Source organism: Photorhabdus asymbiotica (genome assembly GCF_003634575.1).
Lineage (GTDB): Bacteria > Pseudomonadota > Gammaproteobacteria > Enterobacterales > Enterobacteriaceae > Photorhabdus > Photorhabdus asymbiotica.
In genome coordinates, this window is sequence record NZ_RBLJ01000001.1 from 346,028 (window position 1) to 461,370 (window position 115,343).

At 40.1% G+C, this 115,343-nt stretch carries 108 protein-coding genes, 2 tRNA genes and 2 pseudogenes (2 of these 112 running past the window's edge); 40 read left to right on the forward strand and 72 right to left on the reverse strand.

Annotated elements, in window-relative coordinates:
• The 17 genes from BDD30_RS01400 to BDD30_RS01480 form a co-directional block, all read right to left on the reverse strand.
• Nucleotides 1-752, reverse strand: partial view of a cycle-inhibiting factor gene (locus BDD30_RS01400; protein ID WP_015834146.1) — the 5' portion only. 148 nt of this gene lie to the left of the window's left edge; only the first 752 of its 900 coding nucleotides appear in the window; its start codon is at nucleotides 750-752; its stop codon lies beyond the left edge, outside the window.
• A 157-nt stretch (nucleotides 753-909) separates the two neighbouring features.
• Entirely contained in the window at nucleotides 910-1,824 is a 915-nt protein-coding gene (locus BDD30_RS01405) for a Pvc16 family protein (RefSeq protein WP_015834145.1), read from the reverse strand.
• A 24-nt stretch (nucleotides 1,825-1,848) separates the two neighbouring features.
• On the reverse strand, nucleotides 1,849-3,921 hold the full coding sequence (locus BDD30_RS01410; RefSeq protein ID WP_015834144.1) for an ATP-binding protein: 2,073 nt from the start codon (nucleotides 3,919-3,921) through the stop codon (nucleotides 1,849-1,851).
• A 9-nt stretch (nucleotides 3,922-3,930) separates the two neighbouring features.
• On the reverse strand, nucleotides 3,931-5,829 hold the full coding sequence (locus BDD30_RS01415; RefSeq protein WP_015834143.1) for a contractile injection system tape measure protein: 1,899 nt from the start codon (nucleotides 5,827-5,829) through the stop codon (nucleotides 3,931-3,933).
• A 62-nt stretch (nucleotides 5,830-5,891) separates the two neighbouring features.
• Entirely contained in the window at nucleotides 5,892-6,743 is an 852-nt protein-coding gene (locus BDD30_RS01420) for a tail fiber protein (protein ID WP_049795201.1), read from the reverse strand.
• Between the two features lie 135 nt (nucleotides 6,744-6,878).
• Complete coding sequence (locus BDD30_RS01425; protein WP_015834141.1) at nucleotides 6,879-9,830, reverse strand: hypothetical protein; 2,952 nt, start codon at nucleotides 9,828-9,830, stop codon at nucleotides 6,879-6,881.
• Nucleotides 9,823-12,549 (reverse strand): baseplate J/gp47 family protein, encoded by a 2,727-nt coding sequence (locus tag BDD30_RS01430; protein WP_015834140.1) that lies wholly within the window; start codon nucleotides 12,547-12,549, stop codon nucleotides 9,823-9,825. The genes BDD30_RS01425 and BDD30_RS01430 overlap by 8 nt, the downstream gene beginning before the upstream one ends.
• A 208-nt stretch (nucleotides 12,550-12,757) precedes the next feature.
• On the reverse strand, nucleotides 12,758-13,174 hold the full coding sequence (locus BDD30_RS01435) for a hypothetical protein (RefSeq protein WP_015834139.1): 417 nt from the start codon (nucleotides 13,172-13,174) through the stop codon (nucleotides 12,758-12,760).
• On the reverse strand, nucleotides 13,171-13,614 hold the full coding sequence (locus tag BDD30_RS01440; protein WP_041381823.1) for a GPW/gp25 family protein: 444 nt from the start codon (nucleotides 13,612-13,614) through the stop codon (nucleotides 13,171-13,173). The genes BDD30_RS01435 and BDD30_RS01440 overlap by 4 nt, the downstream gene beginning before the upstream one ends.
• Nucleotides 13,615-13,626: 12 nt before the next feature.
• Entirely contained in the window at nucleotides 13,627-15,228 is a 1,602-nt protein-coding gene (locus BDD30_RS01445; RefSeq protein ID WP_015834137.1) for a phage baseplate assembly protein V, read from the reverse strand.
• A complete protein-coding gene (locus tag BDD30_RS01450; RefSeq protein ID WP_015834136.1) occupies nucleotides 15,225-15,908 on the reverse strand; it encodes a CIS tube protein in 684 nt (227 codons plus the stop codon). Before BDD30_RS01450 ends, BDD30_RS01445 begins: the two co-directional genes overlap by 4 nt.
• Nucleotides 15,895-16,074: a DUF5908 family protein gene (locus tag BDD30_RS01455; protein WP_015834135.1), complete on the reverse strand. Its 180-nt coding sequence runs from the start codon at nucleotides 16,072-16,074 to the stop codon at nucleotides 15,895-15,897. Before BDD30_RS01455 ends, BDD30_RS01450 begins: the two co-directional genes overlap by 14 nt.
• Nucleotides 16,071-16,529, reverse strand: a complete 459-nt coding sequence (locus tag BDD30_RS01460; RefSeq protein WP_015834134.1) for a phage tail protein — start codon at nucleotides 16,527-16,529, stop codon at nucleotides 16,071-16,073. The genes BDD30_RS01455 and BDD30_RS01460 overlap by 4 nt, the downstream gene beginning before the upstream one ends.
• A 13-nt stretch (nucleotides 16,530-16,542) precedes the next feature.
• On the reverse strand, nucleotides 16,543-17,742 hold the full coding sequence (locus tag BDD30_RS01465) for a phage tail sheath family protein (RefSeq protein WP_015834133.1): 1,200 nt from the start codon (nucleotides 17,740-17,742) through the stop codon (nucleotides 16,543-16,545).
• 53 nt (nucleotides 17,743-17,795) lie between these two features.
• A complete protein-coding gene (locus tag BDD30_RS01470; RefSeq protein ID WP_015834132.1) occupies nucleotides 17,796-19,277 on the reverse strand; it encodes a phage tail sheath family protein in 1,482 nt (493 codons plus the stop codon).
• A gap of 180 nt (nucleotides 19,278-19,457) precedes the next feature.
• A complete protein-coding gene (locus BDD30_RS01475; protein ID WP_041382786.1) occupies nucleotides 19,458-20,555 on the reverse strand; it encodes a phage tail sheath family protein in 1,098 nt (365 codons plus the stop codon).
• 63 nt (nucleotides 20,556-20,618) lie between these two features.
• Entirely contained in the window at nucleotides 20,619-21,068 is a 450-nt protein-coding gene (locus BDD30_RS01480; protein ID WP_015834130.1) for a phage tail protein, read from the reverse strand.
• A 772-nt stretch (nucleotides 21,069-21,840) separates the two neighbouring features.
• Between BDD30_RS01480 and BDD30_RS01485 the strand changes: the two genes are divergently transcribed.
• A complete protein-coding gene (locus tag BDD30_RS01485) occupies nucleotides 21,841-22,257 on the forward strand; it encodes a winged helix-turn-helix domain-containing protein (protein ID WP_231849210.1) in 417 nt (138 codons plus the stop codon).
• A 231-nt stretch (nucleotides 22,258-22,488) separates the two neighbouring features.
• On the opposite strand, the gene BDD30_RS01490 is transcribed toward BDD30_RS01485, so the two are convergent.
• The 6 genes from BDD30_RS01490 to BDD30_RS01515 all read right to left on the reverse strand — a co-directional run bounded on the left by BDD30_RS01490 (nucleotide 22,489) and on the right by BDD30_RS01515 (nucleotide 29,702).
• The gene (locus BDD30_RS01490; protein WP_015834128.1) at nucleotides 22,489-23,616 is read right to left on the reverse strand and encodes a hypothetical protein; all 1,128 of its coding nucleotides are present in this window, start codon (nucleotides 23,614-23,616) and stop codon (nucleotides 22,489-22,491) included.
• Nucleotides 23,617-23,779: 163 nt separating this feature from the next.
• Nucleotides 23,780-24,769, reverse strand: a complete 990-nt coding sequence (locus tag BDD30_RS01495) for a T6SS immunity protein Tli4 family protein (RefSeq protein WP_231849209.1) — start codon at nucleotides 24,767-24,769, stop codon at nucleotides 23,780-23,782.
• A gap of 204 nt (nucleotides 24,770-24,973) precedes the next feature.
• Nucleotides 24,974-25,963 carry a T6SS immunity protein Tli4 family protein gene (locus BDD30_RS01500; protein WP_231849208.1) on the reverse strand — a complete coding sequence of 330 codons (990 nt, stop codon included), beginning with the start codon at nucleotides 25,961-25,963 and terminating at the stop codon, nucleotides 24,974-24,976.
• Nucleotides 25,964-26,069: 106 nt separating this feature from the next.
• Nucleotides 26,070-27,656: an esterase/lipase family protein gene (locus BDD30_RS01505; protein ID WP_015834125.1), complete on the reverse strand. Its 1,587-nt coding sequence runs from the start codon at nucleotides 27,654-27,656 to the stop codon at nucleotides 26,070-26,072.
• A 718-nt stretch (nucleotides 27,657-28,374) separates the two neighbouring features.
• Nucleotides 28,375-28,998 carry a tail fiber assembly protein gene (locus BDD30_RS01510; protein ID WP_015834124.1) on the reverse strand — a complete coding sequence of 208 codons (624 nt, stop codon included), beginning with the start codon at nucleotides 28,996-28,998 and terminating at the stop codon, nucleotides 28,375-28,377.
• Between the two features lie 2 nt (nucleotides 28,999-29,000).
• Nucleotides 29,001-29,702 carry a phage tail protein gene (locus BDD30_RS01515; RefSeq protein ID WP_015834123.1) on the reverse strand — a complete coding sequence of 234 codons (702 nt, stop codon included), beginning with the start codon at nucleotides 29,700-29,702 and terminating at the stop codon, nucleotides 29,001-29,003.
• A 1,206-nt stretch (nucleotides 29,703-30,908) separates the two neighbouring features.
• Between BDD30_RS01515 and BDD30_RS01520 the strand changes: the two genes are divergently transcribed.
• Entirely contained in the window at nucleotides 30,909-31,865 is a 957-nt protein-coding gene (locus tag BDD30_RS01520) for a hypothetical protein (protein WP_015834122.1), read from the forward strand.
• A 546-nt stretch (nucleotides 31,866-32,411) separates the two neighbouring features.
• Here the strand turns inward: BDD30_RS01520 and BDD30_RS01525 are convergent.
• Nucleotides 32,412-33,275, reverse strand: coding sequence for a helix-turn-helix domain-containing protein (locus tag BDD30_RS01525; protein ID WP_015834121.1), 864 nt, complete (start codon nucleotides 33,273-33,275; stop codon nucleotides 32,412-32,414).
• Between the two features lie 501 nt (nucleotides 33,276-33,776).
• On the opposite strand from BDD30_RS01525, the gene xthA reads away from it, so the two are divergent.
• Nucleotides 33,777-34,583, forward strand: a complete 807-nt coding sequence (gene xthA / locus BDD30_RS01530; protein ID WP_015834120.1) for an exodeoxyribonuclease III — start codon at nucleotides 33,777-33,779, stop codon at nucleotides 34,581-34,583.
• Nucleotides 34,584-34,641: 58 nt separating this feature from the next.
• On the opposite strand, the gene BDD30_RS01535 is transcribed toward xthA, so the two are convergent.
• The 3 genes from BDD30_RS01535 to BDD30_RS01545 are packed head-to-tail and all read right to left on the reverse strand — an operon-like array spanning nucleotide 34,642 to nucleotide 38,183.
• Nucleotides 34,642-36,570, reverse strand: a complete 1,929-nt coding sequence (locus BDD30_RS01535; protein WP_015834119.1) for a DNA topoisomerase III — start codon at nucleotides 36,568-36,570, stop codon at nucleotides 34,642-34,644.
• A gap of 5 nt (nucleotides 36,571-36,575) precedes the next feature.
• Nucleotides 36,576-37,619 (reverse strand): selenide, water dikinase SelD, encoded by a 1,044-nt coding sequence (gene selD / locus BDD30_RS01540; protein ID WP_015834118.1) that lies wholly within the window; start codon nucleotides 37,617-37,619, stop codon nucleotides 36,576-36,578.
• Nucleotides 37,620-37,631: 12 nt separating this feature from the next.
• Entirely contained in the window at nucleotides 37,632-38,183 is a 552-nt protein-coding gene (locus tag BDD30_RS01545; RefSeq protein WP_015834117.1) for an NAD(P)H nitroreductase, read from the reverse strand.
• 171 nt (nucleotides 38,184-38,354) lie between these two features.
• Here BDD30_RS01545 and sppA point away from each other — a divergent pair, with 171 nt between their 5' ends.
• The 3 genes from sppA (at nucleotide 38,355) to pncA (ending at nucleotide 42,034) form a co-directional block, all read left to right on the forward strand.
• Nucleotides 38,355-40,211 carry a signal peptide peptidase SppA gene (gene sppA, locus BDD30_RS01550; RefSeq protein ID WP_015834116.1) on the forward strand — a complete coding sequence of 619 codons (1,857 nt, stop codon included), beginning with the start codon at nucleotides 38,355-38,357 and terminating at the stop codon, nucleotides 40,209-40,211.
• Nucleotides 40,212-40,363: 152 nt separating this feature from the next.
• Complete coding sequence (gene ansA, locus BDD30_RS01555) at nucleotides 40,364-41,383, forward strand: asparaginase (protein WP_015834115.1); 1,020 nt, start codon at nucleotides 40,364-40,366, stop codon at nucleotides 41,381-41,383.
• A gap of 12 nt (nucleotides 41,384-41,395) precedes the next feature.
• On the forward strand, nucleotides 41,396-42,034 hold the full coding sequence (pncA, locus tag BDD30_RS01560) for a bifunctional nicotinamidase/pyrazinamidase (RefSeq protein ID WP_015834114.1): 639 nt from the start codon (nucleotides 41,396-41,398) through the stop codon (nucleotides 42,032-42,034).
• A gap of 64 nt (nucleotides 42,035-42,098) precedes the next feature.
• Here pncA and BDD30_RS01565 read toward each other — a convergent pair whose 3' ends face one another.
• Nucleotides 42,099-42,368 (reverse strand): YeaC family protein, encoded by a 270-nt coding sequence (locus BDD30_RS01565; protein WP_015834113.1) that lies wholly within the window; start codon nucleotides 42,366-42,368, stop codon nucleotides 42,099-42,101.
• An 85-nt stretch (nucleotides 42,369-42,453) separates the two neighbouring features.
• Nucleotides 42,454-42,864: a peptide-methionine (R)-S-oxide reductase MsrB gene (gene msrB / locus BDD30_RS01570; protein WP_015834112.1), complete on the reverse strand. Its 411-nt coding sequence runs from the start codon at nucleotides 42,862-42,864 to the stop codon at nucleotides 42,454-42,456.
• 336 nt (nucleotides 42,865-43,200) lie between these two features.
• On the opposite strand from msrB, the gene gapA reads away from it, so the two are divergent.
• Nucleotides 43,201-44,196 (forward strand): glyceraldehyde-3-phosphate dehydrogenase, encoded by a 996-nt coding sequence (gapA, locus tag BDD30_RS01575; protein ID WP_015834111.1) that lies wholly within the window; start codon nucleotides 43,201-43,203, stop codon nucleotides 44,194-44,196.
• A gap of 123 nt (nucleotides 44,197-44,319) precedes the next feature.
• The gene (locus tag BDD30_RS01580) at nucleotides 44,320-45,198 is read left to right on the forward strand and encodes a D-hexose-6-phosphate mutarotase (RefSeq protein ID WP_015834110.1); all 879 of its coding nucleotides are present in this window, start codon (nucleotides 44,320-44,322) and stop codon (nucleotides 45,196-45,198) included.
• 89 nt (nucleotides 45,199-45,287) lie between these two features.
• Here the strand turns inward: BDD30_RS01580 and BDD30_RS01585 are convergent, their stop codons facing one another.
• The 4 genes from BDD30_RS01585 to fadR all read right to left on the reverse strand — a co-directional run bounded on the left by BDD30_RS01585 (nucleotide 45,288) and on the right by fadR (nucleotide 50,062).
• Nucleotides 45,288-46,040 (reverse strand): MipA/OmpV family protein, encoded by a 753-nt coding sequence (locus BDD30_RS01585; RefSeq protein WP_015834109.1) that lies wholly within the window; start codon nucleotides 46,038-46,040, stop codon nucleotides 45,288-45,290.
• A 391-nt stretch (nucleotides 46,041-46,431) separates the two neighbouring features.
• Nucleotides 46,432-47,505 carry a catabolic alanine racemase DadX gene (gene dadX, locus BDD30_RS01595; RefSeq protein WP_015834108.1) on the reverse strand — a complete coding sequence of 358 codons (1,074 nt, stop codon included), beginning with the start codon at nucleotides 47,503-47,505 and terminating at the stop codon, nucleotides 46,432-46,434.
• Between the two features lie 14 nt (nucleotides 47,506-47,519).
• The gene (locus BDD30_RS01600; protein ID WP_041381816.1) at nucleotides 47,520-48,818 is read right to left on the reverse strand and encodes a D-amino acid dehydrogenase; all 1,299 of its coding nucleotides are present in this window, start codon (nucleotides 48,816-48,818) and stop codon (nucleotides 47,520-47,522) included.
• A 524-nt stretch (nucleotides 48,819-49,342) separates the two neighbouring features.
• On the reverse strand, nucleotides 49,343-50,062 hold the full coding sequence (gene fadR, locus BDD30_RS01605) for a fatty acid metabolism transcriptional regulator FadR (RefSeq protein WP_015834106.1): 720 nt from the start codon (nucleotides 50,060-50,062) through the stop codon (nucleotides 49,343-49,345).
• Nucleotides 50,063-50,284: 222 nt separating this feature from the next.
• Between fadR and nhaB the strand changes: the two genes are divergently transcribed.
• Entirely contained in the window at nucleotides 50,285-51,826 is a 1,542-nt protein-coding gene (nhaB, locus tag BDD30_RS01610) for a sodium/proton antiporter NhaB (RefSeq protein ID WP_015834105.1), read from the forward strand.
• Nucleotides 51,827-51,985: 159 nt separating this feature from the next.
• On the forward strand, nucleotides 51,986-52,495 hold the full coding sequence (gene dsbB / locus BDD30_RS01615) for a disulfide bond formation protein DsbB (protein ID WP_015834104.1): 510 nt from the start codon (nucleotides 51,986-51,988) through the stop codon (nucleotides 52,493-52,495).
• A gap of 151 nt (nucleotides 52,496-52,646) precedes the next feature.
• On the opposite strand, the gene BDD30_RS01620 is transcribed toward dsbB, so the two are convergent.
• The 7 genes and pseudogenes from BDD30_RS01620 to BDD30_RS01650 all read right to left on the reverse strand — a co-directional run bounded on the left by BDD30_RS01620 (nucleotide 52,647) and on the right by BDD30_RS01650 (nucleotide 57,863).
• Entirely contained in the window at nucleotides 52,647-52,946 is a 300-nt protein-coding gene (locus tag BDD30_RS01620; RefSeq protein ID WP_015834103.1) for a putative hemolysin, read from the reverse strand.
• A gap of 48 nt (nucleotides 52,947-52,994) precedes the next feature.
• A complete protein-coding gene (locus tag BDD30_RS01625; RefSeq protein WP_015834102.1) occupies nucleotides 52,995-53,327 on the reverse strand; it encodes a DMT family transporter in 333 nt (110 codons plus the stop codon).
• A gap of 860 nt (nucleotides 53,328-54,187) precedes the next feature.
• Complete coding sequence (gene ttcA, locus BDD30_RS01630; RefSeq protein ID WP_015834101.1) at nucleotides 54,188-55,081, reverse strand: tRNA 2-thiocytidine(32) synthetase TtcA; 894 nt, start codon at nucleotides 55,079-55,081, stop codon at nucleotides 54,188-54,190.
• A gap of 557 nt (nucleotides 55,082-55,638) precedes the next feature.
• Nucleotides 55,639-56,622 carry a zinc transporter ZntB gene (zntB, locus tag BDD30_RS01635; RefSeq protein ID WP_015834100.1) on the reverse strand — a complete coding sequence of 328 codons (984 nt, stop codon included), beginning with the start codon at nucleotides 56,620-56,622 and terminating at the stop codon, nucleotides 55,639-55,641.
• Between the two features lie 71 nt (nucleotides 56,623-56,693).
• Nucleotides 56,694-57,032: pseudogene (locus BDD30_RS01640) on the reverse strand (phage tail tip fiber protein); the annotation flags it as partial.
• Between the two features lie 178 nt (nucleotides 57,033-57,210).
• Complete coding sequence (locus BDD30_RS01645) at nucleotides 57,211-57,564, reverse strand: hypothetical protein (RefSeq protein WP_015834098.1); 354 nt, start codon at nucleotides 57,562-57,564, stop codon at nucleotides 57,211-57,213.
• On the reverse strand, nucleotides 57,561-57,863 hold the full coding sequence (locus BDD30_RS01650; RefSeq protein WP_041381812.1) for a hypothetical protein: 303 nt from the start codon (nucleotides 57,861-57,863) through the stop codon (nucleotides 57,561-57,563). The genes BDD30_RS01645 and BDD30_RS01650 overlap by 4 nt, the downstream gene beginning before the upstream one ends.
• A gap of 182 nt (nucleotides 57,864-58,045) precedes the next feature.
• Between BDD30_RS01650 and BDD30_RS01655 the strand changes: the two genes are divergently transcribed.
• Together BDD30_RS01655 and BDD30_RS23350 are read left to right on the forward strand one after the other, a co-directional pair.
• Entirely contained in the window at nucleotides 58,046-58,237 is a 192-nt protein-coding gene (locus BDD30_RS01655; protein WP_041381810.1) for a hypothetical protein, read from the forward strand.
• A gap of 16 nt (nucleotides 58,238-58,253) precedes the next feature.
• Nucleotides 58,254-58,454 carry a hypothetical protein gene (locus tag BDD30_RS23350; RefSeq protein WP_162470162.1) on the forward strand — a complete coding sequence of 67 codons (201 nt, stop codon included), beginning with the start codon at nucleotides 58,254-58,256 and terminating at the stop codon, nucleotides 58,452-58,454.
• Nucleotides 58,455-58,471: 17 nt separating this feature from the next.
• Here the strand turns inward: BDD30_RS23350 and BDD30_RS01660 are convergent.
• Nucleotides 58,472-58,626, reverse strand: a pseudogene (locus BDD30_RS01660) (Arm DNA-binding domain-containing protein); the annotation flags it as partial.
• Between the two features lie 233 nt (nucleotides 58,627-58,859).
• Nucleotides 58,860-60,482 (reverse strand): peptide ABC transporter substrate-binding protein, encoded by a 1,623-nt coding sequence (locus BDD30_RS01665; protein ID WP_015834095.1) that lies wholly within the window; start codon nucleotides 60,480-60,482, stop codon nucleotides 58,860-58,862.
• A gap of 178 nt (nucleotides 60,483-60,660) precedes the next feature.
• Between BDD30_RS01665 and tpx the strand changes: the two genes are divergently transcribed.
• The gene (gene tpx, locus BDD30_RS01670) at nucleotides 60,661-61,164 is read left to right on the forward strand and encodes a thiol peroxidase (RefSeq protein ID WP_015834094.1); all 504 of its coding nucleotides are present in this window, start codon (nucleotides 60,661-60,663) and stop codon (nucleotides 61,162-61,164) included.
• Nucleotides 61,165-61,205: 41 nt separating this feature from the next.
• Here the strand turns inward: tpx and tyrR are convergent, their stop codons facing one another.
• The 6 genes from tyrR to pspA all read right to left on the reverse strand — a co-directional run bounded on the left by tyrR (nucleotide 61,206) and on the right by pspA (nucleotide 67,118).
• A complete protein-coding gene (tyrR, locus tag BDD30_RS01675) occupies nucleotides 61,206-62,789 on the reverse strand; it encodes a transcriptional regulator TyrR (RefSeq protein WP_015834093.1) in 1,584 nt (527 codons plus the stop codon).
• Between the two features lie 369 nt (nucleotides 62,790-63,158).
• Nucleotides 63,159-64,220 carry a YcjF family protein gene (locus tag BDD30_RS01680; protein ID WP_015834091.1) on the reverse strand — a complete coding sequence of 354 codons (1,062 nt, stop codon included), beginning with the start codon at nucleotides 64,218-64,220 and terminating at the stop codon, nucleotides 63,159-63,161.
• Complete coding sequence (locus BDD30_RS01685) at nucleotides 64,217-65,614, reverse strand: YcjX family GTP-binding protein (RefSeq protein ID WP_015834090.1); 1,398 nt, start codon at nucleotides 65,612-65,614, stop codon at nucleotides 64,217-64,219. The genes BDD30_RS01680 and BDD30_RS01685 overlap by 4 nt, the downstream gene beginning before the upstream one ends.
• Before the next feature lie 229 nt (nucleotides 65,615-65,843).
• Nucleotides 65,844-66,197 (reverse strand): envelope stress response membrane protein PspC, encoded by a 354-nt coding sequence (gene pspC / locus BDD30_RS01690; protein ID WP_015834088.1) that lies wholly within the window; start codon nucleotides 66,195-66,197, stop codon nucleotides 65,844-65,846.
• A complete protein-coding gene (pspB, locus tag BDD30_RS01695) occupies nucleotides 66,184-66,411 on the reverse strand; it encodes an envelope stress response membrane protein PspB (protein WP_015834087.1) in 228 nt (75 codons plus the stop codon). Before pspB ends, pspC begins: the two co-directional genes overlap by 14 nt.
• A gap of 35 nt (nucleotides 66,412-66,446) precedes the next feature.
• Nucleotides 66,447-67,118 (reverse strand): phage shock protein PspA, encoded by a 672-nt coding sequence (pspA, locus tag BDD30_RS01700; protein WP_015834086.1) that lies wholly within the window; start codon nucleotides 67,116-67,118, stop codon nucleotides 66,447-66,449.
• 176 nt (nucleotides 67,119-67,294) lie between these two features.
• On the opposite strand from pspA, the gene pspF reads away from it, so the two are divergent.
• The 9 genes from pspF to gstA all read left to right on the forward strand — a co-directional run bounded on the left by pspF (nucleotide 67,295) and on the right by gstA (nucleotide 76,956).
• A complete protein-coding gene (gene pspF, locus BDD30_RS01705) occupies nucleotides 67,295-68,299 on the forward strand; it encodes a phage shock protein operon transcriptional activator (RefSeq protein ID WP_041381807.1) in 1,005 nt (334 codons plus the stop codon).
• A gap of 257 nt (nucleotides 68,300-68,556) precedes the next feature.
• Nucleotides 68,557-70,221 (forward strand): ABC transporter substrate-binding protein SapA, encoded by a 1,665-nt coding sequence (gene sapA / locus BDD30_RS01710; RefSeq protein WP_015834084.1) that lies wholly within the window; start codon nucleotides 68,557-68,559, stop codon nucleotides 70,219-70,221.
• The gene (gene sapB, locus BDD30_RS01715) at nucleotides 70,218-71,183 is read left to right on the forward strand and encodes a putrescine export ABC transporter permease SapB (RefSeq protein ID WP_015834083.1); all 966 of its coding nucleotides are present in this window, start codon (nucleotides 70,218-70,220) and stop codon (nucleotides 71,181-71,183) included. The genes sapA and sapB overlap by 4 nt, the downstream gene beginning before the upstream one ends.
• On the forward strand, nucleotides 71,170-72,060 hold the full coding sequence (sapC, locus tag BDD30_RS01720; protein WP_015834082.1) for a putrescine export ABC transporter permease SapC: 891 nt from the start codon (nucleotides 71,170-71,172) through the stop codon (nucleotides 72,058-72,060). Before sapB ends, sapC begins: the two co-directional genes overlap by 14 nt.
• Complete coding sequence (gene sapD / locus BDD30_RS01725) at nucleotides 72,061-73,050, forward strand: putrescine export ABC transporter ATP-binding protein SapD (protein ID WP_015834081.1); 990 nt, start codon at nucleotides 72,061-72,063, stop codon at nucleotides 73,048-73,050.
• Nucleotides 73,051-73,052: 2 nt separating this feature from the next.
• Entirely contained in the window at nucleotides 73,053-73,862 is an 810-nt protein-coding gene (sapF, locus tag BDD30_RS01730) for a putrescine export ABC transporter ATP-binding protein SapF (RefSeq protein ID WP_015834080.1), read from the forward strand.
• Nucleotides 73,863-74,048: 186 nt separating this feature from the next.
• Entirely contained in the window at nucleotides 74,049-74,837 is a 789-nt protein-coding gene (gene fabI, locus BDD30_RS01735; protein ID WP_015834079.1) for an enoyl-ACP reductase FabI, read from the forward strand.
• A 413-nt stretch (nucleotides 74,838-75,250) separates the two neighbouring features.
• Nucleotides 75,251-76,009, forward strand: a complete 759-nt coding sequence (locus tag BDD30_RS01740; RefSeq protein ID WP_015834078.1) for a hypothetical protein — start codon at nucleotides 75,251-75,253, stop codon at nucleotides 76,007-76,009.
• 341 nt (nucleotides 76,010-76,350) lie between these two features.
• A complete protein-coding gene (gene gstA / locus BDD30_RS01745) occupies nucleotides 76,351-76,956 on the forward strand; it encodes a glutathione transferase GstA (RefSeq protein WP_015834077.1) in 606 nt (201 codons plus the stop codon).
• Nucleotides 76,957-77,011: 55 nt separating this feature from the next.
• Here gstA and pdxY read toward each other — a convergent pair whose 3' ends face one another.
• The 5 genes from pdxY to anmK all read right to left on the reverse strand — a co-directional run bounded on the left by pdxY (nucleotide 77,012) and on the right by anmK (nucleotide 81,296).
• On the reverse strand, nucleotides 77,012-77,875 hold the full coding sequence (gene pdxY, locus BDD30_RS01750) for a pyridoxal kinase PdxY (RefSeq protein ID WP_015834076.1): 864 nt from the start codon (nucleotides 77,873-77,875) through the stop codon (nucleotides 77,012-77,014).
• A 94-nt stretch (nucleotides 77,876-77,969) separates the two neighbouring features.
• Nucleotides 77,970-79,244, reverse strand: a complete 1,275-nt coding sequence (gene tyrS, locus BDD30_RS01755) for a tyrosine--tRNA ligase (RefSeq protein ID WP_015834075.1) — start codon at nucleotides 79,242-79,244, stop codon at nucleotides 77,970-77,972.
• On the reverse strand, nucleotides 79,237-79,383 hold the full coding sequence (locus BDD30_RS23355; RefSeq protein ID WP_170152933.1) for a hypothetical protein: 147 nt from the start codon (nucleotides 79,381-79,383) through the stop codon (nucleotides 79,237-79,239). Before BDD30_RS23355 ends, tyrS begins: the two co-directional genes overlap by 8 nt.
• Nucleotides 79,384-79,482: 99 nt before the next feature.
• Nucleotides 79,483-80,136, reverse strand: a complete 654-nt coding sequence (gene pdxH, locus BDD30_RS01760) for a pyridoxamine 5'-phosphate oxidase (protein ID WP_015834074.1) — start codon at nucleotides 80,134-80,136, stop codon at nucleotides 79,483-79,485.
• A 47-nt stretch (nucleotides 80,137-80,183) separates the two neighbouring features.
• Nucleotides 80,184-81,296, reverse strand: coding sequence for an anhydro-N-acetylmuramic acid kinase (anmK, locus tag BDD30_RS01765; RefSeq protein WP_041382785.1), 1,113 nt, complete (start codon nucleotides 81,294-81,296; stop codon nucleotides 80,184-80,186).
• 350 nt (nucleotides 81,297-81,646) lie between these two features.
• Here anmK and BDD30_RS01770 point away from each other — a divergent pair, with 350 nt between their 5' ends.
• Nucleotides 81,647-82,117, forward strand: a complete 471-nt coding sequence (locus BDD30_RS01770; protein ID WP_015834072.1) for an outer membrane lipoprotein — start codon at nucleotides 81,647-81,649, stop codon at nucleotides 82,115-82,117.
• Nucleotides 82,118-82,204: 87 nt separating this feature from the next.
• Here BDD30_RS01770 and slyA read toward each other — a convergent pair whose 3' ends face one another.
• Both slyA and BDD30_RS01780 read right to left on the reverse strand, forming a co-directional pair.
• Nucleotides 82,205-82,636, reverse strand: coding sequence for a transcriptional regulator SlyA (gene slyA, locus BDD30_RS01775; RefSeq protein WP_015834071.1), 432 nt, complete (start codon nucleotides 82,634-82,636; stop codon nucleotides 82,205-82,207).
• 558 nt (nucleotides 82,637-83,194) lie between these two features.
• Nucleotides 83,195-83,434 (reverse strand): DUF1289 domain-containing protein, encoded by a 240-nt coding sequence (locus BDD30_RS01780; RefSeq protein ID WP_041381803.1) that lies wholly within the window; start codon nucleotides 83,432-83,434, stop codon nucleotides 83,195-83,197.
• Nucleotides 83,435-83,606: 172 nt separating this feature from the next.
• Here BDD30_RS01780 and gloA point away from each other — a divergent pair, with 172 nt between their 5' ends.
• Entirely contained in the window at nucleotides 83,607-84,020 is a 414-nt protein-coding gene (gene gloA, locus BDD30_RS01785) for a lactoylglutathione lyase (protein WP_015834069.1), read from the forward strand.
• Nucleotides 84,020-84,673 (forward strand): ribonuclease T, encoded by a 654-nt coding sequence (gene rnt / locus BDD30_RS01790; protein WP_015834068.1) that lies wholly within the window; start codon nucleotides 84,020-84,022, stop codon nucleotides 84,671-84,673. The genes gloA and rnt overlap by 1 nt, the downstream gene beginning before the upstream one ends.
• A 330-nt stretch (nucleotides 84,674-85,003) precedes the next feature.
• On the opposite strand, the gene BDD30_RS01795 is transcribed toward rnt, so the two are convergent.
• Entirely contained in the window at nucleotides 85,004-85,351 is a 348-nt protein-coding gene (locus tag BDD30_RS01795; protein WP_015834067.1) for a Grx4 family monothiol glutaredoxin, read from the reverse strand.
• 279 nt (nucleotides 85,352-85,630) lie between these two features.
• Between BDD30_RS01795 and BDD30_RS23360 the strand changes: the two genes are divergently transcribed.
• The 3 genes from BDD30_RS23360 to purR all read left to right on the forward strand — a co-directional run bounded on the left by BDD30_RS23360 (nucleotide 85,631) and on the right by purR (nucleotide 87,960).
• The gene (locus tag BDD30_RS23360) at nucleotides 85,631-85,783 is read left to right on the forward strand and encodes a hypothetical protein (protein WP_170152934.1); all 153 of its coding nucleotides are present in this window, start codon (nucleotides 85,631-85,633) and stop codon (nucleotides 85,781-85,783) included.
• A gap of 89 nt (nucleotides 85,784-85,872) precedes the next feature.
• The gene (gene sodB, locus BDD30_RS01800; RefSeq protein WP_015834065.1) at nucleotides 85,873-86,451 is read left to right on the forward strand and encodes a superoxide dismutase [Fe]; all 579 of its coding nucleotides are present in this window, start codon (nucleotides 85,873-85,875) and stop codon (nucleotides 86,449-86,451) included.
• A gap of 483 nt (nucleotides 86,452-86,934) precedes the next feature.
• Nucleotides 86,935-87,960, forward strand: a complete 1,026-nt coding sequence (purR, locus tag BDD30_RS01805) for an HTH-type transcriptional repressor PurR (RefSeq protein WP_015834064.1) — start codon at nucleotides 86,935-86,937, stop codon at nucleotides 87,958-87,960.
• A gap of 13 nt (nucleotides 87,961-87,973) precedes the next feature.
• Here the strand turns inward: purR and punR are convergent, their stop codons facing one another.
• Nucleotides 87,974-88,882, reverse strand: coding sequence for a DNA-binding transcriptional activator PunR (punR, locus tag BDD30_RS01810; RefSeq protein WP_015834063.1), 909 nt, complete (start codon nucleotides 88,880-88,882; stop codon nucleotides 87,974-87,976).
• Nucleotides 88,883-88,957: 75 nt separating this feature from the next.
• On the opposite strand from punR, the gene punC reads away from it, so the two are divergent.
• The gene (punC, locus tag BDD30_RS01815) at nucleotides 88,958-90,238 is read left to right on the forward strand and encodes a purine nucleoside transporter PunC (protein ID WP_071823704.1); all 1,281 of its coding nucleotides are present in this window, start codon (nucleotides 88,958-88,960) and stop codon (nucleotides 90,236-90,238) included.
• Between the two features lie 287 nt (nucleotides 90,239-90,525).
• Nucleotides 90,526-91,677 (forward strand): cyclopropane fatty acyl phospholipid synthase, encoded by a 1,152-nt coding sequence (gene cfa, locus BDD30_RS01820; RefSeq protein ID WP_015834061.1) that lies wholly within the window; start codon nucleotides 90,526-90,528, stop codon nucleotides 91,675-91,677.
• A gap of 176 nt (nucleotides 91,678-91,853) precedes the next feature.
• On the opposite strand, the gene BDD30_RS01825 is transcribed toward cfa, so the two are convergent.
• Together BDD30_RS01825 and BDD30_RS01830 are read right to left on the reverse strand one after the other, a co-directional pair.
• Nucleotides 91,854-92,831 (reverse strand): CgnE/CgnB domain-containing protein, encoded by a 978-nt coding sequence (locus BDD30_RS01825; RefSeq protein ID WP_015834060.1) that lies wholly within the window; start codon nucleotides 92,829-92,831, stop codon nucleotides 91,854-91,856.
• Nucleotides 92,832-93,306: 475 nt separating this feature from the next.
• Nucleotides 93,307-93,963 (reverse strand): riboflavin synthase, encoded by a 657-nt coding sequence (locus BDD30_RS01830; protein ID WP_015834059.1) that lies wholly within the window; start codon nucleotides 93,961-93,963, stop codon nucleotides 93,307-93,309.
• A gap of 268 nt (nucleotides 93,964-94,231) precedes the next feature.
• Between BDD30_RS01830 and BDD30_RS01835 the strand changes: the two genes are divergently transcribed.
• The 4 genes from BDD30_RS01835 to pykF all read left to right on the forward strand — a co-directional run bounded on the left by BDD30_RS01835 (nucleotide 94,232) and on the right by pykF (nucleotide 97,829).
• On the forward strand, nucleotides 94,232-95,605 hold the full coding sequence (locus BDD30_RS01835) for an MATE family efflux transporter (RefSeq protein WP_015834058.1): 1,374 nt from the start codon (nucleotides 94,232-94,234) through the stop codon (nucleotides 95,603-95,605).
• A 171-nt stretch (nucleotides 95,606-95,776) separates the two neighbouring features.
• Nucleotides 95,777-95,853 (forward strand) — tRNA-Val (locus BDD30_RS01840).
• A gap of 32 nt (nucleotides 95,854-95,885) precedes the next feature.
• A tRNA-Val gene (locus tag BDD30_RS01845) sits at nucleotides 95,886-95,962 on the forward strand.
• A 457-nt stretch (nucleotides 95,963-96,419) separates the two neighbouring features.
• A complete protein-coding gene (pykF, locus tag BDD30_RS01850) occupies nucleotides 96,420-97,829 on the forward strand; it encodes a pyruvate kinase PykF (RefSeq protein ID WP_015834057.1) in 1,410 nt (469 codons plus the stop codon).
• 47 nt (nucleotides 97,830-97,876) lie between these two features.
• Here the strand turns inward: pykF and BDD30_RS01855 are convergent, their stop codons facing one another.
• Nucleotides 97,877-98,065 (reverse strand): hypothetical protein, encoded by a 189-nt coding sequence (locus BDD30_RS01855; RefSeq protein ID WP_041381801.1) that lies wholly within the window; start codon nucleotides 98,063-98,065, stop codon nucleotides 97,877-97,879.
• A gap of 54 nt (nucleotides 98,066-98,119) precedes the next feature.
• Here BDD30_RS01855 and BDD30_RS01860 point away from each other — a divergent pair, with 54 nt between their 5' ends.
• Complete coding sequence (locus tag BDD30_RS01860) at nucleotides 98,120-99,925, forward strand: type III secretion system effector inositol phosphate phosphatase (RefSeq protein ID WP_015834056.1); 1,806 nt, start codon at nucleotides 98,120-98,122, stop codon at nucleotides 99,923-99,925.
• 4 nt (nucleotides 99,926-99,929) lie between these two features.
• Here BDD30_RS01860 and BDD30_RS24570 read toward each other — a convergent pair whose 3' ends face one another.
• Nucleotides 99,930-100,058, reverse strand: a complete 129-nt coding sequence (locus BDD30_RS24570; RefSeq protein WP_282958015.1) for a hypothetical protein — start codon at nucleotides 100,056-100,058, stop codon at nucleotides 99,930-99,932.
• A gap of 116 nt (nucleotides 100,059-100,174) precedes the next feature.
• Between BDD30_RS24570 and BDD30_RS23365 the strand changes: the two genes are divergently transcribed.
• The gene (locus BDD30_RS23365) at nucleotides 100,175-100,519 is read left to right on the forward strand and encodes a hypothetical protein (protein ID WP_158307061.1); all 345 of its coding nucleotides are present in this window, start codon (nucleotides 100,175-100,177) and stop codon (nucleotides 100,517-100,519) included.
• 108 nt (nucleotides 100,520-100,627) lie between these two features.
• Nucleotides 100,628-101,125 carry a DDE-type integrase/transposase/recombinase gene (locus BDD30_RS01875; protein ID WP_015834054.1) on the forward strand — a complete coding sequence of 166 codons (498 nt, stop codon included), beginning with the start codon at nucleotides 100,628-100,630 and terminating at the stop codon, nucleotides 101,123-101,125.
• 1,064 nt (nucleotides 101,126-102,189) lie between these two features.
• Here BDD30_RS01875 and BDD30_RS01880 read toward each other — a convergent pair.
• Nucleotides 102,190-103,044, reverse strand: coding sequence for an enoyl-CoA hydratase-related protein (locus BDD30_RS01880; protein WP_015834052.1), 855 nt, complete (start codon nucleotides 103,042-103,044; stop codon nucleotides 102,190-102,192).
• 438 nt (nucleotides 103,045-103,482) lie between these two features.
• On the opposite strand from BDD30_RS01880, the gene BDD30_RS01885 reads away from it, so the two are divergent.
• Nucleotides 103,483-103,719, forward strand: a complete 237-nt coding sequence (locus BDD30_RS01885) for a major outer membrane lipoprotein (protein ID WP_015834051.1) — start codon at nucleotides 103,483-103,485, stop codon at nucleotides 103,717-103,719.
• Nucleotides 103,720-103,825: 106 nt separating this feature from the next.
• On the opposite strand, the gene BDD30_RS01890 is transcribed toward BDD30_RS01885, so the two are convergent.
• From BDD30_RS01890 to BDD30_RS23370, 8 genes are all read right to left on the reverse strand, one after another.
• Nucleotides 103,826-104,902 carry a L,D-transpeptidase family protein gene (locus BDD30_RS01890; RefSeq protein ID WP_015834050.1) on the reverse strand — a complete coding sequence of 359 codons (1,077 nt, stop codon included), beginning with the start codon at nucleotides 104,900-104,902 and terminating at the stop codon, nucleotides 103,826-103,828.
• Between the two features lie 121 nt (nucleotides 104,903-105,023).
• Nucleotides 105,024-105,440, reverse strand: coding sequence for a cysteine desulfuration protein SufE (sufE, locus tag BDD30_RS01895; RefSeq protein WP_015834049.1), 417 nt, complete (start codon nucleotides 105,438-105,440; stop codon nucleotides 105,024-105,026).
• A 37-nt stretch (nucleotides 105,441-105,477) separates the two neighbouring features.
• Nucleotides 105,478-106,716 carry a cysteine desulfurase SufS gene (sufS, locus tag BDD30_RS01900; RefSeq protein ID WP_015834048.1) on the reverse strand — a complete coding sequence of 413 codons (1,239 nt, stop codon included), beginning with the start codon at nucleotides 106,714-106,716 and terminating at the stop codon, nucleotides 105,478-105,480.
• Nucleotides 106,713-108,026, reverse strand: coding sequence for a Fe-S cluster assembly protein SufD (gene sufD, locus BDD30_RS01905; RefSeq protein WP_015834047.1), 1,314 nt, complete (start codon nucleotides 108,024-108,026; stop codon nucleotides 106,713-106,715). The genes sufS and sufD overlap by 4 nt, the downstream gene beginning before the upstream one ends.
• Entirely contained in the window at nucleotides 108,001-108,747 is a 747-nt protein-coding gene (gene sufC, locus BDD30_RS01910; protein WP_015834046.1) for a Fe-S cluster assembly ATPase SufC, read from the reverse strand. Before sufC ends, sufD begins: the two co-directional genes overlap by 26 nt.
• Nucleotides 108,748-108,803: 56 nt before the next feature.
• A complete protein-coding gene (gene sufB / locus BDD30_RS01915) occupies nucleotides 108,804-110,282 on the reverse strand; it encodes a Fe-S cluster assembly protein SufB (protein ID WP_015834045.1) in 1,479 nt (492 codons plus the stop codon).
• 12 nt (nucleotides 110,283-110,294) lie between these two features.
• Entirely contained in the window at nucleotides 110,295-110,663 is a 369-nt protein-coding gene (gene sufA, locus BDD30_RS01920) for a Fe-S cluster assembly scaffold SufA (protein WP_015834044.1), read from the reverse strand.
• A 226-nt stretch (nucleotides 110,664-110,889) separates the two neighbouring features.
• On the reverse strand, nucleotides 110,890-111,060 hold the full coding sequence (locus BDD30_RS23370) for a hypothetical protein (protein WP_170152935.1): 171 nt from the start codon (nucleotides 111,058-111,060) through the stop codon (nucleotides 110,890-110,892).
• Nucleotides 111,061-111,187: 127 nt separating this feature from the next.
• On the opposite strand from BDD30_RS23370, the gene BDD30_RS01930 reads away from it, so the two are divergent.
• Complete coding sequence (locus BDD30_RS01930) at nucleotides 111,188-112,219, forward strand: IS630 family transposase (protein WP_041381472.1); 1,032 nt, start codon at nucleotides 111,188-111,190, stop codon at nucleotides 112,217-112,219.
• Between the two features lie 370 nt (nucleotides 112,220-112,589).
• Nucleotides 112,590-112,748: a Hok/Gef family protein gene (locus BDD30_RS01935; protein ID WP_071823784.1), complete on the forward strand. Its 159-nt coding sequence runs from the start codon at nucleotides 112,590-112,592 to the stop codon at nucleotides 112,746-112,748.
• Between the two features lie 529 nt (nucleotides 112,749-113,277).
• On the opposite strand, the gene BDD30_RS01940 is transcribed toward BDD30_RS01935, so the two are convergent.
• Both BDD30_RS01940 and ydiJ read right to left on the reverse strand, forming a co-directional pair.
• On the reverse strand, nucleotides 113,278-113,694 hold the full coding sequence (locus tag BDD30_RS01940) for a hotdog fold thioesterase (protein WP_015834043.1): 417 nt from the start codon (nucleotides 113,692-113,694) through the stop codon (nucleotides 113,278-113,280).
• Nucleotides 113,691-115,343 carry the 3' portion of a D-2-hydroxyglutarate dehydrogenase YdiJ gene (ydiJ, locus tag BDD30_RS01945; RefSeq protein ID WP_015834042.1) on the reverse strand. The gene runs 1,407 nt beyond the window's last position, so only the last 1,653 of its 3,060 coding nucleotides appear in the window; its start codon lies off the right edge, out of view — the gene reads right to left on this strand; it ends in the stop codon at nucleotides 113,691-113,693. The genes BDD30_RS01940 and ydiJ overlap by 4 nt, the downstream gene beginning before the upstream one ends.

Consider the following 115,343-nt stretch of genomic DNA (forward strand, 5'->3'; position numbering starts at 1 on the left):
ATTAGTTCTTTTTGCTCACTCTCAGATAGCATAGTGAATTCATTACTTAAAAATTTCTTTAATTTATTCACGTTAATTGATTCTTTTCCTCTGGATTTTAACCAATCTGCTATTTTAAGGGCTGGTAATGCACCATCTCCCAAATCTGACTGATAGATATATCCTACTTTTTCTCTATTCGTTGATGGAATATCAACTAAGAACATATGTCCCAGTCGATGGTCATTAATTAATGCAACATAATTATTTGAACTATTGAGCTGTTCCAATTTTTCAGCAAATTCATTACCATTTATTTTTCCTGTTTGAGCCATTTTTACCGGATCAACCGCATGTTCTCCTTCAGTCATTAATTTAAATATATTTTGTGCAGAATAACCACAAACTGGCTCCGTAGGATCATAAGGATTTTCCCCGACAATATCTTTATAAATTTCAATCCCACCAAATTCAGAAACCATTTCATCAATTTTTTTAAATATGCTTTCCAGATCCCTATCGATGATTTTATCTTGCCAATTATCATTCCAGAGTAACTTATTTCCTTTGCGATCATTATGTAGTTTTATAATATCATCTATTAACTTTGTGGAATTTAAGCTATGATCTTTTCGCTCCGGCATACCATTTAATTTAGCTAAATAATTAAGACAATCCATTTCCAGATAGTTATCTGCCTCCACATTTTCAGATTCTGCTAAATTTGTTTTTTCTTTTACGCAATCATCTTCTTTACTGTATTCTCTCATCATATTACCACCTATTAACTTTAATAAAAAAATATATCAATAAGGAAAATATACTAGTCAACAAGATTTTTATATTCCATTTTTAATTAATTAGTCATAAATTAAAATAAATATATCAACAGAATATCTTTTTTATATGGAATATTTAATATAAAAACAGTCATTTATTATCCTCTATTCCAATTAATTCTTTAGAATTTCCCTCAACAATAATAATACCGGTATTACTTATCTTAACAACAGCACTATGACTATTTTCCCATGCTAAAAGAATATCTTTTATTCTGGATACATAATCCGAACGGGTAACACCAGAAACTTTAAGAATAACGTTTTTATTTTCCTGACTTTCATTATCCTTTGTATGGAATTCAGTTTTCAGATTCACTTTAATAAGAGCAAAGCGTACATCTTCTGTACCACCCAAATCTGAATACAATTTCTCTGCCAGAGCTTGATTTATTTGTAAATTGTCCAGACTCGATTTTTGATTTACAGAAGAGAAGATTTGATTAACTGGTTTTATCGCATCTTTAATATTTAACAGTTTTACCGGTGCAGTGACTGAATATAATAGAGAAAGTCGAGGGCGATTGCTAAGAGCTTGCCAAAAATTACCCAGACTATTGAGATTTTCTTGTGGTGGGATCACTCTGGTATATGCCCCAGGGATTGTAGGTAATTGTCGGCTATTAATCAATGCATTCAAAACACATGTCATAACTTTCACCGCTTGATTATCAGGCTGGCTATCAGGATTAGCACTATCGCTTGATGGCTTATTTGAATGCCAGTAAGTAATTAAGTAGTTGTAATTAATGTTTACCCATCCCGGCAATAATGTGCTGGAGGAAGGGCAATAACTTCTGGACTCGGCAGAACGTAATTGTAGATCTTCATGTATATCATAAAGAAATACACTCACGGTAGGATGTGATGGGATTGACTCCATTTCTGGTAGATCAAAACGGATATCAATTTTTTGACCAGAAATATTTAAATACTGAGACAAGATCTCATTTAATGCATTATTAACCTCAACAATCGCATTATCAGGTTCAATTATATTTTTCATATTAACTCCAATTTTATTAAATATTTAAAAAACCAATCGACCCGTTTTATTTAATTCGAGCATCATGGCTCGTTCTATATATTTATTTTCAATTTTAACGCTATTATCTTCAGCCGACAATATTGATGCTAATAAAGCAATGTTTCTAATATTGGCTCCTGTTAGATCAGCCCGTTTAGCCAAATGTTCAAAATTAATCTCATCCGATAATATGTCTTTTTTTGGCCAAATGGCCTGCCACATTTTTTTACGCAATATTTCATCAGGATAAGTGAAACGGGTAATAAAGGTAAACCGGCGATTAAATGCGCTGTCCAAATGGCTACGGTTATTAGTGGCTAAAATCACTAATCCCGGATAATCCTCCAATCGTTGTAACAGATAAGAAACTTCAATATTAGCATGTCTATCCTGAGCATCTTTCGTTTCACTGCGCTTGCCAAATAATGCATCAGCTTCATCGAAAAACAACACCCCGGAATCTGCTTCGGCCAGATCGAAAATACGGGAGATATTTTTTTCGGTTTCACCGATGTATTTATTCACCACGGTAGAAAGATCCACTTTAATCAGATCAACACCAAGATGTCCGGCAATAACCTCTGCGGCCATGGTTTTTCCCGTCCCTGATTCACCGTAAAATAGAACACTAATGCCTGTGCCATACCCTATTTTTTCCTTAAAGCCTGAAGATAGAATCTGCTCACGGTAATTAATCGCCGCGATGATTTCTTTTAATTGTTGAACTAATTCGTCAGAAATCACTAAATCATTAAAGTGGCGTTTGGGCGTAATTCTCTGGGCTAATTTACCGAAATTCTGTTGAGCGCGGAAACTTAATGCCCGATACAAATCTATTTCCTCTAATTGACCTTCCAATTGCCGGAGTATTTGGTATTGGCAGGCTTCTTTAATGATTAATGGTAATGTTTCTGCTGTAAATGAAAAACGACGACATAATTCTGCTATATTAATCTGATCGGAAGAATGGCTCGGTAAACTTCTTTTTAACATAATTTCTTTTTCTGCCAATGTTGCTACAGGCATATTAATTTGCACCATGGACAGATGTTTAATCCATACTAATGCATCCCCTGACTCTACTAAACAAACCACACGCAATTTTGGCTGGCTCAGCAAAATGGATAATTCACTATTTAATATTTTCTTTTCTTCTGCAAGCAAAGAAAAATTGCGAATTAATAAACAGGCATCGTGTAACCTAGCTTCCCGTACTGCATTTTTTAACAAGTCAGATATGGTGGTTGAGTTATCTTCATTTGGCAAGCGAGCTAAATCAAGGACTAACGTATTGATGCTATGAAACGCCATGATATTACTCACCGTTAATTCTCTGGCGCTAGCCTGTTTTCCTCTAAGTATCACCAGTGGACGCACTTTATCTGTTTCATTCAATAATATTTTCTCAAGTGAGTGACAAAGTGTTGGCGGATACCAGATAGATGATGCAGGAGGACACCAGTAAGTACAGGTTATTAAAGGAGGTAGAATAACCCGATGACCAAATAAAAAATGCCAGACTGCACTGTGAGTTAGAAATTGCGTTTGTAACCAGATAGACTCTTCGTCATTATTGAGTAGTAATAGATGATGACTAATTAATGGCGTTGGCGGTAATAAGCTGTTTTTAAGTAATTGCCGATCACTAAATAATTCAATTGCTAAAGCAAAACTGGGCCATTGTCTTTTGCTATTACCATGCAAAGAAGCAAACAGCGCATGATAACGGCTGTCAAAATGTGGTAATAAACCTAGCAATAAAACATCACGTTCAAACTCAGTAAGTTCAAAACGTTCAACCAATAGCGACAGAGCATTAACGGCAAGATATTTTTCAGTTTCCGGGTAACTAACAATATCACTCACCTCAGATAACCAATGAGGAATGCCCTGCGGTTGTGCTAAATATTGATCTACTTTATCTTCGGTAAGTAAAAAATTCTCTGGTAAGGAATCGTATTTATCTCTCTTTTGATAATAGTAATGCTGCAACAACAGATCAATACGTTCCAAATGAGGATAAATCCAATGTAATTCAGCTATCATATAATGGTTATCTTTAAGTAAAGAATTCATATAAACCTTTTAAATATTTTGCCAGTCTATGGATAAAGGATGATTCAGCCAGGGAAGTTTTGCGATATTTAACGGCCATGGCCAATTGTTTAATAACAGATCAAATGGCTGATGGTGAATTGTGATTTTAATTTCCTGTTCGCCGATCAGCAATTTACCTGACCGTTGTAAAAACAGTTGACGCGCATCATTACGACTTAAGTTTTTCCAACCAGGAAGTTGAGCAATAACTGCATCCAGCCATTGTTCTGTTATCAACCGTTGTTCTGGCTCAAGAGAAATTGATTCATTATCTTCATTGACCATTAGCCCACACAATACATTATTCAGTAACTTTCTTTCTATTTGTCCCTCTGCGTCTCCCCAAATCAAGTAGTCCAATAAATCAACTGCGCTAAACTGAGCCTGGCGATGAATAAAATTTTGTGTTTCAAGCAAACCAAAATGATTAAACAATGCAGGCAACATCGGCCATAGAATTAATATTCCAGCATTATTCACTGGATATAGCGGAGTTTGTTCAGTAAATATCGACTCAACGCGTGGTCTATTAATAGCTCGAAATTGACTACAGTTATTGTCTTTAACGTGCAAGTTCTCTGGTGTTAATAATATTTTCTGATCTTCAGCGATTAACTTCTGATCTGCATTATTTGATACAAAACGTTGCGACAAATGTTGATATTGTTCAGCTGGAAGATGTTTTTTACCCAGTTGTGAAACCGCAGCTAATTGCCATAATGGTGCTAACCATGCTGTACCGGCGCTGTTATATAACGCAGGGTGTTGCAATAGCTGGAGAATATTTTCTGTTTTAACCTCCCCTTTTTGGATCGCTGTAGATATTAATGAAAATTGATGCTGATTTAATGGTGGTAAATCTTGCTGAGGCTTTATCACTAATATCTGTAATAATTGAGTCAATAGAGGATCAACTTCGGTTGTTTGCTGTAAAACATGCTTCCTGAAAGTTTGTTCTTGATAACTAAAGTGATTAACTAAAGTTTCATATTGCTGAATAGAGAAATGTTTTTTACAAAGTTGTGGAATGAGATCTGTTTGCCACAGTTTCGCCAACCACTCATTCAATAAGGAATGATTAGTCACTATAACTTGACGAAATAATGTAATAATAGGCGCAATATTAAGTGTTCCCTGATTGAGGTCAACGATAATACGTGATATCACTTGCGTATCTGGCTTAATTATCTCCTGTATATTATGCGATTGCATATATCCCAGCGCATTCAATATCAGTTGACAAGAGGAAATCAATTCTTCCTGATGCTGTGATATATTTATATTCTCTGATAATTTGCTATTAATGGCAGTTAATAAAGCCGGTTGATTGATAGAAAGAAGTCGTTGCAAACTATATTCAGATAAACAACTTTTTGCCAATAATAATGTCAAGTGACTTCCCATTCGTGTTAATTGATTAATTAAATGTTTGATATTGACATTATCTAGCATTAATTTTCCTGAATTTAATTTAAAATCTTTCTGATATAAATGATGAATAAAATCCTCTATATTAATTAAATGCTTATCCTTAATTAAAGAAGGTAAAGAAGGCTTATTGGTGTGTTTTAATTTAATTGAATCTTTCTGAAAAATTTTTTCTTCATTATTATTATAATATTGACTAAATACTCTATTTAGCGCAGCATTAAGCCTTATCGTAAACAATGAGTTAAAATTATGAGAACTTATTTTACCAAGATCTAATGATAATGTTTCCAGATAAATATCTTGATTGATTGTATGTTCATTAAAATATAAGTTAAATAGCTTATATATATTAGTTTGATTTAGCAGAGAACCATGCAATACTTTTTTAGCCTCCTGTTGATTATCAGCTTCAATATTAACGGTAATCCGATTCAGCAGATTTTTCTCAGAAACCATATAAACATTTCCTTTTTAATTAATAAAAGTAGATGACATAAATCTGCCAATGTGCAATAAAATTAAAGCTTTATAATAAAAGCTAATAAATAGTAAGGCGGAACTACGTCAACTTTATGACTATGTGGAGAAGATGATGCTGTGGCTGAATGATTATGCCCTTTTCCTTCCCCAACTTCTGATGTATTTGGATGGAGATCATCATTATTGCTACTTTTATCTGTGTGCCAAAATGACGAAGAATAAGTATTATCTATTCGGTATGGTGTTTTACCCCATTTAACATGGGGATATCCAAATCCTACATCGCTATGATAGGGAAGACCTTGAATATGGTTATGCTTAGGTATTTGTGAGATATCCAGTGTGGTATTTTCTACTTTAACATCAATAGAAACTGTTATTGATTCTGTATCTTTTAAGAAGTTTTTATTATTTCCATCACCATTAGCTTTTTTACTACTTTCCCCTTTTTCAGCAAAGGTCTCACTGCACATAATAAAACGGTTTCTTAAATCTGGAACTTTAATGCCATTGTATTCTCCTCCATCACAAAAAGCCCAACCTGGGGGAATTTCATTCTCTGAACCTGAAAACATCACGATCATTCCTTTAGGAAATATTTGGTCTGAATTAATATTAATGCCATTTTTATCAACAGTGATACCATTCCCAGCTTTAACCACTAATCTACCATGATCATCTAATGCTAGCGCTGAATTTGGATTACCAGCTTGCCCAGGCGCTTGCCCGGTTGCTTTACGGCCAATATCAGCAATATCAATTAAATGTTCATAATCAGTCTGTAATGGAATACTGCCTTCTTTAAAACGATCTTTTAAATTTTTTACTGAGAGATCTTTTGATTCACTCTTAGTATTTTCTGCTTTTGGTAAATCATTTTCTTTTCCCATCTTTATCACCTTATAGTATCGAATTATTTTAAATACCCATGTGGATATTACGACTAAATAATAAAGGATAATTAATTTAATAGTAAAATCAATGGTTCCTATTATGATGAAACATTACCCTTTCTCATATGTAAATTAATCCTTGGTTTTATCATCTTCAGACTGAGATGGAGAATGTTCAGATAATGTATTTTTTTCATTATCATTAATTCCCGTATTCTTATTAACTATTGGCACATATAATAGCTGATTAGCCTCAATCATCTTAGCACGCAATTCATCACTAGGTGCATTGATGACTTCATTTTCCTGTTGTTTGCTAGCAATTCGCAAATTTCCTGTGCCAGTTAATGCCGAAGGCAAACGTCCCAAGGTTAACATTTCTAAAATATGATATGCCTCGTCTCCTAAAGGGGAGCCATTATTTTGCCAACGCTTATAAGTGCTGGCAAAATTTTTAAAACGTTCCGGTGATAACCAATGAATAATCATAGAAATATGCGCCGGGAATTCAGCTAAAATTTCAGTTTTTACCCATGATTCCAGTTTATGAGGATCAACATTATTATTTCCAATTAACTGGCGATTAATCACTACGCTGACAACAAATGAAAAACGATCGGTATGAGCATATTTTTCACTGGAGAAATACCAGCGATAACGCCATGCTTCTTCCTTTAGCGGAAAAATATTGTTCTGACCTGCTATCTTTTCGAGTTTTATCCGTCCATCAATACGATCAAAGTCTACTATCTTGGCTTTTAGCTCATAATCTGATGGAGAATCTGAACCTGTCGACGTATTTGTATTTCTTGATGATATATGAGGTGTAATGACACATTTCAGAGTAATTTCATCATCTTTATTGATCATTGCAGGAAAAGGACTGTGAGCATTAGAGACAATCCACTGTTCATCTTTTTCATTACTTTTATATGATTTATCGTCATAAACCAGTTGATAATCCATATCTTCTAACCACACCGGGCTATCACACCAGAACAAATTATTATCCTTAAATGCCTGCTGGACTTCTTTCCATCTGTACTCCAAAACAATGCTGTTACGGGTGTCAAGATAAAATGATTTTCCTGTAATCTCGGTAATTATTTGGCCCCGCAATCTGAATTTATTATCACCTTTGATAATCAGGTCAATCATCTGCCCGTGCAATAGCTGCCCTACATCTTCTTTTTGGGTAATGATTAAATGATGACTTTTAGAACCGGGAATATCTTTAACATCCAGATGTTCGGGCTTCTGTTCGTCATCGAATTTTGCATTAGGTTTTATTGGTAAAAGCCGACGATGCTCAATCAGATAAAAAGGAAGGTCAGCCAAATCTGGCGTTTCATTGAAACATTTTTTCCCTAAACCCAGTCTGGCCGCAATTCGCTTTTGTAATGCTGACACTTTATCAATACGAATATTATTACGTTGATAGGCTAATTCTGGCTGTTGAGCCAAATAACCGCGCTGGGTGGATAGAAAATCCTGTCGACTGAGTATCAGTGGTCTGGCTGCACGATGAGTCCCAAAATAGCCTAACAGGTAATCTAGAATTTCCAATTCTTTAGAATAACTTCCGTCATTATTGTCGATTTGCGAATAATCATTTAATTGCTTGATTAAGTCAGGCATTATTTTCTGATGCACTTTTTGACTAATCGTATTCGTTTTAAAAGGCCATTGTACACCATATACCGCATTTCCTCGCTGTTTAAATGCCAATAGTTTTGGCAATAAAGCGAGTTCAGCGCAGCCATTAGCTAATATTTGCTCAAAAGGCAGCATAAATTGATGTAATTGCTTTTGTTGTTGAGTATTGGCATCGGTCTGCAATCCATAACAAGCGGGTAATTTATTGCTCACCGGATAGTAGTCCCGGACTTTACGATGTTTTCCCCAGTTTAATAATTCTGGCTGTGTATTAATCAATGGTTCTGTAATGAGTTTTTTCTCTATAACTTCTTTAGAAACTGCAACTTTCACGCCACCTTTAGCAATAATAGTTAGTGGGCTGTTTGGTGAGGCAATCAACGCTAACGGATCTTTACCCCATAGTCTGGGATAATAATGTTCTTTAATAATTTTCCAAGACCAATGATCGTTCGATAGTGGAGAAATAATGCTAGTATCATACTCACCTAATTCCAGCCTGGTTACACTTTGAACGCCTTTAATAGTCAATAATCGGTTAACCAAGGGGCTTAGATTTAACTCCATCGAGCCATCGTAATTTTTAATCGGCGGTAATTTAGGTATCCAACCGTGATGTAAATAAGGTCCATCAAAAATTTCTTCATTACTGTAACCCTGCTCCTTCATCGCCTCAGTGGTATAGCGTAATGGCTTTTCAATCACCATGTCTTCCGCTGTCATATAAATTTTAGCCAATATGTCAGCAATATCTTTGACATCATCATTTAGCTGAATATCAATCTGTAATGGTAAATCGACGGGTTCCAGCCAAATAATTTTACTGACGAATTCTCCCAAGTTACGGTTATTTCGCAAGAAGTCTTTCAGGATTTTCTCCGCCTGAGTTTTATTGGTTTCAGTTTTCCGACTTGGGAGTAAATAAAGCCAATAGTTTCCTCTTAGAGTTAATTTGCTATCTGTTCCAGAATTTTTGAATCTATATTTACGTTCCTCTTTGCTATACCAGTACTCATAGCGTTTATCTTGAGGCTCACATATCAGTCGCACATCATTAAATAAAAAATAACCATTAACCGTGTCGTCACTATGCAAATCCAGCAAAGCCCGGCGATAATCCTCCGTAGTAATGGGACCACAAGTCAGCACTTGTTCCGGGCCAAACTCTTTGGGAAAAATACCATCTTCGAATGTCTGTTCCTCTTGTCTGGGAGTAAGGAGATCCCGAAGTGGTAGTGAATGGCGATAGGCTAAATCGGACGCACCATAACAACAGGCTTCTAATAGCGTGATACCGGGATCATTTTCCCCTATATCGCTCCAGCATTGCTCAGATTGTTGCTTAATAATCGTCTTAGCCTGAGTAAGTAAGGTATCAAAGGCAATATCGTCTTTAACGACGGGAAACAATGCATCCTGATTATTCATTGTTAACTCCTTGGTTTGCGGAATTCTTTTCAGGCCAAACTAAAATCAGTACTTCGTTATCGTCAGCTTCAATACTTTTACCTATACCACCTACACTCTGGCTACCCTTTTGCAAAGTTAAGCCAGTGACCCGCTCAACCAAAGGTGAGCGCTGAATTGTGGCTAATAATTGGTAATAATTAATGTGACTGCCGATTGCGACACCAATAACAGGATTTTCCCCCCACGGCATATATTGCCGACTCAATTCTTGCTGTAGTTGATAATCGCCATAGTCGGGATTAATACCTGGGACAAATACCAGCTGATAATTAATCAGGACATCAACGTAGGTAGGATTGTTAATTTCAATTGCTGCCCAAGGGCTACTTAATCGACCTAACCATTCGACCATTTCTTTCAATCGAGCTGCGTTCAATTTGGGGCGTAGCGCATCATGGTTATCTTTGTAACGGTTGTCCGGGATTACTATCAATTGCTGCTTTTCTGGTGCCGGAATAGTGGTTAATTTACTGCCAGAATGGTGTCTAACATCAAATAAGCTAACAAAATGATCTTTTAGCAATGTCACCATATTCCCCCAACTCAACACGCGGTTACGATGAGATAGCCGGGTAGGAATCCGTTTCAGAAAAGCTTGCTCAGTTTCTGGCGGGCGACCATTCCAGGATGCCCAAGGTTGGGTAACACCACTGATCGCAACGGATGCAGTAACCAGTTGTTTAATACTGTCGGCGGCCAATCCATTGATAAAATGATCCTGCTCAACGGTTTCTGCATTGACTAAAGTGGCGACGGTGGCGTTATACAACAGGCCCTTAATGCGAGGGTAATCCCGCGGTTCAATCTGCTTGGTTATTTCTGCTTTCAACCAGTACCGTCCCGTCGGCATCTGAGCAACTTGATTTGCAGCGTCCTCCGGTAATAAGGCCCGCCAGGTACCCCGGTCAAATAGGTTACAGGTTTGGTCGTGAACTAGCTTATCCAATGGATTCCAAGTGTTGCTGTTATTGAGATAAAACCAAGATAAATTAAGCGCCTTAAGACCTTCCAATTGCCAATATAGGGATAGCGTTTGTCCCGGTAAAACACCGGTAAATCCCAAATAAAATGCTTCATGGGTGAATGCTGGCGTTTCCGCTGCCGCCTCGCCCCGACCAAAAGGCGTCAGAGGATAAACAACAAATTGCTCCGGCTTAGCTTTAGCGCTGAATTGAACCTGCAACGCACTGATTTGTGGCGTATAGGGTAAATTCTTATCTTTGGGATCTTTCCAGTATTGGGCGTGCATAAAATCCTGTTCGACCAGTTCTATACGCACCGATGCAGGCCAACCATTGGGCTCTGGATTGTTTGCAATAGGGTAATCCATTGTCGGTAAGGTAAACTTTAGGCTTTGCCCTTGTGGTTCATTATCTCCACCGAATAATGACTGTCCCTCATTAAGCTTTTCTCTCTTTTCAGGTGTAATTAAATAACCCTGAATTTTAAATGCCTTATTATCGAGTTTAGTATTATATGCTGCATACCACTGTGAAAAATTTTGTTGGGGCAAGCCAATCCATTGTGGAGTAATCGTGAGAGTTGCGTTTTCAGTGCCATACCATTCTGGAGCAACCAAATTAAAACCGGAACCTAACGACGGCAATTGACCAAAGGGAAAGCTAGTTGTATCCGTTTGTTCAATACCGCCATCAGAGGCATAGTACACACTATGGTTACCGTTAATGCCGACTTCGATATCTATAATCTTGGGTAAAATCGGGCCTCGAGTGGCACCTAACTTTAATACCGGTACCTTAAATGTCATATTATCCAAGGCATCAGGAGGAGTGATGGGATCATCATTAGCTGACAAGTAAAATGTAAGGCAATCAACATTAGTATTCTCTTTTACTTCTGTTGTTATAGAAGGTTTCGGTAGTGAAAGCCAATGATCTCCCGAGCTGATCTGAGCGGTAATGTGATCAACATTACCCGTCCATTTGCTCTCCAGTGTCACTTTAATACTGCGTTTTCCTGACGACATAGCAAATAGAGATGAAGTAATCAGATAACCCGCAAGAATCGGGACATCATTAGGCGTTGGGCTAAAAAGCCGGATATCGTTTGCAGGTAATTTAATGCCATCTGCAAGATTCAGAGATGTTGCTGATTTCCAGCCATCACCCTCTTTTCGATACCAACGCAAATCGGTCAATACCCCCTGATTTGCCAATAAATCGGATTCGGACACATACTGTAAAGGATTTCCCGCCCCATCATGCCCAGCATCAAAGAGGGTTCCTTTCGGAATAAGATATTCAGCACAATCAGCATTCAGGGTAATACCTATCGCAACCTGATCCGCCTGAGCCTTCCTAGGTTTTAAGCCCAATAACTCCCGGTAATAAAGATTACGATGCCGTACCGGGAAGGTATTGAATAATATTTTAGTCGTTTCTAATAGTTTTAAAAAAGCCAGCAAAAATGCCTGATGTGCGGGTAAAAGGCCATTTGCTTTATTCGCATTTTGGTAAATACTCGCTAATTGATGAGGATTATTCTCCTGAATAAAGTAGAAACTGTCCCAGAATTGTTTTTTCTCTTGATCAAAGGGGATTTTTTCCGCATATGTTTTAAGCCAATTTAAAATATCCAATGTACTTCTTTCATCAAGTTTAAAATCGGTATCCGGTACGATAGCGGTAAGTTTATTATTTAATCCGGTCTGTTCCATATTTACGCCACCTGTTATTTAAATATAACCTTAATATGTTTTCAGGAGATCATGGTTATTTGAAAATAAGATTATACTCAATAGATTTCAAGTTGCAGCGCGGCGGCAAGTGAACGCATCCCCAGGAGCATAGATAACTATGTGACTGGGGTAAGTGAACGCAGCCAACAAAGCAGCAGCTTGAAAGATGAAGAGTATAAACTGTTATCTATCCGGCACTAACGGCATATTGACTGGCAATAAAACGACCTTTTCCCATACTTGGTACCGTTACATCCGGCCCGGTTGATGGATTATTTGCCGGTTGTGACGGCGTAAAACGGGCGATAAATTGCTGTCCAACCACAATCACCGTAACAGGGCTGCGACAAAAATTTACCTGCTGGCTAGCATCTAACTGAGCAATGGTAACCATGCCCATGCCGGGTATCGGATGGCTAGGGGTAATATACTGCGCTTGAAACTGGACCTTTTTTTCGTCCCCCACAATAACGATCTTTTTCCCCCGGATTTGCGCATGCCCGCTGCCTCTGATCGTTGCAGGTCCCAAAACGATGACTTGCCGGTTGCCAAACAACGGTTCGAATAGCAGGATGTCGCCATCAACAACCAGTTGTTTACTCATAAGATCACCTGTATCGGCCCTTCGCCAATCTCAAGAATACCTTCAATTTGCTGGCTAATTTCACTGCCTCTCAGGACATAAGTCACCTGAACATGTAAGGTATTAGGCAAATCGGTTCTCTGACTCACCTGAATTTCCGTCACTTCTGCACGGGGTTCATAACGTAATACTCGCTCTTCAATACGCGTTTGAATTCGTGCTATCAGTTCATCACTGATATTTTCAAACATATAATCATTCAGGCCACAACCATAATCTTCACGCATAATCCGTTCGCCAGGTTCCGTTAAAAAAAGAATTTTCATACTCTGGCGAACATATTCTGCTCCTTCCGACATTATTACGCCGGGTTGTGCTTTAGGAATGCTTTCATCGATAAAAAATTGTGGCGGAAATGCCCAGCCCCGACCATAAATATCAGCCAATATTTTGTTTGTCATTTTGCTATCCTATTATTGCGTTAAATTAACTTTTGCCCCTTTAATATCTACTCCAGATTTTCCCGCAACTGACAGGGATTTTTCTGCCTGGATATTAATTTCCTGTGCTTGAGCGATAAGATTTTTGGCAGAATTAATTGTGATATCTTTATCCTGTTGCAGAGATAACGTATTTTTTCCACTATTAAATGCGAGGGTTTTATCTTTATTATCGAATAGCAATGCCTGCTGGTTATCCCCCTGTTTAATCACTAACGTTTTCACCAAATTTTTTTCACTGGGTTCTAACGGTGATTTATTTTTAGGGTTGTGCATGGAACCTAATATCACCGGGAAACGGGGATCGCATTCAAAGAAACCGATAATCACTTCATCCCCCGGCTCTGGATAGAAACAGAATCCACTTTCATGGCTGGCATAGGGTTTACCCAACCGGGCAAAAAGCACACCATTGGTCAAGTTAAACGCGGGTATTTTAACCGGGATACGCTCCAGTGACTGGCTGTCTTGTTGGTATTTCTCCACGATACCGACATGTAACTCTCTAACTTGCGGTACCGCCTGTTCTGCGTCGGATTGCATGCCTAAAGTTAACCGGGTACGCCAACCTTGTCGCTGAGTGATTGTCTGACTAACACCCGTGATAATCGCCTGACCATCCATCCCCTGACCAAAGCCGCTTAATGCCAGAATATGACCCAGTTGATAGCTATCATTACCTTCAACTTCAAAACTGCCGGATATATTATGACTTCTCCGATTGTCCATGATGCCTTGAGCAAAATGTTTAGTTTGTTCATTATCCAACGGATAGCTGAAAATCCATTGCCATTCCTGATCGGTCAGTGATTTCAGATTATCTATAGCCAGTTGGTTTTTCCCCAACCCACTATTTTTTACCTGAATGGCCTTCGATAGTTTTTGTTGGCTAATATCCCAAGATTGCACACTGACTATTTTAGGACTGCGCTGATTATCCCATTGTAAATTAGCCTCAAACAGTACAACGTCCTGATGGCTATCACGTTGACGAATAGTGTGCACAGTTGAATGATTCAGTGACGCAGGCGTGACCAACGTAATAGCATCGTAACCGGGCAGCAACCAGGTATGAGTGGCATTAAGCCGACTTTTTAAGAATGCCCAGTCATTACAGCGAAACTGAACCATTTGCTCATGAACCGTTTTCAGCTGAGGAGCCTGTTTTATCGTCACAGAGAGGCCCGCTTGACTAAATAGCTTCCTGATAATCGCCTCATCACTCTGTTTACTAAATAGCTGCGAGTGGAAGCTGTGGGTTAATTTTTGCAGCAGATGTTTTGCCGTCAGAATAATCATGCTGTCCTGACCTTTAAGCCCCAGTGCCTGCCGAACGATGACACCTTTAAATAACACATTTTTTTGGACCTGCACGATAAGTTCATGATTCGGGCGACAACTTGCTAATTCAGTCTGAGCCTTTGCCTCGAAGACGTGACTCGCATCACCAACGATACCCAAAGTAATGTTAGCCGAAGGGATACCATTAATATGGTGGTTTATTGTCAGACTGATAACCGTAAACTGGCTGAGCGTTTTGCCATCTATCTTAATGGCTATCACGGGTATATTCATGCCTCCCTCCTTGCTTGCAGCGTTTGTCCTGGCGTAAAATCATCCAAATGATCCAGACCGTTTTGCCAGGCCAGAGAGAGATAATCGATACCACCCGCCAAAGAAGCGCCGGCACCCAGTGCAATTAATGGTAGAGAGAGCATATCGGTTACACTGACCGCAGTAACCGGTGGTGATTTTAACTGTTGCTCGGTAGCCTGAATAACAAAACTCTCATCTGCCACCACAGATAAGGTGGCCGTTGCCCGCAACGGCGTAGCATCCCGGTCAAATAAGGTGTAATGAATGTTGAGACCGTTGGCCCGGCAAGCAAAATAACCTTTATTTTCCCAGCGCATTTTGCCCCATTTGATTTTCAGGAAATGGGATGCTTTAGTACTGGCATCAACTGCACAGAGGGTTTTCAAGATCGCCAGCTGGGTTTCGATCGGCGTATTGTTGCCGGGCATGGATGCGTCAAACAATAGATTTAATGACAGGCTAGCAGGCTGAGATGACATATAGTGGTTGCTTTGATGGGTACTGGTAACGCTTTCCCCCTTTTTATAACTGGCCTGATAATTGAACTGGATTGCATCAGGGTTATACATAACTTGTAAACTGCCCACTAAGATTTTACCTTCCCGATCTTTAAAAGCTGTCAGCGTGAGTTTGGACAGACTACGTTCAATTAAGCTCATAATGGCCTCCGGCTTCACGTAATGCCTCTAACACTTCTCGCTTCACTCTCTCAATCAGGCGGGCGTTATCTAACTCTTCTTGGGCTAATGTTCGTGGGGATGATAAATCACTCGTGGAATCAGTGACTTTTGCCTGAATAATTAATTCTTTAATTTCTACCGTCATACTGTCACTCCTAACCAGAGCATATCCTGATAACGTAATTCCAAAGAGTTCACCAAAACAGCATTGCTATTGGCATCAAAGTCACCAGTAGACCAACGAACCGGTAACGCGTTACTCACTGTCCAGCTTGCTACGGGTAAATAATTTTCATTCAGCAACATAATGACCACATCAGCATAAATCGCTTTTTCCCCGCGCAAGACATGATCAAATATCAGAGTGAGCGGCGTCACCGTCATAACACCACGTTCCAACACTAAACTGCCATGCTGGATCTTATCGGCCAGCCAAACATTTCTGGCATTTTCCCCACCCTGGCTGTGTTGGGTAGTTTGCAATTCACGACTCAGCCCCGAGATCCGCTGAAAGGCAATATCAAGTGGACTAGGAATATTGTTAAAAAGAAAACTGGCGATAAAACGGTGTGATACTGACGGGGTGTAGAAGTTTTGCATATTTTGCCCCTGTTTAACTTAACCTGGTTGTACCGGTACGCGTATCAAACGTCAGACTCAGCTCAATAAATTCTGACGGAATTAACAGTGCTAGCCTGATTTTCATGATCATTCTCCCGGCCCGCATATCCGCTTCACTCATTGATTCTTCAACACCGAGTAATAAGTCAAATGCTCGCTCTTCCTCAGTCCCCCTCAACCCCCCTTTTAACCACAACTGATGCAGCCAGTTATAAGTTTGGCCTTTAAGTTTCATCCAGGTGATGGGATTATTTGGCTCGAAAACGAAGGCATGGCCAAGTCGGGTTATATGAGCTTCAATATAGGAAACCAGACGGCGAATTTGAATATAGCGCCAGGGGGAATCGGGCGTGTTGTCCAGAGTTCGGCATCCCCAAATTTTAATCCCCTTGCCGGGAAAGCTGCGAATCAGATTCAGCGGGGTATCGTCATCCCGATTAAAAAGTTCATCAGCTTCAATAAAAGAGCGTATCGGACTAACCACTTTGGCTAAAGCCACGTTAGCAGGGGCGCTCCATATGCCTTTCTGTTTATCGTTACTCTGAATGACGGCAGCAACCGCAGCAGTCGGCGAAAGCACGATAGTATTTTGCTTTTCGTCTTGGTAAGTACTTTTCAGTGCTGGCCAATATACCGCGCCCCATTGCCGATCACGTGAGGAAAACTGCTCTAAACATTTAGCCGCCAGTGCTGGATCATCAGGAGCATCCAGCAAGCCGATAATGCCACGCCGACTCTTGCAAAGATCGAGCACTGATTGCCAAAACTGCAACCAAAGATCTCTTTTTGCGCTGAGATCCCCCATCCGATTAAAGCGGGCAACATCAGGAACGACAATCAGTGTGATAGCACTCTCTGCGGAAATGGCCTGTTTAATCCAATCCTGTTGTAGCACCGTGATCAATGATTGAAAATCTTTTAATCGCTCATTAAGACCCAGTGGCAATACATAGGCTTGCTGCCCCCCGTTTTCAAAGAAATGGCGCACGGAATAGTACATTAATCCTGACTGAGCAAATGTCAGAGTAAAATCGGTCAGGCTGGTGAGTTTAACAGCTTTATCGCTACTGCTTGCGTTGACACGACGTTGGATATCGCCAATAAAAACAGGTACGCCGATGAATTCATTATCCTGTTTCTGGGATATCAGGTTCTCCGTTACTGTTACGCCCGGCTGTTTTATTATCTCCATTATCATCTCCTTAGCAGTAAACAGACGCAGCGTTAAACCGCGTCTCAATGCCGTTACTGTGCTACGTTTTGAGAAAATTGTAGGATAATAAATTCAGCCGGACGAACCGCCGCCATCCCAACCTTGACGATCATTTTTCCTTGCTTAATTTCTTCGTCAGACATGGTGATCCTCCGACCAATCTGCACAAAATAAGCTTCCTGAGGGTTACTGCCAACCAGCGCCCCTTGTTGCCAGAGTTGATAAAGATAATGATCAATAGCTGACCGTACTCGCTCCCAAGTGGGTTGGCTATTGGGTTCAAAGACAGCAACTCGCATTGCCTGTTTGATATCTCGCTCTGCACTATTAAATAAGCGACGTACCGGAATATAGCACCAGTCATCACTTTTTTTCAGGGTACGTGCCCCCCAAATCAGTGTGCCTTTGCCGGTAAAATAACGGATAGCATTAATGCCAGCTTTATTCATATCACCTTGCTTATCATCCGTGATCACCTTGTCTGGTATAGCATTATTCAATACTACGTTGGCCGGTGCCTTCCAAACACCACGGCTGGCATCGGTTGCCGCATAAGCACCCGCAACTGCAGCACTTGGTGGCAGGGTAATTGGTATTGTCGGTACATTAGCTGCTTTCCATTCATCATCAGCTAATTTTTTAGCTTTTTTATACTCTTCTGGTGAATCCGTTTTCAGCGCGGCTAGAGTATTCACTCCCTTATTACCCTTATAACCACTTAGCACAATATCAGCATCCGTTGGCTGACTATAAGCAAAAGAGGTCTTTAAATCAGGATAATAAACAGCAGTTTTATCCGGTTGGGTATCAGGTTTATCTGTCTCATTCTTGCCATCAGCAATCAGAAAATAACCCACTTTGTCCTTTAACAGGGAATTTATTCCACTGTAAACCTTCTGTTTTGTGTGGGGTTTTAACGTTTCATCCGTTTCAGCACAGAGCAGTAAAGTGATCTCCTGCTGTTTTTCAATCAGATCTGGCAGCGCTGCTAATTCCTCAGTACTTTTTTCAGTTGCTACCAATGGCAATAGATAACAGACACCACCGCCATTATTAAAATAATGCTGCACAGCAAAGGCACTTAAAGACGTGGCCGTGATAGTGGCAACATAGGTATAGGTGTATTTAACCTCTTCTTCCTCTCCTTTATTTTTATTACCTTCATCCTTCTCATCATCTTTATCTTCATCTTCATTCTGCAAACCACCACCATTAACTTCAGTAACAGCAAGTTTCTGAATGTTCTGAATGTCTTTTGGTCCCGTAGTTTTAGGCTTAGATTCAGGTTCAGACTTAGCCTTTATTGACACTACAGGCGAAAATGAAAACTGTGAGGTAAAATCCAACCAACTGGTGATTTTAATACAGCTACCCGATTCTATCGGGTTCCCATCTTTTCTGAAAAACTTACCAATAAAAACCGGAATCGCTGTTGGGCTGGTGCTAATTGATAACGATAGTGAAGCATCTTCTTCAATATAGACACCGGGTGTAGTATATGCGACAGAAGGCATTATAACTTCCTCATTCAATTTAGATGATTAGCAGCTATATACCCAATAAATTTCGAGTTGTAGCGCGGCGGCAAGTGAACGAATCCCCAGGAGCATAGATAACTATGTGACTGGGGTGAGTGAAAGCAGCCAACAAAGCAGCAACTTGAAGGATGAAGGGTATAAACAGGCCACCATAACTTATCGGGATTGCCCAATTAACTGGCTAAACTGCAAGATAATAAATTCGGCTGGGCGAACCGCCGCCATACCCACTTTGACGATCATTCTGCCCTGTTTAATATCGTCATCAGTCATGGTGGTACCTTTACCTATTTGAACAAAATAAGCCTGATCAGCTTTATTTCCCACTAATCCGCCTTGTTGCCAAAGAGAATAGAGATAATTATCAATAGCCCGGCGCACAACCTCCCAAGTTGGTTGGCTGTTGGGTTCAAATACGGCGAAACTCATGGCGTTTTTGATATCCCTTTCTGCACTGTTAAACAGGCGACGAACCGAGATATAACGCCAGTTATCACTACCCTCAAGTGTTCTGGCCCCCCAAACAAGCGTACTGCCCTTAGGAAAGGTACGGATCATATTCAACGCCTTATCTGCCTTATCTTTACTTTTGTTATATTGCGCTTGCAGATCATCAGTCACCGAATATTTAGGTTGTAATCCTCCTTGAATAGGGACATTAGCCGGTGCTTGCCAAACCCCCCGGCTGTTATCGACACTGGCATAAATACCGGCCATCACTGCACTGGGTGGAATCTCAACAAGAGCTTTCCTCTCTCCCCATTCAGCCGTCAGCCAAGGGTAGTAAACGGCGCCATAAGGGGTTGCAGGGTAAGATTTAAGTATGTTTTCTGGTGTTTTTATCTGGGTATCATCCTTTGGGCCATCAAAAATGGCGAATAATCCTTTACCTGGTTTACAAAGTGTACTTGCCGCTTCTTTAATGTCTTCCCCAGCAGCAACCAGCAAAGTGACATCGTCAAGTTCTGGAACCTGGCTAACTAAATTTGGGGTTTTAACCAGATAGCCATATCCACCGCCATGAATAAAATAAGCACGTAGTGAAATATCAAGCATATCAGCTGAATTAAATTGCCCTTTTTTTAGTGTCAGATAGTCCAACCAGCTATTAATGCGAATATAGGCAGCTGACATTAATGAATTGTTATCTGCAACAGCAAAAACAGGAACTGCCGTTGCACTTGTACGGACAGAAAGTGCCAATGAAGCATCTTCTTCAATATAGACACCCGGATAAGATGTATCAATTGTCATAATATTAGCCTTTAAAAAGCACTGCATTGACGTACCAGATTATTCCTGATACCAAACAGTGTATTAATGGAATTCAACAGTAACCCGATCTGCTTTCAAGCTTATTTCCTGCACTGCAACTTCATTACTGGTGGCATCAAAACTAGGCGCAGTCAGCTTTTCTGGGAAAGCATTAGCAATATTCCAAGTAATCAGCAGATTTGAACCTGTTTCATCGGTCAGACTGATAGAAATATCTTTCTTCTCTATCTGATTAAGAGAAATGGAATTAATCCAATCGTACAACTTAGATTGACCTTTAAAGATACCTCGTTTCAAGGTAATAGTGGGTCTTTGACGCTGACCGGGCATTTGTAGCCAGTTACCTACTCCATCACGATATTCGATTGTGTCATAGCTGATATCTAATCCTGATACACTTTGAAAACACATTTGCTCATCACCAATGGTAACGACAAAACGGTAGGTTGGGATTGGGTATTGAACAGCAATTTGATCGGCAGTTGTAGACATCGTTATTTCCTTCCTAAAAAAATTTATATTGAGCTAAAACACTCATCATTTTAGGTACGCTACCGCCCTTAGGTATCATGCCTAATTCCTCTGGTGTATTAGCCCGGCTTTTATATCCAAATCCTCACAGAAGAAATGAGGCGACTTAACTAACACCTGAACCAACTAAATTAATACGTGACAAACATCACACTAGAGCCATTCGCTAATCAATAATCACTCAGCCATACCTAAATAAAAGTTAAAAATAAAAACTAATTATTTCTATCGCTGTCCTTGCTCAATAGCGCAATACAATCACCCAATACTCCCCTGTTAACTGGGTTATCATTCATAGCCATCTATTTTCTGATTTGCATAAAAACAACTTGTAAAAACTTAATAATACCCAAGAAATTTTTATCTATACCCAATAGATTTCAAGATGGATCGCGACGGCAATTATGAAACTTCCCTTTATTTCATACATAACAAATAACCGCCTCCACAAATATAAATAAATTTGATAAATAATTATCATTAATTTTATTTCTTAATAAAAACAGGGAAAATAACATGCATTACAAAGCAAAATAAAGAATTTTAAATTATATATTTTCTTGCATTATTAATGCAGAAATTATATAAGTTTCAGCAGGCATAAGCCTATTTGAGCCACCTGGCTATGGCGGATAGATAAACACTAAACAGAGGCAAAGAATGCATTATGCTGAAAATAACTAGAGATGTTTATTTGGACTGTGATTCCAACAAGATAATCCATGGTAAGAATATGTTTATCATTACGGAGAAAGAGAAACGCCTGCTGCTCGCATTGTGGGAGCATGCCTCACAAGGGAACATCTTAAACCGGGAACAACTCATCCCTCTGGTTTGGCCCGAACGCAAAAACGGAGTAGCAGAAACCAATCTATTGCAATTGATCTGTAAATTACGCCGGACACTACGCTATTGTGAGCTAGGCGAAGCAATACACACGGTATATCGACAAGGCTATCGTTTTATTTTGCCATTTCAGGATAAAGAACCAGAAGATAGCCAGTCCAAAAATACCCAATCAATCACTCCCACAAATACAATTCCCAAACCATCTTATTGGCGTTTCACCAAGTTTATTATTATGTTCATCACAGCAAGCATCTGGTTATCGACTGTCTTATATACCGCCCCTTTTCTAACTGAGAAATAACTATGACTTATATTTTAATCATTGAAGGAAATATTAATAAAACATTATTTTTCATTTTCAATTCTATTAAACATTCACCAATGGAGGCAAATTAAATAATAAGAAACAACAGAATTAATTCAGCTATCGCCTGCGGCTCATTCCGCAAATTTATGAGCCGCTTTAATCATTAATTATGATTCATCACTATGAAGATGTTTTGATTATTTCTTTGAGATTAATTTATATTTCTCACAAGTGTAATTCTTTTGTCATTAAATAGAGTATCGCACCACCATCAGGTAATTGATTAATGATGATATGGTCACTCTTTGTCAAACTGATTTCCTCAGTTAGCATAGCGGATACCAAAAACGCAGACAGCGGCCCTGGTGAACCAAAAGTATGATCAATTAAATGAATCGGGTTTTCCGGAGAGAAATTAAGTGAATGCTCATGGCTATAAATTGCCAGTTTAGTCAGTACATCATCAGTAATACCTGTTCCCCAAAGGTGCCACATATTTTTTTTATCAATACGGTTATATTCAAACAATATATGCAGATCTTGTATTATTTCTCCCGGTAACGAAGGTAATGCTCTTCCCATACCAGCCAGGATGTTTAATTTTTTCTGGATGGCAAATTTTGTCGATGAGAATAATTGAGCAGATACGAATTCGCTATATACCTTATTATCGCTTTCAGAAGGCCAGCACTGGAATGCAATAACCATTACCACCCCCTCAAAAGCCGCATCGTTGTATAACTTATCGATTTCATCCCGATTCGCTATGCGCACAAGCTCCACTTTCCACTTCTTACAGATAATTTTTTGGTACTGAAACAAGTCGATAGCAGGCGTTTCTGCAAGGTAAACTTTGTGCAAATGGTAGCGATAACCCGGACACTGTTTCTCAAAATCACGATCCATGTTATCCAATAATTGCCGGATATCTTTCGATGGTAAATACAGCGCCCGTCCTGTATGAGGAAAAGCAGGAATATCTTTCGGATCACCTAATAATGGCGCAACACCTTGCTGTTCCGGCGTCAAAATAATATTACCAACTACTGCCAGTTGCTTTCTGCTCCACTGCTGCCACTGGAAATGAGTTTCAGCGCTGGCCTCTTCCCAAGCATGCTCCGCCGTGCAATATCGCTCATAACGGTTTAGTACCGCGCCAAATAACATCAGCCACACAAAGAAAGCCGGTAAGCTGCCATAAATCGCAATATGAAAGAGATCAGTAGTACCGTTTAGAAAGGCGCCAACGAGTGTGCCAACAACCAGCATCAAAATCAAAACAATAAACCACCGCCGATAACGTAAAGGCGCCACTGCTTTGAGTTTAGGTATTTCAGGAATAGGCCAGCTCATAACGATAACTCCCTATTGTGATGAAACATAGGATTGAAAATCATATTCAGCCTCTCATAAGTTCATTATTTAAAAAATATCTGTTTTTTCGTGTTTGCTTATCTTTCCCTATCCCGATTTTTAATCCCTATATCCCTATAAGCATTTTCATTTAAAACGCATTTTATCGGGATTCAAAAGCTCCCGGTCTTTTACGGAAGGTACTCGTTACCGTATCCCAAAATGTAATTAGCTCATCGCCGGTATAGGGCGTCGGCGGTAATTGATAATTCTTCAACATAATACTGACATAGGGGTTTTTATAATCTCCGGCGGTTTCATTTGCAACTAACTCAAATTGATAGCGGGAACTATTATCAAAAGGTTGCAGACCGATTGCTAATAACTCTTCCGCATGAATACCGTTGACTTCCCGTTTCCCTTTTCTGGCTATTCCGCCACGGTTGGCATGCAAATCCTTTTCAATTTTATCAACACGTTCAAGCAAAGTACTTTCCCCTGTCAGATCATTAAGGATTTCAATACTGAACTTAAAGTTCTCATCCTTATTTCCTCGATAGACAAAACCTATATTTTCTCTCTCATTATGACTACCGGCAATAAACCCGTCAGGAATGCAAGTGCCTGCCACTGTCGGGATTTCGGTATCTTTTCTGCCACTGATTCTGGAAAGTAACTCATTCATTTTCTCCCGAGTTTGATACAACTCATTGTATTGCCTTTCAGAAAATCCGTTCCTTATATAAAAATCTCTATCTTCTTTATATTTATCATCTGATAACTCCATAAACTTCATTGTTACGGTAAAAGCAACTCCATTACTATACAAATGCGCTTCTAATACTCGGGCATAACCAGGAACAGCAGTATCTTCATTCCTGTCGAAAATCACACCTTCCATATTATCCTGAAGGCGATAAACTTTTTTTAAAAAAGGCATATCTTTTGGTTTAACATATTGCATCGTCTTTAATTCCTGCTCCCTTGACTCTATCCGATATTTAAACTCCGGTGGATATAAACGTTCAGTTTCTATTGTCGCCTCACCAATAAATATCCCATCATGAATAATATTGCCAAATGCCGCAGGGATATCAATCAGATAACGACCGACACAACGGGTCTGCATATTGGCTAACATTTCTGTTGTCACTTTCTTTTCCTTCTCAGTTAAATTGGGGTGATAAGGGTCAGGGAAATACCACCGCCATAAGGTATAAATAGCCAAGATAGATAATAAAACAAATAAGATATTTCTCTTATTCAATCTGCACCTACATATTCGCGTTTGCTTATCTTTCTCCATGCCAATTTCTAACCCTTATATCCCTATAAGCATTTTCATTTAAAACGCATTTTATCGGGATTCAAAAGCCCCCGGTCTTTTACGGAAGGTACTCGTTACTGTATCCCAAAACGTAATTAGCTCATCGCCGGTATAGGGCGTCGGGGGTAGCTGGTAATTCATTAACATAATACTGACATAGGGATTTTTATAATCTCCTGCGGTTTCATTTGCAATTAACTCAAATTGATAGCGGGAACTATTATCAAAAGGTTGCAGACCGATCGCTAATAACTCTTCCGCATGAATACCGTTGACTTCCCGTTTCCCTTTTCTGGCTATTCCTCCACGATTAGCATGCAAATCCTTTTCAATTTTATCAACACGTTCAAGCAAAGTATTTTCCCCTGTCAGGTTATTAATGATTTCAACACTAAACGAGAAATTATCATCTTTATTTCCCCGATAGACAAAAGTCATCCTCTCTTTCTCATTATGACTACCGGCAATAAACCCGTCAGGAATGCAAGTGCCTGCCACTGTCGGGATTTCGGTATCTCTTCTGCCGCTGATTCTGGAAAGTAATCTTTTCATTTTCTCCCGAGTTTGATACAATTTATTGTATTGCCTTTCAGAAAATCCACCTTTGATAAAATCATCCCTGTCTGCTTTATACTTATCATCTGATAACTCAATAAATTCCATTGTTACGGTAAAAGCAACTCCATTACTATACAAATGTGCTTCTAATACTCGGGCATAACCAGGAGTACCAGGACTTTCATTCCTGTCGAAAATTACACCTTCCATATTATCCTGGAGGCGATAGACCTTTTTTAAAAAAGGCATATCATTCGGATCAACATATTGCATCGTCTTTAATTCCTGCTCCCTTGACTCTATCCGATATTTAAACTCCGGTGGATACAGACGTTCAGTTTGTATTGCCGCCTCACCAATAAATATCCCATCATGAATAATATTGCCAAATGCCTCAGGGATATCAATCAGATAACGACCAACACAACGGGTCTGCATATTGGCTAACATTTCTGTTGTCACTTTCTTTTCCTTCTCAGTTAAATTGAGGTGATAAGGGTCAGGGAAATACCATCGCCACAAGGCATAAATAGCTATCACAGACAATAAAATAAATAAGATTCTTCTCTTATTCAATTTTCACCGCCTGAACCATCTTTACAATTGAACGCAGGGTAAATAACCGGGCTTTATCCCCGTCATATGCCCCTTCATGGTCGACATCCACGGCTAACTGACTGCGTAATTCTCGGGTTGCAATACGGCCAGCCTGTTCCGGCACGGTGCCATCCCCTTTCTCCGTTGGCGGTGCCAGTTTAAAAGTTTTCGCAGCAATATCCTGAAAAGCAGGCCCAACAGAAAACTGAACCATACGTGTTGTGCCAGTTTCCAAATCATAAGGATCATATACCGGCCGATTAAATGTCATACCGGAATAATCTTCCGTTTTATTGTAATAATCTTTACTGACTTCTTTCCAGGAGATAACTCCATATGACAGATGTTTCTCGCTGGCACCATAAAAGGCATAAGTATTAGGATGGTACTTACCACTCAATTTTTCAATAAATGGCCTGACTGTTTTTTTCATTAATTGCCAGTAATTACTCCAGCTTTCCTCATCTTTCCATTTATCTTCTTTATTCGGGTTTAAAAACCGGGTCTCACATAATCCCCACCATCGATTCTTTTCCAAATAGATTTCCTGATAAGGGTCGAATTCCGGCAATTTATGTGTAATTTTACCATCGGCGATATGTAACCAACCTTTACCATATGCCTTTCCGGGCAGGAGCTGTAAAGGACCGGGAGATTGTGCCAACACCGGGGTCATCTCCGCGCCATTACTGCCGATCACCAGCCCGGTTATGCCATCTTCTCCCGTTTTCATCCGTTTATAGGTCACGGGTGAGCCAGTATCAGGCATAACGCCATGTACAATGCCTAAAATATTATCCCGCCCCCCTAAATTTTCTGAATAATGACGGGCGACTAATCCCCCCATTGAGTGAGTAACTAAAATAACCTTCTTGATTGCACAGCGTTTGCCATAGGAACCTAAAACATCATCAACATATTCCGCCAGCCTCCTGGCGGAAACCTCGTTGGATTGCAACCAGTTATAACCCATCACATGGACCGGGTACATAAAACGATAACTGTGGTCAACCTCTTCTGAAGTCAGGGGTTCTTCACCCCACTCCGCCCCCAGATTCTGACCGATCAATTGTTGACGGGCGGTCTCTTTTCCCTTGCCCTCCATGCGATATTCAAACGCCAGACGCTCATCATCCAGCACCAGCTGAAGCCAGGGCAAAAAATGACCATAGCTCATATATGCTACCGTTCCCCAACCGCGTTGATAACGATCAGTAAATTTCCTCCCTTCGGCGATGTAATTATTTATTGCCCCCGAATCGTAAATCTCGGTGTTTTGAGGATCTAATGTTTCTTTCCTATAAGAAGCATCCTTCATTATCCAGCTTGCAACACCAAGCTTAGAATTGACCAACCAGACCGGAACATGATCTCTCGATTTTAAATTGCTCCCCATTACCCCCGGCAGGAAAATTACCGGGATCACCTTACTCGCGTATTTCAAACAAACTGCCACCAGATTTTCTTCCGTTCTGGCATTGGGTACGTTGTAGTACGGGCGACCACATTCATCATATTCCGGGTGAATATAAATTTTATTTTCACTGTTCTCACTCATGCTTTACTCCTCTATCTTCCTTCATTAACAGAATGAATTTTTTCTGGATAAAAACATTCTCTTAATGGGTGAATATAAAAATCAAGCTATTTTTTACTATATAGCACTATATGCTTAATCTTGAGAAAAGATAAATAATATTAAAAAACACAATTCATCAACAAAAACAAAACAACAATAAGATTTATTTTAAAAAAACTTGCATTTATCATAGTCATATAAATTGAAAATCATTTATCTACTTAACATTTGAATAATTCACAAATTTGATGATGAATCTCCATGATTTACAAAACATTTTAAATTAAAAAATATCATTATATTTCAATTCATTAATTGTTTGTTATTCAAAATGGTAAGGTTGTTTATCCTATCATTGTCACATGCTCATTCATTTATCTGACAACAGGAATATCCTTTTCATTGACGTAAAAGAGATAAACCCAATTACGACATAGATAATTAAACGTTTATTAAACAATGATTACCAACAAATGCATAATAAACGACTTTTTTAGAAATATTCCTAATACCATTTTAATATTTAAGCCAATTAACAAACAAAGAATGTACACAAATATATACAAACAGAAAAAGCATTCAATATGAAGTGTATTGATTGACTTTACACAATTAGATGGAGAAATGGGGATCAGTTCAGAAATGAAAAATAAGCTACAAACTTCTCCAAACATAAAGCCGGTTACCCGGCTTTCATTTATTTAGGCTGTTGCGGCCACTCAATATCAGGCGCCTGATTTACATCTACACGAGTGAGTAATACCCGGTATTTCTTCCATTCCAATAGCGCGGCTTCTTCTGCTTCAGTGGCAATTTCCAAGTCAATAGCATCCTGTAATAAAGACCGGGTTTCATTTGCCTGTCGTAACAGTTCGGTTTGCTGTTGCTTTGCCTGTTCAATTTGATTTACCTTTAGAGCTATATTATCAGTGACCCATTTTTCGCCATCCCATTTATCAAAATCAGTAACCGGTTGCTTGAATGTCAATGTTTCCGGTAATTCACCCAGTTCAATAATTTCTTGTTGTGTACCCGTTTGCGTATTGTAAGCTATTTTCTTACGGTAATCAGGGACAATTTCCCAATAACTTTCGTCCGCACTGCGACGCACAACCATATTATCGGTATCAGGAAAATTTGGGGCATCAGGATAAGCATGCGCGGATAAACCTACACCTTCAGCCACATATTCCAGATTAGTTCCAGCGAATTCTCTCGAACAAGGATTAACATGATAAACCTTTATCCAACCCGTTTTAGTCGCTAAGCCGTCTTCACCTAATATGGCGGTTTCAGTATCTAAGATATTTTCTTGTGTCATTATTATTCTGCCTTCACGATGTAGTTAAATGCGATATTTCGCGGTCTGAGCCGGATATAATCAACCCCAGTACCAATACTGTTTAATGATGATATTTTGTATCTGTTTTGCTTCGGATCATGATATGTAATTCCATCCCTCTGATGTATATTTTGCGCTACTCCTGCGTCGAAGTCCCCGGGATATTGCCCTAATGCAGAACCTTCTTGCCAAGACAACAATTTTCTCCCATTGTCAACACCACGTCTCTCATCCCAACCACGAATAAATTCGCCTCTTAAATCAGGTAATCTACCATTAGGATAGGCTTCGGCTAATTTCGGAAATTTCGATTTATCAAAAACCGCACCATTACATTGTATCCACCCTTCTGGCGGTATAGCAGTCGGCCAAGGAACAGGAATACCTACAGGAATATTAGAGATATTCGAAATTTTTTGCTCTAACGCTTTGTTTAACTGAGCAGTGAGTTTGGCTATATCACCGTCATCCAAAACATCATCGTTAGAATATGTCGCAATAAAATTAGCTACAACAGATGTTATTGTCGACGACTGACGTAATACCTTATTGAGCAAATGAACTGTAATATTGTCTGGTGGAAACCCTCTCCTCAAACTTGGGCTTTCTTCATATCCTTCTTGGCTCACTACATTTGCATTATTACTAATAGAAAAAGCCTTAAAATCATTTTTACGATTCATATACTCTCCTGGAGTCAAATAATATTATTTCATAACTACATATTTAATTATTGTACAAATGATTTTTCACAACCCTACCAAGTTCAGAGTCTAACTCAAAAAAACAATAATACCATGTTAGTATTTACTTAATGTTTTTATTACTTATAAAATTAACTATTCCCCCTTATTTCTTCTATACCCTTCATCCTTCAAGTTGCTGCTTTGTTGGCTGCTTTCTCTCACCCCAGTCACAGAGTTATCTATGCTCCTGGGGATTCGTTCACTTGCCTCCGCGCTGCAACTCGAAATTTATTGGGTATATTCCTTCCTGCAACTTAAATCAAATTGATAGCTGAGACTATTATCAAAAGGTTGCAACCCGATTGCTAATAACTCTTCCGCATGCATACCATTTACTTCCCGTTTCCCTTTTCTTGCTATTTCGCCACAATTAACATGCTTTACTCCTTTATCTTCATTAGTAGAATGAAATTTTTATAGACAGAATATTTTCTTAATGGGTGAATATAAAAATTAAGATATTTTTTACTATATAGCACTATATGTTTAATCTTAAGAAAAGATAAATAATATTAAAAAACACAATTCATCAACAAAAAAACAACAATAAGATTTATTTAAAAAACTTGCATTTATCATAGTCATATAAATTGAAAATCATTTATCTATTTAACATTTGAATAATTAACAAATTTGATGATGAATCTCCATTATTTACAAAACATTTTAAATTAAAAAATATCATTATATTTCAATTCATTAAGTGTTTGTTATTCAAAGTGGTAAGGTTGTTTATCCTATCATTGTCACATTCTCATTCATTTATCTGACAACAGGAATATCATTTTCATTGACGTAAAATAGATAAACCTCAATTACACCATAGAAAATTAAATATTAATTAAACAAGATTACCAAAAAGTTCATAATAAATTAAATTTTAAGGAATATTCCTAATGCTATTTTAATAAAAATACACTTATAAGAAGATAGAAAAATAAGCACTGAAAATCTGAAAAGAATTATCAATACTTAAAGAGAATCTATAATTATTGAGATGGGTGATTATTAATCTGATATCATCAATTAATAAACAGAGTAATTTTATAATGTTAAACAGATTAATAAGCTAATTGAACTATTCTCCTGAGTTAAATTGTTATAATCTCATCTTAAACACCCTTACAATTAAGGATGAAAACAATGACGTTAAAACAATTCACTTTTGCTACTCTGCTTTTTAGCTTGCTGTCAACTCCCGTGCTCGCAGAAAAACCGCAAAACTTTCTTTACACTTCATCTGATGACCTTAATCAGTTACGTTCTCTACTAGAACGACAGGATATTGATGGTGTGCAAATTATTTATAACTGGAAGCAACTGGAGAGTGCACCAGGAAAATATGATTTCTCTGCGATCGAGAAAGATCTGATGTTACTTGGTAAGATCCAAAAAAAACTGTTTATCCAAATTCAGGATCGCTTTTTTGAGAAAAATGCCCGCTATATCCCATTTTATCTTCAACAGGACATAAAATATCAAGGCGGATTAGTCCCACAGATTGATAATCCCGGAGAAGACAAAGCGCAAGGTTATGGCTGGGTTGCTATCCAGTGGAATTCAGAGTTGCGCAAACGCTATCAAAATCTGCTTGCTGCGTTAGCAAAAGAGTTTGATGGTCGTATTACCGGTATTAACTTGCCAGAAACCGCAATTGATATTGACATGAAGCATGACAAAACCGGATTTAGCTGTGACCACTATTTTGCTGCCGAACTTGACAATGTCAAATTTGCCCGTCAAGTATTCAAAAAATCCTATGTGGTGCAATATGTTAATTTTTGGCCATGCGAATGGAATAACGATCATCAATATATGTCTCGTCTATTTGATTTCGCGTTGAAAAATAAGATTGGTCTCGGTGGTCCAGATATCGTGCCATATAAACCCGCTCAGATGCAAAACGCCTACCCATTTTTCAATCGTTACAAAGGCAAACTGGATTTGGTCGCAATGGCAGTCCAAGAGCCTACCCTGACCTATACCAACCCGAAAACTCAAAAACCATTTACCCAAGAGGAGTTCACCAATTTTGCTGAAAACTACCTGGGGGCTAACATCATTTTTTGGAGCACCACTACGCCGTGGCTGAAGCAGTAAACCAAAATCCATACTGGCTGATGGGTATTATGTATGACGCCAGAATGAACTGTGGTTGACAGCTACTAGATACAACAAAAAAGGCCGTAAATAACGGCCTTGAATAATCTGATGCCGGAAAAATACCGGCACAGAAACAATCTATTGCTAACCTCAAAAAATGCATGGTACTTACAAAGTTCTTTTACACACCGAATAAGGTTTGGCTGAACGGAGCAAAACAACAACATAATTTGGTATCCGTTAGCTCGAAAAGTGAGGTAACAAGTCATCTTTCCTCACTATACCCTTATCTTTCAAGCTGCTGCTTTGTTGGCTGCTTTCACTTACCCCAGTCACATAGTTATCTATGCTCCTGGGGATGCGTTCACTTGCCGCCGCGCTGCAACTTGAAATCTATTGAGTATATAATCAAACATTCTTTTGGATATTCAAATAAAACTACAATAAATATAGATTTCCTATTTAGCCACAGTGAAAACTTTCTATATAACTATGGAATAACAACGCGGAGCTTACAATAAGCTACTCCGCGTAAAATAAACTTTAATTCATATCATTAACTGAATCGATAAAACGATTTAGTACACTTGAATGTGATTTAGATTTATAAATATAACATTGGTTTGCTGCACCAGGTTTTACAATAGGAACAAAACTCAAAGCATCTCCTCCCTCTAATTCATCTGGATGAGAATCTGTAATAAAAATATAATCTCTTGAATAAATAAAATTCAAGCAGCATCCCATATTATCCATTTGGCGCATATTCACTTTTCCACCACTTTGAATAACTTCTTCTTCCAAGTTTTTAATGAAACTGCTTTTATAAAGTACAGGATCGCATAACCAAGTATTATTTTTTAGCAATTGCATTACATCACCACCAGCAATATCTAATAATTCTTTTCGGCAGCAAATGCCCAATTCAGGTCCCTTTATTTTACGAATAAGACTGAAACGGTCACTTAGTATCTTTTCTGAGCTTAGAATGAGCGTGTTGCCGTCATAATCCACTATTTCTTCAATGTTATCATAACTAAACCGGAATATATTTACCTGGGAGCTATTTCTGTCAGCTGCCTTATATAAATAAATTAGATGCTTGTTTTTCCCCCAATCGTAATAAATATTAACTATGTTACATATACTACCACTGATATGTTTTTTAGTTATTTCTTTTTCTTGTAAATAAAGATCTTTAAGATCATTATATAATTCTAAACCATCTTTAGTCAGACTCATCCCAAATTTCTCCCTTTTGAAAAGGCGCTTCCCTAATGTTGCCTCGAAGTCTTTGATTGATTTAGCTACTGGAGGAGTTGTACGGTTCATCACTCTTGCCGCTTTACTTAAAGAACCATTTTCCACCACTGCCATGAATGCTTCTAATTTACGAGAAAAAAACATAATTCACCGTTCCTATATAACCTGTGGCTAAAATAATTTCTTTGAAATAGCCTTCACCAAATGACAGCTAAATCAAGTTTGATACGTGAAGGCGTAAATTTTGTACAAAAAAACAAATACTTCTCAAACATATACCACATAAAAAAAGCTTATGTTCAATACATAGGTGGCTCAATAAACGCTATTATTCATGTTTATCATGGTTCAAAAATTAATCTTAACCAATCAACCATTAGAAAATATAAACATTACTAACGAGCTCAATTTTCTATCAAAGATTAGGATAGGGTTCTACATTTTTCAGTAATCAATTTTTGTAACACTAGAGATAAAAACGGTCTACCAGAGGTGCTTTCTCACTATAAATTATTATATTTTTCACAATGAATTATAATATTGAGGGTTCCGTTACTATTTCGCCCTGAGCATTGTCAATAGTTACTTTTTAAAATCCATCTGTTACTATTGTTCTTGTGTCTTTTTACTGGATGGCTGTAAAAGATGAAATTTATCTCTTTTAATATTAATGGATTACGTGCCCGCCCCCATCAGTTAGCTGCAATCGTAGAGCTACATCAACCCGATGTTATAGGTTTACAGGAAACAAAAGTTCATGATGAGCTGTTTCCTTTAGAAGAGGTCAACAAGCTTGGCTATCATGTATTTTATTACGGTCAGAAAGCCCATTACGGCGTTGCGCTGCTAACACGTCAGGCTCCTATTGCTGTACACCGTGGGTTTCCAGGGGATGATGAAGATTCCCAACGCCGTATTATCATGGCAGACCTGGAAACCCCTCACGGGCTATTAACAGTCATTAATGGCTATTTCCCACAAGGGGAAAGCCGTGACCATCCAGTGAAATTTCCCGCAAAAGAGAAGTTTTATCAGGACCTACAAAGCTATCTGGAACAGAATTTATCCCCCCAGTCGCAAGTACTTATCATGGGTGATATGAATATCAGTCCGACAGATTTGGATATCGGGATTGGTGATAACAACCAAAAGCGGTGGTTAAAAACAGGTAAATGTTCTTTTCTGCCAGAAGAACGAGATTGGATGGATCGTCTGAAAGATTGGGGCCTGGTTGATACATTCCGGCACCTGAATCCAGAATGTAACGACCAATTTTCCTGGTTTGATTATCGTTCAAAAGGGTTTGATGATAACCGCGGGCTGCGTATTGATTTGCTGTTCGCAAGTAAACCATTAGCAGAGCGCTGTATTGCTACAGGTATTGATTACAAAATCCGTGAGATGGAAAAACCTTCAGATCATGCACCTGTCTGGGCAGAATTTGAAATTTGATGTTCTAGTTAGCACCGAATATCAACGGCTTTTTTCAGAATAACGCAACAATTGCGCCCTACGGCGCAGTTGCTTTAGTGTTTTTCCCTGATTTTGATTTTTTCCCGTTTTTACCTTTAACCGGGACAGGAGGTAAATCACGGAAAGCTTGCAAATTACGGCTCTGCTTAGCTTGCCAGATTAACTGCTGCAATGTCTCCTCAAGCGGCTTCATGAAATCCTGGTAGCGGAACTGTTTCTCACTGATTTGCGTTAACCGAGATTCCCAATGTGCCGTCATATCCGGTAAAGCAGCTATATCAGGCAAGACATGAATCAACGCCCTACCCGCTGGCGTTGCATGAATATAACGTCCTTTTTTATAAAGAAATTCCCGTTTAAATAACAATTCGATAATGCCAGCCCGCGTTGCTTCAGTCCCTAATCCATCTGTTGCCCGCAGAACTTTTTTTAGCTCCTTATCCTGTACAAAACGAGCGATTCCAGTCATAGCAGAAAGGATGGTCGCATCAGTAAATGGCTTTGGCGGTTGCGTCTGGCGGTCCACCACTTCTCCTCTTTCACACAATAACTCATCACCTTTAGCAACCACGGGTAATGGTGTTCCGTCGTTTTCTTCATCGCGTTCCTTATTACCAAGCAATGTTCTCCAACCTGCTTCAGCAAGAAAACGAGCTTTAGCTATAAATTTTCCACCAGCAATTTCCAATTCAATAACACATTTTCGGAATATCGCATCTGGGAAAAACTGCATCAAATATTGTCTGGCAATCAAACCATAAATATTAGCTTCATTGTCTGTCAGATTTATATGGCTATTTCGTGCAGTAGGAATAATTGCATGATGAGCATCAACCTTTTTATCATCCCAACAACGATTCTTTCTATCTACTTCCAGTAGATCCTGAGGTAACAGATTTATTGTGTGAACAGATATCGCATTAAGCACTGCATGACGCCCGGCAAAATGCTCTTCAGGCAAATAACGACAATCAGAACGGGGATAAGTAATCAATTTATGCGTTTCATATAACCGCTGACAAATATCCAATATTTGTTGCGCATTCAAACCAAAGCGTTTAGCTGCCTCAATTTGCAATGAGGATAATGAAAACGGCAAAGGTGCAACTTCAGATTCCCGTTTATCCTGATACGACGTCACATAGGCTGGCTGACCAGTTATTCTGGCAACAACATGTTCAGCCAGAGGCCGGTGTATCAATCGACCTTCTTCATCCTGAAAATCGATACAAGATTCACTTGGCTGCCAAATCGCGGTAAAACGTTCATCTTTCGGCGTAACAATATGAGCTTTCACCTCAAAAAAGTCTTTTGGTACGAAATGCTCAATTTCTTCATCCCGGCGAACAACTAATCCCAAAACAGGTGTCTGAACCCGCCCAACAGATAATACGCCCCGATACCCGGCATTGCGTCCAAGCAAGGTGTAAGCCCGAGTCATGTTTATACCATACAGCCAATCAGCTCTGGCTCTGGCGAGAGCAGAAACGCATAGCGGAATAAAATCCCGGTTATCTCTCAACCGGTCAACCGCTTTAGCAACTGCTTGTGGATTTAGATCATTTATCAGACAACGGCGAACATTTTTCCTCTTTTCACCATCCAGATTCAAAAAATCCAACACCTCATCCACCAACAGTTGCCCTTCACGATCCGGGTCACCAGCATGTACCACTTCATCTGCTTTTTTCAACAATTCCTGAATGATATCCAGTTGCTTCGCCACAGAGGGGCGAGGTTTTAACTGCCATTTTTCAGGAACAATAGGAAGATCAACCAATGACCAACGAGCAAAGCGACTGTCATAGGCATCAGGTTCTGCCTGCTCCAGTAAATGCCCAATGCACCAGGTAACAAATTGGTTATCCCCACAAGCAATAAAGCCATCACCACGGCGATGCGGTTTAGGTAGAACATCTGCAATCGCCCTGGCCAAACTTGGTTTTTCTGCAATAAAAAGCCGCATGGATATTATTCATTAACCTCAATTAGCACTCTGCCTGACTGTCGCTCAGACAATTCACCAATTGCTGTCAGTTCAATGCCATGACATCGTGCAATAGATTTCACTTCATTCACCGCCGCAGGCAAAACTGCCAACAGCAGGCCACCAGATGTCTGGGGATCACATAACAGTTTGCGCTGAAGCTCTGTCATTTCGCCAATAAGATGGCCATAGCTGTCAAAGTTACGCCCGGTTCCCCCCGGAACACAACCTTTTTCAATATAGGATTCCACTTCCGGCAATTTAGGAATTTTTGAAAAATAGAGCGTTGCCTGAACACCCGAACCTTCACAAATTTCACTTAAATGTCCTAAAAGACCAAACCCAGTCACATCGGTCATGGCCGTAACACCAGCAATTTCGGCAAAATCAATTCCCGGTTTATTCAATCGGCACATTATTTCTGTCGCTAAACCCTGATGCTCTGGCAACAATAGGCTCTTTTTCTCAGCCGTGGTTAATACGCCAAGGCCAAGCGGTTTTGTCAGAAATAGCTGGCTACCCGCTTTCGCTGCACTGTTTTGTTTCACTCGATCAATGTTAACAATACCCGTTACAGCCAGACCGAAAATAGGCTCAGGCGCATCAATAGAATGTCCTCCCGCCAGTACAATCCCTGCATCTTCACAGGCAGCCCGACCACCTTCAATGACTTTGCGGGCAATTTCTGGTGACAGTTTCTCGATCGGCCATCCCAAAATAGCTATCGCCATAATGGGCTTACCGCCCATGGCATAAATATCACTGATAGCGTTTGTTGCCGCAATGCGCCCGAAATCAAACGGGTCATCAACAATCGGCATAAAGAAATCTGTTGTGCTGATGATGCCGGTACCATTTCCAATATCATAAACCGCAGCATCATCGCGCGTTTCGTTACCAACCAATAAATGAGGGTCGAGAAATTTCTCCCGTTCACTGTGCAGAATAGTTTCCAGAACTTTTGGTGAGATTTTACAACCGCACCCAGCACCATGGCTATATTGGGTAAGGCGAATTTCTGCTGACATAACAGACTCCAGTTAGAAGTAGCTGACAAAATTGGTCATGTCCGGCATAGCAACTTTGCCCGATGCTTTCAGAACAGGTGTTCCAAGGTAGAGAAAACCCACTATTTTGTCATGCTCATTACACCCCAGACCGGCTCGTACGGTATCATCATCAGTCCATGAACCTGAACGCCAGATACCACCAAACCCTTGGGCCACCGCAGCCATTTGCATCGCATGTACCGCACAACTAGCCGCAACGACTTGTTCCCATTCCGGTATTTTGGAATTCTCGGTCACTCTCGCAATAACAGAGATGATTAATGGCGCACGGTAAGGCGCACTTTTTGCTTTTTCTTCTGCCTCAACCCCCTGATTATTGTTAACAGCAGCCTGATGAAGCAATTGACTAAATCTCTCAATACCTTCATTTTGCATGACAATAAAGTGCCACGGGCGTAATGCACCATGATCAGGCGCTCTCATACCAGCAGCCAGAATATTCTGTAATGCTTCACCTTGAGGTGCTGGTGTCGTTAAACGTGATGCTGAACGGCGATTCAACAAGAGTTCCAATGCATCCATATTTTTTCTCCTAGATTAAGATATTTTATTATAAGCTAACATTTTCTATTTATTAGTTAATGAATAAAAGCCCAAAAGTTGTCTTTCCAGACAATATGCCACTATTTGAAGCTGACATTTACATGTCTGGTCATTAGGATAGCCTCACTTGATCCCATATTTGGAGATGATATGCGTATTTTATGGAAGTTGATCGCAAGATTATTTAAATGGAGTTGGCGACTCCTTAATTTTGTTCGGGAAGTCGTTTCAAACCTGATTTTTATCGTACTTATCCTGGCTGTTATTGGGGGTTTTCTGATTTATCAACAACCAAACAAAACGGTAGATAGTTATCAGGGAGCATTGTATGTCAATCTCACTGGTGTTGTTGTGGATCAAGTTTCCAGTCGTAACCCGTTGAATCAGTTGGGACGCGAACTGTTTGGGGCATCCAGCAATAAATTACAGGAAAACTCCCTGTTTGATATTGTTGATAATATTCGCCAAGCAAAAACTGATGACAAAATCACAGGTCTGATACTGAAACTTGATGATTTCATCGGTGCTGACCAACCATCTATGCAATATATCGGTAAGGCGATTAATGAGTTTAAAACCTCTGGCAAACCTGTTTACTCTATCAGTGATAGTTACAATCAGTCGCAATACTATCTCGCCACCTATGCCGATAAAATTTATCTGTCACCACAAGGAACTGTTGGTCTTTACGGCTACTCAACCAATAATCTCTATTACAAATCCTTGCTAGATTCACTGAAAGTCACTACACATATTTTCCGCGTTGGAACGTATAAATCAGCTGTTGAACCCGTTATGCGCGATGATATGTCCCCAGCGGCCCGCGAAGCTGATAGCCTTTGGGTTAACGGCCTTTGGCACAACTACCTCAATACTATCGCCATTAACCGCAAACTTTCTGTTCACCAAGTATTTCCAGGTGCTGAGGAGATGATTGCTGATCTGCGTGCTGCCGGTGGTGATAACGCTCAATATGCACTCAAACGCAAACTGGTCGATTATGTTGCTCCACGCAATATCATTGAAAGCGAGATGACTAAGGCTTTTGGGTGGGATGAGAAAAACCAGCATTTCAATGCCATCAGTATTTATGATTATGCACCGCAAAATAGGTCATCATCCAAGGGCAATATCGCCGTTATCGTGGCACAAGGTGCAATTATTGATGGACAACAAGCGTCGGGAATGGTTGGTGGTGATACAACCGCAGCTCAAATCCGTCAGGCGCGTCTGGACGATAATATCAAAGCAGTAGTTCTACGAGTCAACAGTCCTGGTGGCAGTGTGAGCGCTTCTGATGTTATTCGTACCGAACTGGCTGCCCTACGAGCAGCAAATAAACCCGTTGTCGTTTCTATGGGAGGGATGGCTGCATCCGGCGGTTATTGGATCTCCACACCGGCTAATTACATTATCGCAAACCAAAGTACATTGACTGGTTCTATCGGCATCTTCGGTGTAATCACAACTTATGAAAATAGTTTGGATCATGTTGGTATCCATACTGATGGCGTCTCCACAACGCCATTAGCTGATATATCCTTCACCAAAGGGCTGAGTAAAGAGTTTTCAGAACTCATGCAGCTTAATATTGAGAATGGCTACAAGAACTTTATCGGTCTAGTTGCTGATGCCCGCAATAAGACACCTGAAGAAGTTGATAAAATTGCTCAAGGGCATGTGTGGATTGGTAATGACGCTAAAACCAATGGATTGGTCGACCAATTAGGTGATTTCGATGATGCTGTTGCGAAAGCAGCTGAATTGGCAAAATTGGATAAACCAGAACTTGACTGGATGCAACCAGAGATGTCATTCAGTGAATTGCTGATAAACCAATTAACAGCAACTACTCAAGCCAGAATACCAGAAGCTATTCAGGCATGGCTGCCTGCTCCACTGGTTCAAGTCGCTCAGCAAGTAAAACAACAGGCAGAGTTCTATCACCATTTGAATGACCCACAAAATCGTTATGCATTTTGTTTAAATTGCGAGGACATCCGCTAAAAAAGCCATAACAATGCATAACATTAGTGAGAGCATGTCATAGTAATTCATGCACAGTTCTGACGGTATTTAGCCTGACAGATACTCTGTCAGGCTTTTTTTATTTGGTAATATCCCTATAATCCAGTTGATCTTTTTACGAGGCACAGGTCATGCAGAAGAAATCTATTTATGTCGTCTATACTGGCGGAACAATTGGGATGCAACATTCATCTCAGGGATACATCCCCGTTTCGGGACATTTGCAGCACCAATTAACAAAGATGCCTGAATTCCACCGCACTGAAATGCCGATATTTACTATCCGTGAGCATCAACCACTCATTGACTCTTCTGATATGACACCAGAAGACTGGCAATTTATCGCTGACGATATCCGGCAGAATTACGATAATTATGATGGTTTCGTCATTCTGCATGGCACAGATACAATGGCATTTACTGCATCAGCTCTCTCTTTTATGTTTGAGAATCTCGGCAAGCCCGTTATTGTTACAGGGTCACAAATCCCACTGGAAGCACTGCGTTCCGACGGGCAGACAAACTTGCTGAATGCGCTTTATCTTGCCGCTAACTATCCAGTCAATGAAGTCAGCCTGTTTTTCAATAATAAACTGTTCCGTGGAAACCGGACAGTTAAAGCACATGCAGATGGTTTCGATGCTTTTGCTTCACCAAATTGTTCTCCACTAATGGAAGCCGGTATTAATATAAAAGCCTTCAATGCATGCCCGGCACCTGTTAGCCACGGTGAATTTATCACCCACCAGATCACCCCTCAACCAATCGGCGTCGTCACCATTTACCCCGGCCTTTCCAGTCAAGTTGTGAATAACATTTTAATGCAGCCGGTTAAGGCTCTGATCCTGCGATCATATGGTGTCGGAAATGCGCCACAACATCCCGAATTACTGAAAGAGCTAAAACAGGCAACAGAAAGAGGGATTGTGGTTGTCAATCTGACGCAATGCATTTCTGGTAGGGTAAATATGGAAGGATACGCCACAGGCCATGCTCTGGCTGAGGCCGGTGTGATAAGCGGCTACGATATGACTTTTGAAGCAGCTTTAACCAAATTGCACTATTTACTTAGTCAACCATATAGCCACGAAGAAATTCGATATCTCATGCAACAAAATTTACGTGGTGAATTAAGTTATGCCGACAAATAATCTAGGAAAAAAATGAAAACTGCTCTATTACTTATAGACCTACAGAATGATTTCTGTACTGGCGGTGCTTTAGCCGTAAAAGAGAGTGAACAAGTCATTGATGTTGCAAATCAGGCTATTGATATTTGCCTAAAACACAATATCAGCATTATTGCCAGCCAAGACTGGCACCCTATTGAACATATGAGCTTCGCAGTGAACTCTGGTCAGAAGATCGGTGATATTGGTGTACTGAATGGTATTCCTCAAATATGGTGGCCAGAACATTGTGTTCAAGGACAATATGGTGCTGATTTTCATCCACAATTAAACAAACAAGCAATTATCGAGATTTTCCATAAAGGTGAAAATCCACAGATCGATAGCTACAGCGCTTTTTTTGACAATGGCCATCAGAGCAAAACCCAACTTGATGACTGGTTACAAGCACAGCAAATTGAACGTCTGTTTATTATTGGCATCGCCACTGACTATTGCGTGAAGTTTACCGCTCTGGATGCGTTGGCATTAGGTTATGAAACCTGGGTAATTACCGATGGCTGCCGGGGAGTTAATCTCAATCCAGACGACAGTAAGTCAGCGTTTAAAGAGATAAAAGAGCAAGGCGCTATGCTAATAAAGATTGATCAGTTAGAAAACGCTCTTTTCTGATATCAATCAGGGTCAGGCTGAGTTTAGCCGACTCAGCCCTTTCCATTACCTAATCTTTCAAAGGTTATGGTTTTAATGTTGCCACCATTTCAGACTGAAAAACCGCCTTTAGCTCTTGTTTACTCTTCATCACCAACCGACCATCGGTGCCAATTGTCATATGCTCCGGATCATGGTTATGTCTTGCCTGCCATAACATAACCATTTGTAGGCTATATTCCTTCTGCTCTGCGGTCAGAGGCACACCATCCTGCCATTTACCCAGTTCGACTGCCCGAACTAAGTTTTGATATATTTCTGGTGTCATTACAGATAAAAGATCATCCAGTTCCATTGTATCTCCTCATTACTTTGCAGAATTAGCTGAAACGATTTAATTTCGTGAATTAACAGTTATACCGACAAAATGATAAAAATAACTAACCTGCTGTTTTTTCACCTGTATTTTCATCAGTGAAACTTAATGCAGCAGAGTTAATACAAAAACGTTCTCCTGTCGGTTTCGGCCCATCAGGGAAAACATGTCCCAGATGGGCGTTACAATGATTGCAACGAACCTCAATACGATGCATATTATGAGAATTATCATCAACATACAGTACTGCTTCATCATTGATAGGCTGATAAAAACTCGGCCAGCCACAGCCAGAATCAAATTTAGTATCAGACACAAATAACGGCTGTTCGCAGCACAAGCAATGATACACACCACTTTTTTTATTATGTAGCAATTTCCCTGAGAATGGGGGCTCTGTCCCAGCATTCTGGGTAACATGACGCTGAATATCAGTCAGTTCTGTATAAAGGGAAACATCAGGATTTTTAGCCATAACAACCACCTTAATAAGACTAACGTTTTCAATAAATTTAATAATAACAAAAAATTAACATCACATCAGTGGAATTTATTTTAAGCGGTTAACTGAATATGTTTATCCTACTATTTGTGATGAAACTCTCATATCTAGCCGATTAACTTTCAATATCTGTCTATGCCCCGATAATGATGGGCGGATCGATTGCCAGTACCTAAGAGCAAACGTCTAAATGGTGGACTCAAATTCGAGGTTTTTCGATGATTGACACGATTCCGCTTGACGGCTGGCAAGGTTTTGGTAACTTTAGTAACAACTTTTAATTCACTAAAAAATAGCTGGTGGAATACTATGACTATCAAAGTAGGTATCAACGGTTTTGGTCGTATCGGCCGTATTGTTTTCCGTGCTGCACAAGAACGTTCAGACATCGAAATCGTTGCAATCAACGACTTGCTAGATGCCGAATATATGGCTTACATGCTGAAATACGATTCAACTCATGGTCGCTTCAACGGTACTGTTGAAGTCAAAGACGGCCACCTGATTGTTAACGGTAAAACTATCCGTGTTACAGCAGAAAAGGACCCAGCTAACCTGAAATGGAATGAAGTGGGCGTTGATGTTGTTGCCGAAGCAACAGGTATCTTCCTGACCGACGAAACAGCACGTAAGCACATTACCGCTGGTGCAAAAAAAGTTGTTCTGACTGGTCCGTCCAAAGATGACACGCCTATGTTTGTTATGGGTGTTAACCATAAATCTTATGTAGGTCAAGACATCGTTTCCAATGCTTCCTGTACCACTAACTGCCTGGCACCACTGGCTAAAGTTATCAATGATAAATTCGGCATTGTTGAAGGTTTGATGACCACCGTTCATGCAACCACTGCAACTCAGAAAACCGTTGATGGCCCTTCTGCGAAAGATTGGCGCGGTGGCCGTGGTGCAGCTCAAAATATCATCCCATCTTCTACTGGTGCCGCTAAAGCAGTCGGTAAAGTGATCCCTGAATTGAACGGTAAACTGACTGGTATGGCTTTCCGTGTTCCAACTCCTAACGTATCTGTTGTTGACCTGACTGTACGTCTGGAAAAACCAGCCACTTATCAGCAAATTTGTGATGCAATCAAAGATGCGGCTGAAGGCGAGCTGAAAGGCGTCCTGGGCTACACCGAAGACGATGTAGTATCTAACGATTTCAATGGCGAAAAACTGACTTCTGTATTTGATGCAAAAGCAGGTATCGCCCTAAACGATAACTTTGTGAAACTGGTTTCCTGGTATGACAACGAAACAGGTTACTCTAATAAAGTTCTGGATCTGATCACTCACATCTCTAAGTAACTGAGTTATCACCTTGTCTAAAAGAGCTGCCTTCCCCGGCAGCTCTTTTATTTTAATCTGTATACAACATGCGCTATTCTTAGGCGATGCAATATCCTGCTTTGGTTTCACAAGGTTATATGGATGAACGATAAAATTTTTGCATTACCGGTTGCGAAACAGATATCCCCTTCTATCAGTCAGCGAAACATGGATGAACTTCCATTGATTGTCATATCTCATCCAAAAGTTCGTGGGGCAATCAGCCTGCAAGGGGCACATCTCATCGCCTGGCAACCCAGAGGTCAGGAACCGGGATTATGGCTAAGCAAGAAAGCAGTATTTAAAGCAGGCTCAGCTATCCGCGGTGGGATTCCTATTTGCTGGCCCTGGTTTGGCTCAATAGGAACACCAAGTCACGGTTTTGCCAGAATTCTACCCTGGGAGTTTAGCGCACATAATGAACATGAAAATGGAGTAATATTAACTTTCACTCTGAGAGATAATGAATATACCCATAAATTATGGCCGCATGATTTTACCCTAATTGCACGTTTCAAACTGTGTGAAACCTGTGAAGTAGAGCTGGAAACTTATGGTAATTATCAAGCAACCGGTGCACTGCATACGTATCTGAATGTAGGCGATGTTAATCAAATTTCTGTCAGCGGCTTGGGTAAACATTTTATTGATGTTATTACTGGTAAAGAGCAACACACAGTAGAAGAATATCTTATTTTCAATGATCGTACTGACCGCGTTTATACAGAACCAGAAGATTTTAGTCTGATAAGGGATAAATTACTGAAACGAACGATTGAAATTTACCATTATCATCACAGTGATGTTGTATGCTGGAACCCAGGGGCTGCTCTATCGGATAATATGAAAGATATATGCGATAAAGGTTATAAGAATATGATTTGTGTAGAAACCGCTCGTATAAATAAACCATTAATTGCCAAAGATGATAATCCAGCCCACATTTCGGTTACAATCCGCTGCCGAAAAGACAATTGGTAAGTATCCTAAATTACTTTCCAACAAAAAACTGAATCCATAAATCAACAGGATTGGACTCAGTTTTTCTCTGGTATTATCGCTGATAGCAATTAAAAACTATACGTAATACCTGCCCAAGCGATACTTGAATATGATTTATTAACCATCGGACTGTCTTTAATTTCATCAGGTAAACGTTCAATGCGCCCCATCATAAATGCAGACCATTTCTGATTAAACTTATAACTGGCAGATAATTCCAAATAAGGAGTCCAGCTATCACCTGGCGTATATTTTTCTAGTCCACTACGACGTGACTCACTACCTTTAATTCCATATTCGTAGCGGTTTTGTTTCTTACTACTCCAAACCACACCGAGTCCCGGCTGTAATGACCAATCATCATTTTCAAAACTATACAGATAAGCAAGGTCAACCGTCACACCTTTACTTTTACCCAAAGTATCCGCAGCAAAAGAGCTACGTAACGTCCCCCAGTCTTCAATATGACGATAACTGAAACCACCCATAATGGTATCACGACGACGATCCAGTTTTTTCATCTGTTCATCTTTGTTATCTTTTGGACGGAAACTTTGAGGATAATAATAAACATCTAAAGACAATTGATCTTTCGGTTGATTCCACAAATAATACCCAGCGGCTAAAGTATGAAAGTAGAAATCTTCACTTTCATAATTCACCATTGGAACAGGCAATACTTTATCTTTATTCTTTACTCCTTTATAAGGTGATGCCTCAGCCAGAACAGATGCGCCAATTGACCACTGCCCTGCATAGGCTACAGATGAAGAAAGACAAAAAGCTGCGACTGCGGCTAGAATTTTAGCTTTATTGGCCATTATTAACGATTTCCTATAAACAATGATGTATACCCGTCATCTTTCAAGTTGCCTCTTTGTTGGCTGCACTCACTCACCCCAGTCACATACATAGTTATCTATGCTCCCGGGGATTCGCTCCCTTGCCGCCGCGATGCATCTTGAAATCCATAGGGTATATGCAATTATCCGGTTTCAAGTGTAAAAGTCATTCTCCTGATTTCCAAGTAATAAAGTTCTACTTTTGCTCAAAGCGCATCATATGCTTAAACGCTAATTAGTCTTACTAGTAAAAATATACAGATTATATATATGAAACAACGATATATTAATTTAGTGAAACCAATAACGCATTTCTTTCAATAATATCAGTAATATTCCATCTTTCAGGGCAAACTGCCCAATCCAAAATCTAACGACATACGGATACCGGAACCCGCTCTGCTAATGCGCACAACAATTCATATCCAATAGTTCCAGGAACGCCAGCCACATCATCCACTGGCAGATTTTGCCCCCATAATTCGACAGGGCTGCCAATTTGTGCTTGCGGGCAAGGCGTTAAATCCACTGTCATCATGTCCATTGATATTGCACCTAACATTTGGGTTCTAACGCCATTTACAATAACTGGCGTTCCAGTCATTGCGCAACGAGGATAACCATCAGCATAACCACAAGCAACTGTGCCGACTCTCATAGGACCTGGTGCTGTATATTTACTGCCATAACCAATTTTGTCCCCTGCCTTGAGATTCTGAACCGCAATAATCTCACTTTTCAAACTCATTACTGCTTTCAACCCAACATCTGCAATGTCTTCCCATTTTCCACTAGGTGAAGCACCATAAAGGGCTATACCAGTACGTACCCAATCTCTATGAGTTTGTGGATACCATAGACAAGCCCCCGAATTAGCCAAACATTGAGAAATATTCAAGCCCTGACTGACCGAATCGATAACGTTAAGTTGTTCAGTAACGCCAATCTTTTTATCTGCATTCGCAAAATGCGACATCAACGTTATTTGTCCAATTTGTCGAATATTCTTTGCCAACGATAAAACTTCTCTATATTGATCGGCAGGAAATCCTAACCGATTCATACCACTATTAAGTTTAAGATAAATATTGATTGGATGACTAAAATTAGCCGCTTCTATTGCTTTAAGCTGCCAATGACTATGTACTACTGTCGTCAATTGGTATTCATCAATTATTCGCAAATCTTCCGGTTGGAAAAAACCTTCCAGCAGCAATATTGGCCTCTGCCAACCCTGCTCCCGCAATAAAATGGCCTCATTAAAATCAAGTAAGGCAAATCCATCTGCTTGATCGAGATGCGGCCATATACAACGCAAACCATGACCATAGGCATTTGCTTTAACTACAGCCCAGATCTTACTATTACCAACCTTATTACGAATAACAGCTAGGTTATTCTCTAATGCATCAAGATGGATAGTTGCCGAAATCGGACGTGGCATATTAACCCCTCAGTTCAAGTGTGTAATTGGTGGCTAAGTAGCCCAGGTTTTGTATTGAGACCATTAATATAACGAAATACTGACAGATCATCAGATGCAATGGCGGGTTTCTTACCTGAAATAAGATCAGCCAGTAACTGACTGGAACCACATGCCATTGTCCATCCCAACGTACCATGTCCTGTATTTAAATAGAGATTGTTATACTCCGTTGGCCCAACAATTGGGGTTCCATCTGGTGTCATTGGACGTAAACCCGTCCAAAAATTAGCTTGAGCAATATTCCCACCTTCCGGATAGAGATCCTGCACCACCATTTTCAGTGTTTCACAACGAGCTTTAAGAATATTTAAATTAAAACCCACAATCTCCGCCATTCCGCCAACACGAATACGATTATCAAACCGGGTCATAGCAATTTTATATGTTTCATCCAACACAGTAGATACCGGCGCCCATTCCGCATCCACGATAGGCATAGTTAATGAATAACCTTTCAGTGGGTATACCGGGATTTTGACAAGATCTTTCAACAGATCAGTAGAGTATGCCCCCATCGCAACAACATAACTATCTGCCGTCATGACACCATCTTCACACTGTACGCCAGTAATACAATGCCCTTCTACCAACAACCGTTTGACTTGTTTATTAAACAAAAACGTCACACCCGCCGTTTTTGCCATCTTTGCCAGCTCTTTGGTAAAAAGTTGACAATCTCCTGTTTCATCATTAGGTAATTGCAAGCCGCCTGTCAGTTTGTGGGCAACATGCGCCAGTGCCGGCTCTACTGTTGCCAGTTTATCCGCGGTTAATAGATTGTAAGGAACACCTTCCTGTTCAAGAACTGCTATATCATTCACCGCATTATCAAACTGCTTATTGGTACGGAATAACTGAAGGGTTCCTCCCTGGCGACCTTCGTATTGAATACCAGTATCTGCTCTCAGTTGTTTGATACAATCACGACTGTACTCTGCTAACCGTACCATCCGACTTTTATTTATCGCATAGTGACTCGCATCGCAATTACGTAACATCTGCCACATCCAACGCAACTGAAACAATGAGCCATCAGGTCGAATAGCCAATGGAGCATGGCGTTGAAACATCCATTTAATCGCTTTCAGTGGAATACCTGGTGCTCCCCATGGGGTCGCATATCCAGGAGAAATCTGCCCGGCATTAGCAGCACTGGTTTCCTCTGCGGCACTTTCTTGACGATCAATAACAGTTACTTCATGACCTTGCTGCACTAAATACCAGGCACTGGTTACACCTATAACACCACTACCTAAGACAAGGATTTTCATCATGGTCCCCTGATGATAAAAAATTTAGGCAAGCATAATATGCTGTTTATAAAAAGCCAATATAGAACAATCATCGGTAACGTCAATAATCTATATTTATGATTCAGGTCACAATTAGATTACAATTACGCAACAATTTCATTTGTTATTTGCGCACAGATAATTTATAAAAAATGACATTAAAATCATAAAATTAAAACAAAAATCGTGTTGTGGATCGCATACTAATTATTTCATATCCAGTAACTATTCTTGGCTTTTTGTCTGAAATAGCGTGAATCAATCAAACACCCACAAGATACCAATAACCATCAATTAATCGAAATAAAAATTCAAACAAAAACCAAAAAACAAGAATAATATTCTAAAATAAACACATTGATAATTGACATGGGACTAAGAAGAACGAAAAAACAAAATTCCCGAGGCAGAGTACTCTACCTCGGGTCAATTCAAAATAATTTTGATTTGAAATTAATAGATCAAGATCAGACTTGAAGTTAAGCAAAAATACTAATGAGATATCAACGACAAACTTCAGACAAATCACTCGGCATTGTACTTTGCATGCTATGCCAAATTACACCACTCTCTTTACCATAGTTACGCACGCACTCCATGACCTTATCGTAAGATTTATCACGGCATAACGTCGCCAATTGCTGATAAAAGTTCATCGCTAATTTGCGTGCTTCAGGATTAGAAAAGTAATAACGTCCTACACGGGTATAAAGCCCTTTCAACCCATTGATAATAAGCCCATAAATTGGATTACCTGAAGCAAAAGCCAGCCCGCGGAAAATGTCATAATCCAAAGCGCTGAATGACTCTGAACTATCTTCTACATGCTCTTTTTCTGCTAACACTTCCAATGACTGAGCAGGATTGTGCCTGAAAGCAGTACGGATAAATATTGCGGCAATATTCGTTCTTACTGCCAATAGGTTATCAATCAACTCAGGAACACGATCGTGATCAAGACGGGCCAGAGTTTCTAAAATATTAAGGCCCGATGTTTCCCAAAAGTTATTCACTTTTGTTGGCTTGCCATGTTGAATAGTTAACCAGCCATCACGAGCCAAACGTTGCAATACCTCACGTAGGGTAGTCCTTGTTACACCAATCAACTCAGATAATTCACGCTCTGCTGGCAGAATAGAGCCAGGAGGAAAACGGCCGTTCCATATACTCTCAATTATATATTCTTCCGCAAAACCTGCGGGACTTTGAGCCTTAATGACCATATTTTTGTTATTCCAACGCGATTATTTCAACTAATAATAGATGAAATTATATCAGAATCCGCAACCCCAATATAGCGATCTAGTCTAGAAACCAGAAAAATGACCATAAAAAAGATACGTTAACAACTTAATTATCCCTAATCTCTCTTAAAATATTTTGTATTAAAGAGTACTATTGTTTAATGAATACAACCTTACATACTTGGATGAATTTTAATCATAATGAAAACCAGTATCAGACAAGCAGTGACAAAAAACTTTCTCGGCAACTCGCCAGATTGGTATAAGCTAGCTATCTTCAGCTTTCTTATCATCAATCCACTTGTATTCTTTTTCATCAACCCATTTGTTGCAGGATGGTTGCTTGTTGCCGAATTCATCTTTACTTTGGCAATGGCACTTAAATGTTATCCATTACAACCAGGTGGCTTGTTGGCCATTGAAGCTGTTATCATCGGCATGACATCGCCTCAACAAATTGGTCATGAAATTGCTAATAATCTGGAAGTTATCCTGTTACTGATATTTATGGTTGCAGGGATTTACTTCATGAAGCAGTTATTGTTGTTCGTTTTCACTAAACTACTTCTTTCCATAAAATCTAAGCGAATGCTTGCTTTAGCATTCTGCCTAGCCAGTGCATTCCTCTCTGCATTTCTTGATGCCCTGACGGTTATCGCGGTGGTTATCAGTGTTTCCCTTGGCTTCTATTCTATCTATAACAACTTTATATCTAATCAACATGATGTAATTAATGATAATGGTCACATTAATACCGCAGAAAAGAAACAGACCCTTGAACAATTTCGTGCTTTCTTGCGCAGCCTGATGATGCATGCAGGTCTAGGTACTGCACTCGGTGGTGTGATGACAATGGTAGGCGAACCACAAAATCTGATTATCGCCAAACACGTTAACTGGGATTTTGTCACTTTCTTTATTCGCATGGCTCCAGTCACACTACCTGTCTTTATCTGTGGATTATTAGTCTGTTTCCTGGTCGAACGTTTTAAGCTATTCGGTTACGGCGCAGAATTACCGGAACGTGTCCGGCAGGTACTGGAAGATTATGATAAAAAAACCAGTACAAAACGAACCCGGCAGGAAAAAACACAGCTTATTGCTCAGGCATTAATAGGTATATGGCTAGTCATTGCTTTAGCATTTCATCTGGCAGAAGTTGGTCTGATCGGTCTTTCTGTCATTATTCTTACCACTTCGTTCTGTGGCATTACGGAAGAGCACGCTTTAGGTAAAGCGTTTGAAGAAGCATTGCCATTCACTGCATTACTGACAGTATTCTTCTCCGTTGTTGCAGTGATAGTTGATCAACAATTATTTACTCCATTTATTCAGTTCGTTTTACAATCTTCTGAAGCTTCACAGCTTTCTCTGTTTTACCTATTTAACGGCTTACTCTCCGCAGTATCAGATAACGTATTTGTTGGTACGGTTTATATCAATGAAGCTATGGCTGCTATGCGAGATGGCCTGATCTCACATAAACAATATGAATATCTGGCAGTTGCTATTAATACCGGCACTAATCTGCCTTCTGTTGCAACACCTAACGGGCAAGCAGCATTCTTGTTCCTGTTAACCTCAGCATTATCACCATTGATTCGCCTTTCTTACGGACGAATGGTCATAATGGCATTACCCTATACCATTGTAATGACTCTAGTTGGTTTGCTGTGCGTGGAATTTCTGTTAATTCCGGTCACTGACATGATGGTTCAGTGGGGATTAATCGTTTTACCATAACCAGTAAGAAATTCATGCCGTATCGAGCACGAGGTAGCTCAATACGGCTTCATTTTTTACCTGAAAAAATCAAATTTACCTTAATTGACTTTTTTTGTTGCAGGTAAGTCGGCAGAATAGATGTTCTATTGCTTACCTTATCTACACGGAAAAAAGGAAATGATTCGATTTTTAACCCACTGTTCTCAAGGACGAAACGCATGGTTGTTAATGACGCTTACTGCCCTGATACTGGAAGGTTTAGCATTATATTTTCAACATGTGACGAAATTACAGCCCTGTGTGATGTGTATTTATGAGCGAGTCGCTCTGTTTGGTGTATTAGGTGCCGGATTACTGGGCGCGATAGCACCAAAAACGCCACTACGTTGGCTGGCTATTATTTTATGGATCTACAGTGCCTGGAGTGGCCTGAAACTGGCGTGGGAACATACTATGATTCAGTTGTATCCTTCTCCATTTAATACCTGTGATTTCTTAGTCAACTTTCCTTCATGGCTAGCATTAAATCAATGGCTTCCTTCTGTATTTGAAGCCTATGGTGACTGTTCAGTAAAGCAATGGCAATTCCTGTCATTAGAGATGCCACAATGGCTAGTCGGTATTTTTGCCACCTATCTGGTGGTTGCAGTATTAGTGTTAATCAGCCAATTTTTTGACCGTAAATAACTTCCAACTCAGACTGCTGAAAATGTTTGTCTGATGAATCAAACATACCCGTGGAATCATGCCTAAGGAATCTCTATTACCAGAGTTCCCAACGGCATGTTCCTGCTCATAACAAACAGGGCATTTTAGTTGCTTGATCGCTACATCAAATTTATGCACAAAAACCCTGCAACAATGCCCTTTCATCACAACGTTTACCATTCGCTAATTGACAAACGGGTACTTGCATACCATTTAATTGTATTGCTAATGCAGGCGTCCCACCTGCATAAATACATGTCGCTTTGGCATCATCTCCAAGGCTAATTTCTGACTGAGAATATTGTATTGCCTGATGTTGGGCAAATGTTTTCCCTGCTTGACTACTACAGCCAAACAATAAAGCACAATTAAAGAATATTCCCCCTAATAAGGCTGTTTTGAATCCTTTCTTATCGCTGAAATTTAGCATCTCTCTTCTCCAAAAAACGATTCAGGGAAAACCAAGTAACGTAGTTAATTAATGTGCACTGCTGTTAGAAAGCAAATTTATTACCATCACACCAGCAATGATGAGCACCATACCTAAAATAGCCGCCCAATCCAACTTCTGCTGATATAAAAATATCGCCGCAATGGAAACCAACACAATACCAAGGCCAGACCATATCGCATAAGCAATTCCTAATGGAACAACTTTGACTACCTGAGATAATCCCCAGAAAGCGATACCATACCCAACGATGACCAGTATAGAAGGAAACAATTTACTGAACCCATCGGAGGCTTTTAATGAAGCCGTTGCTACGACTTCAGCCACAATTGCCATTGCTAAATATACAAATCCATTCATATCTTTACTCTCTATTGCAGAAAAAAAACCAATTGTTCAACACTAATAGATAAAAACGGGCTGAATCTATCACAAACTCTTTAAGGTGTAACGTAACAAAAATGATATATTTCACTTTCTAAACCCCATTTACATATTATTGACAGTGGGTCTACGGAAGGATTCCCGATGGATAAAAAATATTAAAGAGATTCTACCAGAAACGGAAGAAAGAGCTAATGACAGGTTCCAACTTTGAGATTCAGGACAGAATTATTTAACACAATAATCTTGACAATTATCTAATAAAAATATAGCACTATAGGATTATAAATCAGTATATTTATATGTTAAAGATAATCCTATTATCTAACCAAGCAATAAAACTGAAACTATAAAGAATTTATGTTGTCTAAATTAAACAGTTATGTTTAAATAAATTCGAAGACAAAAATAATATGGAAAGAAACAGTTTTTTGTGTTTCCCTATTTATCTTCTCACACAATTGATTTGACATCCAGAGTGGCAAGCACAGAACTCATTCCATACTCAGAGTATTCTGGATTTTATGAATACGGTCATTTTAAGAAATCATCATAAACAACTAAAATGCAATTTTATTTCCAAATGTTGAAAGAAGATATTTAATAAATACCATGGTTTTAATATTCGAAGAGCCTAAAAGGTTTCACCAGAAACAATTCAAGGCCATATTTGTCAATTACGAATGTTAAGTAAAAGTATTGATTTAGCAGGACGATCCTATATTTTTAACAGAGAACAAAAATAGAATGCAAGCAGCCTGTAATAAAGACTGCTCTGGGGTATACAGAAAGATGTTGATTGGCACAATAACGTGCTATCAATTTGGTATGTATTTTTAAATGTTTGTGACATCAATAAACATAGATTCATCAATGTTAGTCGACGATACTACGGCTTCGTTAAATGCGTATTCTTCTCTTTCACCTCCACGATACAGCGGCAAATTGACAAAGTCGAAAAGCGTTTTATCTGCTAATTGGCTTGGGCTAACATTTTGTATGGATTTGAAAATACTCTCCACCCTGCCTGGGGTTTTCTTATCCCAATCTACCAACATAGCTTTAATCGCCTGCCGCTGTAGGTTTTCTTGAGAACCACATAGATTACAAGGAATGATTGGAAATTCTTTATATTCCGAATACTTAATAAGGTCTTTCTCTCGACAATATGTTAGTGGCCTTATGACTACGTTACGTCCATCATCAGATCGTAACTTTGGAGGCATAGCTTTCATACGTGAGCCGTGGAACATATTAAGAAACAGAGTTTCGACAATGTCGTCTAAATGATGTCCAAGTGCAATTTTTGTTGCCCCAATTTTTTCAGCAAAAGAATAAAGTGTTCCACGGCGAAGCCTTGAACATAACCCACATGTGGTTTTACCTTCCGGTATCTTCTCTTTAACAACTGAGAATGTATCTTTGTCTACGATATAATATGGAATATCCAAACTTTCAAAATATTGAGGTAAAATGTGCTCAGGAAAACCCGGTTGCTTCTGATCAAGGTTCACTGCAACTACTTTAAATTTTACAGGTGCAACCTTTTGCAGATTCAATAGGATATCTAACATCGCAAATGAATCTTTGCCACCGCTGATACATGCCATTACAACATCATTTTCTTCAATCATATTGTAATCAATAATAGCGTTGCCAACATTCCGCCTTAAGCGTTTCTGGAGCTTGTTGAATTCAAGTGTCTCTCTTCTCGTATCTTTCTGATTCATCATGACTTCTCACATTGTCGATTATATCGACCATGGATTTCCTATATAGATTTTTGCAGGAAGGGGATTATACGGATTTTTCTTTTTGTTTGAAACATATCTGTAGGTAACTACTCCCCGCCCAATCAGCAATTTTCGCTAAAGACGAGCGACTACAGCCAGCTATCGTCGTTTCCGGATTAACTACCCTGATCCGAATGAACAATGATTTTTTCCGTAGAAGTACCGTTTTAGACATATTTCAGCGCGGTAATTTATTTTTCACCCTAATTTTAATTTATTAGTTTCTTATTCTAACTAGGATAATAATGAAAAATAAAAAAAGCCGACATTAAAAAATAACATCGGCACAGGAATGGGCAATTTATATAAAGATTCAATGTGAGAAAAACTACAATTATGGAGCACAACGTTCATCGCTTAACGTTGCTTTCACCTGCGGGAGTCATAATGCCTGAAGTATTCTTGATGAACATTGATATATCTCAAATTAGAAACTAGTTTTAGCAAAACACTCCGATAATTATGTTTTATTTCTCCAAATAGCTATTTGGCTTTCATAACCATTTACTTCGCCTTAACCACCACGCAACAAATAAAATCAATCCCAATAGTAATAAACAAAAGATACTGAAACCCAAATAATATTCATTACCAGGAATACCACCAAGGTTGACGCCAAATAATCCGGTTAGGAATGTTGTTGGTAAAAAGATCATAGCAAGTAGTGACATGGCATAAGTACGACGATTCATGGCATCCGCCATCATTGAAGCAATTTCATCAGCAATAACTGCTGTGCGAGCGATGCAGCCATCCAAATCATCCAGCTCTCTCCCCAAACGGTCGGAAATTTCTTGCATCCGACGACGATCCTCATCACTCATCCAAGGGAATTTTTCACTGGCAAGACGGGAAAATACATCTCTCTGAGGGGCCATATAACGACGTAGAATAATCAGTTGCTTACGCAGCAAAGCTAATTCACCCCGCCCTGGCATTTGTTGCTCCAGAGTCATATTCTCAAGCTCAATAAGGTTATCATGCAGATCTTCAATAAAATTACCCACTTCATCGGTTATAGCATCAATCATTTCTACCAACCAATGCCCAGTCGTTTTCGCTCCTATACCATTTTGTAAATCGCTTAGCACCTGTTCAAGTGAATGAACTTTACGATGGCGGCTGGAAATAATGACTTTAGCATTGATATAAATACGGAACGTCACCAATTGATCCGGGCGTTCACTTTCATTGTTATTAATTGTTCGGAGAGTGATCATCGTACCGTCACCAGTACGGATTACTTTCGGCCTTAAACTCTCCCCTGCTAATCCTGCTTTGATAAGCTCTGGTAACAAATCCGTGTCCATAATCCATTGATAACTCTTGGGATTATGGTAATCCAGATGTTGCCAGAAAGGTTGAGCTGGTGTGGCTAATACATTGATATCAATTGGTGTAATACCGCCCTTACCGTCAAATTGACAGGCATAGACAGCATCAGCATCTTTCAACAATGAACCATAAATTATTTCCACATCCAGCTCCTTATCTGTTAAATGCTTTGCTGTATACCATGCTGTTTCCAAACTGCTTATGCTTGCAAATGTTAAGCACATTTAAAAATATGAGTCAATAAAAGCCTCATGGTTATCTTCATTCTATAGCCACCAGAAATTCCATTTACTTCAAATACCCCGGTTCTCATGTCAATATGCAAACCAGACTTATTCAGAACATAATTAAGAAATTTAGTGTCAACACCCACCAGCAACTCTTGAATAACCGTTTTATCAATGAACGCACGCATAAACACTTGCCCGTTCTTGATAAAGAAGACAGATTCAAGCTTATTATTCGCCGGATTTAAAATACCAAAAGTTTCAGCGCTGAACCCAATATTCGTACTAACTTTACCGTTCTTTACTTCGGCGCAGATAACCATGCCGGCACTATAATATTAACCGTCATAGTTAAGTCCCGCTTTTACGGTATATACCCCTCATCCTTCAAGTTGCTGCTTTGTTGGCTGCGTTCACTTACCCCAGTCACATAGTTATCTATGCTCCTGGGGATGCGTTCACTTGCCGCCGCGCTGCAACTCGAAATCTATTGGGTATATGTAGTTAAGCAGCTTTATGATGCTTATTAGATTTTCTTTTTTCACTTCTCATTATTTTACTGTGAGCTTCGGCGAGTATCCGTTTTTTCTCACTATCAGCAAAACGATTCAAAACTTGTCTGATTAATGGCTGATAACCTAAGCCATTAAGATCGGCTATCATTTTCAAGTCTTCTATCAGAGACCTGTTTAATCTGATTGAAATCGGCTGTAACTCCAGCGCATCGTTAATCAGATCATCTGTTATATCATTAGATACTTTAATGTGAGCCTCACTACAACCAAGCTCACCGTTTTCCCATGCTTCGTCAGTGGAAGCTATCAGGCCATTTGCTCGCTTATCAGTTTGATTGCTCATTTCTCTGTTCCTAGACCATATTTTCTGTAAATTCTCAATTCATCTTCGTTAGGTGCATAAGCTGTCCTTATCGCAATCCCCTTTTCAGGGTAATAGATAAAGACTATTTTTAACTTAACACCATAATCAGTTTCGGATATAAACCATTTAGTGGGTGGATCGGTTCTGTTATCTTCCCTTGTATCTTCAAGAAAGCATCCAACCCGATTAGAAAAACATTGGAGTATATCTTCTTCATTAACAGGCGGGCTTTTGCCTGCTAATTTCAACCTGATGTTTGATGATATCAAGAACTTCATGTGCTCTAACTCGTGGTTAATCTGTATATACAAAATACACTATGAAACAGATCTGAACAACTCAAAATAACTTACAAAACATCAATGTATTTTGTATCACAAATAAGCGACATGTATTACTTTAATATGAAATTTGTATATACAGGCAATGATTAAGATGTTTCAGATTTAAGCCATCCTTGGTGCTGCTGCTTAATTCAACAAACCGTCCAAATTCTGGCGTCAGTTCATCAATAGGAGTTGATGACAAAGAAAAAGAACGGATACTCAATGTCATAGATAAAGGTTATACTTCCACTCACAATAATACCGACGATGAATTTATCAAGGATCGGTTGAAAGTTTTGTTACTGCTGTTGTGGCAGAACAATTAATGAAGCTGTTTGTGAATTGGAAATCAGCATCACAGCTACAGAGCGGATCGTGATTGCAATGTTACAACTGCTTTCACCTGTACAAAAGGATGCCCTGAAAGATATTCTCTTTTCAGAATGTCAAATAGCCTCTGGAATAATTCCTACGGATAACGAACAATTAATCAAAAGAGAAAAACAAATCACTGAGAAGATTCACACTCTTTTGCAACTCTGAGCATAAATTCCTAGCGTTATCGTGAGTGTCTCACTCCTCCCATTGATGCGGCAATCGTATCGAAATAAGACGGTACCGCCGGCAACACAGCAATATACAACCCGTCACGGTCTGAGACCTTGTATTGCTTACTTTCTGGCTTTGATGACTTTAATTTTGTATCGGTTAGCACGCTATTATCCTTACTATTAATTTAACCAAGATACCGTCATGATTTCTCGAAATCATCGGTATTTTTGATCATATTTTTAACAGCAAAACTATAATACCATCAATTAAACCGGTAAAAAATATAGGCTCTTATGGATAATCAATGATAGAAAAAAACAAAAATCCGCCCATAAAACAAGGCGGATAAGAGAAACTAAAAACGATAGAAAAACATTAAAAACAACTCGTATACAATCAATGCTTAATAATGTACATAGTATGACTATACGCTACATCTTCTGGATTGGTGATTGGATATCCTTTTAACCAAGGCTTTATCAACCTGCCGTTAGTGTATTGATAAATCGGTGCAATCGGTGCCTGCTCAGCAATTATCTGCTCCGCTTTGTTATAGTCATCGTTTCTCAGAGCATCATCTGTTTGTACGCTAGCTGCCCGTAAGAGTCTGTCGTAATTAGCCTGGTGGAATTTAGCAATATTGCCGCTATGCGTTGAAGTCAACAGGCTTAGAAATGTGGATGGCTCATTGTAATCGCCAATCCAAGATGCTCGAATAACATCAAAATTACCGGTATTACGGTTATCAATATACGTCTTCCATTCCTGATTAACCAGATTCACCTCCACCCCCAGTTTCTTCTTCCACATGGAAGCAACAGCAATAGCAATCTTTTGATGATTTTCCGAGCTATTATAGAGCAGAGAAAGTTTCAACGGATTGTTCGGACTATAACCCGCAATCTGCAACAGAGTTTTAGCTTGCTGATCCAGTTCCGCCTGTGTGCGCTGTTCCATGTCACTGATTGTAGGATGGAAACTTGCTATCACATCCGGCGTAAAGCGCCAGGCTGGTTTTTCTCCTGTCCCCAATACTTTTTCCGCAATGATTTTGCGATCAATCGTCATAGAAAGCGCTTTACGCACTCTGGCATCATTAGTTGGTGCGCGTTGTGTGTTAAAAGCGTAATAATAGGTCCCCAATTGATCGGGTGTATATACTTGCCCGGGTAATTCATGTTGCAACTTTTTATACATGTTTTTAGGGAAGGATTCGGTAATATCCAGATCATCTGCCAGATAACGCTTAGTTGCATGTGATTCCTGATTAATCGGCACAAATGTAACTTTGGTTAGAACTGTTTTTTTATGATCCCAATAATAAGGATTTGGTGTCAGAACAATTTTTTCATTAACAACTCGATCATGTAATTTAAAAGCACCATTCCCTACCAAATTGCCAACCTTTATCCAATCTTTTCCATATTTTTCTACTACGTTCTTATTAACTGGATAGAGACTGAAATTCGCCGTCAAATTAGGAAAATAAGGAACGGGCCGGTCCAATTTAACCTGTAATATATGTTTATCAACGGCCTTAACACCCAGTTTTTCTGGTGGCAATTTGCCGTCAATAATCTCTTGTGCATTTTCAATACCTGCCAGTGCCGTAAACCAAGCAAAAGGCGAAGTATTAGCCGGATTAACCAACCGCTGCCAGCTATAAACAAAATCTGCAGCAGTGACCGGCTCCCCATTTGACCAACGGGCATCAGAACGCAATGTAAAAAACCAGATTTTGTTATCTGCTGTTTTCCATTCTGTCGCTACCCCAGAGATCGCATTGCCATACGCATCCTGATTTGCCAACCCTTCAAACAAATCACGCTGAATCTGAGCTTCTGTCAGACCTACAGCATTAATCGGATCTAAAGATGCTGGCTCGTCTTTAAGGTGACGCACTAGCTCTTGTCTGTCATTTAGCTGAGTGCCAGGAGGAACTTCTGCAGCAAAGGCAGAAACGGTGATAAAAGAACTACTAATAAGTAATGCACATGAAGTCAGCCTGAAATAGCGCATAAGGTAATCTACCTTGTGTATATGTAGTATAAAAAAATATTCCAGTGCCGAATTATAAGCCATTGTCAAAATGACACAATCAGGCAATTTTACTTTATAGGCGCTATTTTTGTGGGCAAGAGCCGAATATTCTTCTACACTGAAAAGCTATGGTTCATTTTATCAGAGGAAGAAGACTATGACACAAACAGTAAAATTTCAGGGCAATGATATTTCCGTCAGTGGCCAATTCCCAAAATCAGGGGAAAAAGCGAAAGATTTTACTCTAACAGCCAAAGATCTCTCCGATATTTCCCTCGGCCACTATGCTGGAAAACGTAAGGTATTGAATATCTTTCCAAGCATTGATACCGGTGTTTGTGCTGCATCAGTACGTAAATTTAATCAGGTAGCAAATGACCTGGAGAATACTGTTGTCCTATGCATTTCTGCTGACCTACCTTTTGCACAGTCCCGTTTCTGCGGTGCGGAAGGATTATCAAATGTTGTCACTCTTTCTACTCTGCGTGGCGATACTTTCAGTAAAGATTATGGCGTGGCTATCAGCGACAGCCCTCTGAGAGGTCTTACAGCTCGTGCAGTAGTTGTACTTGATGAAAGCGATAAAGTGATTTACAGCCAATTGGTTGATGAAATTACTAATGAGCCAGATTACGACAGCGCACTCGCTGTACTGAAATAAATCCATTGATTGTATAATGCCCACCAAAATGGGCATTATTTTTACTCATCATCATCCGAATCATACTTGGTAGCATGTTTCCTGCTACTCAAGCCGTATTCTCTCAATTTATTAGCAATCGCGGTATGCGATACGCCAAGTCGTTTAGCCAATTTACGGGTACTTGGGTAGTGACGATAAAGACGGGTCAATACTGAGCGTTCGAAACGTTTACTGATTTCATCTAAAGAGCCATCAAACACATCCTCACTAAAAGAAATCTCGGTTTCAAATTCTGGCAGTAATATATCCCGCGGCTTCAACTCCATACCTTCAAGCTGAGTCAACGCCCGATAAATAGCATTCTGTAACTGCCTTATGTTACCGGGCCAACTGTAGCTAGTCAGGAAGTTAGCAATTTCAGGAGATAGTTTAGGTTTCGGTATCCCTTGTTCTTCAGAAAAGCGATCAATAAAGTATTCAACCAGCGGCATAATATCCGCTTTACGCTCACGTAGCGGCGGGAGCGTAATAGCCAGCACATTAAGGCGATAATAGAGGTCTTCACGGAATTCCCCTCGTTGTACTAATTCAACCAGATTTTTCTGTGTAGCACAGATAACTCTGACATTCACTTTAACTTCGTTTTCTTCCCCTACTCTGCGGAAAGTACCATCGTTAAGAAAACGCAACAGCTTAATTTGCATCTGTGGTGACATTTCACCAATTTCATCCAATAAAACGGTTCCACCATTAGCCTGCTCGAAGAAACCTTTTTTCCCTTCAATGGCATTAGGATAAGCGCCAGCCGCATAGCCAAACAGCTCACTTTCCACCACATCATCCGGCATAGATGCACAATTCAATCCTAGAAACGGTTGTTTCCCGCGCAAACTGTGTAAATGGCAAGCTTTTGCCAAAATATCTTTACCCGTTCCTGTCTCACCAATCAACAACAAAGGCGCATCCAATACCGCCATTTTGCGAGCCTGCTCGACAACTTGAATCATTTTCGGGCTAACTGCGATAATTTTTTCAAATTCACTGTTATCATTAACCGTCAGTTTTTTCAACTGGTGACCTATTCGGGCGGCAGATTTGAGCATAATCACTGTACCCACACTCTGCGTTTGCTGCTTTTCATCAGTCAGCTGAATTGGAATAATGTCCATCAGGTAGTCCTGACCTTTAAGAGTTATCCTTTCTACACGCTGCTGGGCATTTTTATTTTCAAACCAGCGCGAAAAGTTATAACCGCTGATAAACTGGCTAATAGGTTTTTGATAAGCTTGTTCTTCACTGGCGCCGAATAGATTAAACGCGGCTGAGTTAGCTAACTCAATATTTCCTTTTAAATCAACTGAAAAAACAGGCTCTGGCAAAGACTCTAACAGTGCACACATCGCTTTATGCTCTCTTTCTGAAGGCATAAAAGAGACTGTACGAACATCAATAACACCATTAATACGGCGAATTTCTGCCATCAGCCGACGGAATGTATTGAAATCAACTTGTGAAAAATTAAGGTAAATCCGGCCAGTTTGGGATATTTCTATCCCTTTTAAATCAATGTTCTGTAATACCAGTAAATCGAGCAATTCACGAGTCAACCCGATTCGATCATGGCAAATAACTTCTAAGCGCATCTGTTTTGACCTTATTTATACCCTTCATCCTTCAAGTTGCTGCTTTGTTGGCTGCTTTCTCTCACCCCAGTCACATAGTTATCTATGCTCCTGGGGATTCGTTCACTTGCCGCCGCGCTGCAACTCGAAATTTATTGGGTATACACTAATATCTATAATTTTTTTTTAATATTACTCTACACTATTATCCATATGAAGCATTCTGTCAGTAAAAATTGACCGGTCCCCGGTTTTTTATGTAATAAATTGAAACCTTCACTAAAATAAATAAATTCTAAGATCGATTATAAGACAGGTGAATAAAATAACGTAAAACGTTGCCGTTATCTGGATATTTTGTGCTTTATACAAATTTAAAGTATATATCACTTAATCAACTATGTTCTTAGATTTATTTGGAACGATATTCTTAAGTTGAGTGATTAACTGACGACGAAAATCTCCCAATTTAGGTTTATCACCTTCCATCCAAGGCAATGGCCGACATAATTCCATTGCTTTAATGCCAAGCCGAGCAGTCAGTAAACCTACACCAATCCCTTGTGCTACTCTGGCAGAAAGACGCGCGGCAATATCCTGCGATAACCAGTCCATACCTACTTCCCTCACTACCTCTGAAACACCAGAAAAAACGATATTAATCAAAATAAGGCGAAAAAGCCGGATGCGACTGAAATATCCCAATTCAATACCATACAGACCAGCAATGCGATTAATCAGCCGGATATTACGCCAGGCAATAAATGCCATATCAATAATTGCTAGCGGGCTCACTGCTATCATTAATGCTGATTCCGCAGCATAGCGGCTGATTTCAGCCCTTGCTTGAGAATCCAGAACCGGCTGAACCAATTTACCGTATAATACCACCACTTCACGATCATTATGTGTATCATGCAAAGCAGCCTGCCAGCGCTGTAATGCAGGATGGTGCTCAATACCTGCCTGACTTGCCAACTTCTCACAAAACTCACGGCCTTTACCTACGCCATGATTTTGCAATAGTTCTCTCGCTGTATCGCGCTCTTCAGCTCGCATTCTTAGCCGGTAAAGACGACGCCACTCACTGATAATAGAACCCACACCGGCAAATACAATCATTCCTCCTGCCACTGCCGCACCTAATGCGCTCCAATCCTGTTGCTGCCATGACTGATAAATCCACTGTACAGACTGCGCAACAATACTCACTGCCAGTAAAACCAAAGCACTATATACTATTTTACGCCAGAAGCTGCGTTTAGGTTTCAATGCTGCATTGACGATTCCTTCTACCTGACCTTCGCGTTCTTCAGCCTCAAGCTCTGGTGAAAAAAGAGAGAAATTTTCTCTATTTTTCCCATCAAAGACCTGAGCTGGCTTTAAAACCGGCTCTGATGACACCTGCAAGGGATCTTCGAAGTCAATTCTTTGCCTCAGAGAATCCGTCATTTCACTTTATCTCCCAATAAAAATTCCAGCACGGTATCCAACCGAACATGAGGTAATGGTGTATCAGCATTCACTTGGCGGGGACTAAATTCTTCGAAACAAAACCCCTGTTTTTGCCAAAAATCATCCTTTGGTAAACACAGCGGCACCTCACCAGGGAAAAATGTCAGTGACTTGCCATCTGCCAGCCGGTGTCCTCTCAGCGCTGGAACTTTTTCGCCATTATGTTCAATCATTCCATTTTCTGTCGCCTGCACCGATGCCAGACCAACACAATCCATGCTGATGCCTTCAAAAGCAGCGTTTTGTCTGGCCTCTTGAACCAACTGTTGTAATAAGGAAACCAGATTGGCATGCTGATCAGAGGTAACGTGATCAGCTTTACTGGCAGCAAACATCAGCCTGTCAATACAAGGAGAAAACAGGCGTCGGAAGAGTGTTCGTTTGCCATAATGAAAACTCTGCATTAATTGTGTCAGCGCCAAACGCATATCACTAAAGGCTTGCGGTCCACCGTTTAATGGCTGTAAACAATCTACCAATACAATCTGCCGATCAAAACGCAAAAAATGCTCTTTATAAAATCCTTTCACTACCGACTGACAATAATATTCAAAACGCTTACGCAACATACCAATATTCGTATGTGGATCTGCCTGAGCAAATTGTGATTCAACGATATAGTCGATATCCGGCCACGGAAAAAATTGTAAAGCCGGAGCGCCCATCATTTCACCCGGTAAAACAAATCGCCCCGGCTGAATAAAATGCAAACCTTGCTCTTTGCATTTAATCAGATATTCCGTATATGCTTGAGCAATAGTAGCCAATAGATTCTCATCTACCGGTGCCAGTGGATCACACTGTTTGCAAAGTTCCAACCAAGATTTTGCCCATTTAGCCCTTTTCCCCTGTAGTAAACTATTCATCTGACGTGACCATGCCAGATAACTTTGAGCCAGCATGGGTAAATCCAGTAGCCATTCGCCGGGATAATCCACAATTTCCAGATATAACGTGGAGGTTTCTTTAAAATGACGCAGGAAAGCGTCGTTAGAACGGTAACGAAGTGCCAGACGGATTTCACTGACACCCCGTGTAGGTATCGGCCAAGAAGGAGGTGTACCATAAAGCGCAGCCAATCCTTCATCATATGCAAAACGCGGAACTCCCAAATCGCGCTGAGGAACCCGTTTCACTCCCAGTAAACGTCCGTCACGTACAGCAGAAAATAGCGGCAACCGAGCACCGCTGTGTGCATGAAGTAATTGATTGACCAAAGATGTGATAAAAGCTGTTTTACCACTACGGCTTAACCCTGTAACCGCTAACCGTAAATGACGATCCATCCCACGGTTAACAAGCGCCGTTAATTCATTTTGCAACCGTTTCATGTCTCTCCTATAGTAAATATCATAATAATTTTATTATACCCTTCATCCTTCAAGTTGCTGCTTTGTTAGCTGCTTTCACTCACCCCAGTCACATAGTTATCTATGCTCCTGGGGATTCGTTCACTTGCCGCCACGCTGCAACTCGAAATCTATTGGGTATATACCAGCCTGACAGATAACGATTTTTCATTTTAATATTCAATAGCCAGGCAATACACAATCCTAGCTATTAAAGCTGGCTGAAACGACTGCGAACGCTGAATGTTTCTGAGGTAACATAACGCTCCATTTGTTGTAGACGAAGTTCACCCGTTTTTAACTGATAATCCACCTCATTCAATAGTTTTTGTACTGAAGGGCCAGCCTCTTCGATATAATCCATCGGGGCTGGGTCCAATACAAAAGCCAGTATGATATAAGCAATAACAACTAAACCAAACAACCCCAAAAACAACGACAATACAGCCATTGCTCGAATTAAGCCTACTGGTACGCCAAAATAATGAGCTAACCCAGCGCAAACACCTTTGATCCTGCCCTTTTCAGGTATTCTGTACAATTTCCGGCGGTTATAATTTGCCATATTGCCTCCAACCAGGGTGTTCCGCATCCAGAATATCTTCCAGTATTTTGATTCGTGCCTGCATATGTTGTACACGCTCTGCCAGAAGCTGAATTTCATGTTGTTCTAACCGGCTTTGGTTCGAATTCCGGTTGTTATAATGCAACCACAACCAGATGGGTAAAACAAAAAGCACAAAGATCATCAATGGAATGCCAAGAAATATAAAACCCATTACTATTCCTTAATGGTTAGTTGAATACACCATAATTAATGTTGTTCTTTAGCATTTATTTTAGCCTTCATTGCTGCTAACTGCGCGTTGATTTCATCATCTGCTTTTAATTCAGCAAACTGCTGTTCTAACGATTTTTGTTTTCCCATACCCATAGTTTCCGCTTCGGCTGCCATATGATCAATACGACGTTCAAATTGCTCAAAACGAGCCATTGCCTCATCAATCTTACCACTGTCTAACTGACGACGAACTTGTCGGGAAGAGGCAGCAGCCTGATGGCGCAGAGCCAACGACTGTTGTCTGGCACGAGTTTCACTGAGCTTGTTTTCAAGCTCGATAACTTCTCCTTTCATACGCTCAAGTGTTTCTTCCAGTATGGTCAGTTCGTGTTGCAATGTATCCAATAAAGCAGAAACTTTCTGTTTTTCGATCAATGCCGCCCGAGCTAAATCTTCTCTATCTTTACTTAGTGCCAGCTCAGCTTTTTCTTGCCAATCACATAGTTGCTGTTCACCTGCCGCAATACGACGAGACAACTGTTTTTTCTCTGCCAAAGTGCGTGCAGAGGTTGAGCGAATTTCAACTAAAGTATCTTCCATTTCCTGAATCATCAGACGAATCATTTTCTGCGGATCTTCCGCTTTATCCAGTAATGAAGAGATGTTGGCGTTCACGATATCAGCAAAACGAGAGAAAATGCCCATAGTAAATTATCCTCTTTAACTAAGATTTATCGATACTGTGAATATTACATATCAAGAGTCATGCCAACTTTTTTATTCGTTTTATTTACATGAAATATAAAGAGATATTTTTTCTTTGACTTTTTATGACGACAAAATAAAGTGATCATAATGACCAACTATTGGTTAAAATAACCATGAATGAAATCACAGAAAATCTATTAGGTGAAGCAAACGGTTTTATTGAAATTTTGGAGCAAGTATCCGCTCTGGCAAAATTAAATAAACCGGTACTTATTATTGGTGAACGCGGAACCGGCAAAGAATTGATTGCCCGCCGTCTACATTATCTATCTCCTCGTTGGCAAGGTCCCTTTATTTCCCTAAATTGCGCTGCTTTAAACGAGAATTTATTAGATTCAGAACTATTTGGTCATGAAGCTGGCGCATTTACTGGCGCACAAAAAAGGCATCAAGGTAGATTTGAACGTGCAGATGGGGGAACCCTATTTCTTGATGAACTAGCAACCGCGCCAATGCAAGTTCAGGAAAAATTGCTACGCGTCATTGAATATGGCTATCTTGAACGTGTTGGCGGCAGCCAGTCATTACAGGTCGATGTTCGATTAGTATGCGCAACTAATGATGATTTACCTGCAATGGCAGCCCAAGGTAGATTTCGCGCTGATTTACTTGATAGGCTAGCTTTTGATGTAGTTCAGATCCCACCATTGCGACAAAGACAACAGGACATCATGTTGCTGGCACAACACTTTGCTATTCAAATGTGCCGCGAACTTAATTTGCCCTTGTTTACCGGTTTCACAGCACAAGCAAAACACCAGCTACAGAATTACAACTGGCCCGGTAATATTCGTGAACTGAAAAATGTTGTGGAACGTTCGGTTTATCGTCATGGCGAAAATCCCAATCAGCTTGGCAATATCATTATCAACCCGTTCGTTTCTGCGCAATCCCCTTTAGTTAATACGGGTGATCATAACGATTCATCTTCACAGCCTCTGCCTTCTCTACCCGTTAATCTGAAGCAATGGCAACATGATAGTGAACGGCAATTGATCGAATTATCATTAAACGAGAGTAAATTCAATCAGAGAAAAGCGTCGGAAAAACTAGGGTTGACCTACAATCAGTTACGAGGCTTAATCAAGAAACACGATATTAATACAGGTAATAAATGATCGAATGTAAATAAAAAAAAGCCAGCACCCGAGCTGGCTAAAAAAACACTGGAAGCAATGTGAGCAATGTCGTGCCCTTCCTGGAATAACAAAAATTATTACCCGGAAGTGCGATCCAGATGATAATGTTTCTCAATACGTTTTGTAAAGCACTTTATTGAGAATTTTTCTCATTAATCACTATCACAGCGTTTTTCTTGGCTCAATCGCTAATTGAGATACAATATGTCAATTCTAAATAATAACAGATGCTTTATATGCGCAATTTGATTTATTGGATCATATTAGTCCTTTCAACTCCAGCTATTGCAACAACAATGACTACGTCTGAAAAAAAGCCTCGTGTTCCAGCTGATATTCGGCAACAGGGGTTTGTTTATTGCGTTAATGGCAACCTAAATACTTTTAACCCTCAACTGACCAGTAGCGGTTTAACAGTCGATACCCTGGCCGCCCAACTTTATGAGCGTCTACTAGATGTCGATCCTTATACTTACCGTCTACTCCCTGAATTAGCTTCCCGTTGGGAAACTCTTGATAATGGCGCCACCTACCGTTTTCATTTGCGCCATAACGTCTCATTTCAGTCAACAGATTGGTTCACTCCAACCCGTAAAATGAATGCTGACGATGTTATCTTCAGCTTTAAACGTTTATTTGATAAGCAACACTATTACCACTATGTCAATGGTGGAAATTATCCCTATTTTGACAGTCTCCAGCTTGCTGATTCCATTCAAAGCATCCGTAAAATTAATGAATATACGGTGGAGTTTCGCCTGAATGAACCAGACGCCTCTTTTCTTTGGCATTTAGCAACCCATTACGCTCCTGTACTTTCTCAAGAATATGGGCAGCAATTACACGAAATGAACCGTCATGAACAAATTGACTGGAAGCCTGTCGGCACAGGCCCGTTTATGCTAAAAAACTATCAAACCAGGCAATTTATCCGCCTGGTTCGCCATGATAACTACTGGAAAGGCAAACCACAAATGCAGCAAATAGTTATTGATGTCGGCGCTGGCGGTACAGGCCGGATGTCTAAACTTTTGACTGGTGAATGTGATGTTTTGGCTTATCCCGCAGCCAGCCAACTCAAGATTTTACGAGATGATCCCCGTCTGCGCCTCACTTTGCGTTCCGGAATGAATATCGCCTATCTTGCTTTTAATACCAGTAAGCCACCACTTGATCAATTGCAAGTTCGACAAGCTATTGCTTACGCAATTAATAACCAACGGCTGATGCAATCCATCTATTATGGAACAGCAGAAACAGCTGCCTCAATTTTACCACGGGCATCATGGGCTTATGATAATCAAGCTGAGATTACAGAATACAACCCGGAAAAATCCCGTAAGATGCTGAATGATCTTGGCTTGAGTGGAATGAAACTAAGCTTATGGGTACCCACTGCTTCTCAGTCTTATAATCCAAGCCCACTAAAAATGGCAGAACTGATTCAAGCTGACTTAGCACAGGTTGGTATTATAATGAGCATCAAACCCGTTGAGGGCCGCTTTCAGGAAACCAAACTGATGGATAAATCTCATGATATGACATTGTCAGGCTGGTCTACTGACAGTAATGACCCAGACAGTTTTTTCCGACCATTGTTAAGCTGTGCTGCTATCGCCTCACAGACAAATTTCAGCCATTGGTGTAACCCAACATTTGATAAGATTTTGCAGCATGCTTTGATTAACCAGCAATTATTATCCCGGATTAAGTATTACCATGACGCTCAAAAAATTCTTGAACAACAATTACCTGTCTTACCATTAGCTTATTCCCTACGCTTACAGGCTTATCGCCATGATATTAAGGGGCTAATACTTAGCCCATTTGGTAATACCTCTTTTGCCGGTGTTTACCGAGAAAAAGAAATCGATCATATTGCTCAAAAGGACGGTAAATGATTATTTATACTCTCCGTCGTCTGTTGCTACTGATTATTACACTATTTTTCCTATCGCTGATTAGCTTTAGCCTCAGTTACTTTACCCCCAATGCACCACTTAGCGGTGCATCCCTATTTGATGCTTATACATTCTATTTCCATAGCTTATTACTATGGGATTTTGGTGTATCCAGCATCAATGGTGAACTCATCAGCGAACAACTATGGGAAGTATTTCCTGCTACAATGGAGCTTTGCATTCTAGCTTTCTCTGCCGCGTTACTGGCCGGTATCCCGCTAGGTATTATCGCCGGAGTATGGCGTAATAAAACAGCCGATACTGTTATCATCTCCATTGCTTTAATCGGGTTTTCTATTCCAATTTTTTGGCTAGCGCTATTGCTGACCTTGTTTTTTTCCCTTTATCTTGGCTGGCTACCGGTTTCCGGTCGCTTTGATTTGCTATATCAGATTGATCCTGTGACAGGTTTCTCATTAATTGATGCCTGGTTATCAAAATCACCCTATCGCAATGAGATGATTATTAATGCTATTCAACATCTACTCTTGCCAGTTATTACCCTCGCGGTTGCACCAACAACAGAAGTTATCCGGCTAATGAGAAACAGTACCGAAGAAGTTTTTGGGGAAAATTATATTAAAGCTGCCGCAACCCGTGGTTTATCAAGGCTGACCATTATCCGTCGTCATGTACTACATAATGCATTGCCTCCCATCATCCCAAAACTGGGATTACAATTTTCTACCATGCTGACATTAGCTATGATGACAGAATTGGTATTTAACTGGCCGGGACTCGGCCACTGGCTGGTCAGCGCAATTCGCCAGCAGGATTATTCCACCATCTCGGCAGGTGTTATGGTTGTTGGTACACTGGTTATTTCTGTCAATGTGTTGTCTGATATTATTGGCGCAATAACCACCCCTCTGAAGCATAAGGAATGGTATGCCCTTAGATAACTTTTATCGTGAAAAGAAAATGCCGTCTCCGATAAAGGTCATCTGGCGTTTTTTCTATTCTGATACACTAGCAATGACAGGTTTTTATGGGGTACTTATTCTTATTGCCTTAAGCCTACTTGGTAATTATCTGGCTCCCTATGAGCTTGATCAACAATTTCTTGGTCATCAGCTACTGCCACCTTCGTGGTCACATCACGGTAATATCGCATTCTTTTTGGGTACTGATGATCTTGGGCGAGACATTCTCAGTCGATTATTGATAGGTACTGCATCTACATTCGGTTCAGCACTGTTGGTAACTGTAGCGGCAGCCTTATGCGGCCTAATCATCGGTTGCCTCGCAGGTATGACACGAGGATTGAAATCCGCCGTGCTTAATCATATCCTTGACACGTTACTTTCTATCCCGTCATTATTGCTAGCAATTATTGTCGTCGCTTTTGTTGGTGCCAGCTTACAACACGCAATAATCGCTATTTGGCTAGCACTATTACCGCGTATAGTGCGCACTGTTTACAGTGCGGTTCATGATGAGTTGGATAAAGAATATGTCATTGCGGCACGTCTGGATGGCGCATCCAATTATCACATCCTATGGTATGCCGTATTACCGAATATTACCGCAATATTGGTTAACGAGCTCACTCGCGCCCTTTCTATTGCCATACTCGATATCGCTTCACTCGGTTTTCTCGATCTTGGTGCTCAGCTACCTTCCCCTGAATGGGGTGCTATGTTGGGAGATTCACTGGAACTCATCTATGTTGCTCCCTGGACTGTTATGCTGCCCGGCGCAGCAATAATGATAAGTGTATTGTTAATAAACTTGCTCGGTGATGGATTACACCGTGCAATTAATTCCGGGGTGGAATAAATGCCATTACTTGATATTCGCAACCTCACGATTGAATTTATGACTGCTAAAGGGCCAGTTAAAGCCGTTGATCGCGTTAGTATTTCACTGATAGAAGGTGAAATACGCGGCTTGGTTGGCGAATCAGGCTCCGGCAAGAGCCTGATTGCCAAAGCGATAAGCGGAGTCACTAAAGACAATCTCAAAGTGACGGCTGACCGCTTCCGCTTCAATGATATTGATCTGCTTCGCCTGACTCCACGGCAACGCCGAAAAGTTATCGGTCACAATATCTCAATGATTTTTCAGGAACCACAATCTTGTCTTGATCCTTCTGAAAATATTGGTCAACAACTCATTCAAGCAATTCCTCGCTGGACTTACAAAGGCCGCTGGTGGCAATGTTTCAACTGGCGTAAACGTCGAGCAATCGAACTACTTCATCGCGTGGGAATCAAAGATCACAAAGATATTATGAGTAGTTTCCCTTACGAATTAACCGAAGGGGAATGCCAGAAAGTAATGATTGCTATTGCATTAGCTAACCAACCACGCCTGCTGATTGCAGATGAACCAACGAATGCGATGGAACCGACCACTCAAGCTCAGATTTTCCGTCTGTTAGCAAAATTGAACCAGAACAATAACACCACCATTCTATTAATAAGCCATGATTTGCAAATAATGAGCAAACTGGTGGATCGTATTAATGTTTTATATTGTGGCCAAACTGTCGAAAGCGCCGCTCCCGATGAATTATTAGTGACACCACACCATCCCTATACACAAGCGTTGAACCGCGCTATTCCTGATTTTGGCAGCCCTTTACCCCATAAAAGCAGGCTAAATACCTTGCCAGGCGCTATTCCATCCCTTGAGCATTTGCCAGTCGGCTGCCGTTTAGGTCCACGTTGCCCTTACGCACAAAAAACCTGTATTGAAACCCCACGATTACGGGTAATTAAAAACCATGCTTTTGCCTGCCATTTTCCATTGAATTTGGAGGAATAATGATGGCAGATACTCTGTTAGACGTCAGGAACTTAGCTAAAACTTTCCGCTATCGGACCGGATTTTTTCATCGTCAACATCTTGATGCAGTGAAACCTGTCAGCTTTACCTTAAAAACAAAACAGACACTGGCGATTATTGGTGAAAATGGCTCTGGGAAATCAACATTGGCAAAAATGCTTTCAGGTGTCATGGAACCCACCTCCGGCGAAATTATAATCGAAGGTCATAAACTCACTTACGGCGATTACAGTTATCGCAGTCAACGCATTCGCATGATATTTCAGGACCCAAGTACATCATTAAACCCTCGTCAACGTATTGGACAAATCCTTGATATCCCTCTTCTACTTAATACAGAGCTAAATACTGCGGAGCGAGAAAAACGAATTAACCAAACATTGCGGCAAGTTGGCCTATTACCGGACCACGCCAATTATTATCCACATATGTTAGCCTCAGGCCAGAAACAGCGGGTAGCACTGGCACGTGCCTTGATCTTACAACCTCAGATTATTATCGCTGATGAAGCACTTGCATCACTCGATATGTCTATGCGTTCCCAAATAATTAATTTAATGTTGGAGCTACAGGAGAAACAAGGCATCTCTTATCTCTATGTTACCCAACACCTTGGAATGATGAAACATATCAGTGACCAAGTACTGGTAATGCATCAGGGAGAAGTTGTTGAGCGGGGAAATACAGCGGAAGTGTTGGCATCTCCTCTACATGATATAACCCGCCGTCTGATCGCCAGCCATTTCGGTGAACCACTCACCGCTGATGTCTGGCGACAGAATATGTCTTAGGATAGCCTTAGGATATACAAAACAATAATTACTGCTCGGAGCAGAATGCAAAATACAGCATATTTCTCTCCAGCGTGATAGAATCACTAGGTTTGTTAACAATAGAACGTCATATTGATATTGTTTCTATGAGCAATTTTAGTTCATTAATATCATTACGACGTTATCACATTTAAGGATACTGTTATGGGCTTTATGACCGGTAAGCGCATTCTGATCACTGGCGTCGCCAGTAAGCTTTCCATCGCTTATGGTATTGCAAAAACAATGCATGACCAAGGCGCTGAGCTGGCTTTCACTTATCAAAATGATAAGTTGAAATCTCGTGTAGAAGAATTCGCTGAATCTCTAAATTCTACTATTGCTTTGCCTTGCGATGTGACTGAAGATGAAAGCATTGAAGCCCTGTTCACTGAGTTAGGCAAAGTCTGGCCAAAATTCGATGGTTTTGTTCACTCCATTGGTTTTGCACCTGCTGATCAACTGGATGGTAATTATGTGGATACAGTTACCCGCGAAGGCTTTCAAATCGCGCACGATGTCAGTTCTTACAGCTTTGTTGCTCTGGCAAAGACTTGCCGTGAAATGCTGAACCCAAATTCTGCTTTACTGACACTCTCCTATCTAGGAGCAGAACGTTCAATCCCTAACTATAACGTCATGGGCCTAGCAAAAGCTTCCCTAGAAGCTAATGTTCGTTATATGGCTAACGCTATGGGTATTGAAGGTATTCGTGTCAACGGTATTTCTGCTGGCCCTATCCGTACTTTAGCCGCTTCCGGTATCAAAGATTTCCGTAAGATGCTGGCTCACTGTGAATCCGTCAACCCAATTCGCCGCACTGTAACAACTGAAGATGTTGGTAACGCTGCGGCATTCCTGTGCTCAGATTTGTCCGGTGGTATTACCGGTGAAATTCTGCATGTTGACGGCGGCTTTAGCATTGCAACAATGAATGAACTGGAATTGCAATAATCTCATCATTGATTTTTAATTTATAAGGCCCGAAAAAACCACTTTTCTGGCCTTTTTATTATAAATAAAAAAATAAATTAATCACTTAATTAAATCGTCTCGAATAGATAAAATTTAATCTTAAATTAAAATATCAGAAACCATTTAAGGAAAATAATTAAATCCTTTGTAATTAAATAGTTAAATGATATAACCTAATAATTGTTTTTACTGAAATAAAAAATATCATCTCTATTCCTTGCACTAATCAGCAATCTGTCCTTTAATATAATCAAAAACTTAATTTTTATAAAATAAATGGCAAAGCAATAAAATATTTCATCTTTATTATCATTTTAATCTTTTTACTCAGATATTATATTCCATGCTTGTTAAAATTTAATAATTTTTATTATTCTAGCAAGGTGCATAAAATGAAAAATGACTTTTTAATTATATCCAATATGTTTAAATCAATTACCAATATAAAATTGCCAGAATGTCTGAGAAATCATGACCCATCACAAGAAATTACAGCCTTTTGGCATGAATTTAGTAAGTCACTATCTGGCTGGCCATCAGCGCTGGAAAACTATGAACATGCATATAATTTCGATGAACAAGATATCGATAGAATTATTAAAAATATAAACAAAACAACAAATTATCTAGGATCACTTAGCTGTGGGTATTTAGGTCATGGTTATATTGCCAAGGTAGATCACATATTGAAAGAAATCAAATCAGATTTCAACAAGGTGAATGATTTTATCTTAAAATTACCACAATTCTTTGAAATAACTAAAGATGAATTTGACCGAATGAAAAGTTTCGCAATAAAAACCCACATAAAAATACAACAATTATTAAAGAATACTCCTAATGGAGAGGATAAAAAACAAATACATAAATTTTCTTCATTGATAGAGGAAATCACTTTAAATATACCTGATGTTTCATTTAGTTTTGAAAACATAAATAATTCAACAAATAGGCTTAATAAGCAAATTAAAATAATTAAGGAAGCTTATATTAAATTAATTGAGAGTTTTTATAAAGAAAATAAAAAGGATATTTTCACAAGGGACTATAAAAAATGCATGGTTATTTTTAATGATTTCACAAACAAATTCAATTTATTTTACTACGATTATAAATCATTCAGCAAAAATAACATATTAATTATTTTATAGCCAATATAAGATTAATTTCTGAAATTATCAACAGCCTCTATTATTCATTCAGTATAACAGAAATAGTTGTAAAATATGTGATATGAAACAAAATATTTGGTAGTTTTGGATAAGCAATTCCATCCAAAATGCCTCTTTGTTGGCTGCACTCACCCCGGTCACAGAGTTATCTATGCTCCCGGGGATTCGCTCCCTTGCCGTCGCGATGCAACTCGAAATTTATTGGGTATAACATATTCTCCTATGTCATGGTAATATATATTAGGGCCATGACAAATGCCTTACTAAGTTCCTTTGTCCTAATATCTATTATCGTATCGGAAATTTTTAAGGAGCGACACATGAAACTGTATTACCAACCCGGAGCTTGTTCCTTATCTCCTCACATCGTACTTCGCGAAGCGGGATTTGATTTCAGCATTGTTAAAGTTGATTTGAAAACCAAAAAAATGGAGAACGGCGACGATTTTCTCGCAGTTAACCCTAAAGGCCAAGTACCAACTCTCCTGCTAGACAACAATGAGATACTTACTGAAGGATCAGTTATCGTTCAATATATTGCAGACCAGAAGCCGGACAGACAACTGATTGCACCAGCCGGAACTATGGAACGATATCATCAACTTGAATGGCTTAGCTTTATTTCCAGTGAAATTCACAAAGGATTCTCACCACTGTTTTTACCAGGAACACCAGAAAATTATTTCCCAATTGTTATTAATCAATTACTGAAAAAATTCACTCATGTGGATAAAGTATTAGCAAAACAGCCCTATATTGCCGGAAATCATTTTACTGTTGCTGACGCCTATTTATTTACTGTCAGTAATTGGGCACCTTTGGTTAACGTGGATCTATCCAATCTGTTACATCTTAAAGCCTATCGGGAAAGAATTGCAGAACGTCCGAATGTTCGTGATGCATTAAAAGCTGAAGGATTAATTTGATTTACAGATAATACAAACCGTTCCACACACGATACCAGTGGAACGGTTAATGATATCAATCCAGTTGTGTCGCACAGAATTTATGGTCAGGTGCTACCATTCTGTCTTGAGCAGCTACAATCTGTAACTCATATTCATCCATATCTTTGGTTGTTATCATCACTTCATAAACCGCAGCAGTAACATGCTCAAAAGCCGTCTGTAAAGACTCACCTTTTAATAGATTAACCAATAACAAACCACTGGTTAAATCACCAACTCCAACAGGCTGGTGCTCACCAAAATCCACCAAAGGCCGACTAACATGCCAGCTATGTTCTTGGGTCACCAATAACATTTCAAAACAATCAGCTCGGTAACCAGCACGATTAAGGTGCTTAACCATTACGATATCCGGCCCTTTTTCGCACAGAGTGCGAGCAGCTGCAACTGCCTGCTCTACATTAGTCACTCGCTGCATACTGAGTGTTTCAAGCTCCAGTAAATTTGGCGCAATGATATCACTCACAGGGAGAGCCTTTTCACACAAAAATTCAGCAACCCCCGGAACAACAATACAACCTTTCTCCGGATGCCCCATAACGGGATCACAAAAATACCAAGCATCAGGATTAACCGCTTTTACCCGCTTCACGATATCAATGATATGTTCCCCCTGCTCCGCAGAACCAATGTATCCACTCAGTACCGCATTACAAGATTTTAGCTGTTCAATTTCTTCAATGCCCTGAACGACTTCTGTAAGATGGTTAGCTGGCATAACACACCCCTTCCATTGTGGATATTGGGTATGATTTGAAAACTGTACGGTATTCAACGGCCAGACATTTATTCCCATCCGACGCATAGGGAATTCGGCAGCGCTGTTACCAGCGTGCCCAAAAACAACATGAGATTGAATTGAAAGGATATTTTTCACAATGGTGGCCTATATTTTATTCTGGCTTCTATTTGCAAAATAAGAGTCATGGTAAGAAAGGGCAACGTTATCGTTGCCCATCATGTAATATCAATTACTTCCAACAGATCAAACAATCATGTTTTTTGCCACGACGCAATAATGTGTAACGACCAAACAAGAAGTTACTGTCAGTAAACACATATTCAGGCTCAGATTGTTTTTCACCGTTAATTGCTACTGCGTTAGAACTAATCATAGTACGAGCTTGCCCACGGGAAGGTACTAACCCTGCATTAACCAAAGCTTGTTGTAAATCTGCCCCTCTTTCCAACTCGATTACCGGCATACCATCCTGTGCCAGTTGAGCAAAATCAGCTTCGGTCAAATCAGCGACAGTACCGGAGAATAAGCTTTCTGTAATACGCTTAGCGGCTGATAACCCTTCTTCACCATGCACCATCCCGGTGACTTGTTCTGCCAGTACATACTGGGCACGAGGAGCTTTACCGCTATTTTTATCTGCTTCTTCCAAAGCATTAATATCTTCAAGACTCATAAAGGTAAAGAATTTCAGGAAACGATAAACATCCGCATCCGCAGTGTTGATCCAGAATTGATAGAACTTATATGGGCTAGTTTTTTTCGGATCTAGCCAAACAGCGCCACCTTCGGTTTTGCCAAATTTAGTACCATCAGACTTAGTGATCAGCGGAACGGTCATACCAAACACTTGTTTCTGGTTGATACGACGGGTTAAATCAATACCAGAAGTAATATTCCCCCACTGGTCAGAACCACCAATCTGCAACTCAACACCATGTTCTTCATTCAAACGAACAAAATCATATGATTGCAGCAGGTTATAAGAAAACTCAGTGAAAGAAATACCAACATCATCACGGTTCAAACGCTGTTTAACCGCTTCTTTGTTAATCATCTGGTTAACTGAGAAATGCTTGCCAATATCACGCAAGAAAGTCAAAACATCCATGCCGCCAAACCAGTCATAATTATTAGCTGTTTTGGCACTGTTATCACCACAATCAAAATCCAAGAAAGGTGAAACTTGTCTGCGGATCTTTTCTACCCACTCTTTAACAGTATCCGCAGTATTTAATTTACGCTCAGTGGCTTTAAAACTTGGATCACCAATCAAACCCGTGGCTCCCCCAACCAACGCCACAGGTTTATGCCCAGCTAGCTGGAATCGTTTTAAACACAGCAAAGGAACCAGATGCCCCAAATGCAAGCTATCGGCGGTCGGATCGAAGCCGCAATAGAGAGAAACAGGGCCTTGCGCCAGTCTCTCTGCTAACGCATTCTCATCCGTCACCTGGGCAATGAGGCCCCGCTCTTGCAGTTGTTTTATCAGGTTATTGCTAGACATTAATGACTCCATCGGTTTGTGTATTTATCTGTTGTATATACCCTTCATCCTTCAAGTTGCTGCTTTGTTGGCTGCACTCACCCCGGTCACATAGTTCGCTATGCTCCCGGGGATTCACTCCTTTGCCGTCGTGATGCATCTTGAAATCCATAGGGTATAAATCGCTAGTTAAAAAAGCGTGGTATAGCATAAAACGCCACTACTATAAGTGCCAGTATTAAAAATGATAATCCACGATTTATGGTGCAAGCCTGTCAATACACCAACCATCACCTTCTCGTTGATAAATAAACCGATCATGCAACCGATTTGCACCGCCTTGCCAGAACTCAACAGAATCAAAAGTCACTCTGAATCCCCCCCAGAAACTCGGCAAAGGAACCTCACCATTCAGGAATTTCTGCTTCAGTTCGAGAAATTTTCCTTCTAAAATACCTCGCGTGGAAATACGAGAAGATTGTTGTGAGGCCCATGCAGCAATCTGGCTATTTTTAGGGCGGCTATGGAAATATTTCACCACTTCAACAGAAGAAAGGCGTTCAGCTTTACCAAGGAAAGAAACTTGTCTTTCCAAAGGATACCAAGGGAAATGAAGGCTAATTTTGTTATTCTGAGCCAAATGTTTTGCTTTCCGACTGCCTAAATTTGTATAAAAAACTAATCCATTCGCATCAAAATGCTTCAATAAAACAATACGTTGATACGGTTGACCATGCTCATCTACCGTTGCGATACACATTGCAGTTGGATCACTGAGTTTGGCTTCACATGCCTGCTTAAGCCAACGTTCAAAAAGTTCAATAGGTTCTTTGGTCAAATCCTTACGCCTTAACCCACCACGAATATATTCTCGGCGTAATTCTGCAACATCGAATTCATTATGCTCTGACATTATGCAACTCTGCTTATCACCCATTAAATACCGACAGCTTATCATTGTCACTGATTAGTAACAGGATAAATTGCACCTAAAATAGTTTCAGCGTTAGCACCAGTAACAGAAGGTAAATTCCCTGGAGCCCCTGACATTGTACGGAATGCCAACCAAGCAAATGCCAATGCTTCCATATCATCACCACTAAGGCCATATTTATCTGTCGGACACACTTCTGTTCCCGGCAATAATGCAGAAAGTCGACCCATTATCAGTGGGTTATGAACACCACCACCACAAACCAACAGACGCTCACATCCACCACTCAACATGATTTGCTGTGACACAGACACCGCAGTCAGCTCAGCCAGTGTTGCCTGAACATCAACAGGGGATAGATCCGGAAAGTTAACTAATTGCGCCTCCAGCCAACTCATATTGAAATATTCACGACCGGTACTCTTAGGGGCCGGTCGTGAAAAGTAATTATCAGAAAGCATTTGCCTAAGTAAGCTGCTATTCACGACACCTTCTCGTGCCCATTGAGCATCTTTATCATAAGGTTTTTTCTGATGACGCCATACCCAGCTATCCATCAACATATTCCCCGGACCTGTGTCATACCCTTTGACCAATGACCCTGGCAATAAAGTCGTTATGTTAGCAATGCCACCAATATTGAGGATTATCCTTCGTTCTGTCGGATGACCTAATACAGCAAAATGAAACGCCGGGACTAACGGTGCGCCCTGCCCACCATACGCCATATCTCGCCGCCGAAAATCACCAATAGTCGTAATCCCAGTTAAAGCCGCGATACGGTTATTATCACCGAGTTGCATGGTAAACGGAGTATGACTATCTGGCTCATGCCAAACAGTCTGACCATGGCACCCCACCGCGGTGATATCGCTAGCAGTTAATCCCGTTTTATCTAGTAAACCTTGTATCGCTTCAGCGAATAAAGAGCCCAGTTCATAATCTAACCGGCCTATTGCAGATAATGTCGTTTGCTGTCCCTGGCAAACTGCAAGAATTTTTTGCTTCAATTCATGTGGGAACAAATGTGAATAACTGGCTTGCTGAGCAACCACTTTATCATTAATTGCTGCAAGTACCACATCAACCCCATCCAGACTTGTACCAGACATTACACCAATATAGCGACCCGACTTCATAACCATTATTTTGCCTTCCTGCTTATAATCTGTCTTGATAAAATCAGAAACCATGTCAGTTAATAACTATAAAGCGCGGTGGTTTTAGCTGTATATGGTTAATAGACAAACATAAGGAATAAAACCTGAGTTTTGGAAACAACTTCACAAAAAATGCTGAATTTTTCATTAACAGCTATTTCTTTTAAAAATCTCTATTGACGTTTAATATATATTGAGTACTAGATTGCTAATGTACTGATATTCTACTCAAATAAATTTTTTACTACTTGTTGCCAATGCCGGTTGTTAGCCTGGTTGCCCATCAGCTATCAGATTTCCGCAGTCAGGCATCGAAATTAGGAGTTACTATGTTGAAGCATTTCTTAGTTAGCGCGGTCGCAGTCGCTTCATTATCAGGCTGTGTTAATACCGATTCCCTTTCTGGAGATACATATACTGCCGGGCAAGCTAAACAGGTTCAAACTGTTTCTTACGGTACTATTGTTTCCGTTCGCCCTGTCAACATTCAGGCAGGCAGTGATGAGAACGTATTAGGTGCGATTGGTGGAGCCGTTCTTGGTGGTTTGGTTGGTAATACTATTGGGGGAGGGAGTGGCAACACATTGGCAACAGCTGCTGGTGCGATTGCTGGCGGTGTTGCAGGTCAAAATATTCAAGGCTCACTCAACACAACTAAAGGTGTAGAGTTGGAGATACGTCGGGACAGCGGTGAAAGTATCATTGTCGTTCAAAAACAAGGCAAAACAGTCTTCAGTAAAGGTCAACGTGTAAGAATCGCAGGCCAAGGCAGCAATATTACCGTTTCCCCTCGACAATAAATCAAAAATCAATAAGAAAACCGTGACTTAGTATTTCAAGTCGCGGTCTTCTTTCATTTGGTTAGCACTTCATAAATACCATAATTACTATCTACTCTGTAATTGGATAATATTTTGCTCTAATCTCTGAACTAAAGTGGAAAGAAAAGCAAGTTCCTCTCGTGTAATACCTTCCAGGATCTCATTTCTTGTGGATTCAATAACACCATCTAGCTCCCTAATAACAGACGCAGAGTCTTCAGTTAGCTTGATTCTTTTAGCTCGACGATCATTAGCACAAGTGTGCCTAGTGATGAGCCTTTTCTCCTCAAGCTGATCTAATGTCCTTACCAAAGATGGTTGCTCAATACCGATAGCTTTCGCCAACTGTATCTGAGATTGTTCCTGTGGTAACCGGCTAATATTGTATAACGTTACCCAATGAGTCTGAGTTAATTCCAATGGCTTTAAACGGTAGTCAATTAAAGCGCGCCAAATACGGACTAACCGTGCCAGATCTGATCCCAATGTCGATTCCAATTGTCCCTCCTTAAATAACTAGCCTACTAAACATAACAGCCAAATTTTTCTAAATCAGGCTAACTAGCCTTAAAAAGTATATATAACTTCTATGTAATCACAGCAAATTCTTAATAACTAACTAATTCAGGTAACTATAACCAAGAACAACAAAACTTAAATTAAATCCAAAGTAAAACAATCAACATACAATACCTTAACCATAAAAACCATCATAACTATGAATACAAACAAATAGGAATCAATAAATATCATTCAATACTTTATTCCAAGTACTATAAGGATAGCTGTCATCTAAATGCTAATCTATCTATTTTTGCATTAATATTGTTTTTATTTTACATTTGTCACACAATCAAACTAAAAATTTCATTTGAAACATGATGTTATACAGACAATCAAAATAAGAACAATGAATTTTCTGCTAAGCAATAAATAAGAAAATAACAAACAAAATACGCCAAATTATAGTAGAACATTTATAACTTCGCCAAAAATATAACCCTATATAAGTAAATCATTGAATTGTTAATCCTAATAACCTCAAAGAATCGTTAATTAAAATAGTGATGGCTGTTCAGGTTTTTCTTCATCTGGCTGATTGGACACTCTCAATGTACGTAAATATCTTTGCCGACAAAGTCTCAATACTTGGCGCTTTTGCTCATCCGTCATTTTCATCCAATTAAACCTTTCTTCCCGGCTACGATAACACCCCAAGCAAAATCCCCGTTCATTAGCCTGACAAATTCCTCGGCAAGGGCTAGGAATAGCAAAAAACTCTAGTTGCTCAGCCATCACATCCCCTTCCCTATACATTTTATATACTATGTTTAATTATAAACCCAAATAAGAATAAATTATAATTATGGATAAATTGAACTGTAACCGTAAGACACGTTATAGTTAGTAGTTTTTGTGCGGAGTTCCGCACAAAAATAAAATAAAAACCATTAAATTAGAGGTAATTATGCGTTTACTCCATACCATGATCCGCGTTGGTGATTTACAACGTTCCATTGATTTTTATACTGAGGTTTTAGGAATGCGCCTGCTGCGCGTCAGTGAAAATGCAGAATATAAGTACTCACTCGCCTTCGTTGGCTATGCTGATGAAAGTGAGGGGGCAGTGATTGAGTTAACTTATAACTGGGGAGTTGACAGTTATGAGATAGGAAATGCATTTGGTCACGTAGCATTAGGTGTTGATGATGTCGCAGCAACTTGCGAGTGTATTCGCAAAGCTGGTGGAAATATTACCCGTGAGGCTGGCCCGGTAAAAGGCGGAACAACTATCATTGCTTTCGTTGAAGATCCCGATGGCTACAAAATCGAACTTATCGAAAACAAAAATGCCAGCAATGCTCTGGGTAACTCAATCTGATGTCTGACAAAAAAGAGCCAAACGCCCTTAGTGGACGTTTTCGAGGTTATTATCCTGTAGTCATTGATGTTGAAACTGGCGGCTTTAACGCCAAAACAGATGCATTACTTGAAATTGCTGCTATAACACTGAAGATGGATGATGAAGGCTGGATAACGCCTGACGAATCACTTCATTTCCATATTGAACCATTTGAAGGGGCTAATCTTGAACCAGCAGCCCTAGAATTTACTGGAATTGATCCATCAAATCCGCTACGTGGAGCAGTAAGTGAATACGAAGCTTTGCATGCTATTTTTAAAATGGTTCGTAAAGGGATAAAAAATAGCCACTGTAATCGGGCAATTATAGTGGCTCACAATGCTAATTTTGATCACGGTTTTGTTATGGCTGCTGCGGAACGAGCTAGGCTAAAACGGAACCCATTTCACCCATTTGCAACTTTTGATACAGCGGCTTTAGGTGGTTTGGTTTTAGGGCAAACGATTCTGGCAAAAGCCTGCATCACTGCGGGGGTTTCTTTCGACAATAATCAGGCTCACAGTGCCTTATACGATACTAATCGTACTGCCGAATTATTCTGTGAAATGGTTAACCGTTGGAAACGACTTGGTGGCTGGCCATTAGCAGCAGCAGTAGAGGAAAATACCTGATTAAGTGCCAATGGACCAAACTTATTTAATTTGATGAGCATCGGGAATATCACCCATGTTCTTACCGCTATAACCTAATTACAAACCACAGAATTACAGTTAACTATATGATTAATATAATTAAATGTAATTTAAGAAGATAATAATCTCCCCATATATAAAAATATGGGGAGATAACATATATAGTTTGTATTTATACCTGTTATCTTTCAAGTTGCCTCTTTGTTGGCTGCACTCACTCACCCCGGTTACATAGTTATCTATGCTCCCGGGGATTCGCTCCCTTGCCGTCGCGATGCATCTTGAAATCTATTGGGTATAATTGAATAACTACTCTACGATGTTTTCGTCCTGAGAACGGTATTTATCAGCCGCTTCTTTAATTAATGTTTGTAACTCACCGCGCTGAAACATTTCAATTATAATATCGCATCCACCTACCAACTCGCCCTCTACCCAAAGCTGAGGAAAAGTTGGCCAGTTAGCATATTTTGGCAATTCGGCGCGAATATCTGGATTTTGCAAAATATCAACATAAGCAAAACGTTCACCACATGCAGATAAAGCCTGAACCGCCTGCGCAGAAAAACCGCAACTTGGTAATTTAGGAGAACCTTTCATATACAGCAGAATTGGGTTCTCGTTAATTTGGCGCTCAATCTTCTCAATAGTCGTCATTTTTATTTCCTTTAAACCAACAGTATGCTGATAGCCAACATCGTCACAATATATTGGCGGAGAATACCATTTTCTTTCACCAATATGCATCCTGATATTCTCTTATCCAAGAGCAAATGGCATCTTTTCTCTGTTATTTATCGTAGAACTTGTTAAGATAATTAACAAAATAGCCATACAATAATTAGCTTACATTTGCTCTTCACCATGCTTTGTCCTACTGAATGCATAATTTGCAGAGCTATACCTAATAGATTTCGAGTTGCAGCGCGGCGGCAAGTGAACGCATCCCCAGGAGCATATACCCAATGGATTTCAAGATGCATCGAGACGGCAAGGGAGCGAATCCCCGGGAGCATAGATAACTATGTAACCGGGGTGAGTGAGTGCAGCCAACAAAGAGGCAACTTGAAAGATAACGGGTATAGATAACTATGTGACTGGAGTGAGTGAAAACAGCCAACAAAGCAGCAACTTGAAAGATGTAAGGGTATAAAACCCGAAATGAAAAGGAGTACGCAATGTCTTTTGAATTACCAACTCTGCCTTACGCTAAAGATGCGTTAGAACCTCATATTTCCGCAGAAACACTGGAATACCACTATGGTAAACACCATAATGCTTATGTTGTAAATCTGAACAATCTGATTAAAGACACCGAATTTGCCGAGAAGTCTCTGGAAGAAATTATAAGAACTTCTGAAGGTGGCATTTTCAATAATGCAGCTCAAGTCTGGAATCACACTTTTTACTGGCATTGCCTGTCTCCAAATGGTGGCGGAGAACCAACAGGTAAAATCGCTGAGGCTATTAGTAAATCATTCGGTTCTTTTACAGAATTCAAACAGCAGTTTACTGACGCAGCAGTGAAAAATTTTGGTTCTGGCTGGACTTGGCTGGTTAAGAAAACTGATGGTAGCCTGGCTATCGTGAATACGTCTAATGCAGCCCCTCCCCTGGCTTCTTCTGATAAACCAATATTGACCGTTGATGTTTGGGAACACGCATATTACATCGATTATCGTAATGCACGCCCTAAATATTTGGAAAGTTTCTGGGCATTGGTTAACTGGAAATTCGTTGAAGAAAACCTGGCTTAATAGCTATTCATTCAACTAATTACTATCCATTCTAACATTCAGGGCAGATACTCCCTCCAAGCCATCTGCCCTGTTTTCTGTTAACATAAATCCCAATCTTCCAACCACTTAATCAATTAAAAATATCATGCAAAAATCAAGCAAAGAGCAGCTAAAATGGCAATCATCACTAACGTACTCACAGCGGTTAATAAACCAAGTTTCAAATCGGTATCCATAGAGCCTCCTCAAAATAAAAGTTTATAGCCACCAAAAACCCTTACATTGGTATGTCTAATCATCCTTATAGAAAGGAAAAAGCATAAAATAGCGATTACTACACATTTTATAACATTGATTATTGCTTTCACTTTTGAGCCAGATCAGACAAAATTCGAAGTTTATCGATAAATAATTGCCACGTTCCCTATATATCAAAGATATTGGCAAACGATTCACAAAGATTTACAAATTTAGACCAAAAGGTCAGGAGTCTTTCATCTCATGGCAACGATCAAAGATGTGGCTAAACACGCTAGCGTATCAACCACTACCGTATCCCATGTTATTAATAAAACCCGTTTTGTCGCCGAAGATACCAAGGCCGCGGTTTGGGCTGCGATTAAAGAACTGAATTATTCCCCCAGCGCTGTTGCTCGCAGTCTGAAGGTTAACCACACCAAATCGATCGGATTATTGGCAACCTCCAGTGAAGCCCCCTATTTTGCTGAAGTCATTGAAGCCGTTGAAAACAGTTGTTACAGCAAAGGCTATACGCTGATTTTATGTAACTCACACAACAATATTGATAAGCAGAAAGCCTATTTAGCCATGCTGGCACAAAAACGCGTGGATGGTTTACTGATTATGTGTTCAGAATATCCAGAACAGCTGTTAGGCATGCTGGAAGATTATCGCAATATTCCGATGGTCGTCATGGATTGGGGACAAGCCAGAAGTGATTTCACTGATACTATTATCGATAATGCATTCCACGGCGGTTATTTAGCTGGCCGTTATCTTATTGAGCGAGGCCATCGTGATATTGGTGCAATCCCTGGTCCCCTGGCACGAAATACCGGTGGTGGCCGCCATCAAGGATTCTTGAAAGCATTAAAAGAAGCCTGCATCCCAATCAGAGACGAATGGGTTGTTCAGGGAGATTTTGAGCCTGAATCGGGCTATAAAGCCATGCATCAGATTCTAAATCAAAAACAACGTCCAACTGCGGTTTTCTGTGGTGGTGATGTTATGGCAATGGGCGCTATTTGTGCGGCTGATGAATTAGGGTTACGAGTCCCACAGGATATTTCAGTGATCGGTTATGATAATGTACGCAACGCCCGTTATTTTTCGCCCGCATTGACAACTATTCATCAGCCCAAAGAGCGTCTGGGGCAGATGGCATTTTCCATGTTACTGGACAGAATAATCAATAAACGTGAAGATGCACAAACCATTGAAGTACATCCACGTCTGGTTGAGCGCCGTTCCGTCGCAGATGGCCCATTTATCGACTATCGTCGTTAATTTGGCTTATTCCTCACTCCTCCTGAAGCCATTCAGCATTAAGTGTTTCGCTATCGCCAAGATAGTCGAGTAACCAACTTAATGCTGGAGAATGGCTATTTTGCGCCCATGTCAGGCAGCACGGGCTATCTGGCAAAGGCTGCACCAATTCTAACGCCTCCAACTTTTTCTGTCGGATAAGCGGCATTGCCCTGTGCTTTGGTACCATCCCCACACATAACCCTTCATTCAGACAATCCAGGCCAGATTCCCAATCAGGGACCACCAATCTGCGCTGATTATCCAACGTCCAAGTGTCACGCTTCGGTAAATTGCGGGAAGTATCTTCAAGACACAAACTTGGATAAGGTCGCATTTGATTATCAGACAGTGGAGCAGTCAACTGAGTAAGAGCATGACCAGCACTGACTACACAGAGCCAAGGCATAAATCCCATATCTCTGAAACTGAATCTTGCCCCTACAGGTGCAACCCGGGTTGCACCAATTGCAACATCAACCCGGCCATCCACCAATGCATCCCACACGCCATTAAACACTTCCTGATGAATAAACAGTTCCACATCAGGAAAATGGTGATAAAAATCAAGAATAAGTTGACGACTACGTTCTGGTTTAACCACCCTGTCAATGGCAATATGGAATTGCCCTCTCCAACCATTTGCAACCTGTTGACACTGATGGCGAGTGTCAATCATCTTTTTGATAACAGAACGAGCTTCTTTAATGAAAATACTGCCAGCCTCCGTTAATTCCACATCCCGATGGCGACGCTCAAACAGCGGAACTGCAAGCCATTCTTCTAGTTGCCTTACGGTATAACTGACAGCAGAAGGAACACGATGAAGTTCTGATGCAGCAGCACTAAAACTTCCTGTTCTAGCAACAGCGTCCACGACTTCAAGTGAATATTCTGACCACATAATTTTACCTTTCAATTTTTTTCACAGCATTATGCAAATATTACCGTTTCACAAGTAAAAATCACGGCATATAGAATAGGTACAAGTGTTTTTATCTACCTATCACAGCAAGTTATTTCTATCATGACACCTAAAGAGAGTAATCAAATGAAAAACTCAAGTCAGTTCATGTTCTACCTTGCAGGCTTGAGTATGCTAGGTTATCTGGCTATCGATATGTATCTGCCGGCTTTCAGCTCAATGCAACAAGAGCTAAGTACATCGGCTGGAGCAATCAGTGCCAGCTTAAGCATCTTTCTTGCCGGTTTTGCCTTTGCTCAGCTTTTATGGGGGCCCCTTTCCGATCGCTTTGGAAGAAAGCCGATTATCATTATAGGATTATCAATGTTTTCTATTGGCTGTCTGGGTATGATTTGGATAACAGACGCCTCTCAACTTTTAGTGTTGCGTTTTATTCAAGCTGTAGGTGTTTGTTCAGCGGCCGTCTCATGGCAAGCACTCGTTATTGATCGTTATGAGAGCAATCGCACCAAACGCGTTTTTGCAACGATTATGCCTCTGGTTGCCCTTTCTCCCGCTCTGGCGCCTTTGATGGGAGCGTGGCTGTTACAACATGGCGGCTGGCGCATAATCTTTCTGGTATTAATGGCAATCTCACTCCTGCTGCTGTTACCAACTTTATTCCTGCAAGAAAATTGTAGAAAGAATCAGGCTCAAGCACAGACTAATGTATCTTTCTTTACATTACTCAGATCACCGATCTTCAGTGGCAATGTTCTAATATATGCATCATGCAGCGCTGGTTTTTTTGCCTGGTTAACAGGCTCTCCTGTTATTCTTAGTGAAATGGGATATAACCCGAATGACATAGGTCTGAGTTACATACCACAAACATTGGCCTTTATGATCGGAGGTTACGGGTGCCGCAGTATTTTAACTAAAATAAAAAGCGAGATTGTCTTCCCTTATCTATTAGCTGGTTATGCTGTCAGTATGATTACACTGTATTTAATCGCAAAATTCAGTTCCCCCTCTCTGCCCACAATTCTGATACCTTTCTGTTTTATGGCGGTAATGAATGGTGCTTCATATCCAATAGCAGTAGCAAATGCTTTATCCGCTTACCCACAAGACAGTGGAAAAGCAGCCGCATTGCAAAATACACTTCAATTAGGACTTTGTTTTATTGCCAGTCTGGTTGTCTCAGCATTTATCGACAATCCACTTATCGGCAACCCATTGGTATCAACCACAGCCGTCATGGCTTCTACCATTGTGCTAATGTCATTAGGATATTTTATACAGTGGAAAAAAAAACCTGACAGTTGTATGCAAGCTGCTGAGCAGAATTCCTAATATTAATCAAAGTGTTAATTAAATAAAGACTGTTAATATTCAATTAATTACGGTCTTTATTTATTAATTGATGAAACAATTTTACGCCTTTATACTCATATCAATTCCTTATTCTAATAATCTGGAATTTGAGGTTTTCAGGAGCAATGGTTGCTCTTATTAAACTAATGGATTAGCCATCTTTAAGGTTTTTCGCTTTAACTTTTCGCATCTTGCGTTCTCACATTCTGCTTTATTAGCTAAAACAAACTCCTCAATTATCTCATCACCTTAACGTTGGAGAGTATATGAGTTCATCCTATATCGAAAACCAGAAAGTCGTCACTAATTCCTGGCAACGGATTGCCAATGAAATGTTACAAGAAGCAGGTATACAGATTAATGGTCACAATCCTTATGATATTCAGGTAAAAAATCCTGACTTCTATAAAAGAGTTTTACAGCAAGGCTCAATGGGATTAGGTGAAAGTTATATGGATGGCTGGTGGGATTGCGAACGGTTAGATATTTTCTTTTATCGCGTTTTACGAGCTGGATTAGAAAATAAAATACCTCATAGTCTCAAAGATACACTGAAAATCGCAATAACTCGTTTGCGTAATCTGCAAACCCCAAAACGGGCATGGATTGTAGGCCATAAACATTATGATTTAGGCAATGATCTTTTCATCCGTATGCTTGACTCTCATATGCAATATTCCTGCGGATATTGGAAACAAGCTGCAACATTGGAACAAGCTCAACTTGATAAATTGAAACTCATTTGCGAGAAATTAAAACTCTCTCCAGGTATGACTCTGCTGGATATTGGTTGTGGTTGGGGGGGATTATCGGCTTATGCTGCCAAAAATTATGGTGTTTCCGTAACAGGGGTAACCATATCTACAGAACAACAGAAATATGCACAGGAAAGATGCATTGATCTGGACGTAAACATTATTCTGACAGATTACCGGGATTTACATCAGCAGTTCGACAGGATTGTTTCTGTAGGTATGTTTGAACACGTCGGACCTAAGAATTATTCAACGTACTTCGAGGTTGTCAAAAGAAACCTAAAACTTGATGGCTTATTCCTGCTACACACCATCGGTTCCAACAAAGATAAAGCCAGTGCTGATCCGTGGATTAGTAAATATATTTTTCCTAACGGCTGCATACCTTCTATTGAACAAATAGTTCATACTAGTAAAAACCGTTTTGTTATGGAAGATTGGCATAATTTTGGAGCCGATTATGACCGCACATTGATGGCCTGGTATGAACGGTTTATTACCAGTTGGCCTGAAATACAAGATAATTATAGCCCAATATTTAAACGTATGTTCAGCTATTACTTAAATGCCAGTGCTGGTGCATTTCGTGCCCGGGATATTCAACTATGGCAAATAATGTTCAGTCCAAAAGGTATTGAAGGCGGGTTACTCGTAACCCGCTAATTAATCAAAGGCTACAGTGAGATACCACTGTAGCTTCAACCTCAAACTTAACTAAGTTTAAACAATATAAGAAATTGATTTCAGATCTTGAAATATTAAAAGAAGAATTTTAATATAACTTTAGCATTTAATTATGTACGGACTGTCTTTAATATTAAAAATATAAGCATCCTTCGCTAACTAAAATAGCCAATATAGCCATTATCAAAAACAATTGTTTGATCAAACGCTATTTTTCCATTAGAAAATATCAAATCCAAATGATGGCTTCCCTTTACTCCACCACCCAAACCAAGATGCAAACCTGGATGCCTTTCTTCAAAACCTGCATTTCTGCCATAGAGTGCCTTCACTCCCGTATTAGTACCAATACCGAATTCTTCGACAATTCTATTACCGTGATTATGATTCAAATATAAATTAAAATCCCGACTAAATTCAGCATTATCACAATCAAACCCAATAATTTCACCGTCCTTTATATTTATAGTCATCATATCATTCACAACACCATATTTTATGGCAAATGGCGCAGTGCTCAAGAAGGTACCACTGAAACTAATGCTACCGTTAAGATTCTTTATATGACTTGCTATTTCTCCAGGAATAACATCAAGATTTCCATTTCCATCAATAGAAGTCCATTTATGATCTTTATCTAAATAACCTGTAATTGAATTGCCTTTATTATCTGTATATTGGATTTTTTGTGATCGTTTTGATAGTTCAATAAGCTTTTTATTTCTTTTTGCTATTGATTCTTGTGACTCACTAAATGCTTCAATAAGATGAGAACCGTAATCTTTGAATAATACTGACTTTTTCCATGATTCGGTAATAAAGCGCTTTAGTTTAATTAAATATTCCGGACCTTGTGGAGATGCATTTTTCAATGTTGATGATGCGTAAAGAAAAATAAACAAATCACAATCAGATATTTTCTGTTTTATATCGTCAGCTGATGCTTCTTCTAAAAAAATAAAATCTGATTCTACTTTGAAATTCTTTTCGTACACATGCATCTTTTGTGCAATATCACCATGTTCAATGTCAGCTCCAATAAATAATTTTATACATTCATTATTTCTCACTTTATCCGAAATTGCAGGATGATACGATAAACAGCGATACATATTTCTAAAACTTTTATCCATAAGAACAATCCTGTTTTTTTAAGTAAGGGGATATTCCCCTTACTTTTTATTTATGAAGGGCTGTTAAGGCCAAAGCGCTGTACCGAAAGGAACGACAGCTTGTGCATTCATCATTTCAACAGCATCATCGTGGGTAGGTTCTTCAAGCCATTCATCTAATTCAAGTGTGTTTTCCATAAAATAGCCTCTAAAAATACAGTGGTTGACTTGCATTTTGCAAGATAGAAATTTAACAATATAGCAACATAAGAAATTATATTAATTAACATAATATACAAGACAATGCAACACAAGTCACAAAAGCTTCATTTTTCACACCGATAAGCTCAACGACTCTTTTTGCTATGTGATTAGATTGATTATGCAAAAAACAAAATTATTGGCTTGCACCATCATAATGATACTGACTGAATGAACTGACTATCAGCTTAAAGTCTAAAGCTACAAGAACATCCTGTAGCTTTTCGTTTATCAACTATTCATCAAGAATAATCACCGGATGTTGAGCGATCAGTTTTTCCTGCTCTTTCTGAGCAAGAACCCGTTCTACAGTATCAACAATCGCTTGAGTCTGTGGATCAATCTCAATGTTCACTTTTTGACCAAGCCGTTTTTTACCCAATGTTGTACGTTCTAGTGTTTCAGGAATAAGGTGAACACAAAAACGATTATTAACCACATCACCAATTGTCAAACTGATGCCATCAATACCAATGAATCCTTTATGCATGATATATTTCATCAATTGCTTATCGTGGATACGGAACCATATTTGATGATTATTTTCTGAAGTAAAAATTTTAGATATCTCAGCGACAGTGATGATATGACCGGACATCAAATGTCCGCCAATTTCATCACCAAATTTAATCGCCCGCTCCAGGTTTACATAATCTCCTACCTGTAAATCACTAAGATTAGTCAAGCGCAGAGTCTCTTTCATTAAATCGAAACTGATCTTATCGCCTTCCACTTTGGTCACAGTCAAACAACAACCGTTATTGGCAACTGACGCTCCCGTTTCAATGCCTGGCAATAACTCAGCCGGAAATTTAACTACATGAGTCCGGAAATTATTTTTTTCATCAATAGCAACCAATGGTGCTTTTCCCTGAACGATACCAGTGAACATAAGAGAACCTCTTAATACCATGTAAAATTACTAATTAGTTTATATCAAGTTACCATTTATAAATACTACACGCGTCTGAGGAATACAGATTTTCTATTTCTGTTGAGTGGCAACTCCCTACCTTAAAAGAGGGGTTAAGACGTTTCTTGCTAAATAATATTAAACGGATACAATATCACGGTTAGTTAAGCGATTGATTTTTAGGAAATCGTTTCTCATATACAGAATTTTTCCTTAACATTTTCTACTTATTAAAAAGGTGTAATACGTGCAGAAGTATTTAAAAGAAGCGCGTAGTCTGCTTGCTCTGGGTATCCCCGTCATCATTGCCCAATTCTCACAAACTGCAATGGGGGTTGTGGATACTGTTATGGCGGGTGGTGTCAGTGCAACAGATATGTCCGCGGTTGCTGTTGGTACCTCTATCTGGCTACCAGTTATCTTATTTGGCTATGGCCTGCTAATAGCTTTGACACCAATTATTGCGCAGATGAACGGTTCTGGTCGCAGGCATATGATTGCCAGCCAAACACAACAAGGGTTTTGGTTGGCGACCTTCCTGTCAATTATCATTATTGCTATTTTATATAACTGTAAATTTCTCATTGATAAACAAGAAAATATAGATCCGCTTTTGGCAGAAAAAGCTGTTGGATTTATCCACGCAATAATGTGGGGTGCACCAGGTTACCTGTTTTATCAGGTACTTCGTAATCAGTGTGAAGGTTTATCAAAAACCAAACCAGGAATGGTTATTGGATTTTTAGGATTATTAATTAATATTCCGATTAACTACATACTTATTTACGGTAAATTTGGCGCCCCCGCTCTGGGTGGTGTTGGCTGCGGTGTTGCTACCGCCAGCGTTTACTGGGTTATGTTTCTGTTATTACGTTGGTATGTGAAACATTCATCCTCACAAAAGGATATCCGCCCCGTGCGCCGTTTTGTGGCACCAGAATGGCATATCCTGAAACGTATCTCATCCCTAGGCTTGCCTATTGCTATGGCAATGTTTTTTGAAGTTACTCTATTTGCGATAGTTGCATTATTGGTTTCTCCTTTAGGTGTTACCGCTGTTGCAGGGCATCAGATTGCACTGAATTTCAGTTCATTGATGTTTATGTTCCCAATATCTTTAGGCGTTGCAGCCACTATTCGAGTGGGATACAACTTGGGACAAAAATCTATTGAGAATGCCCGTATATCAGCTTATACCAGTATTGCCGTAGGTTTGATGCTCTCCTGTTTAACTGCAATCTTTACTATCATACTGCGAGAACCGATTGCCTTGATGTATAACGACAACCCCGAAGTTGTCACCATGGCATCACATCTGATGCTATTTGCTGCTTTTTACCAACTATCTGATGCCATACAAGTTGTTGGTACCGGTGTTTTACGTGGATATAAAGATACGCGATCTATCTTCTATATCACTTTCACCTCCTATTGGATTCTGGGGCTACCAAGTGGTTATATTCTAGGATTAACTAACTATATTGTACCCGCCATGGGGCCAGCAGGATTTTGGATCGGCTTTATTATTGGCCTGACCACATCGGCAATGCTGATATCCTTCCGTATCTTACAGATACACAAACAATCAGATGAGATAGTTTTACGACGCTCAACCCGCTGATTTTTTTTCTATAAAACCGGGGACGAATATGCTCATTGTACAAATAAACAGCAACCCCATTGCAAAAGATGCAAATACGAACAGTTAAACCATAATTTGTATTATTCCTCTTGCAAGAAGACTAACTGGCCGCTAATATTCGTCCCCGCTGTCACCCATGCAATTTAGATTGCGTCCGTAGCTCAGTTGGTTAGAGCACCACCTTGACATGGTGGGGGTCGGTGGTTCGAGTCCACTCGGACGCACCAAGTTGTGTAGTTGATAGTGTCCCTTTTTTAGTGCGTCCGTAGCTCAGTTGGTTAGAGCACCACCTTGACATGGTGGGGGTCGGTGGTTCGAGTCCACTCGGACGCACCAAATCTTTCAGAATAATCCTTTGTTGTATTTCCTAACTTGCGAAAAAATCATCCTGCGCTCCAAATTAACTCACTGTTTTTTATATAAAAAAACTGCACAATAAATCATAGCCTTCTGCCACAAACTTGGTCGTTTTTTCGTTTTACTGTTATAATTAATCTACATAATCATTTTTTAATTCATTTCACAGAAATTACTCTTTATAATACGGCGCAATTTATAGTTGAATGGTTTCAGCACATTAATTTACCGAATGCTGAGAGAACCACAAATTGATAGTACGTATATGCTCGTATAGTTACATGTGTCTAACCTCACACAAAAAAATACTGCATGTCTTCCCCGTCACCTGTCCTTAATGATATTGCGCAACTTTCAGCACCAGATGATATCTGCGCAAAATCATAAAGTTGACGGTTCACTATTTTCATCCATTAAAACCTGTAGATAGATTGTCATGAAAAAAACCAAAATTGTTTGCACGATCGGACCAAAAACAGAATCCGAAGAAAGACTGGCAGAATTGTTGAATGCAGGCATGAATGTTATGCGCCTCAACTTTTCACACGGAGACTACGAAGAACACGGCCAACGTATTCAAAATATCCGTTCAGTTATGACTAAAACAGGTAAGCAAGCAGCCATTTTGCTGGATACTAAAGGCCCCGAAATCCGAACTATGAAGCTGGAAGGCGGCAACGACGTTTCCCTGATCGCGGGACAGACTTTCACTTTTACCACCAACACCTCTGTTATTGGTAATAAAGACCGTGTTGCTGTCACTTACAGCGGTTTTCCTGCTGATCTGACCCCAGGTAATACTGTTTTGGTTGATGATGGCTTAATCGGCATGACGGTTAAAGAAGTTACTGCGTCAGAAGTCATTTGCCAAGTTCTCAACAATGGTGACTTGGGTGAAAACAAAGGTGTTAACCTGCCAGGTATTTCTATTAGCCTGCCTGCCTTGGCAGAAAAAGATAAACAAGATTTGATCTTCGGTTGCCAACAAGGTGTCGATTTCGTCGCCGCCTCATTTATCCGTAAACGCTCTGATGTTCTAGAAATCCGTGAACACCTGAAAGCCCACGGCGGTGAGAATATTCAAATCATCTCCAAGATTGAAAACCAGGAAGGTCTGAACAACTTTGATGAGATCCTGGAAGCTTCTGACGGGATTATGGTTGCCCGTGGTGACCTGGGTGTTGAAATTCCGGTGGAAGAAGTTATCTTCGCCCAGAAAATGATGATTGAAAAATGTAACATGGCTCGCAAAGTTGTGATTACTGCAACTCAAATGCTGGATTCCATGATCAAAAATCCACGCCCTACTCGCGCAGAAGCAGGAGACGTTGCTAACGCCATTCTGGATGGTACCGATGCAGTTATGCTTTCCGGAGAAAGTGCAAAAGGCAAATATCCCATAGAAGCGGTAACTATCATGGCAACGATCTGTGAACGTACAGACCGCGTAATGCCAAGCCGCATTGAAGCCGTTAATTGCCGTAAACTACGTGTAACCGAAGCGGTATGTCGTGGTGCAGTTGAAACCGCAGAAAAACTGGAAGCCCCTCTGATTGTGGTTGCAACATATGGTGGTAAATCTGCCAAATCTATCCGTAAATACTTTCCTGGCTCCCCTATTCTGGCATTAACCACTAACGAAGTAACAGCACGCCAATTGCTTCTGGTTAAAGGTGTTTCTACTCAAATCGTTAAAGAAATCGCATCAACTGATGACTTCTACCGTATTGGTAAAGAAGCGGCGCTGGCTAGCGGTTTGGCAAAGAAAGGCGAAATCGTGGTTATGGTATCTGGCGCTCTGGTTCCAAGCGGTACAACCAACACCTCTTCTGTCCACATTCTTTAATTCGATACTTAGCTTTATTTCTGAGACACCGCATGTTTGCGGTGTTTCTATTTCATATCTGGCTTTCTTTGCTTAATTTGATACAACATCTGATTATATTCCTCCTCCCAGGCCTCATCCGTTGTCACTGCCTGCCTCTCCTTACACGGAACAACTTCAAAGATATCTTGCGGCAATTTATATCCCGCACTGAAGAACAAAGAACGGGTTTTCGACGTACCGGATAAATCCGGCATGTTTTTCCAATGTTCATATAGAAAAACTTTTTTTATATCGAAAATTTACATTTTGTGGTTCAATATCTATTCAATACTTATTATTTCAACATGAAAGGAGAAATCATGCATATACAAGTCACTAAATTTCCCACTCCCATTCTCCAAAATATCAAGCATACACAAATCGCTAAATTTCCTACGTTCCTTATCAAAAATATCAAGCATATAACCTCAAAAATATCGGCAAATAGAGCAACTTTGAGTCGTATATTGAAGGTTAGCACCTCATCACAGCAGCTAAAAACGACGCAATCTTCTTCTATAAAAATCCCCGTAAAAAGCAATTTGATATCATTACATAGAGGTGAAACGAAGCTTCTATCCGAATTCAATCAGCCATCATTACCTTCTACTCGTTCCATTCATACTGTTTTTAATCTACAACAAAATATGATCGATTCTGCTGCCTTAGCACTAAGGAACCTTGGCGGCGATCCCACAACACTAAAGCATTTATCTCGCCAGTTAGAAGCGGCTCATTTCAAAGCAGACAGACCAGCTACCCCAGATGAATTAAAAGCAACAAAATCTCTTAGCAAAAATCTTATTAATTTAATAGCCAACCAGCTAAGAAAAATAGGCATCTCACACAAAGAAGCTATGAAAGAAGCAAAACTTGCCTTCAGTGAAGCTAGTAAACAACATCTTAATAATAAGAAATGGACTACACTGGAAACTCAATTTGAACATAGTGGTAGAATGTATCATTGCACATCCATACCGGCAGCACAGATGAAATTAGGTGCAGAGGATATCTTTCCGATTTCCTATCGGGATTACGGTGTGTGCAGTAAATCCACACAAGAAACCATCCACTCCGTTAATATGTGGGTATCAGATATACGTGTCAAAAATGACAATGGGCAAGAACAGACACTATTTAAAGGATTACGTCACGGCGTCTTATCGCCTTTTACATTGGAAAAAGGAACAATAGAACGTTTAGACGGTGCAAAAGCACGAGCACGTGAAGTTGTCACCGCCGCACTATTTACGAAAACAGATCTACTACAACAAGCATTAAAAGGAGAAACCGTTGAGTTACAGTTAGTCTCGACATCACTACTCACCGCATTTCAACAAGAAAGTGATATGTTGCACGATCAAATAGAGGCATGGAAAGCACTGTGTGCTGAGAAACCACTTACGTTATCTATACGCACCGAAGATGGCCATATGCAAAACGTCAAGGTAAAACTAGACGTCGCTGCCTTTAATTTTGGTGTCAACGAACTCGCTCTGAAACTTCCTTTAGGCCACAATCAAGCTGATAAGTGTAATGTGACAGCATTACATCAACTCTTAGGAAATGACTTGCATCCTATGGCCAAACCCGGTGGTTGGGTAGGAGAATACTTGGCCAATAATCCCAAAAATGCTTCACATGTGCGCCTATTAAGCCAACAATTGAAAGAAATTTGGGCTGATAAAGCACATCATTACGATGGTGGTGAACCATACAAAGCTCCACAGCGCGTAGCAATGCTGGCCTATGAGATAGGTGCCATACCCTGTTGGAACTGCAAAAGTGGTAAGGACAGAACCGGAATGCTGGATGTCGAGTTAAAACGAGAAGCTGTAGCAATCCATCAAGGACGTGGCTTAAATGCGCCTGGCAGCCAACTGAAAAAAACAGATCAGAAGCTATTACAGCAATTACTTCTCCATAGTGGAAATCTGGAAATACAAGCCATCAATACTGGTACTCCCGGCAATAAGGTGATGAAAAACGTTCCACTTATTAGTTTATCGTATAAGCAACGTATAGGAGATTCTGAGACTTGGGAACAAGCTCAAGGATTATCATCTCTGTTGTAGTAGTTCAACTAAATTTGATAAGATTGACGCCCCACACGGCGTCAATCGTACCAAAATGAATGGGATCATCCCCCATCGGCACATCCATGCTAAGTGGGCAATAACCACATTTCCCACTGTTCGGTCTGCTCACGGGCAAATGCCAGCACATCACGTCCAGCTCAAGCAGGCTATTATCAATCGTTGCACAACATGCCCCTTCCTACCAATTATCGTCATCGACCGTTGGGAGTATCGGGGAAACATCCGGTGTGGAGTCAAAGATGTCCTTCGGTAACTGAAAGCCCCGCAATTTCAGCAACGCCAGCGGCAAACCATCCGGCGCCACAAACGTTAACCGATAACAGCTCTCATCCAGCTCAGCATCACCCCCGGCCAGCGAAAACTCTGCCAACCCCACAAGCGGCCAGAGTGGTTGGGGTAAGTAACAGTACCTTACAGAGTTGGGTGACTCAATGGCGAACAGAATGGAAGGGGATCACGCCACAGGGTAAAGCTATTACACCTGACCAACTGCGGATACAAGCTCTCGAAAAACGGATTAAACGTCTTGAAATGGAGAAAGAAATCTTAAAAAAGCTTCAGCTCTCTTGATGTCAGATGAGCACAAAAGCATAAATAATCAAATAGTTAATAGATGAATATCCCTGTGGGACCCCTTGCCAACTCTTCAACGTTTCACGTTCTGCCTATTATGACTATTTGTATCAACGAGAGCACAAACCGGTCCCTCATATTGCCCTGAGGACCAAACTGGCCGAGTTTTTTCATGAAAGCAACGGGTCAGCGGGCAGTCGCACGTTGCTGACACGCTTGAATGTCTGCGGATTTCGTGTAGGTCGGTACAAGGTCAGAATGCTGATGAAATCAATGAAATTAGTCAGCAGGCAAGCACGACATTCACCGTGTTATACGCCCGCTACTGAGGAACACCCCGCTATTCCTAATATCCTGGCCTGGCAGTGTATGCCACAACATCCCAATCAGGTTTGGGTAGGAGATATGACGTTCATTTGGACAGGGGAGCATTGGAGCTATTTAGCCGTCGTGATGGAGCTTTACGCCCGACGTGTTGTGGGCTGGGCTATGTCTGTTCAGCCAGATACAGAATTGGTGCTCTCCGCGTTAGAAAGGCCAGGATATCCAGCGGGGCGATGTTTTTCCACACGCCGAGTTTGTAGCGACTGTGCTCAAAGATAAGCGCAGGAGTCGGATTATTCATTGGTCTTTCTCTTCTGTTTCAGTGAATATTCAAATGATCCCATCGTTTTCACTTGTATTAATACACAATTCAAAAACGCTATTTTCAACTCCAGCGTGAACTATTCTATTGCTTTAATGCAACGCAAAGTTGATAAATGACTATCAGTCATATATACCTTCCATAAGCAGCGAATTTCATTAACCGTTCAAATAACATGAAATAACAAAATTTCCTGCGAACCGGAAGAAATAATTTACACAGAGAAAATCGTCGTATTATTTCTGACGCTCTATCATAAATCCTATGATATTAGGTACTTCCAAACATAATGATACCTTTTGTTATTTCGTCTACTTCTGTTCAACCTTATATTATCTCCTTCGTTCAATACCTTTCTTATCATCGTTATTGTTTCTATCGTGTCTCCGTTATTTGACTAACCACAAGCACAATCTGTTCTCAACACTATTAATAGCACACAGGCCCGTGTAGTAACATTTGAAAACTCACAGAGAGCCGGGACTATTATCACTTAATGAGAATGATAATAGATTCAACCACACTCAAAAGAATATATTTTTAATACCTTGTGACAGAGAAATTCATCATTACCCACAGTTGTTACAATTCAGATATGAGTCACAGATGCTAAATCGAAGAAAAACAGGAGTAATCTTTTATCAACGTTTTTATATATTATCAATAAAAAATCACTCAAAAGAACTTTATAAAAATTGCATCACTTCGAAATAATAAGACTATTAGTGGATTTTTTGAAACCGGAATACTTTGTAAATACAATACCAACTTTCATAATTGAATAACACTTTGTAAAACAAAGTATATATGCTCTGGTTAAAAAGGATTTGGAATAAGAGAATTAAAAACGCTTTCCAGTATACTTATTACATTAACCACCGTGTTGTAACTTTCTGATATATTACAATAATGCCATTCTCTGCTTTCGTCTGCCAGAAAATGGCTTATAACCCATTATTCAGTTTCCACTCATCATACAATCTGCAGAAAACCTATTTTGCATGTTATTGACGTCTTTATCTCAATCACGCACATCGAAAGCTTTACCTACTTCGCTTAAATTCTGGAATTCACTTGTTGCTCCACTTACTTTGGCTTGAATTGAACTCAGGATATCCTGACGACTAAAAATCGAAGCTTGCAGAAGCGCAATCTGCTGCAATGATTCGTAGACACCATGATCACGGCTGTAAAGCATCGCCCGTTTAATCCCATTAATAGCAACTGGAGGCCGCTCAGCAATACGACGGGCAGTCGCTAAAGCCCCTTCGATCAATGTTTCTGTAGAGGAGAATATCTTTACCACAAGACCTAAATCGTGAGCCTGAGCAGCGCTCAGCGTATCTCCTGTAAGTGCAAGATAGCGGGCCATGCCGCCAGGAATAAGATGTGGCAACCGTTGAAGAATACCCAAGTCAGCCATCATACCGATATTGGTTTCCTCTATACGAAATTTCGCATCATCAGAAGCAAAGCAAAAGTCACATGCGGTAATTAAGTCAAACCCAGCCCCAAGACAAGCTCCTTGTACCGCAGCAATAACAGGAAAACGTGCACGCTCTAATACATTCATCACTTCCTGCATTTGCAATAAGCTAAACTGCATAGCCTCCCGCTCATGGGGATTAGTTGTATGGATATCCTGACTAGAGACAAAAATTTGCAGGTCAAGCCCTCCACAAAATACGCGCCCTTGTGCAGAGATCACCATTGCCCGTATTTCACCTGAGCGACTGAGTTGATCGACTGTTTCAGGAAACAGTTTCCAAAATCCAAGTGCCAAACTGTTTGCTTTGTCAGGACGACTCAGTTGCAAATGAGCAACTCCATTATCAATGGTGACGATAAAATGCTCATTGGATTGATTGGTTATCATAAGATACTCCTCCTACCAGTTTAAATATGAGACTAGGATTCAACCTTAGTATTGTCAAGTTACTCTCCTATAATAAGCTTTAGTTAACAAATTTGTTTTAAGCGCACTCCCAAATGTATGTATGCAGAGCGTCTCCATTGAGACATATTCCGATGGTTCAATAGGTGTGAGGTGATTTTGGGTGTGGTATTTTTTATTTATAAGAATTTTTAACTAAAATTATTTCGGAGAATATCATCCCTATAGAATAGGGTTTTGTTGATTAAAATGTTACTCAATGGTTTTGTTTCTTTACATTCAGATGGAAATTATCCACTTTCTAAAGAGAAAAATTGAAATAATTGGTTTTCATGATAAAAATTTATTCTCTTTCTAAAAAACTTTGTGTAATACTTATATGGCTACTTGGAGATTAACTTAAATCTAGAGGGTATTATAATGAATCGTACTAAAATTGTACTGGGTGCAGTAGTTCTGGCTTCTACTCTGTTAGCTGGTTGTTCAAGTACTGCTAAGGTTGATCAACTGTCTTCCGATATTCAGACTCTGAATGCAAAAGTTGATCAACTGAGCAACGACGTGAACTCAGTACGTACTGATATTCAAGCAGCTAAAGATGAAGCAGCTCGTGCAAATCAGCGTCTGGATAACCAAGTTCGTTCCTACAAAAAATGATTTTTTGTAATTAAGCATAAAAATGGCGTACATCAGTACGCCATTTTTTTATTGCAAGATTCTGCTGTCAGATAAATATTCCCTGCCCCTTGCCCAGAAAAAGGCATTAATTTTTCTGATAGATTGGCCCAGGCTGATATAATGGTGGTAATTTAAACGGTTCAGGTGCTTTTTCATTCACATTCACGTCCTGTTCCGTATCTTTAATATCATCTTCCACCAGCGTTAAATTCTCTTCTCGCAGGTTCTGTTGCGTTTCAAGTGGTGTACCTTTACTTACCAGCACTGGTATACCAGAACGGCGAACAAGAGCTTGTTCAACAATATTTTTATCTGTCTCGCTATTATTAATAAACTTGTCCAGAGCTACTGATCGGACAATTTGTAATGTCTGTGGGTCATCATTCTCTCTTTTAGACAGCGGCTGATGTACTTCCACATAACGCTTACCATTTGGCTCTACCGAATACTTAACAGCTTCATTAATAATCTGTACTCGGGTTCCACGCGGAACACTGTTAAACAACGCTTCAATATCATCAGGACGCAAACGGATACAACCAGAACTTACGCGCATACCGATACCAAAATCAGCATTAGTACCGTGGATCAGGTATTCTCCACGCCCGGCAGCTAAGCGCAGCGCAAACAATCCCATTGGGTTTTCCGGACCAGCAGGAACAACTGCCGGTAAGGTAATCCCCTGCTCAGCATAATGTTTGCGGATATTTTTAGTCGGCGTCCAAGTTGGGTCCTTGATTAATTGACTGACAGACGTTGTCATCACCGGCGTATTACGACCAAGCTGACCAATGCCAATCGGATAAACGATGACTTTATTTTTTCCTTTAGGAAAATAGTAGAGTCTCAGTTCTGCAAGGTTAATCACAATCCCCTGCCTTGGTGTGTCAGGCAGCAACATTTGTGATGGAATTATTAATTCAGAACCCGAATCAGGCAGATAAGGATCGGTCCCTGGATTAGCTTCCAGCATTGCCAACAAACCAATTTTATATTCGGCAGCAATAGCCTCCAGAGAACGTCCGTCATCTGGTACAACAAATATTGTATTTTCGCCAATTAAACGACTCTTGGCAGGTGGCAAGGTATATTCTGTAGCGCTGACCGTATTAATCAACCCACTCAATAATAACATGCCGATAAGCGTTAAAACTCGTTTCATGCTTGCTTCCTGGAATGACTGCTGAATGTTATCAAATAAATTAAGTGTAAAAGGTTGGGATCTTATTTCTCTGTCACGGTTATATATTACCAGTGGCTAAAGAAACGTGTAAGACTGGTATTTAAACCATTTTACTTGCCATATTCCGGATCGCACATACCACTGCGTGTAGCCCCTGCGTTCGTGATGGTGTCAAATGTTGCTGCAAAGAAAGTTTTTCAAAATATTCAGTCACATCCACATCCAGAATCTCCCGAGGTATCTTATCTTGAAAAAGAATAAAGACAAGCGCAACTAGCCCTTTAACAATCGCGGCATCACTATCACCAATAAATTCTACTTTGCCTTGATCATTTTTTCTCAGCAATATCCATACCTGACTCTGACAACCCGAGATTAAATACTCAGGTTGGCGCTGATCGTCAGTAAGAGAAGGTAACCTCTCCCCCAGCTCAATCAGATAGAGATATCTTTCTTCCCAGTTCTGACAACGGGAAAAATTACGTAACAATTTATTTTGATCGGGCAAACTTGCCATGACTTTTTCCTTATTATTCTTTCGATCTATAACTGGCTCAACCAAGCAATTTTTCTATTCGCTGCAACGCAGCAACAAGCGCATCAATATCTTCTTTCGTCGTATAAATTGCCAATGATGCTCGGCACATACTGGGAACCTGATAATGCTCCATTAAAGGAAGCGCGCAATGATGCCCAGTACGAATAGCTATTCCATATTGATCAAGGAAGCTTCCTACATCATAAGCATGATGGCGACCAAGGTTGAAAGCAATAACGCCCTGACGTTGCTCAGGGCCGTACAGTTTCAATGAGTTAATCTCTTTTAATCCTGTAATTGCATAATCCATCAATCCCTGTTCATATTGCTGAATTTCATTCAACCCAATTGAAGATACATAATCAACAGCAGCACCAAGTCCAATAATCCCCGCAGTATTCGGTGTTCCTGCTTCAAACCGCCATGGTGATTCTGCATAGGTTATCCCTGTTTGTAAGCTGACGTGTTTTATCATCGCCCCTCCACCTTCCCTAGGTGGCATTGCGTTCAGAAGGGATTTACGCCCATAAAGCACACCAATTCCGGTGGGACCATATAATTTATGGCCGGAAAAAACATAAAAATCACAATCCAGTTCCTGTACATCAACTTTCTTATGCATGATAGCCTGAGCACCATCAACCAGTATATGTAATTGGGCGCCCTGCTCATCGGCCAATTTTCTGGCCTGCTCTATAATTTCACGTACAGGATTAACCGTACCAAGCACATTAGATAAGTGCGTAAAAGAAAGTAATTTAGTACGTGAATCAATCAAGGATGGTAAAACCGATTGATCCAACTTACCGTTTTCATCCAATGACCATACTCTGATTTCACATCCAACCTGTTCTGCCAGCATATACCACGGAACGATATTGGCATGATGTTCCATCTCAGTAATAACAATATTATCGCCGTTATTGATAAATTTGCGGCCATAACTGTTAGCAACCAGATTAATCCCTTCCGTCGTACCTTTAACGAAAACAATCTCTTCATCACTTTGAGCATGGATAAATTGCGCTATCTGGTGACGCACGTTTTCAACCATATGCGTAGCCACAGAACTCAGAGTATGAATTCCGCGGTGAACTGCCGCATATTGATGCAAACAAAATTCGCTTTCCTGTTCAATGACCTGAACAGGTTTCTGAGCACTGGCAGCACTATCGAGATAAACCAGTGGATGTCCATTGATCTGCTGAGTTAATACCGGGAAATCCTGCCGCACCTTTTTTACAGAAAAAGTCATTTTTCCACTCCCGCTAAACGGTGCTTAATGTGTTTCATGACAACGGCTTTCAAAACTTCATCTTCAATAAACTCAGTAAGTTCAGCAGCAAAAGCAAATACAATCATTTGTTGTGCTTCGCGCTGGTTGATACCACGTGATTGCAGATAGAACAATTGTTCTTCATTTATCCGACCAACGGTCGCACCATGACTGCATTTCACATCATCAGCATAAATCTCTAATTGTGGTTTAGTATCTACTTCTGCCTGTTTGCCTAACAGCAGATTGTTATTGGTCATTTGCCCATCGGTTTTCAGTGCATGAGACGCCACTTTGATCATGCCGTTAAACACGGCTTTGCTCTGATCCATCACAATTGTTTTATGCAACTGACGACTTTCACAATAGCCTTTGTTATGTTCCAGATAAGTACGAGTATCTGCAACCTCTGTGCCTTGTGGCAACAATAAGCTATTCAGTGAGAGATTAGCTCCTTCACTATTAAGCTGAACACTGGTATTGTGCCGGCCAAGCGCCGCCCCCAACAAAAAACTGGTGCTTTTTACTCGGGCATCACGACCAATCACAATGTCGTTATGCGCAAAGTGGTAACTTTTGTTGTTTTCAACGCCTAGTTTTATATGAGTTAAGCTGGCATTATCACCCACTTCTACAGTCAGTCTACCCCCAGTCATATGGGGTTGTTGCTCACCAATACTAACAAAATGTTCAATCACTTTGGCACTGGCATTCGCCCCGACAGAAATGTGATAGCGGTAATGGCTAGAATTCAATATTTCATCAGAATAGCCACTCGTCATATTTAGTAGATACAGTGGTTTTTCTGCAATTTGCCCAGCCTTCAACGTGATGATTAAAGGCTGTTGGGCCAGACTTTCTGTTAAATGCAGAAAAATTTCACTCTGTATCGGTGCCGGAAGTTCACTTTTGTTATCCAATAAGCTGAGCTGATAAGGCCCAAATTCGCGGGAACTCAGTAAAGGGGAAAAACAGCCATCCACCAAAACAACTCGCCAACAGTCCATTGGAATAGCCAATTGTTCGCACTGTGCCGTTGTTAATTCCCCAGTTTTGATATTGTATTGCTGATTTAGTAGTCGTTCCAGTGGCGTATAACGCCAGTCTTCATGTCTGAATTGAGGAAAATTGGTTTTAGTTGCTTTATCCCAATGCATACTGGCATGCAGTGAATCATCACCACGGCGAGAATGATACAAACCAGCAAAACGTTCTAATGCTTTTTGATTACGTTCTGCAACCTGGCGGTTTTTTTCAGTCCTTTCACTGTTGGTCAATAAGCCAGCCATAACCTTGTTCCTCCAACTTTTTCGCCAGACTGAAATCACCAGATTCAATAATCCGCCCCTGATAAAGCACATGAACAAAGTCAGGTTTCACATAATCTAAAATGCGCTGGTAATGGGTCACAATAATGAATGAACGGCTTGGATCACGCAGAGAATTCACCCCATTAGCGACAATTTTCAACGCATCAATATCCAACCCTGAATCTGTTTCATCCAGAATACAAAGCGTCGGCTCCAGCGCTGCCATTTGCAGAATATCGTTACGTTTTTTTTCACCGCCGGAAAAACCAACATTGACTGAACGTGTCAATAAGTCTTGCTGCATATCTAACAATTCAATTTTTTCTTCGATAAAATCAGCAAAATCAAAGCGATCCAAAGGCTCCTGATCGCGATATTCACGAACAGCGTTGACTGCTGTTTGCAAGAAGAATTGATTGCTGACACCGGGAATTTCTACCGGATATTGAAAAGCAAGAAAAATCCCTTCACCGGCCCGTTCTTCCGGCTCAAGTTCACGTAAATCTTTTCCTTTAAAGATGATGTTACCATCATTAATTTCATACTCTTCACGGCCTGCTAACGTCGCGGATAATGTACTTTTGCCAGAGCCATTTGGCCCCATAATGGCATGAACTTCACCTGGTTTAACTTCAAGATTTAATCCTTTTAGGATTTCATTGCCTTCAACACTGACTCGTAAATTTTTAACACTTAACATATTACATGCCTTCGAACGACTTAACGTTCTGTTATAAAAAAAGAAACAGGGAAAACTCACCCGACGCTGTGCTCAAGGCTAATTGCCAACAATTTTTGCGCTTCAACGGCAAACTCAAGGGGTAGCTCAGAGAACACATCTTTACAGAAGCCATTAACAATCATCGAAATCGCATCATCTTCACTGATGCCACGTTGCAGACAATAGAACAGTTGATCTTCTCCAATGCGGGAAGTTGTCGCTTCATGTTCAAGTTGCGCGGTATTGTTTTGCACTTCTACATAAGGGAAAGTATGCGCGCCACATTCGGTTCCTATCAGCATAGAGTCACATTGGGTATAGTTACGGGCGTTTTCTGCCCCCGGTAATATTTTTACCAGTCCACGATAACTGTTCTGACTACAACCAGCAGAAATGCCTTTTGAAATGATGGTCGATTTGGTGTTACGGCCAATATGGATCATCTTAGTGCCAGTATCTGCCCGTTGAGTTCCATTAGTCAGGGCAACCGAGAAAAATTCCCCAATTGAGTTATCTCCCTTTAGGATCACGCTCGGATATTTCCAAGTAATTGCAGAACCCGTTTCAGATTGGGTCCAGGACATTTTGGCATTTTCACCTTCACATAACGCTCTTTTAGTCACAAAGTTGAGTATTCCACCCTCACCATCACCACCTGAAAACCAATTCTGTACCGTGGAATATTTCACTTCTGCATCTTTATGAATAATCACTTCCACAACAGCGGCATGAAGCTGATAGCTGTCACGTACCGGTGCAGAGCATCCTTCTATATAGCTGACATAACTGCCTTCATCAGCGATGAGAATGGTCCGCTCAAATTGACCCGTTTTAGCGGCGTTAATACGAAAGTAGGTGGATAATTCCATCGGACAACGTACCCCTTTTGGTACATAAACAAAAGTACCATCAGAAGCAACGGCTGAATTTAGTGCTGCAAAGAAATTATCGTGACTTGCAACTACACTCCCCAGATATTTCTGAACTAATTCAGGATAGTCCTGTATCGCTTCACTGAATGAGCAAAAAATAATACCTTCTTTCGCCAGCTTATCCCGATACGTTGTTGAAACAGACACAGAGTCAAAAATGGCATCTACCGCCACAACTTCTCCTTCCCGTACCGGAACACCCAGCTTATCAAATGCCTCTTCAATTTCTGCCGTCAGGTAATTATTGGTTTGTTCAGCACCAGACTGCGAACTACAACTATCATCACAAGTACCACATGAAGGTGCTGAATAGTAACTGTAATCTTGATAATCAAGGTTAGGGTAATTCGCTTTTAACCAATGTGGTTCTTCCATTCCCTGCCAATGGCGATAAGCCTTCAACCGAAATTCAAGCATCCATTCAGGTTCATTACGTTTTGCGGAAATTGCCCGCACAACTTCTTCGTTCAAGCCCTTAGCTAATTCATCAGTCGCTACCTGAGTGAAAAAACCTTCTTTATAACGATGATCACTGAGCCAAGTTTGCACATCGTCGCTGATTTCTACATTGCTCTGAGACATAGATTGGTACACTTATATACCAAAGCTTTCACCACACCCGCAGGCATGCTGAGCTTTTGGATTATTAAATTTAAATATCTGATTTAAACCTTCACGAACAAAATCGACTTCCGTACCATCAATAAATGGCATTGCTTTCAGAGGGACATACAAACATGCTCCTTCACTTTCATACATTAGAAAGTCAGGTGCAGGATCGTTAACCATCTCAAACACATAGCCAAAGCCTGCACATCCTGATTGTTTAACACCCAGATATAATCCTTTGCTTTGTGGATTTTGCTGCATCAATTTTAAGATCTGTGCGGCAGCTCTCTCTGTGATGGTAATTCCTTGCCAAGCCGTTTCATTCAGAGAGAAGGTTTCAACACTATTTGTCATCGTTAACCTCATATTTTCTATGGCAATTTTCACCACTGTTATCAGAGTCTTCTCCTCTTATTATAATGGTAATGATAACCCTTATCACTTCAACCATTTGTTTTAAGAGGATATACATTAAATAGATCAAATTTTACTCGAATTCGGTCACTTATGTTCATTCCATATGCAAGGTATATCTTTAATTTACTGTTTTATTTATAAATTATTAGTTTGATCAATTGCGCTATTTTTTACTTATTGGCGTAAGACAAAAGCACAAAAAGTTCATCAGAAATACTATTTTGAGGTGAACTTTCAGATATACCGGAAATGCAGAACAAGAGTTGGTATTATGATTATACCCTTCATCCTTCAAGTTGCTGCTTTGTTGGCTGCTTTCACTCACCCCAGTCACATAGTTATCTATGCTCCTGGGGATTCGTTCACTTGCCGTCGCGCTGCAACTCGAAATCTATTGGGTATATACCCGTGCTCATTGAAACTGCTTGATTTTCGCCCAAATGAGGTTCAGGGTATCCGTCATGAAAATATTCATTACCGACGAACAAAAAGCCGAACTTGAACACCTTCATCACACCTGCCGTGATAAGCGGGAGTGTGATCGTATCAAAGCGGTCCTGCTGGCCTCTGAGGGCTGGAGCTCTGTCATGATCGCTCAGGCCCTGCGCCTGCATGAAATGACCGTTAATCGTCATATCAGCGATTACCTTAATCACCGCAAACTCAAGCCCGACAATGGCGGCTCTCAGAGCCACCTCAGCGAAACACAGACGAAGGAACTTATCGCTTATCTGACCGCGAATCTTCTGCCCACCACACAGGCGGTTATCCACCTTGTCAAAGAAGCGTGGAATATCAGTTACACCGTTCCCGGCATGAATAAATGGCTGCACCACAATGGATTTAGTTATAAAAAACCGACCGGCGTGCCACACAAGTTCAACGCGGAACAGCAGCGGGCCTTTATAGAAACCTACGGGAAACTCAAGCAGGAAGCCGGAGACAATGAGCCCATCCTGTTCATTGATGGCGTCCATCCCACTCAGGGGACGAAACTGGCTTATGGCTGGATGCGTAAAGGCCAGAAAACCGTAGTGAAAACCACGGGAAGCCGTACCCGTCTGAACCTGATGGGAGCCCTGAATCTGGCCGATATCAGCAAAACAGTCGTACACGAATATGATCGTATCGACAGTTATCACATCGCAGAATTCTTCATTGCCCTGCGTGAAACCTATCCGGTCAGTCAGAAGGTTCATATTATCCTTGACGGAGCCGGTTATCACCGGAGTGAGTTGGTGAAAGACTGGGCTTATGTGATGAATATTGAACTTCATTACTTACCGCCCTACAGCCCAAATCTGAACCCGATAGAAAGGCTGTGGAAAGTGATGAATGAACAAGTCAGAAATAATCGTTACTTCGCCTCGGCGGCCTTGTTCAGGCAGGCAATACATCACTTTTTTACGGAAATATTACCGGAACTTGCCGGGAGTCTGTCACGCCGTATTAATGACAATTTTCAGATTCTGAATCCTGCATCTTCAAGTTAAGCGGGTATATAATATATACAAATAGCGTTTCTATTTAATTAATACCATTAAACGCATTCAGAAATAATCTTATCTATATATTTCGCTCTCAACATCCCTTCCTTTATTTTATTAATCTCTTTATTAATCGATAATTTAATTTAAACGTATTACGTGGCCATAATAAATATTTGCAAGACCTTGCATCTCATACAAATAAAAGTATACTGCCTCCGGGTGCTTGAGGCTTTCTGTCTTGAGCATTGTAAAAATGATATTCCAGGCAGAAAGAGAAAAGCCCCATCCGACTATAAATCGAAATGAGGCTACTCCTAATGCTCAACAACATAAGGCTAGCCTCTTACCTGATAAAAAGCAAGGAGAGAAGGCTATGAAGCCGCAAAAAATCGTAATATTTAGTTTGATCGTTATTTGTGTGACGTTACTCTTATTCACATGGATAACAAGAGGTTCACTCTGTAAACTCCATTTCAAACAAGGTAATACGGAGGTTGCGGCAATCATGGCTTACGAATCCAGCAATAGGTAAGGCAACCTTAGGCGGGAGGTTTTTACTCCCGCCCTTTTAGATGTTGTTATTGCTTGGCTCTCAGGCACCCTTTATATCTAAGTGGAATTACACAAATTAAAACCAATGAAACTTTAGCGTTAATTGATATACCAGAGCTTACAAATCTAAATAAAAATTTTTCATTGGTTTTTTTATCTATTCCAATATTAATTTACTTAATATAATTCAACTTTTAAATTCATCGGATATATAAAAAACTCAAATAATCCATAATATTATAAAAATATCGATAAGATTCAAGGAATATATATATTTCTTGGATGGCTGTCACAATTAAATTCAATTACCGTGAATAATAACTTTTTCACTTAAATAGTAGGTTATTCCACATCAATAACCTACTTTCACTTTTGTTTTATACTCTTCATCTTTCAAGCTGCTGCTTTGTTGGCTGCTTTCACTTACCCCAGTCACATAGTTATCTATGCTCCTGGGGATGCGTTCACTTGCCGCCGCGCTGCAACTCGAAATCTATTGAGTATATATTTTATCCAGGTAAAACTGATGTGGTTAATCGGGAAGTACAACACAGATGTTGCCGATCATCAAAAATATCGATTCTCCATACTTGATGATTACGCCCAAGATGGAGTGGTTTACACACTCCCTTCACCTCACCACTGCGAACAGAACGGATATGGTTAGCATTTATTTCTAACCCAACAACTTTTTTCTCACCTTCAGAACAGAGATACCCAGCCAAAGAACCAAGTGATTCTGCCAATACAACCGACGCACCACCATGTAATAAACCAAATGGTTGTTGGGTGCGATAATCAACAGGCATTGTACCTTCGATAAAGTTATCACCGATATGCGTGATTTTTATGCCCAGATGACCCATCATACATTGGCTACTTACTTTATTCAGGCTCTCCAGTCCAATATCACGTTTCCAAATCATGGGATTATCTCCAATAAAGCTTGCAACGGATGCTTAAGTACTTGCCCTTCTATCCGCTTAACCTGACTACGACAGGAATAACCAGAACTCAGGCAACGCTCCAATGGTAATTTTTGCAAGGCAGGTTGCCAGGATAATTTATAGATACCAATAGAGTGTTTTATATTTTTGTTTTCATGACCATATGTTCCAGCCATTCCACAGCAGCCTACACTGATATTATCTAGCTTGCTACCCAGCCGATGGAAAATTTTTTCCCACTGTTTACTACTGCCCGGTAGCATAGTCACTTCCGTACAATGTCCTAACAGATACCATTTATCACTGAACTCTTCTTTATGATCCATTTTCTCTGGCAAGGCATTAATCAACCATTCATGCACAAGCTGAACCTCGAACTTACCTCGCTGTTCACCAAGAATTTCGTTGTATTCATCCCGGTAACACAATACCAATGCGGGATCAACACCAACCATAGGAATTCCCAAATCAGATACCCTATTAAGGAAATCTGACGTTTTTCTGGCCGTTTGAGCAAAATGGGATAAAAATCCTTTGACATGTTGAGCCTTACCATTAGGAGAAAATGGCAACAATATCGGTTTATATCCCAATTTTTCTACCAAACAGGCAAAGTCAGCCACAACTTTAGCATCGTAATAGCTAGTGAATGGGTCTTGAACGATCAACACATGTTTATCACGGTGATCCTGATCCATCTTTTCAAGCTGTTCTAAAGTGGTAGAAAGCGCATAATGACCAGCAAGCTGTTGATGCAGTGTCGGACTGGATAATAAAGGTAAATCTACCATTCCGATGGTCCGGCGGCTCAATTCCTGCACCCATGGCTGTTTCAAGAAGAAATTAAATACCCGCGGTGCCTTAGCCATTAATGGTGTGCTACTTTCCGCACTTGCCACAATATAATCACGCAAGGGGCGGAAATAACGACCATGATATAACTCAAGAAAACGTGCTCGGAATGACGGCACATCAATTTTAATCGGACACTGTGTTGAACAAGCTTTACATGCCAGACAACCAGACATTGCATCTTTTACTTCATGAGAAAAATCATACTCTCCACGCCATGTTTGCCAGCTATTACGCGTCTTCTCAATCAACCCACGCAGGCTTGGCCGTTTTTGTGCCAATCCTGGTTGTAGCAGTTTCAGATCCATGCCCTGTTCTGTTAAAAGACGAAGCCATTCACGCACTAATGTTGCCCGTCCTTTCGGCGAGTGGATACGCTGTTGACTAATTTTCATTGATGGACACATCGGGCTGTTCACATCGAAATTAAAACAGAGGCCATTACCATTACACTCCATAGCGCCACGGAATGTATTTCTTACATTTATCGGAATTTCCCGGTCATAAGTTCCTCGTTTAACCGCGTCGACTTTCATCATTGGCGCATCAATACCAATCGGTGAACAGATTTTGCCCGGATTCAAACGGTTATCCGGGTCAAAAGCAGCCTTAATCCGACGCAATTCTTCATACAGGATGCTACCGAAAAACTCAGGGCTGTATTCAGCACGAAATCCTTTACCATGTTCACCCCACAACAAACCACCATAACGCGCGGTAAGACTGACAATTTCATCAGAAATCTGTTTCATCAATATTTCTTGCTGGGGATCACA

What these genes read in the sequence shown, in the direction of transcription:
- BDD30_RS01405 (WP_015834145.1), bottom strand. Translation starts at nt 1,824, where the DNA reads ATGAAAAATATAATTGAACCTGATAATGCGATTGTTGAGGTTAATAAT.
- BDD30_RS01410 (WP_015834144.1), bottom strand. Translation starts at nt 3,921, where the DNA reads ATGAATTCTTTACTTAAAGATAACCATTATATGATAGCTGAATTACAT.
- BDD30_RS01415 (WP_015834143.1), bottom strand. Translation starts at nt 5,829, where the DNA reads ATGGTTTCTGAGAAAAATCTGCTGAATCGGATTACCGTTAATATTGAA.
- BDD30_RS01420 (WP_049795201.1), bottom strand. Translation starts at nt 6,743, where the DNA reads ATGGGAAAAGAAAATGATTTACCAAAAGCAGAAAATACTAAGAGTGAA.
- BDD30_RS01425 (WP_015834141.1), bottom strand. Translation starts at nt 9,830, where the DNA reads ATGAATAATCAGGATGCATTGTTTCCCGTCGTTAAAGACGATATTGCC.
- BDD30_RS01430 (WP_015834140.1), bottom strand. Translation starts at nt 12,549, where the DNA reads ATGGAACAGACCGGATTAAATAATAAACTTACCGCTATCGTACCGGAT.
- BDD30_RS01435 (WP_015834139.1), bottom strand. Translation starts at nt 13,174, where the DNA reads ATGAGTAAACAACTGGTTGTTGATGGCGACATCCTGCTATTCGAACCG.
- BDD30_RS01440 (WP_041381823.1), bottom strand. Translation starts at nt 13,614, where the DNA reads ATGACAAACAAAATATTGGCTGATATTTATGGTCGGGGCTGGGCATTT.
- BDD30_RS01445 (WP_015834137.1), bottom strand. Translation starts at nt 15,228, where the DNA reads ATGAATATACCCGTGATAGCCATTAAGATAGATGGCAAAACGCTCAGC.
- BDD30_RS01450 (WP_015834136.1), bottom strand. Translation starts at nt 15,908, where the DNA reads ATGAGCTTAATTGAACGTAGTCTGTCCAAACTCACGCTGACAGCTTTT.
- BDD30_RS01455 (WP_015834135.1), bottom strand. Translation starts at nt 16,074, where the DNA reads ATGACGGTAGAAATTAAAGAATTAATTATTCAGGCAAAAGTCACTGAT.
- BDD30_RS01460 (WP_015834134.1), bottom strand. Translation starts at nt 16,529, where the DNA reads ATGCAAAACTTCTACACCCCGTCAGTATCACACCGTTTTATCGCCAGT.
- BDD30_RS01465 (WP_015834133.1), bottom strand. Translation starts at nt 17,742, where the DNA reads ATGGAGATAATAAAACAGCCGGGCGTAACAGTAACGGAGAACCTGATA.
- BDD30_RS01470 (WP_015834132.1), bottom strand. Translation starts at nt 19,277, where the DNA reads ATGCCTTCTGTCGCATATACTACACCCGGTGTCTATATTGAAGAAGAT.
- BDD30_RS01475 (WP_041382786.1), bottom strand. Translation starts at nt 20,555, where the DNA reads ATGACAATTGATACATCTTATCCGGGTGTCTATATTGAAGAAGATGCT.
- BDD30_RS01480 (WP_015834130.1), bottom strand. Translation starts at nt 21,068, where the DNA reads ATGTCTACAACTGCCGATCAAATTGCTGTTCAATACCCAATCCCAACC.
- BDD30_RS01485 (WP_231849210.1), top strand. Translation starts at nt 21,841, where the DNA reads ATGTTTATCATTACGGAGAAAGAGAAACGCCTGCTGCTCGCATTGTGG.
- BDD30_RS01490 (WP_015834128.1), bottom strand. Translation starts at nt 23,616, where the DNA reads ATGAGCTGGCCTATTCCTGAAATACCTAAACTCAAAGCAGTGGCGCCT.
- BDD30_RS01505 (WP_015834125.1), bottom strand. Translation starts at nt 27,656, where the DNA reads ATGAGTGAGAACAGTGAAAATAAAATTTATATTCACCCGGAATATGAT.
- BDD30_RS01510 (WP_015834124.1), bottom strand. Translation starts at nt 28,998, where the DNA reads ATGACACAAGAAAATATCTTAGATACTGAAACCGCCATATTAGGTGAA.
- BDD30_RS01515 (WP_015834123.1), bottom strand. Translation starts at nt 29,702, where the DNA reads ATGAATCGTAAAAATGATTTTAAGGCTTTTTCTATTAGTAATAATGCA.
- BDD30_RS01520 (WP_015834122.1), top strand. Translation starts at nt 30,909, where the DNA reads ATGACGTTAAAACAATTCACTTTTGCTACTCTGCTTTTTAGCTTGCTG.
- BDD30_RS01525 (WP_015834121.1), bottom strand. Translation starts at nt 33,275, where the DNA reads ATGTTTTTTTCTCGTAAATTAGAAGCATTCATGGCAGTGGTGGAAAAT.
- xthA (WP_015834120.1), top strand. Translation starts at nt 33,777, where the DNA reads ATGAAATTTATCTCTTTTAATATTAATGGATTACGTGCCCGCCCCCAT.
- BDD30_RS01535 (WP_015834119.1), bottom strand. Translation starts at nt 36,570, where the DNA reads ATGCGGCTTTTTATTGCAGAAAAACCAAGTTTGGCCAGGGCGATTGCA.
- selD (WP_015834118.1), bottom strand. Translation starts at nt 37,619, where the DNA reads ATGTCAGCAGAAATTCGCCTTACCCAATATAGCCATGGTGCTGGGTGC.
- BDD30_RS01545 (WP_015834117.1), bottom strand. Translation starts at nt 38,183, where the DNA reads ATGGATGCATTGGAACTCTTGTTGAATCGCCGTTCAGCATCACGTTTA.
- sppA (WP_015834116.1), top strand. Translation starts at nt 38,355, where the DNA reads ATGCGTATTTTATGGAAGTTGATCGCAAGATTATTTAAATGGAGTTGG.
- ansA (WP_015834115.1), top strand. Translation starts at nt 40,364, where the DNA reads ATGCAGAAGAAATCTATTTATGTCGTCTATACTGGCGGAACAATTGGG.
- pncA (WP_015834114.1), top strand. Translation starts at nt 41,396, where the DNA reads ATGAAAACTGCTCTATTACTTATAGACCTACAGAATGATTTCTGTACT.
- BDD30_RS01565 (WP_015834113.1), bottom strand. Translation starts at nt 42,368, where the DNA reads ATGGAACTGGATGATCTTTTATCTGTAATGACACCAGAAATATATCAA.
- msrB (WP_015834112.1), bottom strand. Translation starts at nt 42,864, where the DNA reads ATGGCTAAAAATCCTGATGTTTCCCTTTATACAGAACTGACTGATATT.
- gapA (WP_015834111.1), top strand. Translation starts at nt 43,201, where the DNA reads ATGACTATCAAAGTAGGTATCAACGGTTTTGGTCGTATCGGCCGTATT.
- BDD30_RS01580 (WP_015834110.1), top strand. Translation starts at nt 44,320, where the DNA reads ATGAACGATAAAATTTTTGCATTACCGGTTGCGAAACAGATATCCCCT.
- BDD30_RS01585 (WP_015834109.1), bottom strand. Translation starts at nt 46,040, where the DNA reads ATGGCCAATAAAGCTAAAATTCTAGCCGCAGTCGCAGCTTTTTGTCTT.
- dadX (WP_015834108.1), bottom strand. Translation starts at nt 47,505, where the DNA reads ATGCCACGTCCGATTTCGGCAACTATCCATCTTGATGCATTAGAGAAT.
- BDD30_RS01600 (WP_041381816.1), bottom strand. Translation starts at nt 48,818, where the DNA reads ATGAAAATCCTTGTCTTAGGTAGTGGTGTTATAGGTGTAACCAGTGCC.
- fadR (WP_015834106.1), bottom strand. Translation starts at nt 50,062, where the DNA reads ATGGTCATTAAGGCTCAAAGTCCCGCAGGTTTTGCGGAAGAATATATA.
- nhaB (WP_015834105.1), top strand. Translation starts at nt 50,285, where the DNA reads ATGAAAACCAGTATCAGACAAGCAGTGACAAAAAACTTTCTCGGCAAC.
- dsbB (WP_015834104.1), top strand. Translation starts at nt 51,986, where the DNA reads ATGATTCGATTTTTAACCCACTGTTCTCAAGGACGAAACGCATGGTTG.
- BDD30_RS01620 (WP_015834103.1), bottom strand. Translation starts at nt 52,946, where the DNA reads ATGCTAAATTTCAGCGATAAGAAAGGATTCAAAACAGCCTTATTAGGG.
- BDD30_RS01625 (WP_015834102.1), bottom strand. Translation starts at nt 53,327, where the DNA reads ATGAATGGATTTGTATATTTAGCAATGGCAATTGTGGCTGAAGTCGTA.
- ttcA (WP_015834101.1), bottom strand. Translation starts at nt 55,081, where the DNA reads ATGAATCAGAAAGATACGAGAAGAGAGACACTTGAATTCAACAAGCTC.
- BDD30_RS01645 (WP_015834098.1), bottom strand. Translation starts at nt 57,564, where the DNA reads ATGAGCAATCAAACTGATAAGCGAGCAAATGGCCTGATAGCTTCCACT.
- BDD30_RS01650 (WP_041381812.1), bottom strand. Translation starts at nt 57,863, where the DNA reads ATGAAGTTCTTGATATCATCAAACATCAGGTTGAAATTAGCAGGCAAA.
- BDD30_RS01665 (WP_015834095.1), bottom strand. Translation starts at nt 60,482, where the DNA reads ATGCGCTATTTCAGGCTGACTTCATGTGCATTACTTATTAGTAGTTCT.
- tpx (WP_015834094.1), top strand. Translation starts at nt 60,661, where the DNA reads ATGACACAAACAGTAAAATTTCAGGGCAATGATATTTCCGTCAGTGGC.
- tyrR (WP_015834093.1), bottom strand. Translation starts at nt 62,789, where the DNA reads ATGCGCTTAGAAGTTATTTGCCATGATCGAATCGGGTTGACTCGTGAA.
- BDD30_RS01680 (WP_015834091.1), bottom strand. Translation starts at nt 64,220, where the DNA reads ATGACGGATTCTCTGAGGCAAAGAATTGACTTCGAAGATCCCTTGCAG.
- BDD30_RS01685 (WP_015834090.1), bottom strand. Translation starts at nt 65,614, where the DNA reads ATGAAACGGTTGCAAAATGAATTAACGGCGCTTGTTAACCGTGGGATG.
- pspC (WP_015834088.1), bottom strand. Translation starts at nt 66,197, where the DNA reads ATGGCAAATTATAACCGCCGGAAATTGTACAGAATACCTGAAAAGGGC.
- pspB (WP_015834087.1), bottom strand. Translation starts at nt 66,411, where the DNA reads ATGGGTTTTATATTTCTTGGCATTCCATTGATGATCTTTGTGCTTTTT.
- pspA (WP_015834086.1), bottom strand. Translation starts at nt 67,118, where the DNA reads ATGGGCATTTTCTCTCGTTTTGCTGATATCGTGAACGCCAACATCTCT.
- pspF (WP_041381807.1), top strand. Translation starts at nt 67,295, where the DNA reads ATGAATGAAATCACAGAAAATCTATTAGGTGAAGCAAACGGTTTTATT.
- sapA (WP_015834084.1), top strand. Translation starts at nt 68,557, where the DNA reads ATGCGCAATTTGATTTATTGGATCATATTAGTCCTTTCAACTCCAGCT.
- sapB (WP_015834083.1), top strand. Translation starts at nt 70,218, where the DNA reads ATGATTATTTATACTCTCCGTCGTCTGTTGCTACTGATTATTACACTA.
- sapC (WP_015834082.1), top strand. Translation starts at nt 71,170, where the DNA reads ATGCCCTTAGATAACTTTTATCGTGAAAAGAAAATGCCGTCTCCGATA.
- sapD (WP_015834081.1), top strand. Translation starts at nt 72,061, where the DNA reads ATGCCATTACTTGATATTCGCAACCTCACGATTGAATTTATGACTGCT.
- sapF (WP_015834080.1), top strand. Translation starts at nt 73,053, where the DNA reads ATGGCAGATACTCTGTTAGACGTCAGGAACTTAGCTAAAACTTTCCGC.
- fabI (WP_015834079.1), top strand. Translation starts at nt 74,049, where the DNA reads ATGGGCTTTATGACCGGTAAGCGCATTCTGATCACTGGCGTCGCCAGT.
- BDD30_RS01740 (WP_015834078.1), top strand. Translation starts at nt 75,251, where the DNA reads ATGAAAAATGACTTTTTAATTATATCCAATATGTTTAAATCAATTACC.
- gstA (WP_015834077.1), top strand. Translation starts at nt 76,351, where the DNA reads ATGAAACTGTATTACCAACCCGGAGCTTGTTCCTTATCTCCTCACATC.
- tyrS (WP_015834075.1), bottom strand. Translation starts at nt 79,244, where the DNA reads ATGTCTAGCAATAACCTGATAAAACAACTGCAAGAGCGGGGCCTCATT.
- BDD30_RS23355 (WP_170152933.1), bottom strand. Translation starts at nt 79,383, where the DNA reads ATGCATCACGACGGCAAAGGAGTGAATCCCCGGGAGCATAGCGAACTA.
- pdxH (WP_015834074.1), bottom strand. Translation starts at nt 80,136, where the DNA reads ATGTCAGAGCATAATGAATTCGATGTTGCAGAATTACGCCGAGAATAT.
- anmK (WP_041382785.1), bottom strand. Translation starts at nt 81,296, where the DNA reads ATGAAGTCGGGTCGCTATATTGGTGTAATGTCTGGTACAAGTCTGGAT.
- BDD30_RS01770 (WP_015834072.1), top strand. Translation starts at nt 81,647, where the DNA reads ATGTTGAAGCATTTCTTAGTTAGCGCGGTCGCAGTCGCTTCATTATCA.
- BDD30_RS01780 (WP_041381803.1), bottom strand. Translation starts at nt 83,434, where the DNA reads ATGGCTGAGCAACTAGAGTTTTTTGCTATTCCTAGCCCTTGCCGAGGA.
- gloA (WP_015834069.1), top strand. Translation starts at nt 83,607, where the DNA reads ATGCGTTTACTCCATACCATGATCCGCGTTGGTGATTTACAACGTTCC.
- rnt (WP_015834068.1), top strand. Translation starts at nt 84,020, where the DNA reads ATGTCTGACAAAAAAGAGCCAAACGCCCTTAGTGGACGTTTTCGAGGT.
- BDD30_RS01795 (WP_015834067.1), bottom strand. Translation starts at nt 85,351, where the DNA reads ATGACGACTATTGAGAAGATTGAGCGCCAAATTAACGAGAACCCAATT.
- sodB (WP_015834065.1), top strand. Translation starts at nt 85,873, where the DNA reads ATGTCTTTTGAATTACCAACTCTGCCTTACGCTAAAGATGCGTTAGAA.
- purR (WP_015834064.1), top strand. Translation starts at nt 86,935, where the DNA reads ATGGCAACGATCAAAGATGTGGCTAAACACGCTAGCGTATCAACCACT.
- punR (WP_015834063.1), bottom strand. Translation starts at nt 88,882, where the DNA reads ATGTGGTCAGAATATTCACTTGAAGTCGTGGACGCTGTTGCTAGAACA.
- cfa (WP_015834061.1), top strand. Translation starts at nt 90,526, where the DNA reads ATGAGTTCATCCTATATCGAAAACCAGAAAGTCGTCACTAATTCCTGG.
- BDD30_RS01825 (WP_015834060.1), bottom strand. Translation starts at nt 92,831, where the DNA reads ATGGATAAAAGTTTTAGAAATATGTATCGCTGTTTATCGTATCATCCT.
- BDD30_RS01830 (WP_015834059.1), bottom strand. Translation starts at nt 93,963, where the DNA reads ATGTTCACTGGTATCGTTCAGGGAAAAGCACCATTGGTTGCTATTGAT.
- pykF (WP_015834057.1), top strand. Translation starts at nt 96,420, where the DNA reads ATGAAAAAAACCAAAATTGTTTGCACGATCGGACCAAAAACAGAATCC.
- BDD30_RS01855 (WP_041381801.1), bottom strand. Translation starts at nt 98,065, where the DNA reads ATGCCGGATTTATCCGGTACGTCGAAAACCCGTTCTTTGTTCTTCAGT.
- BDD30_RS01880 (WP_015834052.1), bottom strand. Translation starts at nt 103,044, where the DNA reads ATGATAACCAATCAATCCAATGAGCATTTTATCGTCACCATTGATAAT.
- BDD30_RS01885 (WP_015834051.1), top strand. Translation starts at nt 103,483, where the DNA reads ATGAATCGTACTAAAATTGTACTGGGTGCAGTAGTTCTGGCTTCTACT.
- BDD30_RS01890 (WP_015834050.1), bottom strand. Translation starts at nt 104,902, where the DNA reads ATGAAACGAGTTTTAACGCTTATCGGCATGTTATTATTGAGTGGGTTG.
- sufE (WP_015834049.1), bottom strand. Translation starts at nt 105,440, where the DNA reads ATGGCAAGTTTGCCCGATCAAAATAAATTGTTACGTAATTTTTCCCGT.
- sufS (WP_015834048.1), bottom strand. Translation starts at nt 106,716, where the DNA reads ATGACTTTTTCTGTAAAAAAGGTGCGGCAGGATTTCCCGGTATTAACT.
- sufD (WP_015834047.1), bottom strand. Translation starts at nt 108,026, where the DNA reads ATGGCTGGCTTATTGACCAACAGTGAAAGGACTGAAAAAAACCGCCAG.
- sufC (WP_015834046.1), bottom strand. Translation starts at nt 108,747, where the DNA reads ATGTTAAGTGTTAAAAATTTACGAGTCAGTGTTGAAGGCAATGAAATC.
- sufB (WP_015834045.1), bottom strand. Translation starts at nt 110,282, where the DNA reads ATGTCTCAGAGCAATGTAGAAATCAGCGACGATGTGCAAACTTGGCTC.
- sufA (WP_015834044.1), bottom strand. Translation starts at nt 110,663, where the DNA reads ATGACAAATAGTGTTGAAACCTTCTCTCTGAATGAAACGGCTTGGCAA.
- BDD30_RS01930 (WP_041381472.1), top strand. Translation starts at nt 111,188, where the DNA reads ATGAAAATATTCATTACCGACGAACAAAAAGCCGAACTTGAACACCTT.
- BDD30_RS01935 (WP_071823784.1), top strand. Translation starts at nt 112,590, where the DNA reads ATGAAGCCGCAAAAAATCGTAATATTTAGTTTGATCGTTATTTGTGTG.
- BDD30_RS01940 (WP_015834043.1), bottom strand. Translation starts at nt 113,694, where the DNA reads ATGATTTGGAAACGTGATATTGGACTGGAGAGCCTGAATAAAGTAAGT.